The organism is Sphingobium sp. EM0848 (genome assembly GCF_013375555.1).
Lineage (GTDB): Bacteria > Pseudomonadota > Alphaproteobacteria > Sphingomonadales > Sphingomonadaceae > Sphingobium.
Genome location: NZ_JABXWB010000001.1, coordinates 560,475 through 675,817 on the forward strand (window position 1 = coordinate 560,475; position 115,343 = coordinate 675,817).

At 61.5% G+C, this 115,343-nt stretch carries 94 protein-coding genes (2 of these 94 cut by a window edge); 40 read left to right on the forward strand and 54 right to left on the reverse strand.

Going from position 1 to position 115,343, the window contains the following annotated elements; translation table 11 throughout:
- Positions 1–62, reverse strand: the start of a protein-coding gene (locus HUK73_RS02745; protein ID WP_176590524.1) for a hypothetical protein. 697 nt of this gene lie to the left of the window's left edge; 62 of the gene's 759 nt are visible here — the first part of the coding sequence; it begins with the start codon at positions 60–62; its stop codon lies beyond the left edge, outside the window.
- Positions 63–253: 191 nt separating this feature from the next.
- On the opposite strand from HUK73_RS02745, the gene HUK73_RS02750 reads away from it, so the two are divergent.
- The 3 genes from HUK73_RS02750 to HUK73_RS02760 are packed head-to-tail and all read left to right on the forward strand — an operon-like array spanning position 254 to position 3,625.
- Complete coding sequence (locus HUK73_RS02750) at positions 254–1,006, forward strand: SDR family oxidoreductase (protein WP_218036199.1); 753 nt, start codon at positions 254–256, stop codon at positions 1,004–1,006.
- Positions 1,003–2,613 (forward strand): AMP-binding protein, encoded by a 1,611-nt coding sequence (locus HUK73_RS02755; protein WP_176590526.1) that lies wholly within the window; start codon positions 1,003–1,005, stop codon positions 2,611–2,613. The genes HUK73_RS02750 and HUK73_RS02755 overlap by 4 nt, the downstream gene beginning before the upstream one ends.
- On the forward strand, positions 2,606–3,625 hold the full coding sequence (locus HUK73_RS02760) for an aromatic ring-hydroxylating dioxygenase subunit alpha (protein WP_176590527.1): 1,020 nt from the start codon (positions 2,606–2,608) through the stop codon (positions 3,623–3,625). The genes HUK73_RS02755 and HUK73_RS02760 overlap by 8 nt, the downstream gene beginning before the upstream one ends.
- 76 nt (positions 3,626–3,701) lie before the next feature.
- Here HUK73_RS02760 and HUK73_RS02765 read toward each other — a convergent pair whose 3' ends face one another.
- From HUK73_RS02765 to HUK73_RS02775, 3 genes are all read right to left on the reverse strand, one after another.
- Positions 3,702–4,115, reverse strand: coding sequence for an ester cyclase (locus tag HUK73_RS02765; protein ID WP_176590528.1), 414 nt, complete (start codon positions 4,113–4,115; stop codon positions 3,702–3,704).
- Positions 4,116–4,150: 35 nt separating this feature from the next.
- Positions 4,151–5,659 carry an aldehyde dehydrogenase gene (locus tag HUK73_RS02770; protein ID WP_255326172.1) on the reverse strand — a complete coding sequence of 503 codons (1,509 nt, stop codon included), beginning with the start codon at positions 5,657–5,659 and terminating at the stop codon, positions 4,151–4,153.
- A 63-nt stretch (positions 5,660–5,722) separates the two neighbouring features.
- Entirely contained in the window at positions 5,723–7,918 is a 2,196-nt protein-coding gene (locus HUK73_RS02775; RefSeq protein WP_176590529.1) for a CoA transferase, read from the reverse strand.
- Positions 7,919–8,173: 255 nt separating this feature from the next.
- Between HUK73_RS02775 and HUK73_RS02780 the strand changes: the two genes are divergently transcribed.
- The 8 genes from HUK73_RS02780 (at position 8,174) to HUK73_RS02815 (ending at position 14,302) form a co-directional block, all read left to right on the forward strand.
- Positions 8,174–9,277, forward strand: a complete 1,104-nt coding sequence (locus HUK73_RS02780) for an amidohydrolase family protein (protein WP_176590530.1) — start codon at positions 8,174–8,176, stop codon at positions 9,275–9,277.
- Positions 9,270–10,265 carry an extradiol ring-cleavage dioxygenase gene (locus tag HUK73_RS02785; RefSeq protein WP_176590531.1) on the forward strand — a complete coding sequence of 332 codons (996 nt, stop codon included), beginning with the start codon at positions 9,270–9,272 and terminating at the stop codon, positions 10,263–10,265. Before HUK73_RS02780 ends, HUK73_RS02785 begins: the two co-directional genes overlap by 8 nt.
- Positions 10,266–10,298: 33 nt before the next feature.
- Positions 10,299–10,931, forward strand: a complete 633-nt coding sequence (locus HUK73_RS02790) for an RraA family protein (RefSeq protein ID WP_176590532.1) — start codon at positions 10,299–10,301, stop codon at positions 10,929–10,931.
- On the forward strand, positions 10,928–11,311 hold the full coding sequence (locus HUK73_RS02795) for a RidA family protein (protein ID WP_176590533.1): 384 nt from the start codon (positions 10,928–10,930) through the stop codon (positions 11,309–11,311). Before HUK73_RS02790 ends, HUK73_RS02795 begins: the two co-directional genes overlap by 4 nt.
- 49 nt (positions 11,312–11,360) lie before the next feature.
- Entirely contained in the window at positions 11,361–11,678 is a 318-nt protein-coding gene (locus HUK73_RS02800; RefSeq protein WP_176590534.1) for a 2Fe-2S iron-sulfur cluster-binding protein, read from the forward strand.
- 10 nt (positions 11,679–11,688) lie between these two features.
- The gene (locus tag HUK73_RS02805) at positions 11,689–12,357 is read left to right on the forward strand and encodes an RraA family protein (RefSeq protein ID WP_176590535.1); all 669 of its coding nucleotides are present in this window, start codon (positions 11,689–11,691) and stop codon (positions 12,355–12,357) included.
- 5 nt (positions 12,358–12,362) lie between these two features.
- Positions 12,363–13,013 (forward strand): RraA family protein, encoded by a 651-nt coding sequence (locus HUK73_RS02810; RefSeq protein WP_176590536.1) that lies wholly within the window; start codon positions 12,363–12,365, stop codon positions 13,011–13,013.
- Between the two features lie 71 nt (positions 13,014–13,084).
- A complete protein-coding gene (locus HUK73_RS02815) occupies positions 13,085–14,302 on the forward strand; it encodes an acyl-CoA dehydrogenase family protein (protein WP_176590537.1) in 1,218 nt (405 codons plus the stop codon).
- Between the two features lie 87 nt (positions 14,303–14,389).
- Here the strand turns inward: HUK73_RS02815 and HUK73_RS02820 are convergent, their stop codons facing one another.
- From HUK73_RS02820 to HUK73_RS27100, 3 genes are all read right to left on the reverse strand, one after another.
- Entirely contained in the window at positions 14,390–15,994 is a 1,605-nt protein-coding gene (locus HUK73_RS02820; protein ID WP_176590538.1) for a GMC family oxidoreductase, read from the reverse strand.
- Between the two features lie 78 nt (positions 15,995–16,072).
- A complete protein-coding gene (locus HUK73_RS02825) occupies positions 16,073–17,551 on the reverse strand; it encodes an aldehyde dehydrogenase (RefSeq protein ID WP_176590539.1) in 1,479 nt (492 codons plus the stop codon).
- 44 nt (positions 17,552–17,595) lie between these two features.
- On the reverse strand, positions 17,596–19,185 hold the full coding sequence (locus HUK73_RS27100) for a GMC family oxidoreductase N-terminal domain-containing protein (RefSeq protein ID WP_176590540.1): 1,590 nt from the start codon (positions 19,183–19,185) through the stop codon (positions 17,596–17,598).
- Positions 19,186–19,410: 225 nt separating this feature from the next.
- On the opposite strand from HUK73_RS27100, the gene HUK73_RS02835 reads away from it, so the two are divergent.
- The 6 genes from HUK73_RS02835 to HUK73_RS02860 all read left to right on the forward strand — a co-directional run bounded on the left by HUK73_RS02835 (position 19,411) and on the right by HUK73_RS02860 (position 27,584).
- A complete protein-coding gene (locus tag HUK73_RS02835; RefSeq protein WP_176590541.1) occupies positions 19,411–21,657 on the forward strand; it encodes a TonB-dependent receptor in 2,247 nt (748 codons plus the stop codon).
- Positions 21,658–21,942: 285 nt separating this feature from the next.
- Positions 21,943–24,330, forward strand: coding sequence for a TonB-dependent receptor (locus HUK73_RS02840; RefSeq protein ID WP_176590542.1), 2,388 nt, complete (start codon positions 21,943–21,945; stop codon positions 24,328–24,330).
- Positions 24,331–24,351: 21 nt separating this feature from the next.
- A complete protein-coding gene (locus HUK73_RS02845; RefSeq protein ID WP_176590543.1) occupies positions 24,352–25,446 on the forward strand; it encodes a zinc-binding dehydrogenase in 1,095 nt (364 codons plus the stop codon).
- A 97-nt stretch (positions 25,447–25,543) separates the two neighbouring features.
- Complete coding sequence (locus HUK73_RS02850) at positions 25,544–26,443, forward strand: nitronate monooxygenase family protein (RefSeq protein WP_218036200.1); 900 nt, start codon at positions 25,544–25,546, stop codon at positions 26,441–26,443.
- Between the two features lie 176 nt (positions 26,444–26,619).
- Positions 26,620–27,117 carry a MaoC family dehydratase gene (locus tag HUK73_RS02855; RefSeq protein WP_176590545.1) on the forward strand — a complete coding sequence of 166 codons (498 nt, stop codon included), beginning with the start codon at positions 26,620–26,622 and terminating at the stop codon, positions 27,115–27,117.
- A complete protein-coding gene (locus HUK73_RS02860; RefSeq protein WP_176590546.1) occupies positions 27,117–27,584 on the forward strand; it encodes a MaoC family dehydratase in 468 nt (155 codons plus the stop codon). The genes HUK73_RS02855 and HUK73_RS02860 overlap by 1 nt, the downstream gene beginning before the upstream one ends.
- 46 nt (positions 27,585–27,630) lie before the next feature.
- Here the strand turns inward: HUK73_RS02860 and HUK73_RS02865 are convergent, their stop codons facing one another.
- Positions 27,631–28,683 (reverse strand): MFS transporter, encoded by a 1,053-nt coding sequence (locus tag HUK73_RS02865; RefSeq protein WP_176590547.1) that lies wholly within the window; start codon positions 28,681–28,683, stop codon positions 27,631–27,633.
- Positions 28,683–28,946 carry a hypothetical protein gene (locus tag HUK73_RS02870; protein ID WP_176590548.1) on the reverse strand — a complete coding sequence of 88 codons (264 nt, stop codon included), beginning with the start codon at positions 28,944–28,946 and terminating at the stop codon, positions 28,683–28,685. The genes HUK73_RS02865 and HUK73_RS02870 overlap by 1 nt, the downstream gene beginning before the upstream one ends.
- A gap of 214 nt (positions 28,947–29,160) precedes the next feature.
- Here HUK73_RS02870 and HUK73_RS02875 point away from each other — a divergent pair, with 214 nt between their 5' ends.
- From HUK73_RS02875 to HUK73_RS02885, 3 genes are all read left to right on the forward strand, one after another.
- On the forward strand, positions 29,161–30,417 hold the full coding sequence (locus tag HUK73_RS02875; protein ID WP_176590549.1) for a CaiB/BaiF CoA-transferase family protein: 1,257 nt from the start codon (positions 29,161–29,163) through the stop codon (positions 30,415–30,417).
- The gene (locus tag HUK73_RS02880) at positions 30,414–31,325 is read left to right on the forward strand and encodes a CoA ester lyase (protein ID WP_176590550.1); all 912 of its coding nucleotides are present in this window, start codon (positions 30,414–30,416) and stop codon (positions 31,323–31,325) included. The genes HUK73_RS02875 and HUK73_RS02880 overlap by 4 nt, the downstream gene beginning before the upstream one ends.
- 151 nt (positions 31,326–31,476) lie before the next feature.
- The gene (locus HUK73_RS02885; RefSeq protein ID WP_176590551.1) at positions 31,477–32,256 is read left to right on the forward strand and encodes an SDR family oxidoreductase; all 780 of its coding nucleotides are present in this window, start codon (positions 31,477–31,479) and stop codon (positions 32,254–32,256) included.
- Between the two features lie 12 nt (positions 32,257–32,268).
- Here the strand turns inward: HUK73_RS02885 and HUK73_RS02890 are convergent, their stop codons facing one another.
- The 3 genes from HUK73_RS02890 to HUK73_RS02900 are packed head-to-tail and all read right to left on the reverse strand — an operon-like array spanning position 32,269 to position 37,214.
- Positions 32,269–33,882 carry a GMC family oxidoreductase gene (locus HUK73_RS02890; protein WP_176590552.1) on the reverse strand — a complete coding sequence of 538 codons (1,614 nt, stop codon included), beginning with the start codon at positions 33,880–33,882 and terminating at the stop codon, positions 32,269–32,271.
- Between the two features lie 43 nt (positions 33,883–33,925).
- Positions 33,926–35,413, reverse strand: a complete 1,488-nt coding sequence (locus tag HUK73_RS02895) for an aldehyde dehydrogenase (protein WP_176590553.1) — start codon at positions 35,411–35,413, stop codon at positions 33,926–33,928.
- 58 nt (positions 35,414–35,471) lie between these two features.
- The gene (locus HUK73_RS02900; protein ID WP_176590554.1) at positions 35,472–37,214 is read right to left on the reverse strand and encodes an amidohydrolase family protein; all 1,743 of its coding nucleotides are present in this window, start codon (positions 37,212–37,214) and stop codon (positions 35,472–35,474) included.
- Positions 37,215–37,375: 161 nt separating this feature from the next.
- Here HUK73_RS02900 and HUK73_RS02905 point away from each other — a divergent pair, with 161 nt between their 5' ends.
- A complete protein-coding gene (locus HUK73_RS02905) occupies positions 37,376–38,221 on the forward strand; it encodes an IclR family transcriptional regulator (protein WP_176590555.1) in 846 nt (281 codons plus the stop codon).
- A gap of 32 nt (positions 38,222–38,253) precedes the next feature.
- A complete protein-coding gene (locus tag HUK73_RS02910; RefSeq protein ID WP_176590556.1) occupies positions 38,254–39,102 on the forward strand; it encodes a CoA ester lyase in 849 nt (282 codons plus the stop codon).
- A gap of 29 nt (positions 39,103–39,131) precedes the next feature.
- Here the strand turns inward: HUK73_RS02910 and HUK73_RS02915 are convergent, their stop codons facing one another.
- Genes HUK73_RS02915 through HUK73_RS02945 form a run of 7 tightly spaced genes read right to left on the reverse strand, consistent with a single transcriptional unit; the run spans position 39,132 to position 50,330 of the window.
- Positions 39,132–41,399 (reverse strand): molybdopterin-dependent oxidoreductase, encoded by a 2,268-nt coding sequence (locus HUK73_RS02915; protein ID WP_176590557.1) that lies wholly within the window; start codon positions 41,397–41,399, stop codon positions 39,132–39,134.
- Positions 41,400–41,410: 11 nt separating this feature from the next.
- Positions 41,411–42,178: an SDR family NAD(P)-dependent oxidoreductase gene (locus tag HUK73_RS02920; RefSeq protein ID WP_176590558.1), complete on the reverse strand. Its 768-nt coding sequence runs from the start codon at positions 42,176–42,178 to the stop codon at positions 41,411–41,413.
- Between the two features lie 58 nt (positions 42,179–42,236).
- Positions 42,237–43,670, reverse strand: coding sequence for an aldehyde dehydrogenase (locus tag HUK73_RS02925; RefSeq protein ID WP_176590559.1), 1,434 nt, complete (start codon positions 43,668–43,670; stop codon positions 42,237–42,239).
- Between the two features lie 16 nt (positions 43,671–43,686).
- Positions 43,687–45,126, reverse strand: coding sequence for an NAD(P)/FAD-dependent oxidoreductase (locus HUK73_RS02930; RefSeq protein WP_176590560.1), 1,440 nt, complete (start codon positions 45,124–45,126; stop codon positions 43,687–43,689).
- Positions 45,127–45,164: 38 nt separating this feature from the next.
- On the reverse strand, positions 45,165–46,949 hold the full coding sequence (locus HUK73_RS02935) for an acyl-CoA dehydrogenase C-terminal domain-containing protein (protein ID WP_176590561.1): 1,785 nt from the start codon (positions 46,947–46,949) through the stop codon (positions 45,165–45,167).
- Positions 46,950–46,959: 10 nt separating this feature from the next.
- Positions 46,960–49,107, reverse strand: a complete 2,148-nt coding sequence (locus HUK73_RS02940) for a 3-hydroxyacyl-CoA dehydrogenase NAD-binding domain-containing protein (protein ID WP_176590562.1) — start codon at positions 49,105–49,107, stop codon at positions 46,960–46,962.
- 17 nt (positions 49,108–49,124) lie between these two features.
- Positions 49,125–50,330, reverse strand: a complete 1,206-nt coding sequence (locus HUK73_RS02945; protein WP_176590563.1) for an acetyl-CoA C-acetyltransferase — start codon at positions 50,328–50,330, stop codon at positions 49,125–49,127.
- Positions 50,331–50,586: 256 nt separating this feature from the next.
- Between HUK73_RS02945 and HUK73_RS02950 the strand changes: the two genes are divergently transcribed.
- A complete protein-coding gene (locus tag HUK73_RS02950; RefSeq protein ID WP_176590564.1) occupies positions 50,587–51,351 on the forward strand; it encodes a glucose 1-dehydrogenase in 765 nt (254 codons plus the stop codon).
- Between the two features lie 62 nt (positions 51,352–51,413).
- Here the strand turns inward: HUK73_RS02950 and HUK73_RS02955 are convergent, their stop codons facing one another.
- Positions 51,414–53,480, reverse strand: coding sequence for a 3-hydroxyacyl-CoA dehydrogenase NAD-binding domain-containing protein (locus tag HUK73_RS02955; protein ID WP_176590565.1), 2,067 nt, complete (start codon positions 53,478–53,480; stop codon positions 51,414–51,416).
- 284 nt (positions 53,481–53,764) lie between these two features.
- Here HUK73_RS02955 and HUK73_RS02960 point away from each other — a divergent pair, with 284 nt between their 5' ends.
- On the forward strand, positions 53,765–56,032 hold the full coding sequence (locus HUK73_RS02960; RefSeq protein WP_176590566.1) for a TonB-dependent receptor: 2,268 nt from the start codon (positions 53,765–53,767) through the stop codon (positions 56,030–56,032).
- 67 nt (positions 56,033–56,099) lie between these two features.
- Here HUK73_RS02960 and HUK73_RS02965 read toward each other — a convergent pair whose 3' ends face one another.
- On the reverse strand, positions 56,100–58,391 hold the full coding sequence (locus tag HUK73_RS02965) for a molybdopterin-dependent oxidoreductase (RefSeq protein WP_176590567.1): 2,292 nt from the start codon (positions 58,389–58,391) through the stop codon (positions 56,100–56,102).
- 196 nt (positions 58,392–58,587) lie between these two features.
- Here HUK73_RS02965 and HUK73_RS02970 point away from each other — a divergent pair, with 196 nt between their 5' ends.
- A complete protein-coding gene (locus HUK73_RS02970) occupies positions 58,588–60,009 on the forward strand; it encodes an aldehyde dehydrogenase family protein (protein WP_176590568.1) in 1,422 nt (473 codons plus the stop codon).
- A 48-nt stretch (positions 60,010–60,057) separates the two neighbouring features.
- Here HUK73_RS02970 and HUK73_RS02975 read toward each other — a convergent pair whose 3' ends face one another.
- Both HUK73_RS02975 and HUK73_RS02980 read right to left on the reverse strand, forming a co-directional pair.
- Complete coding sequence (locus HUK73_RS02975) at positions 60,058–60,738, reverse strand: SDR family NAD(P)-dependent oxidoreductase (protein WP_176590569.1); 681 nt, start codon at positions 60,736–60,738, stop codon at positions 60,058–60,060.
- A gap of 165 nt (positions 60,739–60,903) precedes the next feature.
- A complete protein-coding gene (locus HUK73_RS02980; protein ID WP_176590570.1) occupies positions 60,904–61,191 on the reverse strand; it encodes a DUF1330 domain-containing protein in 288 nt (95 codons plus the stop codon).
- 210 nt (positions 61,192–61,401) lie between these two features.
- On the opposite strand from HUK73_RS02980, the gene HUK73_RS02985 reads away from it, so the two are divergent.
- Positions 61,402–63,399, forward strand: a complete 1,998-nt coding sequence (locus tag HUK73_RS02985; RefSeq protein WP_176590571.1) for an acetoacetate--CoA ligase — start codon at positions 61,402–61,404, stop codon at positions 63,397–63,399.
- A 30-nt stretch (positions 63,400–63,429) separates the two neighbouring features.
- Here HUK73_RS02985 and HUK73_RS02990 read toward each other — a convergent pair whose 3' ends face one another.
- On the reverse strand, positions 63,430–64,431 hold the full coding sequence (locus tag HUK73_RS02990; protein ID WP_176590572.1) for an NAD(P)-dependent alcohol dehydrogenase: 1,002 nt from the start codon (positions 64,429–64,431) through the stop codon (positions 63,430–63,432).
- Positions 64,432–64,508: 77 nt separating this feature from the next.
- Positions 64,509–65,723 (reverse strand): acyl-CoA dehydrogenase family protein, encoded by a 1,215-nt coding sequence (locus HUK73_RS02995; RefSeq protein WP_176590573.1) that lies wholly within the window; start codon positions 65,721–65,723, stop codon positions 64,509–64,511.
- A gap of 166 nt (positions 65,724–65,889) precedes the next feature.
- On the opposite strand from HUK73_RS02995, the gene HUK73_RS03000 reads away from it, so the two are divergent.
- The 4 genes from HUK73_RS03000 to HUK73_RS03015 all read left to right on the forward strand — a co-directional run bounded on the left by HUK73_RS03000 (position 65,890) and on the right by HUK73_RS03015 (position 73,567).
- Entirely contained in the window at positions 65,890–68,439 is a 2,550-nt protein-coding gene (locus HUK73_RS03000) for a TonB-dependent receptor (protein WP_176590574.1), read from the forward strand.
- 176 nt (positions 68,440–68,615) lie between these two features.
- On the forward strand, positions 68,616–70,382 hold the full coding sequence (locus tag HUK73_RS03005) for an amidohydrolase family protein (protein ID WP_176590575.1): 1,767 nt from the start codon (positions 68,616–68,618) through the stop codon (positions 70,380–70,382).
- Positions 70,383–70,453: 71 nt separating this feature from the next.
- Positions 70,454–71,278, forward strand: coding sequence for an SDR family NAD(P)-dependent oxidoreductase (locus HUK73_RS03010; RefSeq protein ID WP_176590576.1), 825 nt, complete (start codon positions 70,454–70,456; stop codon positions 71,276–71,278).
- A 48-nt stretch (positions 71,279–71,326) separates the two neighbouring features.
- A complete protein-coding gene (locus HUK73_RS03015) occupies positions 71,327–73,567 on the forward strand; it encodes a TonB-dependent receptor (protein WP_176590577.1) in 2,241 nt (746 codons plus the stop codon).
- Positions 73,568–73,623: 56 nt separating this feature from the next.
- Here the strand turns inward: HUK73_RS03015 and HUK73_RS03020 are convergent, their stop codons facing one another.
- From HUK73_RS03020 to HUK73_RS03030, 3 genes are read right to left on the reverse strand one after another with little or no spacing between them, the layout of a single operon-like run.
- Positions 73,624–74,364, reverse strand: coding sequence for an SDR family NAD(P)-dependent oxidoreductase (locus tag HUK73_RS03020; RefSeq protein ID WP_176590578.1), 741 nt, complete (start codon positions 74,362–74,364; stop codon positions 73,624–73,626).
- Positions 74,361–75,416 (reverse strand): phosphotransferase family protein, encoded by a 1,056-nt coding sequence (locus HUK73_RS03025; protein WP_176590579.1) that lies wholly within the window; start codon positions 75,414–75,416, stop codon positions 74,361–74,363. The genes HUK73_RS03020 and HUK73_RS03025 overlap by 4 nt, the downstream gene beginning before the upstream one ends.
- Entirely contained in the window at positions 75,413–76,696 is a 1,284-nt protein-coding gene (locus HUK73_RS03030; protein WP_176590580.1) for an acyl-CoA dehydrogenase family protein, read from the reverse strand. The genes HUK73_RS03025 and HUK73_RS03030 overlap by 4 nt, the downstream gene beginning before the upstream one ends.
- 283 nt (positions 76,697–76,979) lie before the next feature.
- Between HUK73_RS03030 and HUK73_RS03035 the strand changes: the two genes are divergently transcribed.
- The 3 genes from HUK73_RS03035 to HUK73_RS03045 all read left to right on the forward strand — a co-directional run bounded on the left by HUK73_RS03035 (position 76,980) and on the right by HUK73_RS03045 (position 79,842).
- Positions 76,980–77,855: an enoyl-CoA hydratase gene (locus tag HUK73_RS03035; protein ID WP_176590581.1), complete on the forward strand. Its 876-nt coding sequence runs from the start codon at positions 76,980–76,982 to the stop codon at positions 77,853–77,855.
- Between the two features lie 148 nt (positions 77,856–78,003).
- Entirely contained in the window at positions 78,004–79,110 is a 1,107-nt protein-coding gene (locus tag HUK73_RS03040; RefSeq protein ID WP_176590582.1) for an NADH:flavin oxidoreductase, read from the forward strand.
- A 15-nt stretch (positions 79,111–79,125) separates the two neighbouring features.
- A complete protein-coding gene (locus tag HUK73_RS03045) occupies positions 79,126–79,842 on the forward strand; it encodes an SDR family NAD(P)-dependent oxidoreductase (protein WP_176590583.1) in 717 nt (238 codons plus the stop codon).
- Between the two features lie 16 nt (positions 79,843–79,858).
- Here the strand turns inward: HUK73_RS03045 and HUK73_RS03050 are convergent, their stop codons facing one another.
- The 5 genes from HUK73_RS03050 to HUK73_RS03070 are packed head-to-tail and all read right to left on the reverse strand — an operon-like array spanning position 79,859 to position 85,131.
- Positions 79,859–80,899, reverse strand: coding sequence for a phosphotransferase family protein (locus tag HUK73_RS03050; RefSeq protein WP_176590584.1), 1,041 nt, complete (start codon positions 80,897–80,899; stop codon positions 79,859–79,861).
- Complete coding sequence (locus tag HUK73_RS03055; protein ID WP_176590585.1) at positions 80,896–81,816, reverse strand: crotonase/enoyl-CoA hydratase family protein; 921 nt, start codon at positions 81,814–81,816, stop codon at positions 80,896–80,898. The genes HUK73_RS03050 and HUK73_RS03055 overlap by 4 nt, the downstream gene beginning before the upstream one ends.
- Positions 81,817–81,863: 47 nt before the next feature.
- Entirely contained in the window at positions 81,864–82,643 is a 780-nt protein-coding gene (locus tag HUK73_RS03060; RefSeq protein WP_176590586.1) for a crotonase/enoyl-CoA hydratase family protein, read from the reverse strand.
- A gap of 2 nt (positions 82,644–82,645) precedes the next feature.
- A complete protein-coding gene (locus HUK73_RS03065; RefSeq protein WP_176590587.1) occupies positions 82,646–83,821 on the reverse strand; it encodes an acyl-CoA dehydrogenase family protein in 1,176 nt (391 codons plus the stop codon).
- Between the two features lie 41 nt (positions 83,822–83,862).
- Positions 83,863–85,131 carry an acetyl-CoA C-acetyltransferase gene (locus HUK73_RS03070; RefSeq protein ID WP_176590588.1) on the reverse strand — a complete coding sequence of 423 codons (1,269 nt, stop codon included), beginning with the start codon at positions 85,129–85,131 and terminating at the stop codon, positions 83,863–83,865.
- Positions 85,132–85,415: 284 nt separating this feature from the next.
- Between HUK73_RS03070 and HUK73_RS03075 the strand changes: the two genes are divergently transcribed.
- From HUK73_RS03075 to HUK73_RS03085, 3 genes are all read left to right on the forward strand, one after another.
- The gene (locus HUK73_RS03075) at positions 85,416–86,420 is read left to right on the forward strand and encodes an NADPH:quinone oxidoreductase family protein (RefSeq protein WP_176590589.1); all 1,005 of its coding nucleotides are present in this window, start codon (positions 85,416–85,418) and stop codon (positions 86,418–86,420) included.
- 78 nt (positions 86,421–86,498) lie between these two features.
- Positions 86,499–87,665, forward strand: coding sequence for an acyl-CoA dehydrogenase family protein (locus tag HUK73_RS03080; protein WP_255326174.1), 1,167 nt, complete (start codon positions 86,499–86,501; stop codon positions 87,663–87,665).
- An 11-nt stretch (positions 87,666–87,676) separates the two neighbouring features.
- Positions 87,677–88,780 (forward strand): acyl-CoA dehydrogenase family protein, encoded by a 1,104-nt coding sequence (locus HUK73_RS03085; protein ID WP_176590591.1) that lies wholly within the window; start codon positions 87,677–87,679, stop codon positions 88,778–88,780.
- Between the two features lie 72 nt (positions 88,781–88,852).
- On the opposite strand, the gene HUK73_RS03090 is transcribed toward HUK73_RS03085, so the two are convergent.
- The 3 genes from HUK73_RS03090 to HUK73_RS03100 are packed head-to-tail and all read right to left on the reverse strand — an operon-like array spanning position 88,853 to position 91,051.
- Positions 88,853–89,635 (reverse strand): enoyl-CoA hydratase-related protein, encoded by a 783-nt coding sequence (locus HUK73_RS03090; protein ID WP_176590592.1) that lies wholly within the window; start codon positions 89,633–89,635, stop codon positions 88,853–88,855.
- A gap of 13 nt (positions 89,636–89,648) precedes the next feature.
- On the reverse strand, positions 89,649–90,317 hold the full coding sequence (locus tag HUK73_RS03095; protein WP_176590593.1) for a 2-hydroxychromene-2-carboxylate isomerase: 669 nt from the start codon (positions 90,315–90,317) through the stop codon (positions 89,649–89,651).
- Entirely contained in the window at positions 90,314–91,051 is a 738-nt protein-coding gene (locus tag HUK73_RS03100) for a glutathione S-transferase N-terminal domain-containing protein (protein ID WP_176590594.1), read from the reverse strand. The genes HUK73_RS03095 and HUK73_RS03100 overlap by 4 nt, the downstream gene beginning before the upstream one ends.
- A 220-nt stretch (positions 91,052–91,271) precedes the next feature.
- Between HUK73_RS03100 and HUK73_RS03105 the strand changes: the two genes are divergently transcribed.
- Positions 91,272–92,105: an IclR family transcriptional regulator gene (locus tag HUK73_RS03105; protein ID WP_176590595.1), complete on the forward strand. Its 834-nt coding sequence runs from the start codon at positions 91,272–91,274 to the stop codon at positions 92,103–92,105.
- Between the two features lie 51 nt (positions 92,106–92,156).
- On the opposite strand, the gene HUK73_RS03110 is transcribed toward HUK73_RS03105, so the two are convergent.
- From HUK73_RS03110 to HUK73_RS03195, 18 genes are all read right to left on the reverse strand, one after another.
- Entirely contained in the window at positions 92,157–93,305 is a 1,149-nt protein-coding gene (locus HUK73_RS03110; RefSeq protein WP_176590596.1) for an acyl-CoA dehydrogenase family protein, read from the reverse strand.
- A gap of 2 nt (positions 93,306–93,307) precedes the next feature.
- The gene (locus HUK73_RS03115) at positions 93,308–94,432 is read right to left on the reverse strand and encodes an acyl-CoA dehydrogenase family protein (protein ID WP_176590597.1); all 1,125 of its coding nucleotides are present in this window, start codon (positions 94,430–94,432) and stop codon (positions 93,308–93,310) included.
- A 132-nt stretch (positions 94,433–94,564) separates the two neighbouring features.
- On the reverse strand, positions 94,565–95,344 hold the full coding sequence (locus HUK73_RS03120; RefSeq protein WP_176590598.1) for an SDR family NAD(P)-dependent oxidoreductase: 780 nt from the start codon (positions 95,342–95,344) through the stop codon (positions 94,565–94,567).
- A gap of 25 nt (positions 95,345–95,369) precedes the next feature.
- A complete protein-coding gene (locus HUK73_RS03125) occupies positions 95,370–96,539 on the reverse strand; it encodes an acetyl-CoA C-acetyltransferase (RefSeq protein WP_176590599.1) in 1,170 nt (389 codons plus the stop codon).
- 38 nt (positions 96,540–96,577) lie between these two features.
- On the reverse strand, positions 96,578–97,573 hold the full coding sequence (locus HUK73_RS03130; protein WP_176590600.1) for a trans-acting enoyl reductase family protein: 996 nt from the start codon (positions 97,571–97,573) through the stop codon (positions 96,578–96,580).
- 162 nt (positions 97,574–97,735) lie between these two features.
- Positions 97,736–99,076, reverse strand: coding sequence for an LLM class flavin-dependent oxidoreductase (locus HUK73_RS03135; RefSeq protein WP_176590601.1), 1,341 nt, complete (start codon positions 99,074–99,076; stop codon positions 97,736–97,738).
- Positions 99,054–99,638 carry an Lrp/AsnC family transcriptional regulator gene (locus HUK73_RS03140; protein ID WP_176590602.1) on the reverse strand — a complete coding sequence of 195 codons (585 nt, stop codon included), beginning with the start codon at positions 99,636–99,638 and terminating at the stop codon, positions 99,054–99,056. Before HUK73_RS03140 ends, HUK73_RS03135 begins: the two co-directional genes overlap by 23 nt.
- Positions 99,635–100,273, reverse strand: coding sequence for an Lrp/AsnC family transcriptional regulator (locus tag HUK73_RS03145; RefSeq protein ID WP_176590603.1), 639 nt, complete (start codon positions 100,271–100,273; stop codon positions 99,635–99,637). Before HUK73_RS03145 ends, HUK73_RS03140 begins: the two co-directional genes overlap by 4 nt.
- Positions 100,274–100,464: 191 nt before the next feature.
- Entirely contained in the window at positions 100,465–102,144 is a 1,680-nt protein-coding gene (locus tag HUK73_RS03150; protein WP_255326175.1) for a fatty acid--CoA ligase, read from the reverse strand.
- Between the two features lie 40 nt (positions 102,145–102,184).
- On the reverse strand, positions 102,185–103,846 hold the full coding sequence (locus HUK73_RS03155) for a GMC family oxidoreductase (protein ID WP_176590604.1): 1,662 nt from the start codon (positions 103,844–103,846) through the stop codon (positions 102,185–102,187).
- 107 nt (positions 103,847–103,953) lie between these two features.
- A complete protein-coding gene (locus tag HUK73_RS03160) occupies positions 103,954–104,241 on the reverse strand; it encodes a putative quinol monooxygenase (protein ID WP_176590605.1) in 288 nt (95 codons plus the stop codon).
- A 105-nt stretch (positions 104,242–104,346) separates the two neighbouring features.
- Positions 104,347–105,501 (reverse strand): thiolase, encoded by a 1,155-nt coding sequence (locus tag HUK73_RS03165; RefSeq protein WP_176590606.1) that lies wholly within the window; start codon positions 105,499–105,501, stop codon positions 104,347–104,349.
- A complete protein-coding gene (locus HUK73_RS03170) occupies positions 105,498–105,896 on the reverse strand; it encodes a Zn-ribbon domain-containing OB-fold protein (RefSeq protein WP_255326176.1) in 399 nt (132 codons plus the stop codon). The genes HUK73_RS03165 and HUK73_RS03170 overlap by 4 nt, the downstream gene beginning before the upstream one ends.
- The gene (locus tag HUK73_RS03175) at positions 105,878–106,648 is read right to left on the reverse strand and encodes an SDR family NAD(P)-dependent oxidoreductase (protein ID WP_176590608.1); all 771 of its coding nucleotides are present in this window, start codon (positions 106,646–106,648) and stop codon (positions 105,878–105,880) included. The genes HUK73_RS03170 and HUK73_RS03175 overlap by 19 nt, the downstream gene beginning before the upstream one ends.
- A 23-nt stretch (positions 106,649–106,671) precedes the next feature.
- Positions 106,672–107,844, reverse strand: coding sequence for a serine hydrolase domain-containing protein (locus HUK73_RS03180; protein ID WP_218036205.1), 1,173 nt, complete (start codon positions 107,842–107,844; stop codon positions 106,672–106,674).
- Positions 107,845–107,984: 140 nt separating this feature from the next.
- Positions 107,985–108,860, reverse strand: a complete 876-nt coding sequence (locus HUK73_RS03185; RefSeq protein ID WP_176590610.1) for a MaoC/PaaZ C-terminal domain-containing protein — start codon at positions 108,858–108,860, stop codon at positions 107,985–107,987.
- Positions 108,857–110,158, reverse strand: coding sequence for a CaiB/BaiF CoA-transferase family protein (locus HUK73_RS03190; RefSeq protein ID WP_176590611.1), 1,302 nt, complete (start codon positions 110,156–110,158; stop codon positions 108,857–108,859). The genes HUK73_RS03185 and HUK73_RS03190 overlap by 4 nt, the downstream gene beginning before the upstream one ends.
- Positions 110,159–110,272: 114 nt before the next feature.
- Positions 110,273–112,537: a TonB-dependent receptor gene (locus HUK73_RS03195; RefSeq protein WP_176590612.1), complete on the reverse strand. Its 2,265-nt coding sequence runs from the start codon at positions 112,535–112,537 to the stop codon at positions 110,273–110,275.
- A gap of 275 nt (positions 112,538–112,812) precedes the next feature.
- On the opposite strand from HUK73_RS03195, the gene HUK73_RS03200 reads away from it, so the two are divergent.
- The 3 genes in view from HUK73_RS03200 to HUK73_RS03210 are tightly spaced (at most 48 nt apart) and all read left to right on the forward strand, a layout consistent with a single transcriptional unit that may run on beyond the window.
- Positions 112,813–113,991 (forward strand): acyl-CoA dehydrogenase family protein, encoded by a 1,179-nt coding sequence (locus HUK73_RS03200; protein WP_255325911.1) that lies wholly within the window; start codon positions 112,813–112,815, stop codon positions 113,989–113,991.
- A 5-nt stretch (positions 113,992–113,996) separates the two neighbouring features.
- Complete coding sequence (locus HUK73_RS03205) at positions 113,997–115,148, forward strand: CaiB/BaiF CoA-transferase family protein (protein WP_304413750.1); 1,152 nt, start codon at positions 113,997–113,999, stop codon at positions 115,146–115,148.
- Positions 115,149–115,196: 48 nt separating this feature from the next.
- Positions 115,197–115,343: the start of an acyl-CoA dehydrogenase family protein gene (locus tag HUK73_RS03210; protein WP_176590613.1), read on the forward strand. It continues 1,014 nt past the right edge of the window; only the first 147 of its 1,161 coding nucleotides appear in the window; its start codon is at positions 115,197–115,199; its stop codon lies off the right edge, out of view.

A 115,343-nucleotide genomic window follows, 5' to 3' on the forward strand; every position in this document is an offset into this window, starting at 1 on the left:
GCCGTCAGCACCAGCCGCAGGCCCGGCTTGTCCCGTGCCTCATCCACCGACAGATATTCCATGGACGCTCCTCCCTGCTGCTTGCGCATTTGCTGTGTCCGGGTGGAAACTATTTCGGTGCATCCTGGCCCGCAATCCGGCCACCTGCCACGCATGCGTGAACAGCCATTTCGATCAAGCGTGCCGCGCTGAGAGAGGCCAATTTATCGCTAGTTGCGATTGGAGAGTTCCGTTGGGTAGATTGTCGGGAAAGGTGGCCGTGATAACCGGCGGGGCCAAGGGGCTGGGCGCCGCCGATGCGCGTCTGTTCGTGGCCGAGGGCGCATTTGTCGTCATCGCCGATACGGACGCGCAAGCCGGTGAGGCGCTGGTCGGGTCTCTTGGCGATATGTCGCAATTCCTTCGCACCGACGTCAGTATCGAGGCTGACGTGGCGCAGCTGGTCGATGGCGTGATGGCGCGCCATGGCCAACTGGACGTCTTCGTCAACAATGCGGGAATATCGATCCCTAGCACGCCCGCCAGCATTCTTGAGCCGGATTATCGAGCGGTCATGGCCGCGAGTATCGACGCGACCGTGTTCGGCTGCAAGCATGCCCTGCGCGTGATGCGGAGCGGCGCCATCGTCAACATGTCCTCGATAGCGTCGATCCAGGGCGTGCCCTATTCCGCCGCCTATTCCGCCGCCAAGGGAGCAATAGAGGCCTATACCCGCAGCGTTGCGGTCTATTGCAAGGTCAATTCGATACCCGTGCGCTGCAACTCGGTGCATCCCAGCGCATTTGACACGCCGATGTTCCAGGAAAGTCTGGATACGATGGGCAGGACGCTTGAACCGGAAGCGGCGGCGCAGTTCCGGGCGCGGGCGGCGAAAGGCGCCGGCGATCCCCGCGATGTGGCCAATCTGGTTCTGTTCCTGGCGTGCGATGAGTCCCGCTATGTCAACGGGCAACGGTTTGTGATCGACAATGGCGGCATTGTAACGCCGCTGGGAGTGGGCGGATGACGCAGGCCGGCAAAACTGACCGGGCCGACAATCTGGCGGCGCGGTCCGACGGAGCGACGATGGGGTGCCTGATCTGTACGTCCATCGCCCGACATGGCCCCCGCGTGGCGCTGGTCGATGACAGGGTCAGCTGGACATATGACGATCTGGGCCGGCAGATCGGCAAGGCCATGACCGTCTTGCGATCCAACGGACTGGAAAGGGGGCAGGGCATAGCCATACTCTCGGCGAACCGCTGCGAACTGGTGGCGGTCGAATATGCGGCGATGTTGCTGGGTCTCAGCTACACCGCGCTCCATCCGATGGCGGCGCAGGACACGCATGAATTCATTCTGGCGGACTCCGGCGTCAGCATGCTGCTGGTTGATGGGGGCGTACTGAAATGGCCGCTCCATGGGTTGCGGGAGCGCATCCCCTCGCTCCGCAGGATTTTCGCCCTAGGCGCGGTTGACGGCGCGGAGGATTTTGTCGAGGCCATGGCCGCCGCCACGGTCGCGCCCCTGCGTGACGAGGCGCAGGCGGAAGATGTCGTCCGCCTGTTCTACACCGGCGGCACCACGGGAAAACCCAAGGGCGTCATGTGGCCCCATCGCGTCATGCTGGCGGTGACGGTGCTTCAGGGCATCGATTGGGAATTGCCTCCGCAACCCCATTTCCTGGCCGTGACGCCTGTCAGCCATGCGAGTGGGGCCGTCATCCCGACGGTATTGAGCCGTGGCGGATCGGTGCGCCTGACCAAAGGGTTCGGGGTCGAAAGCTTCTGCGCGCTTATAAGGGACGAAGGTATCGACTGCACCTTCCTGGTGCCGACGATGATCTATGTCCTGCTCGATCATCTGGCGCGGACGGGCGAGCGGCTGGAGGGGCTGGGCACGATCATGTATGGTGCGGCACCCATGTCGCCTGACCGCCTCCGGGAGGGTATCGAACGGTTGGGGCCGATCTTTTGCCAGCTTTACGGCCAGACGGAAGCGCCGATGTGCATCACTACCCTGCGCAAGGGCGACCATGACCCGGACAATGCAAGAATACTCGCATCATGCGGATATCCCACCCCGCTTGTCCGTATCGCCTTGCTGGACGAGGAAGGCAGGCCGGTTGAACCGGGGCGTCCGGGTGAACTGTGCGTGCGGGGGCCGCTTGTCTCGAACGGTTACTGGAACCGGCCCGATGCCAATGAGAAAAGCTTTGCCGGCGGCTGGTTGCATACCGGCGATGTCGCGGTGCGGTCGCCAGAGGGCTATTACACCATCGTCGACCGGACGAGCGATCTCATCATCACGGGCGGGTTCAATGTCTATCCGAGCGAAGTGGAGGATGTGCTGAATGCGCATCCGGCTGTCGCCCTTTCCGCCGTGATAGGCGTTCCCGACCCCAAATGGGGTGAGGCGGTCACCGCGTTTCTGGTCGTGAAGCCCAGCGCAAGCGTGGACATAGAGGAATTGCGCGCCGGGATTCGCAGTGCGCGCGGCGCCATTTGGGTGCCAAAGGAATTTCACGTCGTCGATGAAATTCCGCTGACCGCGATCGGCAAGATCGATCGCAAGGCGCTGGGCAGCCTGTTGCCCCGCAGCAAGGACGAGATGCGGGGAGCGAGCGGTGACTGAACCCGATGAATTGCGGAGCATGGACGCCAACCTCTATTGCGCTCCCGAAATTTTCGAGCGCGAGCGGTCGTCGATTTTCCGGCGCTGCTGGCAATTGATATGCCTGCGCGATGCGGTCGATGGGCCAGGGGCCTGCCTGCCTGTTACCGTCGCCGGGGCCGCCCTTATCCTGATCCGGGGCGATGATGGCGTCCTGCGCGCCTTTCGCAATGCTTGCCCGCATCGCGGCGCCCGGCTGGTGGAAGAAGCGCGCGATTGCGTCGACGCTCTGCAATGCCCCTATCATGGCTGGAAATTCGACACATGCGGAAACCTGACGGACATGCCCTGGTTCGGGCAACCATCCCCGCTGGACCCGGCGCTCTACCCGCTGCAGGAAGTGTCCGTCGCCGAATGGCGTGGGCTGATCTTTGCCGCCATCGATCCCGTCGAGCCGCTTGAGCGCCAATTGGGCGACTTGCCCGATTTGCTGGCGTCCGTTCCCCTGGAAAGCATGAAGACGCTGGGGCACAGCACATTCGCGGCGGACGTCAACTGGAAATGCTATTTCGACCAGTTCACGGAGAATTATCACGTTCCCATCGTCCATGCGCCGGACAAGAGTGTCGCAATCTGGAATTACACGGTGACGGCCGGGGAGAACACGGTCACCCTGGCGGCGCCCGGCGACGGCATGCATTTCGGCGGGCGGTGGGTCTGGATCTGGCCGAACTGCACATTCTCGACTTTTCCGGGCGGCGCCAAGCTCAGTCGCGTCGAGCCCACGGGCCCGATGTCCTTCGAAATCCACTACCAATATCTGTTCGAACCCACCGCTCCGCTGGACGAGGATGCAAGGCAACGGGTCATCCAGGCCACCGAGGCTATCTTTCGCGATGACGTGATGGCCTGCAAGCTCGTTCAGGGCAATTATGCCAGCGGCAATTTCCAGTCCGGTCCGCTACGACCCGATCTTGAAAACGGAACCGCCTATTTCCAATCCCGTGTCCTGAACGCATTGGGAATGGCGTGACGGTACGCAGGTGAAGTGCGGCAATTGCACGCTTGATCGTCACGGACAGTCAAGCGCTCCCTTCACCTCTCCATGATCAGATTTGCTGCCCCAGATCGCGCCGCAATGCGACTTCGTCCACATTGTGCCAGCTTTCGACGATCCGGCCGTCGCTGAAGCGGAAGAAGTCCACGGCGCTGATCCGGACGCTTCGGCCACTGGCCGATATGCCCAGATAATCGCCCCTGTGGATGCCGCTCGTGATCGATCGGCAAACGACCAAATCATCCTTGCCGAACAACAGTTCGATTTCGACCGTGGCATCGGGAAAGGCAGCACGAAAGGCGGCGAGCGTCGCCTTTGCCTGCGTGCCGCCGGTGACCGCGCCATGCAGATGCCGCCTGCATGCGGGCGACAGAATCCGGTCGAGGACCTCGGGCCGGTTTCCGCCCCATCCCTTGACCAGATATACCCTCGTCAGCGCCTCATTGCGCGAGACTTCCTCATTCATGTCCGTTCATCCCGCGACAGCATGGCGCGAACAGTTCAGTCGAGCTTCACGAAGACCGACTTTGTCGACAGATAGGGATCAAGCCCCTCTCGTCCCAGTTCGCCGCCCCAGCCCGACTGCTTGTGCCCGGCTATGGGAAGGGACGTGTCGGTTACAAAGGCGCAGTTCGCCCAGACCACGCCGGCGTCGATCCGCTTCGCCATCTTGTGAATTTTTCCGGCATCCCGCGACCAGATCGCGGACGCCAGGCCATATTCGGTGCTATTGGCGATCCGGGCGATATCCTCGATGTCATCGAACGGTGATGCGCATAGCACGGGGCCGAAAATCTCTTCCCGGACCACCCGCGCATCCGGGTTCGGATTGGCCAGCACTGTCGGTTCGTAATAGAAACCGGCGCCGGAAACCGCCCTGCCGCCGGTCACGATTTCCGCGCCGTCGCCAGGCCCGGTTTCGACCAATGACCTCACCCGCTGCAATTGCTTGTCAGAGATGATCGGGCCGATCTGCGTATCGGATGCGAACTGATCGCCGATTTTCATGCTGCTGGCGATGGCCGCGACCCCCTCGACCACCTTGTCGAAGGATTTGCGTTGGACATAGAGGCGCGAACCGGCCACGCAGACTTGGCCGCTGCGCACGAAGATGCCGGTCGCCACGCCCTGTATGGCGGCATCGAGGTCGCAATCATCGAAGACCACGACCGGGGACTTGCCGCCCAGTTCGAGTGTGACCCGCTTCAGATTTCCGGCCGCTGCCTTGACGATTTCCTTGCCCACTATTGTCGATCCGGTGAAGGCGACCTTGGCAATGCCGGGATGGGCGGCGATGGCCGCGCCGGCTTCGATGCCGTAGCCGGTCACGACGTTCAGCACGCCTTCGGGCAGGCCCGCTTCCAGAGCAAGTTCGGCGAGGCGCAGGGAAGAAAAGGGCGTCTCCTCCGACGGTTTGAGGACGCAGGTGCAACCGGCCGCGAGCGCCGGAGCGATCTTGATCATGGCGATCGACATGGGGAAATTCCATGGCGTCACGAAACCGCACACGCCGATAGGCTGTTTCAGCGTGTACGCATGAAATTCGCCGGTTTGCGCGTTCGATATTTCACTCGTCACGCCGTGGATCTTGGTCGCCCAGCCTTCATAGTAGCGCAGGTAGGAGACGACTTCGCCGACCATGTGCAGCGCCATGCCGTACAGCATGCCGCTGTTCAGGGATTCGAGGAAGGCCAGTTCCTCGGCATGTTGCTCGACCAGATCGGCATAGCGCGACATGATCCGGGCCCGGTCAGCGGCACTGGTCCTGGCCCACGGGCCGTCCATGAATGCGCGCCGCGCGGCATCGACCGCCACGTCGACATCCTCCGCCGCACCGCGTGGGGCCGATCCGATCGTCTCGCCCGTGCCGGGGTCCCGGATCGACATCGTGGCACCAGACTGAGCAGGTGCCCGCCGTCCTCCGATCAGCATCAGGCGTTCGCCAATAGTCCGTTGATTGAAGTCGATCATGTTCACGGCTTGCACCACCCCTTTCCCGAAATTCTTCATTATCGAAGCCTCTACAGAAGCATTGCGGCCATGCCGTGCAGACGCGCGGCATGGAGGTCCATTCTATGTCCTTTCGCGCTCCGCCCGGCCTTCGGCCCCGATTTGCAGATCTTCCAGCAGATAGTCATTGGCTTCGCCCAGTACCGGGACATGGCCCGTCGCGCGGATGTCATGGCCCTCGATCACGAAGCCGTGGCCGATGCCGCGGACATGGCGCAGGGCGCCGCGATCCTCGGCATAGTTCAGCCCCATGCCGCGCCGCACTTCGCTGTCGATGATGGGGCGGCCCCCCGTGTCGACCGGGGCGACTGCCTCGATGCCCGCGCCTTTCAGCCTTGCCAGCAGGTCGCGGGTAGCGATGGAGGTGGTCGCCGCCTCGATCTTTTCGACAATGGCCTGTGACCAGTCGTTCGGCTCGCCGAGAGCGAACATCGTTGCCAGCGTCTGCCTTTCTTCAGCGGTTCGCGCCGACAGGGCCACCCAGCCGTCCTCGGTCCGATAGACATGTTCGTTCGCCGTATAGCCGCGGCGGTCCCGCATCAGCTCCACCGGGCCGACAAGCGATCCGTCGGGCGCAAACACGATGTCGGACATGATCATCCAGGGCGCGTTGAGCAGCGGCACCTCCATGGCGGCGCCGCGACCCGTTCTTTCCCTGAAGATCAGCGCGAAGAGAATGGCTATTTCGCCCAACAGGCCGCCGACGGTGTCGACCGGCATCGTGCGGATCAGGGCGGGAAGGTTGCCGGCGCCGCCGGCACGCAGTTCAAGCCCGCTCAACGCCTGCATCATCGGATCAAATGCTGGCAGGCCGGACATGGGACCGGTGGAGCCGAAGCCGGAATTGAACAGCACGATCTTGCCCGGGTCGGCATCGAGAAGGGTTACGCCGTCTATGCCCATGCGTTCGGCCACGCCGACCTTGAAATTGCTGCACACGATATCGGCGCTTTCGATGAGGCGCTGGGCCATGACCCGGCCCTGATCGTCCTTCATGTCGATGGTGGCGGAACGCATGCCCCGGTTGGCCGCAGCGAAGAATTTGGCCGACCCGCGCATCGGATCGCCTTTGCCGTTCTCGACCTTGAACGTCTCGGCTCCCAGGTCCTTGAGATGCACGGTCGCCGTCGGTCCTGCGACATAGGCGCCGAAATTGACTGCGCGAACACCGGCGAGGGCCTTATCGCCCGTCCGTCCGTCGCTTTCCTCGCGGTCGCTTTTCGTGGCTGCGGGGTCGAACCGGATCAGCAGGCCGGGCTGCCGGTATCCTCCGTCATATTCGCGGATGATCCCGTTATGTTGCACTTGGGGCAAACGCGTCGCCTGCTCATAGGACAGCACAGGACCGGCCACGATCTTTTCACTGCCCAAGGCTGCTAGCAGGTCGCCGCTGTTCCACCTGGCGATATGGTCCGAGATGAGGGGTATGTCCCCGAAATACTGGTCGCCCGGCATTGACGGATCAGGCAGGCCGGGGTCCGAAGGGTCGAGATCGGCTTCGATGCCCAGCAATTTGTAAAGGCGGTATTTGGCGCCCAGCGATCCCAGCACGACATGCACGAACTTGCCGTCGTTGCAACGCGCTATGATAGGGCGGGCGGAGCGTGGAATGTTGAAACTGAACCACAAGGGTTCCTCCTCCGCCCAGCTCCACAGCGGCGCAAATGTCGTCAGGGCGCTTTCAAGGAGGCCGACCCTGACGGAGGCGATCTTTCCAGCGCGCTCGCGCATGAACAGCGCGGTGCCGATCGCGATCAGCGCCTGAAGGCATCCGCCAAGACCTGAGGCCGAATATCCCAGCACCGCCGGTTCTGCGAGCCCGGTTTCGTACATCATGCCGCTGATAGCCTGGATGAGCAGGTCCGACGACGGCGGTGCCGACCCCTTGTCGAGGAATAGCCCGTCATCGCTGAGGCCGGGTTGCAATTCGACCAGGATATAATTGCGGCTCTGGTCCGAAACCGGAATTTCGATCGGCTGGAAGCCGACCAGCTGCTCGCCACCGGCCAGGACGATATCGGCCGACGCGAGCGCGGCGGTGATCCGTTCCGGCGTTGCCGTCGCGACTTCGGCCAGGGCGCTGCGCCAGGCGCGATAGGCCGGGTAAATCTCGTAAAAGGGGTCGCCCTGTGCGGGTTCCAGGCGAACGACCCTGGCACCACTGTCGGCCAGAAACTTGGCGGTCAGCGCTGCGGCGTGCCCAAAGCCCAAATCGACCACTTCGATCCCGTGAAGCGGCAGTTCCTGTTCGTGCTGCATATGTTCATCCTATTGCCAGCATCAGCGCATCGTCGCCTGAAAATGCAAGGGCGCAGTATAGATGTCCGCGGGATCGTGACTGTTCTCATATGGAAAGGACGAATTGACACTGCCGGGCGTCCATCGGGCGTGACGATCATCCCTCGGTGGCCAGCGGAACGCCCGCTCATCCATGTCAAGCAAGCCAAGCCGACCCCGAACGCCTACCCAATGCCCACATGCAATTCGCCATCAGTCAGCCATGCAGGTATCCGAATGATCATTGATTCACATGCCCATCTCGTGACTCCGCTTTCGCTTTTGGGGATCAGGGCGGGGCTAGAGGTGTCGGGCGGCCAGCATTCGCTGAAATGGCTGCAGGCCATGCTGCCGCAGGCCGACCTCGACGCCGCGCTCGAAAAGAACATCGCCACGATGGACGATGTCGGTACGGACATGCAGATCATTTCGCCGCGTCCGTTCACGCTCATGCATTCGCATAACCGTTTCGACGACGTCGACCTGTGGGTCCGGCTCCAGAACGACATCATCCACGCCAATGTGGAGAAATATCCCAAGCGTTTCCGCGGTATGGCCGCCTTGCCCCAGGTCAACGGCATGCCGATCGAAACGGTGTTCGGGGAACTGGATCGTTGCATCAACGAACTGGGCTTTGTCGGTATCCTGCTCAACCCGGACCCGAGCGAGGGCAAGGGCGATTCCCCGCATATCGGCGAGGAATATTGGTATCCGCTATGGGAAAGGCTGGCGGAAATGGACGTGCCAGCCCTGATCCACAGCGCCGGATGCTGCGGTCGGGAAACCTATGACGAGCATTTCGCGACCGAAGAAAGCATGGCGATCACGAAGCTGTCGCATAGCGACATCTTCGACCGGCATCCTGGCCTCAAGATCATCGTTTCGCACGGGGGTGGCGCCATTCCCTACCAGATTGGCCGCTGGCGCTCGCACTGGCTGATGACACAGGCTGCGGAAAACCCCTCCATAGCCGCCTTCCTCAAGGATCTGCAGGCGGCGGCGAAGGCCGGAAAGCCGCTTCCGCAGGCGCCGGATGAACTGGTGACCTTCGACGAGATGCTGAAGAAATTCTATTTCGACACCGATGTTCACGATCCGGAATCGATGAAGCTGCTGTTCGGAAAGGTCGGCGTGGATCGATGCCTGTTCGGCACCGAACGGCCCGGCAGCGGCGGCGGGATCGACCTCAATACGGGCCGGCCCATGGACGACCTTAAGTTCACGATCGACAATCTGGACACGCTGACCGTCGAGGACCGGCGCAAGCTCTATCAGGACAACGCGCTTAAGGTATTCACGCGGATTCCACGGGATATTGTGGAAGGGCGTCTCGATGGCTGAGATCGTACTCGGTATATGCACATCCCATTCGCCGCTTCTGACCTTCGATGCCGGGACCTGGCGCGAGCGCGCCGAGGATGACAAGCGCAACCCGGAACTGACCCTGTCAGACGGCCGATCGGTCAGCTATGATGAGCTCCTGCTGGAGCGCGGTCCCCGTTATGCGGAGGAGGCAGGCATTGCCAGTCTGGAAGCCCAGGCGGCGAAGACCGGCCCCGCACTCGACCGGCTGGCGGCGGAGGTCCGGGCGGCTCGGCCGGATGTGGTGCTCATCGTCGGAGATGATCAGGAGGAGTTGTACAAGGCCGGGAATACGCCCGCCCTTGCGATCTATTATGGCGACGAAGTGGTCATGCGGCCGCTTGGAGAACTGGTGAGCCAGCCGCCGTCCTGGATGGAACAGGCCATCGGCGGCTATGCCATGGAAACGACGAACCGCTTCCCCGGCGCACCGGATTTCGCCTTGCGACTGGTGGAAGGGCTGATGGATGCGGGTGTCGATCTGGGCGTCGCATCCTCTGTGAATGACCCCAGGAAAGCGGCATTCGGGCATGCCTTCGGCTTTGTGGCCCGCCGTTTGCTCGACGAAGGCAAAGTGCCCGTCGTTCCCATCCTGCTCAACACCTATTATCCGCCTAATGTCATCCGGCCAGGCCGCTGCTATCTTATCGGCGAACTGATGCGGCAGGTCGTGGAGGCGATGCCGGATTCGTTGCGCGTCGCCGTGGTCGCGTCGGGTGGACTGAGCCATTTCGTCACGGACGAGGCGCTTGATCTGCAAGTGCTGGAGGCGCTCAAGCAGCATGATCGCGATGCGCTCGGTGCGGTGCCGATGGAGGCCCTGCGCGCGGGCTCGTCCGAGATTTTGTGCTGGATCATGGCAGGTGGGGCGTTCAGCCACCTTCGCTACAGCTGGTCGGAATATATGCCGGTGTACAGGACCGAAGCGGGCACCGGCATAGGGCTGGGTTTCGGAGTCTGGAAATGAGGCGCGGCGTTTGCATGGCCGAGGAGGCTGATCGTGGCTTTTGACTTTGAGTCCGCAGCCGGCCTTTCGAGCGCCACGGTGCATGAAGCGAGCGGCAAGATCGGCGCCTTGCCCTCGATCATCAAGCCGGTGGCGCCTGGTCTGAAACTCTGCGGCCCGGCTTACCCGGTCCAGTCGCCGCCGGGTGACAATCTGTTTCTCCACCATGCCATTTATGCAGCGCCCGCTGGGGCGGTGCTGGTGATCGACTGCGGGGATGCGGCCGAATTCGGCCATTGGGGGGAAGTCATGGCGGTTGCCGCCCAGTCGGTCGGAATCCGGGGGCTGGTCATTCATGGCGGCGTTCGCGACGCCGCGAGGATGGCCGAAATAGGCTTTCCGGTCTTCGCGTCGAACATATGCATCCGGGGCACGGGCAAGGACCCGCTGGGCAAGGGCCAGATCGGCGGCGCGGTCGCTATCGGCGGCATCACCGTTGAGGCCGGAGACCTCGTCATTGCCGATGATGACGGCGTCATGATCGTGCCCGCCGACAGGGCGGAGGCGACCGTCGCAGAAAGCCGCGCCCGCGACGCGGCGGAGCAGGATTATTTCCGCAGGCTGCGCGCAGGCGAGACGACGCTGGCCATATACGGCCTACCGGGTATTTTGAAGGAAGAACAATGACCCGGCAAAGCATTGAAGTGGAAGGGCTGGGCCATCCCGGCTTTCCGATCCCGGCTGCATCGCGGGTCGGCAATATCGTGGCGTCGGGCGGCATTCGGGGCGTCGACCGCGAGACCGGCGTGATGCCGGCCGATGCCGCAGGTCAGGTGAAGCTGATGTTCACGAATGTCATGGCGGTGGCGCAGGCCGCTAGTGTTTCGGCTGAACGCATCGTCAAGATGACATTCTGGGTAACCAGCCGTGAATGCACCCCGCATATCAACGAGCTGTGGCTTGCCCATTTCCCCGATCCCGCTTCCCGGCCTGCTCGGCACGTCATGACATATGACTTGCCTGGAGGGATGCTGGCGCAATGCGACTTTCTTGCCGTGGCGGAATGACATCCGGGACTTGGCCCGTGCCTGGCTTTGCTGAGACCAGAAGGTAAATTTGATGAGATTGAACATTACCTCTCGCAGTGGAGAGACGAAGGCGATCGAGGCCGAGGAAGGCGTTACGCTGATGGAGGCCATTCGCAACTCCGGCTTCGACGAGATGCTGGCGCTGTGTGGCGGATGCTGCTCATGCTCCACCTGCCAAGTCTATGTCGACGATGCGCAGATTTTATTGCTGGAGCCGATGAAGGGAGATGAGGACGATCTGCTCGACAGTTCCGCGCACCGGCAATCCAGTTCGCGCCTGGCCTGCCAGATCGTGCTGAATGCGGACCTGGCCGGTCTCCACGCCATTATCGCTCCCGAGGATTGAGGATATTCCCATGGCTGAAGATTCCCGTGCCGATCATCTGGAACGTCTGGCAAGGCTGGATTGCTGCGCCGTATCCGACGCCCTCGACGCCCTCGGCATTTCCGGACTGACGCAGGGGCTCCGCGCCTTCAGTGCGCCCGGGAAGGTGACGGGCAGGGTCATCACCGTGCAACTCGGCGAGGATGATGGCAGGGCCACCAAACGGCATCTGGGGACATCGGCGGTCGATGCCTCCGGACCCGATGATGTGATTGTCGTCGCACATGGCGGTCGTCTCGATGTCGCGGGCTGGGGGGGAATATTGTCTCTCGGCGCGAAGCGTCAGGGCGCGCGGGGCGTGGTGATCAATGGCGCGTGCCGTGACATTGACGAGGCGAGGGAGATGGGCCTGCCCATCTATGCGCTCGGAACGACCGCAAGAACCGCGCGGGGGCGGGTGATCGAACATGACTGGAATGTGCCGGTCGCCATTGCCGACGTGACGGTTTCGCCCGCCGATCTGGTCATCGCCGATGGCAGCGGCGTCGCCTTCATCCCCTCCGACCGGATCGAGGAGGTGCTGGAAAAGGCCGAGACGATCGTCCGCAAGGAGCAACTCATGGCCGATGCGGTGCGATCCGGAAAACCGCTCGTCGAGGTGATGGGCGCCAATTATGAAACAATGTTGAAGAAGGATTGAAGCACGTGGGTTCCTCTGTCGCACACCGCCTGGGATCGCTCAGCTGCACGGATTTGAGCGATGCTATGGACCGCGTTGGCATAGCCTGCCAATGCGCGGGGATCATGCCGCTCGATCGCAGCTTCAGCCTGGTGGGTCAGGCGTGGACATTGCGTTACGCCCCCATCGGCCATGAAGGCGGCACCGTCGGCGATTTCATCGACGATATCGAGGAAGGCTCGGTCGTCGTGATCGACAATGGAGGCCGGACCGATGTCACGGTCTGGGGCGACCTGTTGACGGCGACGGCGTCGCGCCGCAAGATTTCCGGCACGGTGATCGATGGCATTTGCCGCGACGTGGATCGCGCCTTGGCTCTTGGCTATCCCCTGTTCGCGCGCGGCAACTGGATGCGCACGGGCAAGGATCGCGTCCGGCTGGAAGCGACGCAGGAACCCGTCCAGATCGGCGGCATCCGTGTCCGCCCCGGCGACTGGTTGCGGGGCGATGGCGACGGGATCGTGGTCGTGCCCCAGGTTTCGCTAGAGGCCGTGCTGGAAGTGGCGAGCGAAATCCACGAGGCTGAGGAAGCGATCCGGGCCGCGGTGGAAAATGGCGCGGATCTTCGCGAAGCGAGGGCGCAATATAATTATCATGCGTTGCAGACGCGGCGCTGAAAATCGCCCGTCGTCACGGTACGCCGGCCTGACGATCTTTCTGGACGGCCTGCTGCAAGGGAGCGAATATTATGGCTGATCGTGCGGGAGATCAGTTGCGCGCGGACTTTTTCCTGCCCGATGAGGTCAAGGCAGTGCGCGGGGAAGTCCGGCAACTTTGCGAGCAGCTGTTGGGCCCCATTGCGCATGATCTGAACGGAGCGGTAGAGAGCCGCACCAACTTCCCCCGCGCGGTCCTCCAAACGTTCGCGAAGGCAGGTATATTGGGCATTCCCTTTGCGCGCGATGTGGGCGGACGCGGACTTGAGCACCCGACCTTGTCCCTGCTCGTCGCCATTGAGGAAGTGGCCTATTTCTCCTCCGGTATCGCTTCCGCCTTGCTGGATGCGCCGCTCATTCTGGTCGGACAGACGCTGGATCGCGCCAGCCCGGCTTTGCGGCAGCAATATCTGCCGCGCATGATCCGCGGCGAGATCGTGTGCAGCTTCGCCACGAGCGAACCCGCCGCGTCCACCGACCTGTCGCCCGGCGCCATGCAGACGGTGGCCCGCAAGGTCGATGGCGGATGGCGGATTAGCGGGACGAAGCGCTGGATAACCAATGCCGTCGCCGCCGACTACATGCTCGTGCTCGCCAGGACGGGGGACAAGTCTCAATCCCTGTTCCTGCTCGACATGCATGACAATGCCGTGTCGGTCGCCGATCCCGACCAGAAGATGGGCAATCGCCCCCAACTGACCTCGGACGTCAGGTTCGATGGCAGCTTCGTGGCGGATGACCATGTGGTCGGCGAGGTCGGTGGCGGCCTGCGCGCCGCCCTGGGCGCATTGATGCTCGGTAGAATGGGCATCGGCGCGGTGGGGATAGGCATGGCGCAAGCCGCGTTCGATATCGCGTCCGACCATATGCGGACGCGAGAGGTTTTCGGACAGAAGCTGGGTGGCTTCCAGCATTGGCAAATGACCTTTGCCGATCACGCCATTGCCATCGAGCAGGCGCGTTCACTCTATGAAAAGGCCGGCGCGATGTTCGACGCCGGAGAAAATGTCGAGATGCTGGCCGCGATGGCAAAGGTTGCCGGATCGCGTCTGGCCGTCGATGTCGTGCGTGATGCGATTCAGGTCAGCGGAGCCTATGGCTTCGTTCGGACCATGGGCGGCACCGGGGAAGAAAAACAGCTCGAGGCGATCTATCGCGACGCCAAGATCGGCGAAATCTACGAAGGCGCCAACGAGATTCAGAAATGGATCATCGCGCGGCGGTTCCTGGGCAGGCAGATCACCGGTTGAGGGGGAGGGCTGGCGCGGTCTTGCAATGCGCTCCCGGGGCGCATCGGCTTGGCCGCGCCAGCCTTTTTGGCATTCGACGGATTTCCGTCATTTCCGGTCGGAAGAGCTTTCATCCTTCGCTATGATATCGGCGGCTTTTTCGCCGATCATCATGCTGGCCGCGTTGGTGTTCCCGCTGACCATCGACGGAAATATCGATGCGTCGGCGACGCGCAGGTTCGCAATGCCATTGACGCGGAGCCGGGGGTCCACGACCGCATCGTCACCGCCCATGCGGCAGGTTCCCGCCGGATGATAGATGATGTTGGAATTGGCACGCAGAAACGCGCGCAGTTCGTCGTCTGTCTGTCCTTCGGCGGCGCTGTCCGATCCTGTAACGACGTCCTTGAACGAAGGCGTCGAGAATAGCCGTTCCGCCAAGCGCGTGCCGCGGAGCAGGGTTTCGAGGTCGGCGGGATCATCGAACATTTTCGGAAAAATGGCGGGCGCATCGAAAGGATCGGCAGAGCGTAGTTCGATATGGCCGCGGCTTTCGGGACGGCTGACATTGACGCACATCATAACGCCATCCGTGTCCGCAAGCCGCACCTTGCCGCCGGCAAATGTATAGGCGCTGCTGCTGAAGGTGATCTGTACGTCCGGATAGGGCGATGACGACAATGTCCGGGCGAACGCGAGTCCCTGGGAAGCGATGGCGGTGGCCGGGCCGGACCGGAATGCCATCCAGCGGGCGGCGTTCCAAAGCCGGCGAAGCCCCTTTCCTTCGCGGTTGAGGGAGCGCATGGTGACGTTGCGCGCGATGACGCAGGCCGGATGATCTATCAGGTTCATGCCGACATTGTGATTGTCATGGACAATCGGGATGCCATGCCGGGCAAGCGAGGCGGACGGGCCGATCCCCGAGAGCATGAGAAGGTGAGGGGAGCCGATAGCGCCGCAAGCTAAAACGACCTCGCGATTGCAATAGAGCCGATGGCGCGATCCGCCGGTCTGATATTCGACCCCGATCGCCTTTTTCCCGTCGAAGAGGATGCGTGTTGCCTGCGCTCGCTTCATCAGGCGCAGATTGCTGCGCCTGAGCGCGGGCCTCAAATAGGCGCGGGCCGCGCCGTCCCGGCGGCCGCGACGGACATTGGCCTGACAGGGGCCGACGCCTTCCTGACTGGCGCCGTTATAGTCCGGGGTCCTCATGATCTGGATGCTTTCGCACGCGTCGATGAACCGCTGGGTGGCTTCGGGAATGCGCCATGCTTCCACAATGTTCACCGGCCCGTCACGTCCTCTGGTCGCGTCGTCGCCCAACAGGGTTCGTTCCCCACGCTTGAAGAAGGGAAGAACGTCGCGATAGGACCAGCCTTGCGCGCCTGCCTTTTCCCAATCGTCGAAGTCCGCCTGCTGCCCGCGCACGAACACCATGCCGTTGATGGAGGTGCTGCCGCCGACCACCTTCCCTCTTGGCCAATGTTCGGTTCTGTCGCAGCGCGTGGGGTCAGGTTCGGAATGAAATCCCCAGTCGAATTTCGGTGTGGCAAGCGCATACATGACCGCGCCCGGCACGCTGATCCAGGGATGATGTTCCGCGCCGCCTGCCTCCAGCAGGACAACCTGCCGACGTGAATCCTCGCTCAGCCGAGCGGCGATCACGCATCCCGCCGCCCCGGCGCCGACGACAATATAGTCGGGTCTGTCCATGCACGCTCCATTTGCGAAGATTGTCCAATGACTTTCCGGGGTGGAAATCCTTGGATTCCCATCCCGGCACTCGCCCGGTCAGCCGAGTGAAGCGACGACGGACTTTGTTTCCAGATAGGCGTCGAGCCCCTCGCGGCCCAGTTCGCGACCCCAGCCCGATTGCTTGTAGCCGCCGGCGGGCAGGGACGGGTCGGAAACCATGGCGCAATTCAGCCAGACAAGGCCCGCCTCCAGCCTTTCCGCCGTCAGATGCGCCTTGGCGATGTCCCGTGTCCATACATAGCCGGCGAGGCCATATTGGCTCTGATTTGCATCGTGCAGCACATCGTCCAGTTCGTCGAAGGGAGACGCGACCAATACCGGTCCGAAAACCTCCTCCTTCAACAGGCGCGCTTCGTTGGGCAGATGCGTGACGATGGTGGGATCGACAAAATATCCGCCATTTTCGGAGGCATTGCCGCCCAGCACGACGTTGCCGCCCTGCGTCTTGCCGCTGGCGATCAGGTCGGCAACGCGCTCCTGCTGCCGCAGGGAAATGAGCGGCCCGATGTTTGCGTCGGGATCGAATGCCGACCCGACGCGCATCCCGGAGGCCGCTTCGGCAATCGCGCCCACGACGCGGTCGAAGGAATTGCGTTGGACATAAAGGCGCGAACCGGCCACGCAGACCTGGCCGGAACGCTGGAAAATGCCGGCGGCAATGCCAGCCGCGGATGCATCCAGATCGGCATCGTCGAAAACGATGACCGGGGACTTGCCGCCCAGCTCGAGCGTGACCTTCTTGAGGTTTCCGGCCGCCGCCCGTACAATCGCCTTGCCGACCGCGGTCGATCCGGTGAAGGCGACCTTCGCGACCTGATCATGCGCGGCGATGGCGGCGCCGACGGTTTCGCCATAGCCCGTCACGACGTTCAGAACGCCCGGCGGCAGACCGGCTTCTTCCAGGATCTCGGCAAGCCTCAGCGCGGTGAAGGGGGTTTCTTCCGAAGGTTTCAACACGCATGAACAGCCCACGGCCAATGCCGCGGCCAATTTGGTCGACGCCAGGGTCAGCGGGAAATTCCATGGTACGATCAATCCGCATACGCCGACGGGTTCCTTGAGCGTATAGGCGTGCAGGGGCATGCCGGGCAGCGATACGTTGGATGTGATCCCGTGGATCTTCGTCGCCCAACCCGCATAATAGCGAAAATATTCGGCCGATGCCGCCGGCATGTACCGCGCCATGCTGTGGAGCATGCCGCTGTTGAGCGCCTCGAGGCGGCCGATCTCGTCCGCATGGCTTTCGATCAGGTCGGCGGCGCGCCACAGGATTTTTGCGCGCTCGGCGGCGGGCATTTTCCGCCAGACCCCGGACTGGAAACTGCGCGATGCGGCCTGGACCGCGCTGTCGACATCGGCGGCGGAGCCATCTGGGGTCGTGCCGATGATCCGCCCGGTGCTGGGATCGTGAATGTCGATCGTCTTTCCCGACAGCGCCGGAACCGAGCGGCCGTTGATCCGCATGAGTTTGGCCCCGACATTCTGATCGATATCGTTTTCCAACTGTTGAGACATGACAATCTCCAATAAGTTATCGGTAATGCTGATCTGGTGGCCGCCTAAATCTTCAGGTCAGCGGCAATGAGGTCGGATGCCTTTTCGGCGATCATGATCGTGGGCGTATTGGTATTGCCCGATACCAGGGTCGGCATGATGCTCGCGTCGACGACGCGCAGCCCCTCCACCCCGCGCACGCGCAGCCGATGGTCCACCACATCGTCCGGGCCGGGACCCATCGCGCATGTGCCGACAGGATGGTAGACGGTGGACCCCGCCGTCCGGGCATAAGACAACAGCTCTTCATCCGTCCGCAGGGACAGGCCGGGCATGGTTTCGTTCCCCCTGAACGGCGCCAGCGCCGGTTGAGCCACGATTTCCCGGCAGATCTTCAGGGCGTCGACCGTCACCCGGCGATCCTCTTCGGCGGCCAGATAATTTGCCCTGATGATCGGCGCTGAGCCCGGATCGGCGGAGCGGATGTGAATGGACCCCCGACTTTCGGGACGCATCTGCAATGCGGCGCAGGTCATGCCCGGTTCCTTTTCAAGCGCATTGCTGTGCGGATTGCGCGATCCGGGGATGATGCCGATCTGGATGTCGGGACGGGATAGACCGGGTCGGGACTTCATGAAGGCCAGAAGCGCGCCGGGGGCGAGGGTGAGCAGCCCGTCCCGGAAGAGAAGGAATTTCGCAATTTCCTTGACCAGCGGCCAGCCCGATGCGCGCTGGTTGAGCGTTACTGGCTGACTTACGCGGTAGGTCGCGAAGGCCGCATAATGATCCTGCAGATTTTCGCCCACGCGGGTCGCGGGATGGACGGGATCGATGCCGTATCTGGCGAGGATCGCCGGATCGCCTATTCCCGAAAGTTCAAGCAGTTGGGGAGAATTGATCGCGCCGCCCGACAGGATGATTTCGCCGCGACATCGGATTGTGTGAACCGCGCCCTTCGACCGGCACAGGATGGCGCGCGCGCGTTTGCCTTCGAAAATGATCCTTTCCGCCAATGTGTCGGTGAAGACCGTCAGATTCTTGCGATGACGGACTGGTTTCAGATAGGCGACGGCGGACGATTGACGCAGGCCCGACCGTGTCGTCTTTTCGACATAGGCGTAGCCTTCCTGCTGGCCGGCATTGATGTCGCGCCCGGAAAGCCCCATGGACGACAGCGCGTCGCAAAATGCGTCCGAGATCAGGTCGGGCGGCGTCGTTTCGACATTTAGCGGCCCGCCCGTTCCGCGCGTTGGCGCGGCATGTCCATGATCCTCCAGCCGTTCGAAATAAGGCAGGACATCATGCCAGCCCCAGCCATCGTTGCCGGTAGCCTTCCACCCGTCATAATCCTCTTGCTGGCCTCTGACGTGCATCAACCCGTTCAAGGCGGACGAGCCGCCCAGGACGCGGCCGCGCGGCCAGCCTATCCGGCGGCCCTCCAGTTCGGGCTCCGGCTCGGTTTCATATCGCCAGTCCAGCCGCTTGCTGCCGAGATTGATGACATAGCCGGCCGGGATGTGAATGAACGGATTTCTGTCCGGCGGCCCGGCCTCGATCAGTGCGACGGTGTGCCTCGTGTCCCGTGACAGCCGGTTGGCCAGCACACATCCCGCGCTGCCGCCCCCCACGATTATATAGTCGAATTCTGGACCCACTGGCTGCTCTCCTAGCCTGACCCTAGGGGAGCCGGGAGGCGTGCGCTAACCGGGAGTGCAAAGATCATGAACGTGATGGAAGTTTTGCTTTGATAGCATGTGTCTTGCTGATGATGCCCGCAGGAAAGTAAGTAATATCCTCTAAAAATGACCGCTGATTAACATGGCCAATTAGACGGTATTCCATAGGCGATTTTTGGATCGGCTTCGGAAAGGGGAGGATATATGGTAATTCACAAAACAAGTCTGCGCGCATTTCTGATGGGCACTGTGGTGTTTTCTGCGGCGGCCGTTCCGGCCCTGGCGCAGCAGGTGTCCGGTTCCGGCGACCGGGCGGCCATCGCCGATATTGTCGTGACCGCGCAGAAGCGGGAGCAGCGGCTTTCGGACGTTCCTGCCGCGATCCTGGCGACGGCGGGCGATGAACTGGCGCAGCGCAACATCACGACCAAGGACCAATTGATGGCGTTGGTGCCGGATTTGAGGGTGACGTCAGTCACGGGCGGCCTAGGGCAAAATCTGTCGATCAGGGGCATCGGTCCTGCGAACAACTATAATCTCAACGTGCTCGTCCCCGTAGGCCTGTATCAGGACGAAATATACCAGACGTTCACGACTTATCCGGGATCGCAGATGTTCGATCTCAGCCGCGTGGAAGTCCTCAAAGGTCCGCAGGGGACATTATATGGACGCAACACGACCGGCGGCGCGATAAACTTCATTTCCAACCAGCCAGGACTGCAAGGTGGACAGTATCATGGAAATATTAGTGTCGGATATGGAAATTACGACCGGTTGGAACTGCGCGGCGCGTCCGACCTGACGCTGATCGACGATGTTCTGGGGATCAGGGTGGCGTTTCTCCAGACCCAGAGAAACGGCTATGTCAAAAATGTGGGGGCGACCGGACCGGACACATTCGGATCCGACAACACAACCGCGGGCAGGTTCCTTCTGGCCTATAAACCCACTTCCAATTTCAAGGCCACATTGGGTCTCTACTATACGGATTTCAAAGGATCGGTCCCAGCGGCCATTCCCGTTGGCGTGGCTCCGGGCGATGATGTGGGCTATTATTCCAGGGCTGGGCTTTCGAAATATGAAGCGGAACTGGATTTCTTCGCCCCGCATAGCGCCAGAAACTATTATGGCGGCCTGACCCTCAACTGGGACATGGGCGATGTGTCGCTGACGTCGATCAGTTCCTATGGAAAGGCCAAGGGACGGGTGTCGAACGATTGCGATTCAACCCCGGTCCAAATTTGCCGGTCGGACATTTTCCCCCGCACCGACCAGGCCAGTCAGGATCTTCGCATCTTCTATGACGCCGGGCCGCTTCAACTGACCACCGGCGTCAATTATGGATGGGACAAGTTCAAACAGATATTCAATGTCGGCTTCGGCACCACCTATTTGCGTAACAGTTATACGCAGATCCGTGATACCTATGGCATATTCGCCGACGTGACCTACGCGCTTTCCGATGCATTGGAACTGACCGGCGGCCTGCGCTACACGAAGGACAGCATCCAATTCAAGGATGCGCAGACGGAATTGGTGACCGGTTCTGTCAGCGGACCACCGACAGGATTCTTCACGATGCCGCTTCAGCCCGCGGCGAAGCGCAAGACGGACGGCGTTACAGGCCGTTTCATCGTCACCTATGAATTCCTGCCGGACGTCCGCTTTTACGCCAGCTACAGCAAGGGCTATCGCGGCGGCGCATTCAACGGCGTGCAGCTTCTCAGCCCGATCGAGCTGAATTTCGTGGGTCCCGAAAAAACCCAGAATATCGAGGCGGGCATCAAGGGATCGCCCAATCCCATGATCCAGTTCGCGTTTGACGTCTTCTACATGAAATTGAAGAACCAGCAGGTGCAGAGCCTGATCAACATTCCGGCCTGTCCGACCTGCAACCCACCCACATCCGCAGCTGCCTATGCTGCGTTGGCGGGACTGAAGGGACGCAATTACGGGGCGGAGCTGGACCTTTCTATCAGGCCTTCGGACCGGTTGAAGCTCAGTCTTCAGGGAACATATTTGAATACGCGCTATGCGTCGGGGATCGACCAGCAGGTGTCCAATTTCAACGTGGGCGGAAACAGGTTCCCCTTCGCACCCAAATTGTCGATCCGCAGCGGCATCGACATTGTCGCGCTGGACGATAGCGATTCCAAGCTGACGCTGACCGCAAATGCCAGTTATACCAGCCGTTACTGGTTTGATCCGGCGAATGGGAAGAATTCATTCCCCGGATTCTTCGCGTCGCGCGATGGGCAGAAGCAATATACGACTGTCGATGCGCGCATCCTCTACGAAATAGGCGATTTTGAAATTTCTCTCTGGGCGAATAATATTTTCGACAAATTCTATCTCATCGGCGGAGCCAATACCCAGGCGTCGTTCGGATCGGACCAGGTTTCGCTTGGTGCACCAAGAACATTCGGCGGTTCGATCGGCATGAAGTTCTGAAGACTTCGTCATCGGACATGGGCAGTCGAAACGAAGAAAGTCGAAACCGATTGCGGTAGGAAGTCACGCCAGATTGACTATCACATGAGAAATGCAGCCGACAGGACATCCTGTCAGCTGCATTTGCCTTTTCACTGGTTCAATTTCACAAGATTGATTCAAGACAAAACCAAACGCAATTACGGATGTAATAACAGGATAGTCATGTGGCGAAGACGATTTGAAGATGCTGAAGATAATATATGCCTTCGCCAAGAACCAAACGGTCTTCAGGGGAGGACAGACATGTCGGCATTTCGAAACGCAATTCTTTTGGCCAGCGCGGCCTGGATCGTGCCATTTTCATCAGCGCAGGCTCAGGATAAGGTCGCTTCACCGGGGGAGATGGAAGCGGACATCATCGTCACCGCCCAACGCAAGGACACTAGCCTGTCCCGGACCCCGGTAACCGTGGCGGTGTTGTCGGCGGACAGGCTGGCCGATGCGCAGATTGTTTCCGAGGCGGATCTGCGTGTTTCCGTTCCGGGCCTGTCGGTGCGCGCCGGAACCAATTCCAACCAGCTCAACTATTCGATCCGCGGCAATTCGCAGGATGCCTTCAGCGGCACCCGGCCCGGCGTGCTGCCCTATATCAACGAAGTCCAGATCGGTGGATCGGGGGGATCGACGGCATTTTATGACCTGGAATCGATTCAGGTGCTCAAAGGCCCGCAGGGCACGCTTTTCGGCCGAAGCGCGACGGGCGGAGCGGTCCTGTTCAGCACGGCCAAGCCGACCAATGCGTTCGAGGGATATGGCAGTGCGCTGGTGGGGGACCATGGGGCGCTGAAGTTCGAGGGGGCGGTGAACACGCCGCTGGTCTCGGACCAGTTGCTGCTGCGGGTTGCGGGCTTTTATGCCGAACGTCACGGCTTCCAGCATAATCTGTTGGATGGAGAGAGAGAAGGCGACGGCAAGCGTTATGGCCTTCGCGGCAGCCTGACGACGCAGTTCGGTCCGGCCGTTCGCAACGAATTGATGGTGGATTATTATAACGCACGGGGCGCTAGCATGCTGGGCGTTCTGAGCGGGCTGCTGCCGCTCGGCGCACCCGGTACGCCCCCCTTTATTCCGTCGACGCTGCTCTATGCGGGCGCCTCGACGCCGGCCGACCGGGCAACCGGCATCGCGACCCTGGCTGCGTTTACCGGTCAGTCGGAAGCGGTCGCCGCGCAATTTTACGATGCCTATTTCGCCGATCCCCGGCATCCCGATACGGGGCTTCAGGGCGAATTCGCGGCACAACGGGCCAGGGGGCCGTTCGTCGTCAATTCGGACGCCGCAAATGTGTACAATACCGACAATGTCATCCTGACCAACGCGACGACCATCGACGTGGCGCCGGACACTATCATCAAGAATATCTTCGGCTTTACGCGCCTGAAAGAAGTTTTCAGCCTTGAATCCGATGGCGTCCCTTATGCCCTGGGTGAAACCGGCCGCACTGTCGACGAAGCCTATCATACGCTGACGCAGCAATTGTCCGAAGAATTACAGCTTCAGGGGAAGGCAGTCGACGGGCGGTTGGACTATGTGCTGGGCTTCTATTATTCCCACGAACGCTATACCAGCCTCTCGAAGTCCGCCTTTTTCGACATATTGTTCGGCGGGGCGTTGTCGGTCGATCATTATCGCCTGACCAACCGTACCTATGCGGGCTATGGCCAGATTACCTATAAGCTGACGGACACTGGCCTCTCGGCGATGGTCGGTGCGCGCTATACGAGCGAGAAGGTCCGCAAGCAGAAATTGGCGGGCGACGACGACATCGTCATGCCCAACCCGGCCTTCGATCTCGATCAATCGGTAAAATATAATCGGCTGAGCTGGAATTTCGGCCTGCAATATCAGGCGTCGAACGAACTGTTCCTCTATGCGGCGACGCGCCGCGCCTACAAGAGCGGTGGCTTTGTCGGGACATCGCCATCGATCGTCGGCTTCGGCGACGTGGGCGGCGACCAGTTCCGGGCGGAAAAGGTGGACGACGTGGAAGTGGGCGCAAAATTCTTCGGCAATATGGCGGGCATGAGGACGCGCCTGAACGTTGCCGGCTATTATCAGTGGATATCGAACAGTCAGCGCACGGCCTATACGCTGCTGGCTTCCGGTGGCCCTGCGGCCGTCACCGTCAATGTTCCGAAGGGACGGGCGTTCGGGTTCGAACTGGATGGATCGATCGAACCGGCCTCCTGGCTTACACTGGGCGGCAGCGCCAATTATATCAATTCGAAATTCGGTTCGGAACCGGCCTCCGCCAATGGACAGAACCAGGTGTTCGACCAGGTTCCCGATACGCCGAAATGGACGGGCATCCTTTATGCTGACATCGCCATGCCCCTGTCCGGTTCGCTGACGGGGATTCTGCACGGCGACATCTATGCGCAGACCAAATCCTTTATCTCCCCCCGGTCGCAAAATAATGTCGGAACGGTCATAAGTGGCTATTCAGTCGCGAATTTCCGCGCGGGTATCGAGCATAAGGCCAGCGGCTGGTCCCTGATGGCCAATGTCAAGAACGCCTTTAACCGCACTTATTTCGTCGGCGGCCTGCCTGCTGGCGAGATCTATCAGATCAACGTGCAGATTCCGGGAGAGCCCCGCACGTTCACAGTCGAAGCCCGTCTCAAATTTTAGGGGCTCCAGGAAGGATTGAAGATGAAGACCCGCGCCGCGATATGTGTCGAACCCGGCAGGCCTCTGGTGGTGGATGAGGTGGATGTTCGCGGCCCGGGCCCTGGCGAAGTCCTGATAGAAATCCGCGCCACCGGGCTTTGCCATTCCGACTGGCACCAGATCAGCGGCGACCTTCCACTATTTCCCTATCCTACCATTGCGGGCCATGAAGGCGCGGGGGTGGTGCTGGAGGTCGGGCCGGGCGTGGACAGTGTCGCGCCCGGCGATCATGTCATGCCTGTCGCGGTGCCCGAATGCCGCCAGTGCGTAAACTGCAATTCAGGCCGCACCAATTTGTGCTCTGAAATGTACGCGAATTTCGAGCGGACTGACACGCCCTTCACCTGGCGTGGCAAGCCGGTATACATGCAATCGGGCACCAGCACATTCGCCAACCATACGGTCGTGCGTGACATCGCGGTGGTCAAGATCCGCAAGGACGCGCCCTTCGACAGCATATGCTATGCCGCATGCGGGTACATGACCGGGGTGGGCGCGGTCTTCAAGACCGCCCAGGTCAGGCCGCAATCGAGCGTCATCATCTTCGGTCTGGGCGGCGTCGGGCTGAATGTGGTTCAGGCGGCGCGCATGGCTGGGGCGCGGCAGATTGTCGCCGTCGACATCAACGACAGGCGCGAAGCACTTGCGCGACAGTTCGGCGCGACGGATTTCGTCATGCCCCAGAATGCCGAAGGGGACCTTGTCGAATATCTACGAGCCATGACGGGCGGCGGCGCGGACTACAGCTTCGAATGTATCGGCAATCCGAAGGTCGGCGTGCAGGCGCTGGAAAGCGTCCGTCCCGGATGGGGGGTGAGCGTCGCGATCGGGGCCGGGGCTGCCGACGAGGCGCTGAGCATTCCGGCGATCACCATCCTGAACGGCCGGACATGGAAAGGGTCGATGCTTGGCGACGTCCGCCCGCGCAGCGAATTGCCGGGCCTTGTCGACCTTGTGATGGAAGGGCGATTGCAGCTCGAGCCGCTCATCACCCAGCGGCTGCCGCTGGAACGGATCAATGAAGGATTCGATGCGATGTTGCGGGGGGAATCCATCCGCACCGTCATCATTTTCTGAAAGCGCATGCCAGCGCCGGGCCAAAACTGAACAAAGGTGAACTGTGTCAATCGAAAATATCAAAAGCCGCCTTTCCCTGCCTGTCATCGCATCGCCCATGTTCATCGTGTCGCAGTTGGACTTGGTGCTCGCGCAGTGCAGGGCGGGTATTGTGGGTTCGTTCCCAACGCTGAACGCGCGTCCGGCCGGCGTGCTGGAACAATGGTTTGCGCGTCTCAAATCCGAAGTGGGTCCCGATGATGCACCTTTTGCCGCCAATCTGATCGTCCACCGCACGAACGAACGACTGGATGAGGATCTGGCCCTCTGCGTCAAATATGAAGTGCCGCTCGTCATCACCTCGCTGGGCGCCCGCTCGGACGTCAATGAGGCCATTCACAGCTATGGCGGACTGGTCCTGCACGACGTCACGACCAACGCTTTCGCGCGCAAGGCGATCGAGAAGGGGGCTGACGGTCTCATCGCGGTCGCCGCCGGCGCGGGTGGTCATGCGGGCGTCACGTCGCCCTTTGCTCTGGTCAGCGAGATACGACGCTGGTTTTCCGGGCCTTTGGCGCTGTCGGGATCGATCTCCAACGGCGCCTCCATATTGGCGGCGCGTGCTCTGGGCGCGGATTTCGCCTATATGGGTTCGGCGTTCATCGCCACGCACGAAGCTATCGCGGTAGACGACTATAAGCAGATGATCGTCGATTGCGATGCGACGGACATCGTCTATTCGAATCTCTTTACCGGTGTGCATGGCAATTATCTGAAGCCAAGCATCGTCCGTGCTGGCCTCGACCTTGAAGACCTGCCGCAATCAGATCCCTCCAAGATGGATTTTGCGGCTCTTGCAGACGGCCGCAAGGCCTGGAAGGATATCTGGGGATGTGGGCAGGGCATCGGGGCGATTGACGCCGTGCAACCGACCGCAGCGTTGATCGCCCAGCTGAAGCGAGAATATGATGCGGGGCTGGCGGCTTTGCTGCCAGCTGGTGGGCATAACGGCAGATGAACTGATTTTCTCTATATAGTTCGTGCTGTTATACGTTTCTTGCTGCAATACATGTGTAATGTCGGGAGCGTCAGATTCTTGGTGCTGGCAAGTCCGTCATGCCGATGTCTAGATGCAATCTGGGTCCGAAAGCCGCGCTGTTTCGGACGTACATCTGGTAGATTTGGGAGTAAAAGGTGAGCGACGATATCAGACAGCGGGCAAAGCTCTGGCCGAAGGGAAGATTGTTCGAAGATTTTGCCGTCGGTCAGCAATTCGACCATCATTGGGGGCGTACCGTCACCGAAACGGAAGCCACGACCTTCGCCAGCCTCACGCTTGCCTATAATCCGCTCTATTTCAATCGGGCGTTCGCACAGGCGGAGGGGCATCCCGAACTGGTTGTCTGTCCTCAGCTTGTCTTCAACATCGTGCTGGGGTTGAGCGTCGAGGATTGCAGCGAGATCGGCGGACCCTTTCTTGGCGTCTATGACCTGACCTATCATCGGGCGGTTTATCCTGGCACCACCATCCTGGCCCGGAGCGAAACGGTCGAGGCGCGACTGTCCGACAGCAATCCGGAAAATGGCATCGTCACATGGAAGACCGAAGGCTTCACCCCGGACGGCGAGACGCTGGTCACATTCCGTCGTTCCAACCTTATTCGACTGCGCAACCCGGGGAGCAAGATCTGATGGATATGAACAAGCTGACGGGGTCGAACAATTATTTCGAGGATTTCGAACCGGGCATGGTCATCCAGCATGCGCGCGGCAAGACCGTGACGGCGCTGGACAATGTGCTGATCACCAACATGGTGATGAACACCGCCGAAGGACATTTCAACGAAGACCTGATGGCGAAGCATCCGTTCGGCAAGATCGTTGTCTATGGCGGTGTCAATTTCTCCATGGTCTGCGGGCTCGCTTCGCAGGATTGTTGCGAAAATGCGGTGGCCGAACTGGGGCTGGACAATGTCAAGCTGACACGCCCGGTGACGCATGGCGACACGATCTACGCCTATTCGGAGGTGCTGGAGAAAAGGGATGCCGATCGTCCCGATGCCGGGCTCGTCATCTTCCGCCACTATGGCTACAACCAGCGCGACGAGTTGATAGCCAAGGTGGATCGCACGATATTGCTGAAGCGCCGGCCGGCCTGAACCGCCGCTATTTTATCCGCGGTTTCGGGAAAAGTCCCGGCAGGCTTCATGCCTTGCCGGGATTTTTCATGACCGTTTCATTCTCCTCGCCGAGCCGGACGCCGAGGCGCCAGAAGAAGACGGAGGCGATCAGGGAACCGGACAGCGCGAGGATGAGCGCCAGGCGCAGGGAAAGTTCCGCATTCCCAGTGATTGCGACGAACAGGTCGCTGCAACCGCCGGTCAGGAGCGGTCCGAGGCCAAGGCCGATCCCGGTGGGAAAGACGAGAAGAATGGCTGATGTCAGTCCGCGCAGGTTCGCCTGGACCATGGACTGGGCCAGCGCGTTGACCGGCGCGATGAAAAAGCTTGCCGCGATGAGGCTGAAAAAGCCCGCCGCCAGTGTGATGGACAGGGATGAAGCGAGATATTGCACGCCCGCGAAGGGCACCAGGATGAAGGTGGCGATGCCGGGCGCCCAAGCATAGGAGCGAATATCCCTTGTCACGAGGCGGTCGATGAGCTGGCCACCAGCGAGTGCTCCGATCCCTCCGCCCAGTCCCACCATGATCGCGCTCCATATGGCGATCTGCGTCATTGACAGATCGTGGCTGCGGGCCAGAAATGGCGGCATCCAGATCATGACCGCCTGGTAGGAATAGGAATGAAGCGTCGCCGCGATCACCAGCAGGCGAAAGGATTTCCTGTTCCAGAGATAGCGGCAGCCTGCCCGGAAGCTGATCGACAGCGGCGGTTCCGATCCGGCTTGACGTTCGAAGCGACCCCGCTGCGGTTCACGCAGGAACAGCAGCAGGGGAACCATGGCGAAGCCGGCTAGCCCGATGAACAGAAAGCTTTCGCGCCATTCCAGATGGTCTGAAAGCCAACCGCCTAATGCAATGCCGGCCGTGACCCCGACCGGGCTGGCCAGCGCCCAGATGGAAAACGCCCTGCCGCGCCGCTCGAACGGGAATTTGTCGGACAGCAGGGAATGGGTCGCGGGCACGCTCACCGCTTCGCCCAGCGCCACGCCCATGCGCAATATGGCCAGGCTGATAAAGCCGCCGGCAAGGCCGGTCAGTGCCGTCATGGTCGTCCATAGCGTTAGCCCGCCCGCCATCAGAAAGGTTCTTTTCTTCCGGTCGACCAGCAGGCGATTGGCACGGCGGCGCCCGCATAGAGAATGGCGAAGGAAAAGCCGGTCAACGCGCCCAGTTGCGTGTCGCTCAGACCCAGTTTCTGCTTGATCGGAATCTGGAGAATCGAGAGCAGCGACCGGTCGAGATAGTTGAAAAGCGCGACGATGAAGAGAATGGTCAGGGCGACATTAGGACTGTCGCGCAAACCGGCCAGGCCATGATGGCGGCTAACGTCCTGCTTCATCCGGCAATCCTCTCTCATAATTATTGTAAATTGCTATTTTACGCTTTCGATTCTGTTTGCGCTGGAGATAAAGGCGATCTCGCAGTGGAATTACAGGTGTAATACCGCGCCGCTGAATGGCGCTATTGGTTGCGATAAGCGATGGCGGCTTTCAATCAGGGTACAGGATCGAACGCATAGGGCTTCGGTCATGCGACTGGCTGGTTGAAAGATCATGGATACCATATCGAGCTTTGGTGCACTGTCGGATTTGCGGATCATCGATCTCACGCAAATGCTCGCGGGCCCCTATGCCACGATGATGCTTGCCGACCATGGGGCAACCGTTATCAAGATTGAAGGGCCGGAAGGGGACATGACCCGTGCTGGCGGCCCGTTTCGGAAGGATGATGAGGAAAAGCTGCTTGGCGGCTATTTCCAGAGCATCGACCGGAACAAGGAAAGCGTTTGCCTGGATCTCAAGAGCGAGGAAGGCAAAGCCGCCTTTAAGGCGCTCGTTCTCGACGCGGATGCCGTGGTGGAGAATTTCCGGTCTGGCGTGATGGAACGTCTGGGCCTGGGCTATGAGGTGCTGCAGGAGATCAATCCACGCTTGGTTTACGGGACGTTGCGCGGGTTTGGCGATGCGCGCACCGGCAAGTCGCCCTATAATGACTGGCCAGCTTTCGATGTAGTTGCGCAGGCGATGGGCGGGATCATGGCGATCACGGGGCCGGATCCCAACACACCTACGAAGGTCGGTCCCGGCGTTGGCGACATCATTCCCGGAATGATGTTGGGTTTCGGCGTCCTGTCAGCTATCCATCACGCCCGGCGAACGGGGCAGGGGCAGTTTGTCGATATTTCCATGGTCGATGCGGTTCTGGCCGTGTGCGAAAGGACGGTGTGGCAGAATTCCGTGCTGGGCCTGGTGCCCGGGCCGGAGGGTAACCATCATCCCTTCCTGTGCCCTTTCGGCATGTATCCCGCTGCGGATGGTTTCGTCACCATTGCGGCGCATCAGGATCGATTCTTCGAATTTCTGTGCCAGACCCTTGATGCTCCGGAATTGCCGCACGACCCGCGCTTTCTCGACCATGCCAAGAGAGGCGCGAACAAGGGCGCGCTGATCGAAGCATTGAGCGCGCGGACATGCGCTTTCACCAAGGATGAACTTTCGCGGATGCTGGGAGGCAAGATTCCGTTCGGTCCCGTTCTCAACATAAGCGAGATATTCGACGATCCGCACTTCGCTGCCCGCGAAATGCTGGTCGATGTCGAACAGCCGGGATTGGAACCCGTCAAGATTGTTGGCGTACCGATCAAGATGACTCGCACGCCCGGAAAGGTTGTCCGGCGCGGGCCTTATCTTGGCGAGCATACGGAATTGCGCCTGCGGGAGGCGGGACTGGATGAAGATGTCGTAGCCAGGGTGATGAGCGCGCTCGCGCAGCCCTGGAAAAAGGAAGAGAAGGGAATGGTTGAATCATGAGCAAACGTCCAGTTCGTCTGCGTCGCGTGCAGTTGTCCGTTCCGGGCAGCAGCGAGAAGATGTTGCAGAAGGCTGCCGCGTCCGCCGCGGATCATGTCTTCTGCGATCTTGAGGACGCAGTGGCGCCGGCGGCAAAGGTCGGTGCGCGCGACCTGATCGCCGATGCGCTCAATAACCTGGATTGGGGCAAGAAGACCCGTTGCGTGCGGATCAACGACGTCACCACCCAATATTGCCACGATGACATCATCACCATCGTGGAAAAGGCCGGTGAGAATGTCGACACGATCATGCTGACCAAGCCGTACAAAGCAGCGGACGTGATCTTTCTGGACCATATGCTGACCCAGCTTGAAAAGAAGCTGGGCCTCAAGAACCGGATCGGTATCGAAGTGCTGATCGAGGAAGTGCAGGCCTTGCAGAATGTCGAGGAAATCGCCCGCTCTTCCGACCGGCTCGAAGCCCTGATCTTCGGCATGGGCGACTATGCCGGTTCGCAGGGCATTGACACGGACGATATCGGCGCGACCGGCAGCTATCCGGGCGACATATTCCATTATGCGCGCTTCCGTATCGCCATGGCGGCCCGTTCGGTCGGCATTGACGCCGTCGATGGTCCCTTCGCCAATTTCAAGGATGAAACGGCCTATCGATCGGAAGCCATGCGCGCACGTTCGCTCGGCATGGTTGGAAAATGGGCCATCCATCCGTCGCAGATCGAACCGGCACTCGATGTGTTTTCGCCGTCCCAGGCCGATGTCGACCGCGCCCGGAGGATGGAGGCCGCCTATCGCGAGGCGGAGGCCAAGGGCTTGGGCGCCGCTCAGGTGGATGGCATCATGATCGACGTCGCGGTAGTGCGACTGGTGCAGAATACGCTGCGCAAGGCCGACCTGATCGGCATGTGACTATGACCGGGCAGTCCTCCTGATGGACCCGCCTTGTCTCGCGACGCATCCATCATCCATGGGATGAATGCGTCGCGAGGCGTAAAACCATTGGCCAGTCCGGCCGATCTCTGCTGCCTTTTCATTTCAGGTCAGGATGAAGGCAGCTAGGATGGGATCAACGCGAAGGGCAGTCATCACGGGTTCCGCTTCCGGAATAGGCAAGGCGACGGCCGAACGGCTGACTGATGCGGGATGGAGGGTGATCGGGATAGATCTCCGTGATGCGGAGGTGGTGGCTGATCTGTCCACAGCCGAAGGGCGCTCTGGCGCTTTGCGGTCGGTGTCCACCATCTGCCCGGACGGCATCGATACCCTCGTCACATGTGCGGGAATATACCGACCGATCGACTCGCCGGGCATCGTTTCCATCAATTATTTTGGCACTGTGGACATCATTCGGGGCCTACGGTCGCTGTTGCTGAAATCGGCGTCGCCGCGCGTTGCAGCGGTGTCGTCCATGGCGACGATCCTTGATGTGGATGAGGAGGTTGTTACGGCCTGCACAGCCGGCGACGAAGTGCATGCCTGTAGAGCCGCCGTCGCCGCGGCAGCGCGATGCCCGGAAGAGCCGATCATCTATTCCTCGACCAAGCGCGCCATCACGAACTGGATCAGGTCGCAATCGGTGGCCGACGACTGGGGTGGCTCGGGCATATTGCTCAATTGCGTGTGTCCCGGCGTCATACGGACACCTCTGACGCGGGACGACCTATCCGATCCCGCGCGCATGGAATGGCTGCTCAATTACAATCCGGCGGTCATCAAGGACATTCCCGGCCCGGATGTTGTGGCGAGTCTGCTCGCCTATCTCGTGAGCGCCGAAAACGCCTATATGGTGGGACAGGCGATTTTCGTCGATGGCGGCACCGAAGTCAGGCAGCGCATCTGACGCCCTCAAAGCCTAAACTTTGAGCGACCGCAGGATCAGTTCGGCGCCCCTTTCCCCGATCATCATCGACGGCGCATTGGTATTGCCGGACGTGATGCGCGGCATGATCGACGCGTCGATCACCCGCAAGCCGTCAATGCCCCGAACGCGGAGCTGGGGATCCAATACGGATTCGCCTTCCCGGCCCATGCGGCATGTTCCCACCGGATGGTAGCCAATGCCGACACGCTGGCGCAGATAGTCCAGCCAGCCCTCGTCCGACATGATCGGTTGGGGCGGCTCATTGCGCGCTTCGACGAAAGGCGCGAATGCCGGCGCGGCGAAGATCTGCTCGGCCAGGCGGCCGACCTTGGTCAAGGTGCGGATGTCCTCCGCATCCTCCAGCATGTTCAGCGCGATTTTCGGTGGGGCCAGATGATCGCGGCTCTGTAATGTGATCTTGCCCCGTGCGTTCGGGCGGCAAATCTGCCCCCCGATGGTCACGCCTGACCTGGCATGCAATTTGGGCTGGCCTGAAAGGTCCATCGCCAGAGGAATGAAGCTGAAACAGACATCGGGATCGGCCAGATGGGCCTCGGTTCTGGCATAGGCCATGGCCTGAACGGCGGGCGAGGTGAGCGGTCCTTTGCGGAACAACAGATAGTTCGCCACATGCCGGGGCAGGTTCGACAGCTTCGGCGCCATGTTGTAAGTGGGCATCGTCACGAGCTTGCTGACGGCCAGCACCGCATGTTCCTGAAGATTCTCGCCGACGGGAAGATCGGCGAGAATGTCGATGCCCAGTTCGCGCAAATGCGCCGCTGGCCCGATTCCCGACCGCATCAATATAGCCGGCGATCCGATCGTGCCTGCGCTGATGACGATCTCGCGCCGGGCGGCGGCGCAATAGGGTTCGCCATTGCGGCTTCCAACGACGCGAACCGCTCGGCCGTCTTCACATTCGATCCTGTCGATCGTGACGCCCGTGACGACGGCAAGATTGGGTCGATCAAGAAGCGGCGAGACAAAGGCGCTGAATGTGTTCGAACGCTGGCCCCCCGCCGTTGTCGTCCAGATGTGGAACGAACCGAATTCATGTCCGTCGCAATAATCGTCCCGGCGCGGTAGCCCGACCTCGTCGCAGGCGCTGACGAAATTTTCGGTCAGGGGATGTTGCGACCGGACCGGGGCAACGCCCAGCGGACCGGACGTCCCGTGATCCTGCGATGGCGGCCCGTGGAATTTTTCGGACTTCAGGAAAAGCGGCCATATGTCGTTAGCGGCCCAGCCGGTGCAGCCCATTGCCGCCCAGTCGTCAAAATCCCGCTTTTCGCCCCGGCAATACACCATCCCGTTGATCGAACTCGACCCGCCCAGCATCTTTCCGCCCGACCAGACCTGCTCGATGTCGCCTCGCGTGGTGTCGGCCTCCACATGGTACATCCAGTCGGACGTGGCGTTCGCCATCAGCTTGAGCGTGCCCGCCGGCATGTCGACCAGCATGCGTCTGTTCGATCCGCCCGCTTCGATCAACAGCACGTTGATCGCGGGATTTTCCGCAAGCCTGGCGGCTACCACGGCCCCCGCGCTGCCGCTGCCGACTATGATATAATCGGCAGCGGTTTCGGTCTCGTTTCTCATGTTCATGAAGAAGCAGAATTCCAGAAGAGCAACAGGGACGGCGCTGGCCTCAGCGCAATTGTACGAACACCGATTTGGTCTCGAGGAAATTGTCGAGCGCCTCATCGCCGAGTTCGCGGCCCCAGCCGGATTCCTTGTATCCGCCAAAGGGCATGGTGATGTGGTTGACCCCGAAGCAGTTGACCCAGACGGTGCCGGCGCGGATGCGCGATGCGATCTGGTGCGTCCGGTTGACGTCCGACGTGAACAGACAGGCGGCCAGGCCATAATTGGTGTCGTTGGCGATGCGGATCATCTCGTCCACATCGTCGACGGGCGTCGCCGAAATGACGGGGCCGAAAATTTCCTCCCGCATGACGCGTGCATTGGCGTTGACGTTCGCCAGGACGGTCGGCTTGACGAAAAAGCCCTTTTCCAGATCGCTGGGGCCGCCCGCGACAATCTCCGCCCCTTCTTCCTGCCCGATCTCCATATAGCGGACGACCCGGTCCCTCTGCTTGGCCGAAATCAGGGGGCCAAGATTGGTCGACGGGTCGAAGCCATTGCCGACCTTCAAATTATTGGCGAAATCCGTGATGCCAGCGAGCACCTTGTCATAGGCCTTCTTCTCGATCAGCAGCCGTGAACCCGCCCAGCAGACCTGCCCGGAATTGAGAAAGGTGCTCATCGCCGCGCCGGGGATGGCCACGTCCATGTCGGCGTCACCGAACAGCAGGCATGGTGATTTCCCGCCCAGTTCCAGCGTGATGCGCTTCAGATTGCCGCTGGCGCTGTCGACGATCCGCTTGCCGACATCGGTCGATCCGGTGAAGGAAATCTTGTCCACCAGCGGGTGATCGACCAGCGCCTGCCCGGCGTCGCCATAGCCGGTGACGATGTTGATCACGCCATCGGGAACGCCGGCCTCGACCGCCAGCTGTCCCAGCCGCAATGCCGACAGCGGGGTGTTCTCGGCCGGTTTGACGACGACCGAACAGCCCGCCGCGAGCGCCGGCGCCACCTTGACCACGAAGACGCCGACAGGTCCGTTCCATGGCAGGATGAGGCCCGCGACGCCAATCGGCTCGCGCATGGTATAGGCGTGCATCTGCTGCCCGCCGCCGGAAATCGCGCCGCTCGCGTCCCGGCCGAATATCCGGGTTGCCGAACCTGCATAGAAGCGCATCCAGTTCGCCGACGCCTTCACCATGCCGTCCGCCATGTAGCGGGGCATGCCGTTGTTGAGAATGTCGAGATCCGCGAGTTCGGTCGCATTCTTTTCGATCAGGTCGGCGAAACGCCACATGATCGCGGCGCGATCCTCCGCCTTCAGGCCACGCCACGAGGCGGTTTCGAAGCTCCGCCGGGCGGCCTTCACTGCGCGGTCGATGTCCTTCGCGGCGCCGCGTGGGACGATGGCGATGCGTTCCTCGGTCGCCGGATCGAACACGTCGATCGTTTCACCGCCCTCCGCCTCGACCCAGTGGCCGTCGATCAGGAGCTTGTGGGATGAAGCGGCAAAGGTCCGCACGCTGTTGACGGGCTGATGCGCGTTCAAGCTATATTCCTCTTTATCGATTTTATTGACGATTCCGTTGCGGGACACGGCAACGAAATTATTGAGCGGCTTCCATTTTTGCGTCGGCGCGCTGGTTCATGACGATCTCGCCGGGGGTGGCGCCCGTTTCCTTGCCGTTGGTGAAGGTTTCGACGCCGTTGACGAGGATGTGGCGGATGCCGATCGCGCGAGTGACTTTGCGCCAGTCGCCGCCCGGAAGATCGTGGACAACTTCATAGTGGCCACGGGGCTGATAATCCAGCTTGTCGGCGTCGTAGATCATGAGATCGGCCGCATAGCCGGGCTGCAGAAGGCCACGATCGGTCAGTCCGAAGGCGCGCGCATTGCGGTAGCTGAGCAGGGAATGAACCTGCTCCCGGCTGATCCGCGTACCTTCCTGCGTCAGCCACAGGATGAGGTCGGTCGACCAGTAGCCGCCATTGCCATGTTTCGAATGTGCGCCGCCGTCCGAAATGCCCGCCAGCACTCGCGGATGGCTGAGAATCTCTTCGATCGTCTCCACATTGCGCGTGCCATTGTCATTGTTGGAGAACATGACATGCATGTTGGATTCGATGAGCGTATCGAGGAACAGTTCCGCGACCGGCTTGCCCAGGTCGCGGGCGATGTCACCCAGCAATTGCCCTTCGCGCCCTTCCAGTGAGGCGGAGCCGGCTGGATCGACGATCATATAGGCTTCCAGTCGGCCACCTGCGGTCGACATTTCGCGCGGATCATAATTGTCGATGAAGGTCTTCCGATAGGCCGGGTCCTGCACCAGCGTCATCTTGGCCTCTGCCGTGGTCGCCATGGAAAGGCGGCGGAACGCGGCGACGGAATCCCAGACATTATAATGCAGCGGCGTGATTTCGAGCGGCTTGCGGAAGGAGAAGCATTGAGACCAGATGTCGAGCTTCTCTTCCTGCATCCGGTCCAGCCAGCGCATGATGCCGCGATGTTGTTCGGGATCGGTGTCGCTGCCCAGCAGGATATTGTGCAGAACCGGACGGCCGCTGATGCGGGCCAGTTCTTCCGCTGCATAACGGCGCGGTTCGTCCATGCCGGGCAGTTCGCACAGGATCTGGATCGTGCCTTCGCCGCGCTCGGCAAGGACCCGCGCCAGATTATAGGCTTCCTCCGCATCCATGGCGTCGGTCGGCATGGGCGACTGGTCGTGATCGAGATGATTGTTGCCGCCTTCGCCCATGAAGGATAGGGCAAAGCCGCTGGCGCCCGCGTCCATCGCCTCATGCAGCAGGTCGCGCATCTGCTTGCGTTCCTCGACCGTGCAGGGGCGCTTCTTCGCCTCGTCGGGGCCCACGACATAGGACAATAGCGGGTTCATGGGCAGATAGGTGGCGACATTCAGCCCCTTGGGCAGCGACTTGAGATGCGCGATCCAGTCGGGAAAGCTTTCCCAGGTCCAGTCCATGGTCGACGCCATAGCCTCGAAGGGAACTTGCTCGGTGTTTTCCATCATGCGCATGTAGCGCTCGCTCATGCCCTTCCGGACGGGAGCGAAGCTGAAGCCGCAATTGCCGATAACGACCGTCGTTGTGCCGTGCCACCCCGACGTTGTGCAATAGGGGTCCCAATGCAACTGGGCGTCATAATGGGTGTGAAGATCGATGATGCCGGGCGCGACGATCAGGCCCCGTGCGTCGATTTCCTTGGCGCCCTGGCCGGGAATCGCGCCGATCTCGACGACCTTTCCGTCGCGGATGCCGATATCTGCCAGTCGTGCGGGTTCGCCGGTTCCGTCGATTACAGTTCCGCCACGCACTACAACGTCAATATTCATCTAACCTCTCCGATCGCGATTGCCTATCGCTACCATCAAATGGGGTTTGGTGCGGGCTTGTTCGAGCTGTTTCGGGTATTATTACATGGGTAATGTGGGGTCCGCGCGAATTGCGGAAAATGGCTACCCGGCAGTAAGGTTCGAAAAGGAACACACAGATCATGTCCGATACCGCATCCGATATGGCGGAAGACCGCCTGAGCGACATCAGTCCATGGACTGTGGACAAGGCGAATTCGCAATGGCGATCCGTGAAATCCGCGGAGCGCACGCTGGCGCTTTTCGAACTATTTTCGCTTCATCAGCAGCCCATGTCGATCGGCGAAATGGCGCAGCGGTTGAACATTCCGCAGCCCAGCGTGAGCATGCTGGTGCGCAATCTCGTCCAGCTGGGCTATCTGGAGCATGATCGCACGAGCCGTAATTATCTGCCCACCATCCGCATCATGCTACTGGGCAGCTGGATTCATCGGCAGTATCGCCACCAGGGCGATGTGGAGACGCATCTGGACGACCTGATGAGTCAGGTGCAGGAAACCGTGTTCTTGGGCATTCAGAACGGGATATATTCGCAATATGTGAGCGCCCAGCTACCGGACGTGTCGCAACGGCTGGAGGTCCAGTCCGGTCTGTTGCGTCCCATCACTCGCACTGCGCTCGGCCGCGTCCTGCTATCGCTCAAGTCCAAAGAAGAGGTCGCGCTGATCGTCCGGCGTTCCAATGCTGAAACTCAGGATGAGGCCGAGCGGGTCGATCCCAGGGAGTTCGAGGCGCTTCTGGCGAACGTCCGTGAGAAGGGCTATGCTGAGACGAGCGGCGACATGTCGAAGAATTACAGCGCCTTCGCGGTGGCGATCAAGCCAACCATCGGCCAGATTCCCATGGCGATCGGCGTCGGTGGGCGTACCGACCGCATCATGGACAAGCGGGATTTGGTGATTGCCGCGCTTTTCGCGGCGAAAGCGAAGCTGGAGCCCAATATATCTGGGGATGACGGCCCGGACTGATTCTCATCACATCAATAGCAAGGAATTTGAATATGCGACCATTCCGCAGCGTCCTCTATCTGCCCGGCAACAAGGAAAGGGTTTTGGAAAAGGCCGCCAGCTTGCCCTGCGACGTCCTGATCATCGATCTGGAGGACGCCGTCGCGCCGGATGCGAAGGATGCTGCCCGCGACCTTGCGATCCACGCGATCAGGAATATCGACTATGGTGATCGTCTGGCGATGTTGCGCGTCAATGGGCCGGAAACGCCCTGGCATGAGGCGGACATGGCCGCCGCCGGGCATGCGCCGGCGATCCTGCTGCCCAAGGTTTCCGACGCGGGCATGCTCGCCGCCGCCCGCGCGCGCCTTGGGCCGGGCAAGCCGCTCTGGGCGATGATCGAGACCTGCCAAGCGATCCTGCGCATGGACTCCATCGCCGGCGCGGCGGACGAAACAGGGCTGGAGGGTCTGGTCGTGGGCACCAACGATCTGGCGAAGGAGTTGCGGTGCCAGGTCGATGACAATCGCACCGCATTGCAGAGCGCGCTCTTCACGGTGGTCGCCGCCGCCCGGGCCTATGGGCTGGTTGCGGTGGACGGGGTATGCAACCGGCTGAAGGATGAGGATTTTCTTGCGGCGGAATGCCGTCAGGGGGCCATGCTTGGCTTTGACGGGAAGAGCCTGATCCATCCCGAGCAGATTGATGTCGCGAACCGGATCTTCTCACCGGCGGAAGCGGACATCGTGCACGCCCGCGCCGTGGTCGAGGCCTTCGAGGACCCGGCGAATGCGGGCAAGGGCGTCCTGACCGTGAACGGCAAGATGGCCGAACTGCTTCATCTGGAGGAAGCCAGGAGGATCATCGCGGTGAAGGCGCGGATTGACGCACTGGCCGCTTGACCGATCATGCGCCGGAACGGGTCGCAGCTTCAGTGGGCTGTGGTCCATTCCGGCGCCTGCGCCGTGCGGGACAGACGCACCCGCAGCCCGTTGAACACCGCGTTGCCCGACGGCATGTCCAGCAGGGCTGCATCGGACAGAAGATTATAGTTGCTGCCGGGGCGCTGATGCGCCACCTCCATGCGGGTTCCCGCTTCGTGATGGCCCCAGCCATGCGGTAGGTTGAGATGCCCGCGCTGCACATCGGCGTTGCGCTCGACCGTCACGGTCACCTGACGGCCCCCGGCGTCCAGCGCCACGGTGTCACCATCCGCCAGACCCAGCAGGTCCGCATCGTCAGGGTGGACGTGGAGATGGCTGCGAGCCGGACCTTTCGCCAGATTCGGCAGATTATGGAGCCAGCTGTTCATGGAACGCAGATCCCTGCGCCCGGACAGGATGAAATAGCCCTTTGCTGGTTCCAGCTCTCCGAGCTTTCCGGCCGCGATCCATTGGTCGAGCCGCTCAAGGTCGGCCATGATGGGTGCGGGGGCGAGGTTCACCTTTCCATCCGGCGTGCGGATGAGGTCCATGAGCCTGCCCGACGGCGCATATCCGCGATCCACGCCATGGTCCGCGGCGCGCAGGTCAGTCAGGGTGAGGCCGGCGGCCTGACCGAAGCCATCGCCGAAAGGCCCGGTGCGAATGAAGAAATCGCACAGCTTTTCGACGCCTGTTTCTCCGGTCAGCTGTTGCATGATGGCTTCGTGCGGCGGGTCTGTCATGCAGGCGCGCTGCATGCTCCACCCGACCAGCCCGGCGACATAGTGCCGGTCGTAGCACTCGGCATCCCGTCCCGTGAGCGCCGCGCCGAGACGCAGAAGGATCTCCCAATCCGCCAGACCGGGATCGGCAGCCGGCAGGGCCGGGGAAAAGCGGGCGTAGGAGCGGGGAGAGAAAGCCCCGAACATCAGCGTGCAATTGGGTTCGCCCAGAGGATCGCCCGGCGGAAGGATCAGGTCGGCGTGACGGCTCGTTTCATTGAGATACATGTCGATGGAGATCAGGAAATCGAGCTTTTCGACCGCCGCCTCTATGGCCCGGCTGTCGGGGAAGGAGCGTATAGGGTTTCCGGCCAGCGTGATCAGCGCCCGCACGCGGCCTTCGCCGGGCGTCGCGATTTCTTCCGCCAGTGCGGCGGCGGGCAGGCGGCCGCCCAGCTCGGGCAATTTGCGCACGCGCGTGTGAAAGCGGCCATAGGGCGCCTGGCCCTTGGAATAGGGGCTGGAAAAGAGGGCGGTGGACACGATAGGCATCGGGATCAGCATGCCTCCCTCGCGGTCCAGATTGCCCGTCAGCGCGTTGATGGCTTCGATCAGCCATGACGCGATGGAACCGAAGGGCTGGCAACAGGTGCCTACCCGCCCATAGACGGCTGCCCTTGGTGCCGCCGCGAGGAATCGAGCCAGCGATCGGATCTTGTCCGCGGGGACCCCAATGATGGCGGCGACCTTTTCCGCCGGGTAGCGTGCGGCGACCTGTCGAAGCTGGTCGATGCCGGAAAAGCGCGTTTCCAGGTCCGGGCGGTCCGCCACGCCATCGCTGAACAGGCTCTCCACCAGGGCCAGCAGTAGCAGCGCGTCGGTCGATGGCTGTATCGCGAGATGATCGTCCGCCATTTCCGCCGTGCGCGTGCGGCGTGGATCGACAACGACGATCCGCCCGCCTCTTTCGCGCATCTGCGCAAGCTTTTTAGGCAGGCCCGGCAGGGTCAGCATGCTGCCGTTGCTGACCGCTGGGTTCGCGCCCAGGATCAGCAGGAAATCGCACCGTTCTATGTCGGGCACCGGATTGATCCCGATGTCGCCGAACATCAGGGCGTTGGCGAGCATGCGCGGATAGGCGTCGATGGATGCGGCCGTGTAGATCTGCCGGGACCCGATCGCCTGGGTGAGCGCGCCGGTGTAAAGGACGCTCCCGACATTGCCCGCCACCGGATTGCCGACATAGGTGGCGATGGCGTCGGGGCCGTGTTCCTGCCGGATCGCGCTCAGCTTTTCCGCGGCGAGCGCGAAGGCTTCGTCCCAGCCTATCGGTTCGAATCCGTCCTGCGTGCGCCGCAGCGGCTGACGAAGCCGGTCGGGATCGCGCCCGATGCCGGCCATCGCCTGCGACTTCGGGCACACGAAGCCCTGGCTGACAGGGTCGTCCGCGTCACCCTTGATCGACCGCACCTGCCCGTTGGATGCGGTCTCGATCACCAGGCCGCAGCCGGCCTCGCAAATCGTGCAGGAACGATAGTGGCGATCGTGCGACATATTGTCTTCCGTCACGCCCCCATGATCGTCGCGCCGCCATCGACGACGATCGTCTGCCCGGTCACGAAGCTGGACGCGTCGGACGCAAGGAAAAGGGCTGCGCCCGCGATTTCGCGGGGTTGCCCCACGCGGCGCAGGGGCACCGGATCGACGAAGCGGGCCAGCGCCTTTTCATTGTTCATGATCGCGGAGGCGAAGTCCGTCTCGATTAGGCCCGGCGCGATGGCGTTCACCCGCACGCCGGAGGGGCCATATTCCGCCGCCAGATTGCGCGCCATCTGAAGGTCGGCGGCCTTGGACATGTTGTAGGCGCCGATCGACGTCGAGGAAAGCAGTCCACCGATGGAGGAGATCAAGATGATGGACCCGGCCTTGCGCTCGATCATCTCCGGTGCGACCATGCCGATCAGGGTCAGCGGCGAAAGGACGTTGTTGTCGAATATCTTTCGGAACATCTCCTCCGAAATCGACGTGAGTGGGCCGTAATGCGGATTGCTGGCCGCGTTGCAGACCAGGATGTCGATCCGGCCGAAGGCTTCGCGCGTGCGCTGGACCAGACGAGTCAGATCGTCCCTGGAACTCACATTGGCGGGAACGGAGACCGCCCGCCCGGGACCATGGCGCGCTTCGATTTCCGCCGTCGCCGCCTGACAGGCGTCCTCTTTCCGGCTGGAAATGACGACGCGCCCGCCATGTTCCACAATGGCCTCTGCGATCGCGCGCCCGATGCCGCGCGACGAACCCGTGACAATGGCGGTTTTCCCTGCCAGATCGAACATGCCTTCTCCTCTCCTCTCCTGTTTCTCCGTCAGTTGTCCGGCGACGATCCGCCGGCTGTCATAATTTGATCGTGACGCATTTGAGCTGCGTATAATGATGCAGCGCCTCAATCCCTTTTTCCCGGCCGTAGCCGCTGTTCTTGTAGCCCCCCAGCGGCGTTTCGACGCCGCCCGCCATATATTCGTTCACATAGATCTGACCTGCCTGGATGGCCGCCGAAACCCTGTGGGCGCGGGACAGAGACTGGGTCCAGATACCGGCGGCCAGGCCATATTCGGTATCGTTGGCGATGGCGATGGCCTCATCCTCGTCCTCGAACGGGATCACGACGAGCACGGGGCCGAAAATCTCCTCCCGCGCCAGTCGGCTGTTATTGCTGACATCGCCATAGACGGTCGGCGGCAGGAACCAGCCGCCGCCCCATCCTTCGCGGGTGACGGCGCTGCCGCCTGTCGCGGGTTCCAGCCCTTCGCTCCGGGCGATGTCGAAGAAGGATGCGACGCGGTCATATTGCGCCTTCGTCGTCAACGGACCCATCAGCGCGTCGACGTCCGGCCCGACCTTGAGTTGACCCACTGCCGCCGCCAGCTTTTCGACGAAGGCGGCATGGATGGACCGCTGTACGAGCAGGCGGCTGCCGGCCAGGCAGACTTGCCCGGCATTGCCGGCAAAGGCGCGGATCGCGCCCGGAATGGCGGCGGAGAGATCGGCGTCCTCAAAGACGATGTTGGGGGATTTGCCGCCCAGTTCCAGGGTCAGCGGGATGATGCGATCCGCCGCGATATGGGCGATGGCGCGGCCCGCGCGCACGCTGCCGGTAAAGGCGATTTTGCGGATGTCGGGATGCGAGACCAGCGCGCTGCCCGCTTCGGTCCCTGACCCCAGCACTACGTTGAAGACCCCGGCGGGCATGCCGCATTCGACGGCGATCCGCGCCAGCAGCACTGTTGAACCGGACGTGAATTCGCTCGGCTTCGAAACGACGCAGTTGCCCGCTGCAAGGGCAGGGGCAATGCCGCGGGCGGCCTGGTTCAGCGGCGCGTTCCAAGGCGTGATGACCCCGACCACGCCAAAGGGTTCGCGCAGTGTGTAGCTGTGATATCCCTCGCCCAACCCGATGACCTCGCCATGGAACAGGTTGGTGAGGCCGCCGTAAAATTCGAAATATTGCGCCGCGACCTCGGTTTCAAAAGGCAGCTGCCATCCCGGCTTGCCGGTTTCGGCGCGTTCGATCGCGCCGAATTCATCCCGGCGGTCGCGGATGGCGCGGCCGATGTCGGTCAATATCCGGCCTCGGTCGAGCGGCCGCATCGCCTTCCATTGCGCGAATGCGGACGAACATGAGCGAACGGCCCGGTCCACATCCTCGCCTGTGCTGTCGGCCACCTTGGCGAAGGGCGCGCCGATGGTCGGATCGAAGGAGTCCGTATAGGTGCCCGAGGCCGGCTCGGCATCGGCGCCAGCGATGAAATTGTTCCAGACGCGATCCATCGTTCTTTTCCTGTGATCAGTGGGGGAGGTCGAGCATCGCGTGAATGTCGGCGCGCGATGGGTTGGTTGATCCGGCCATGATATCGCCATGCCGTTTTGGGACAAGCGCGCAGAGCGCGGCAAGCAGGGCCATCGGACCTGACCGCCAGCGATCCGGGCCGTCCAGCATGTGGACATTGCGCAGGAATCCGCGCATCAGCCGGGGGGAATGAGGCAACGCGCGCTGTATCAGTGACAGCCGCCAATGTGCGGGCGAGGGGCCAGGGTCGGCCAATTCCGTGCCCGCCAGTGCCGCCGCCCGACGGGTCGCGGCGTCGTCCATGCGGCGCATGTCGTCGAAATAGGCTCTCAATTCCCGCTCGATGCCGCGTTCATAGGCATGGGCCGCCGCGCCGAAGCTGTCATACGCGCCGATGGCGTCCGCAAGGCGGCAGGCGGCGATGAGTGCGAATGTCAGGCCACGGCCATAAAGAGGGTTGGACGTCACCAGCGCATCGCCCACTGGCAGGAGATTGTCCACGACCGGCCGCCCATCCGCCATGTAGCTGCGCCATCGGCTCTTGAGATCAGCCATGCCAGCGACGCGCCCCAGCGGCCGGGAGATGGCTGGATCGACGAACGGCGCCAGCCCGGGCAAGCGCCGGCAGATGTCGGTAAAGCCCACATCGGTCGATGCCAGCCCACGCAGCGCCTTTTCCCGTTCAGGCAGGGCGAGCGTGATCGAAAAGCAGCGATTGTCCGCCGGGATCACGCCGAATTTGAGATAGCCAAGATCGCCGGTGCGTCCCTGCGGTGGTTCAGGTTCGGTCACGTCTTCCGCAAGGTTGTAGAAGCGGCTGTGATAGGTCAGGTCGCACGGCGCAATATCTTCGTGGGCCCCGACGCCCGCTTGCGCCAGCCAGCCGGGAATGGGTGAACGTCTGCCGCCGGCATCGATGATGAGGTCGGCATGGATCGCTTGCCCATCGACCGTCAGCCCCGTGGCGCGGGGCGGCTGTCCGGGCCGCTGGTCCAGCAGCAGGGCGCTGGCCTTCGATCCGTAGGCGACGGTCACGCCCGGCAATGTCGCGACATGATCGCGCAGCACCGCCTCGAACGTCGTGCGGCGCATGGCGATGGTGCGGAGCGCATCCTCACCGCTTCTCTCGCGCACCCTGGCGCGCAGGGTAGGGGAGAGGTTGTCGGCAAAGGACAGCTCGCGCGCACCGGCGGCCATCATGCGATCCAGCAAGGCGGGGTGACGCTGTTCGACGATCTGCTTGAAGCGCGCCCGAAAGGCGTGGGTATGGCGGATCTGGGCGACGCCCAGGCGCCGCCAGTCGTTGAACAGACGATCGGGATGGCCGGGCTCAGGCGAACGGTCGCGTTCGATCACGGTGACGCGATGCCCCGCATCCGCCAGCGCCAGCGCGCTGAGCAGGCCCGACACGCCCCCTCCCATGATCAATATGGTCAACTGTTCCAAACGCCTTCGCCCAACTCATCCTCGTTCTGCTAAAATGCCGCCTCCGCCAGCGTCATGAGCGGTGCGGGGCCGCTCTCTATCTGAGCAAGAAGCCCGCTGGCGCGGGGCAGCAGACGACGCATGTAAAAGTCCGCCGTTGTCAGTTTCGCCTGGCCGAAGGCTTCGCCATGCGCGCCCTTTTCCACCTGGCCGGGCACGGCCTTCGCCATTTTGAGCCAGAGCCAGCCGAGCATGGCGTAGCCCGTAAGCTCCAGGAAGGGATAGGCCGCCGCGCCGATCGCGTCGGGATCCTTCCTGGCATTCTTCATCATCCAGGCGATGGCGGCCTCCAGATCGTCCAGAACCGGACCAATCGGCCGGGCGAGGTGGGACAGGGCCTCGGGCGTTTCAGCGATCTCACGGCGCATCTGCGCCATCAGCGTGGCGAAGCCGCGCCCATCGTCCTGCCACAATTTCCGGCCGACCAGATCCATGGCCTGAACGCCATTAGCGCCTTCGTAGATCATGGTGATGCGCGCATCGCGGACAAGCTGCTCCACGCCGGTTTCGCGGATATAACCATGGCCGCCGAACACTTGCTGCGCCGTGACCGCGCATTCATGGCCGCGGTCGGTGACAAAGGCCTTCACGACCGGCGTGGCGATGCTTAGCAGGTCGGTTGCCTGCTGCCGCGCGTCGGCGTCGGGCGCATGGCGTGCCAGATCGGACTGGGCGGTGGCCCACAGGCACAGCGCCCGGCATCCTTGCACGAGCGAGCGGCATTCCATCAGCATGCGGCGCACGTCGGGATGGACGGTCAGGGGGTCAGCCGCCTGCTCGGGATCGGCGGCGCCAGTAAGCGCGCGGCCCTGCCGCCGTTCGCGCGCATAGGCGACAGCGGCCTGATAGGCGGCTTCCGCAACCGCCACGCCCTGAATGCCGACATGCAGCCTGGCGTCGTTCATCATCACGAACATGGCGTTGAGACCCTTGGTCTCCTCGCCGATCAGCCAGCCGGTGGCGCCATCATAATTCATCACGCAGGTCGCATTGCCGTGCAGACCCATCTTTTCCTCGATCGCGCCGCATGACAGGGCGTTGCGCTGGCCGGGGGTGCTTGGGCCGTCAGGCAGGAATTTGGGCACGATGAAGAGGGACAGTCCCTTCACATTGTCGGGCGCGCCCTCGGTCTTCGCCAGCACGAGATGGACGATGTTGTCGGACAGGTCATGTTCGCCGGCCGAGATGAAGATCTTGGTGCCGGTGATGGAGTAGGTTCCATCGCCCACCGGCCTTGCCCGCGTGCGGATGAGGTTGAGGTCGGTGCCGCATTGCGGTTCCGTCAGGTTCATCGTGCCCGTCCATGTGCCGGACACCATGGGCGGCAGATAAAGCGCCTTCTGCGCTTCATTGCCATGCGCCAGGATCGCGCTGACCGCGCCGGAGGTCAGTCCGGTATAGGCGCCAAAGCTCAGATTGGCCGAAAGCACGAATTCTTCCGTCGCCAGCCAGGCAAGATGGGGCAAGGCCTGCCCGCCATAGGCTTCCGGCGGGAACAGCGCCGTCCATCCCGCCTCCCGATATCGGGCATAGGCTTCACGGAAGCCATCGGGGGCGCGGACATTACCGTCCGCGTCCCTTCGGCAACCTTGCTTGTCGCCATTGGCGTTGAGCGGCGCGATCACCTCTGCCGCGAAGCGGCCGCTTTCCGACAGGATCGCGGAAAGCGTTTCGGTCTCCATATGGGAAAAGGCGGGCAGCGCAGCGATTGCGGGCAGCGCCGCCACCGTGTCGAGAACGAACAGGCTGTCTTCTACTGGAGCGGTATAGTTCATGGCCGTTGCTTCACGCTGCCCTGGTCATTTCGCTGGCGACCATCGCCGCCATGGCGTCGGTCACGCGGAAGCGTTCGCCATAGCGGTCGGCCAATGCGGCCGCCCGATTCAGGAACGCGGCGCGGCCGTACCAGTCGATGAACTGAAGCGCCCCGCCGGTGTGTGCGGGAAAGCCGAAAGCGAAGATGGAGCCGATATTGGCTTCGGCCTCGCTGCGCAGGACGCCTTCCTGGTAGCAGCGCAGCGTTTCGATGGACTGCCTGAAGAGCAGCCGGTCCCGAATATCCTGGCCCGGCACCGATCCGTCGCCCGATGCATAGGCGGACAGGCCTTCCCACAGCGATTTCGAGCCATCGTCATGATAGGTGTAGAAACCGCCGCCATATTGGCGCCCGCCACGGCCTTGCGCCAGAATGTCGAATGACACGGCGCGGGTCGCGTCCATGTCCGCCGGATAGCCGTTGGCGACGCCCAGCATCTCGTCGATACGGCCGTGGGTGCTCAACACCTTGCTCATCAGCAGGATGCTCGTTTCGTCGGCTACCGCGAGCGGGCCGACGGGCATGCCGGCTTTCCAGGCTTCACGCTCGATCTGAACAGGGGCAACGCCGTCGCGGATCAGCGCCGCGCCCTCGTCCGTGAAGGTGCCGAAGACGCGTGAGGTGAAGAAGCCGCGGCTGTCGTTGACGACGATCGGGATCTTGCCGATCTGCTTGACATAGTCATAGGCTGCGGCGGCGGTTGCGTCCGATGTCTGTTCGCCCCGGATGATCTCCACCAGCTGCATCTTGTCGACGGGCGAGAAGAAATGGATGCCGATGAAACGGCTGGGGTCCGGCACCGCCTTCGCCAGCAGTCCGACGGGGATGGTCGAAGTGTTCGTGCCGTAGATGCCGCGATCCGACAGGCTGCCGGAGGTTTCGGCGATGATCTTTTCCTTGAGCGCGATGTCCTCGAACACGGCCTCGATCACGATGTCGACACCCTGCATGTCGGCATAGTCGCCCGTGGGCGTGATCCGGCCGAGCAGGGCGCCCTTGTCGGCCTCGCTCATGCGTCCCTTGCGGATGCGGCCATCCGCGATCTTCGCCGAATAAGCCTTGCCCTTTTCAGCGGCCTCGACCGACAGGTCCTTGAGCGCCACGGGCAGATTGCGCGAAGCGTGCGCCCAGGCGATGCCCTGGCCCATCATGCCGGCGCCCAGAACGGCGGAGCTGGCGAATGTCGCCTGTTCGCCCTGCGGCCGGTTCGCGCCGTTCTTGATGCCGTTCATGTTCAGGAAGAAGGCGGTGATCTGCGCGCGCGCCTCCGGGCTGCGCACCAGCTTAACAAAGGCGCGGCTCTCCGTCTTGAGCGCGCTGTCGAAACCCATGCGCATCGAATTCACGGCGACGTCCAGGATGGCGGCAGGCGCGGGCATCAGCCCCCGCGTCTTCGCGATCAGCATCGTCGGCGCGATTGCGGCGATCTGGCGCACGGCATTGCTGTCGGCATTGCCGCCGGGATAGGCAAAACCCCTCCGGTCCCAGGGCTGGGTCGCGGCTTCGGGATTGGCCTTGATCCACTGCTTCGCGGCAGGGATCAATTCTTCGGCCGTGTCGACCAGCGCATCGACGATGCCGATCTTGTAAGCCTTGGCCGCCGGCATGGTGGTACCTTCGAGAAGCAGCGGCAGCGCCTTTTCAAGGCCCAGCAACGCCACCATGCGCACAACGCCGCCCGCGCCGGGAATAAGGCCGAGCGTGACTTCGGGCAGACCGACAAGCGTTTTGGGGCTGTTCAGCGCCACCCGATAATTGCAGGCGAGCGCGATTTCGAAGCCGCCGCCCAGCGCTGCGCCGTTGATCGCGGCGGCGACCGGCACGGGGAGCCGTTCCAGCCTGCGCAGGAAGGACTTTGCGGTCTGGACCTTTTCGAATTCCTGTTCCGGCGTCTTGCCGCCTTTCAGCATTTCCTTGAGGTCGCCGCCGGCGAAAAAGGTCTTCTTTGCGGACGCGAAAATGACGCCGGACAGTCCTGCCTCGCGCTCCAGCCGGTCGAGCGTCTCGGTCATGCCGACATTATAGGCCGCGCCCATCGTGTTGGCCGACTGGTCGAACATATCCATGGTGACGGTCACGATGCCGTCGGCGTCCTTTTCGTAGATAAAACCGTTCATTGTCGTCATTCCTTCGATCAGACGCGCTCGATGATGGAGGCGATGCCCATGCCGCCGCCCACGCACATGCACAGCAGGCCGCGCTTCAGCGAGCGCCGCTCAAGTTCGTCGAGAACGGTCGAGACCAGGCAGCCCCCCGTCGCGCCGAGCGGGTGACCCAATGCGATGGCGCCGCCGACGACGTTCAGCTTTTCGTCGGGAACATCCAGATCCTTCTGAAGCAGCAGCGCGACCGAGGCGAAGGCTTCGTTGATCTCGACCAGATCGATGTCGTTCATGGTGAGCCCGGCCTTTTCCAGCGCCTTTTTGGAAGCCGGACCCGGTCCGGTCAGCATGATGACGGGATCGGTCGCCAGCACGGCGGTCGAAACAACGCGACCGCGCGGGGTCAGGCCGATGTCCCTGCCGGCCTTCTCGCTGCCGAGCAGGACGAGGGAGGCGCCATCGACGATGCCCGAACTATTGCCGGGCGTATGCACATGGTTGACGCGTTCCAGCCCGACATATTTGGACAGGGCGATATCGTCATAGCCCATCTTGCCCATGCCGGCGAAGCTGGCCTTGAGTGCGCCCAGCGTCTGCATGTCCGTATGGGGCTTGATGAAATCGTCGCGTTCCAAAATGGTCAGGCCGCTTTCGTCGCGCACGGGCACCACCGAACGGTCGAACCAGCCATTGTCGCGGGCATAGGCGGCCTTGCGCTGGGAACCCACCGCGAACGCGTCGCAATCGTCGCGGGAAAAGCCGTTCATCGTGGCGATCAGATCGGCGCCTATGCCCTGCGGCACGAATCCGGTGGCGATGTTGGTGGCAGGGTCCTCGAACGCGCCGCCGTCGGCGCCCATAGGCGCCCGGCTCATGCTTTCAAAGCCGCCCGCGCAGACAAGATCTTCCCAGCCCGACGCGATCTTGGCCGCCGCCGTGTTGAAAGTGTCGAGACCCGATGCGCAAAATCTGTTGACCTGCGCGCCCGGCACGCTTTCGTCCCAGCCCGCCTTCATCAGCGCCAGCTTGGGTAGCACGGCACCCTGCTCCAGCGTGGGGGTGACGCATCCCAGAATAACGTCGTCGACCCGGGCGGTGTCCAGGTCGTGGCGTTGCTGCATTTCGTTCAACAGCGTCGTTACCAGGTCGATCGGCTTGCACTCGTTGAGCGAACCATCGCTCTTGCCCTTTGACCGGGGCGTGCGGATCGCGTCGTAGATGTAGGCGGTGTTGGCCATTTTCTCTCCGAGTGTAAGATAGTCTCTACGCGTCTTCTTCCGTTGGCAGGCAGTGTCATGCAAGACAGGCAAGGCGACATTACATACGCAATGGCTTTTCAGCCTCGCCGATGCGGATCAGGGTCGTGATGGATGATGGCAAGGTCATGATTTCGATTTTCGCTGGCATGGATCGAGGCCAGACTGAACTGGTTTCCGATCCTACGGAATCGGTAAACATCAGAGCCATAGAGCCGGCAAGCGAGAGGAAAAACCGATGGGACGTGTTCAGGACAAGGTCGTCATCGTCACTGGCGCAGGCGGCGGATTGGGCGAAGCAAGCGCGCGTCTGCTCGCCCGGGAGGGGGGCAAAGTCATCCTCACGGATATCGATGAGGGCAGGGGAGCGCAGGTCGCCCGCGACATCGGCGAGCCGGCGCTGTTCCTGAAGCGCGACGTGCGCGATGAGGCCGGCTGGGAATCGTTGGTCGACGAAGTATGTGGTCGTTTCGGAAAACTGGACGTGCTGGTCAACAATGCCGGCGTCACGCGAATGGGCTTTCCCGACGACACAAGTTTGGAGGATTTTCGCTTCATCTACGCGGTCAATGTCGAGGGAACATTCCTCGGTTGCAAGCATGCGATCAGGGCGATGGCGCGATCTGAAGGAGGATCGATCATTAACATATCGTCCATCGGCGGATTGACCGGGACGTTCGGCACCACCGCCTACAGCGCCGCGAAAGGGGCCGTGCGCGCCCTTTCCAGATCTGTAGCCGCCCATTGCGCGCAGGCGCGGCGCGGTATCCGCTGCAATTCCATCTATCCCGCCGCGATGGACACGGACATGGTTCGGCGGGGGGCGCAGGAACTGGAGGAAAGGGGCATCGCCATGCCGCCCACCATCGCCACGACCCTGGGTACGCCCAACGACATCGGCCATGCCGTCGTCTATCTGGCTTCGGACGAATCCCGTTTCATGAACGGGGCGGAACTGGTCATCGACAATGGCATAACCTCGACGCCCGGGCAGGTGCCATAAACAACCAGCGAAGGGCGTCGGGATAGGCCGGGCGCTGCCGGGCCTATCCCGTGCATAGCCCGTCAGGATCGGGTGAAGCTTCCGCCGTTGCTCGCCTTTTCCCGCAGCAGGGCGGCCGGGGCAAAGGCTTCGCCATAGCGTTCGGCCATCGTGTCGAGTGCAGCGACGATCTTCGGCAAACCGACCATGTCGGCCCAGAACATGGGGCCCCCGGTGTAGACCGGCCAATTATATCCCAGGATGCAGGCGACATCGATGTCCGACGCGCGGATCGCGACGCCTTCTTCCAGGATGCGGGCGCCTTCGTTGACGACGGGATAGAGAAGGCGAGCGACGATCTCGTCCGCATCCAGCGGATCGGACTGTTCGATGCCCTTTGCCGCAGCCAGATCGGCAATGACCTTCGCCGCGACCGGGGATGGCGTCGGCCGACGCTTTTCGTCATAGTCGTAGAAGCCGCCATTCTTCTTTTGGCCGAGGCGATCGAGCGCCACCAGATCGCCCATCAAGGTCCGTTCCGACGAGCCGCGGCCCAGCACGTCCAGCCCGATCAGGTCGAGCATGGCGAAGGGCCCCATGGCAAAGCCATAGTCATAGATCGCCTTGTCCACGGCTTCGGGTGATGTGCCCTCAAGGATTACTGCGTCGGCCTGCCGTCCACGCGGCTCCATGATCCGGTTGGCGATGAAGCCATGGCATACCTTGCTGACGACCGGAACCTTGCCGATCGTCCTGGCCATCTTGACGGCGGTCGCCAGAATGACGTCGCGCGTCTGCTTGCCCCGCACGATTTCCAGCAGGCGCATCACATTGGCGGGCGAGAAGAAATGCAGGCCGATCACATCGCCCGGACGGGACGTCGCGGCGGCGATTTCGTCCAGATCCAGGAAGGACGTGTTGGAAGCGAGAATGGCGCCTTTTTTCGCGACCTGATCGAGCTTGGCAAAAATCTCCTTCTTGACGTCCATGCGCTCAAACACGGCTTCGATGACCAGATCCACGTCCGCCAGCGCGGCGATGTCGGTGGACGGCTGGATCAGGGCCATGCGCTGTTCGACCTGTTCCTGGGTCAGGCGGCCCTTCTTCGCGGTGTTTTCATAGTTGCGGCGAATGACGGAAATACCCCGGTCCAGCGCCTCCTGCGACATTTCCACCAGCGTCACCGGGATGCCGGCGTTGAGGAAATTCATCGAAATCCCGCCGCCCATCGTGCCGGCCCCGATCACGCCTACGCTCTTTATCGGGAGGGTAGCGATGTCATTGGCAAGATCGGGAATTTTCGACGTCTGCCGTTCCGCGAAGAAATAATAGCGTTGCGCGGCGCTTTCGGACGAATCGTGCAATTCGCGGAACAGCTCCCTTTCGCGCTTCAGCCCTTCCTCGAACGGCAGGTCTACCGCCGCCTGCACCGCGCGGACAATGTTGCCCGGCGCCTTGAAACCCCTGAAACCACGTGCATTCGCCTTGAGATAGTCGTCGAACAGTTCTGGCTTGCCCTTGAAGGGGTCGATCTTGTCCTGCCGGTCGCGAACGCGAGCGATGGCTTCGCCGCGCGCCAGGACGGTCCTTGCAAAGGCGACGGCGTCGGCGCGCAGTTCACCCTCCTGCGCCAGCGCATCGATCACGCCCAGCTCAAGGGCCTTTTTCGCATTGATCTGTCGGCCATTGGCGATCAGGTCGAGGGCGAGTTCGGGCCCCACGATCCGGGGAAGGCGCTGCGTCCCGCCTGCACCCGGCAGAAGGCCAAGATGCACCTCCGGCAAGCCAACCTTGGCGCTGGGCAAGGCAATGCGATAATTGCAGGTCAAGGCCACTTCCAGCCCGCCACCAAGCGCCGTGCCATGAATGGCGGCGAATACCGGCTTTCCGGCATCTTCTATGAGATGCAGAATATCGTGCAGGTCCGGCTTTTCCGGCGCCTTGCCGAATTCGGAAATGTCGGCACCGGCAAAGAAGGTGCGTCCGCCGCAGATTAGGACGATCGCGCGAATGTCGGCATCCGTTGAGAAACGGTCAAATCCCTCCGCAATCGCGCGGCGGACCGCAATCCCAAGGGCATTGACGGGCTTGGAATCGATCGTGACGATTCCGATTTCTCCGTCGCGATCATAGCTTGCGATCTCAGTCATTCATCCTCCAACAGCATCTTTGGCCCTGCGATGGGCGCAATATTCGGGTCGACGCCCGCATGGGCGCAATCGAGCCAAGGGAGTGGCGAGGGACGGCCGACCTGACAAGCGATTTGCCACAAGCCCCTGCGTCCCGCTCCATAAATTGCAGATGTGATGAATAGGTACTGGCAAGCCCGTCGGCTCTGGCGACATCACGAGCATGATCTTTGGTGCAGGGCCATCAATAAAATTGGATTGTCGATGTATGACTAAAGAAAGCCATAAGTACAGGGGAGGTGGAATTGTCGATTTTCAAGGTCGGAACGAGCGTTATTGCCTTTGCAGCCATATTTTCTCCCGCGCTTTGTGGGACTGCACTGGCGGAAACCTCATCCGGTAATCCGAACGAAACGCCGCAGCGCGCCGACGGCGGGGCAGGGTTGGGGGATATCGTCGTCACCGCGCGGCGGCGCGCGGAACGGCTTCAGGATGTGCCGGTCGCCGTGTCGGCCATCAGTGAGCAGAGACTTGCGGCGCTGCATGTCGTGCAGGCCGACCAGCTTCCCCAACTGGTACCCAATTTGCAGGTCGGTTCCTTCGCGGGGCAAAGCCAGCCGAACTTCACTCTGCGCGGCGTGGGCACCGCCAACCAGTTCAACGTGAATACCGCCCAGCCCATAGGCATTTATGTGGATGAGGTCTATCAGACCTTCCGCCCAACGCAGGGTGCGCAGATTTTCGACCTGGAGCGGCTGGAGGTCGTGCGCGGCCCTCAGGGCACATTGTTCGGCCGCAATACGACTGCAGGCGCGATCAGTTATATTACGCGCAAGCCGACGCTTGACGGCAATCCGGACGCTTATGTGAAGGCCGGCATAGGGCGGTTCAGCCGCTTCGCGTTTGAAGCGGCGAGCGATTTCGAACTTGGCAGCGACATGGCGGCGCGCGCGGCCGTCATCTACCGCAAGGGGAAGGGGTCGGTCGAAAATGTGGGTGATGGCCCCGATTTCGCATCCGTCGACAGTTTCGGTGGGCGCTTGACGCTGCGCTGGCAACCCTCTGCCGATGTCGATGTCAATCTCACCGGCTTTTACAATCGTGACAATCCCGTACCGCCTGCATCCTTCTCTGTCGGGCTAGGGCCTGGCGGCACCAATCCCTACGGCTATTCCCGCAATGGCCTAGGCGACTTTCAGGCGGAATCGGATCACACCGGCCGTGTGAAGACCCACGCTGGGGGCGTGACCCTCAACGTCAATGTCAAGCTTGACGACGCCCTGTCGCTGGTTTCGGTAACATCCTACAGCAAGGCGAAGTTGCGGCAGCGTTCCGATCCTGATGGGTCGCCCTCCTTCATCCTGGGTTTCCATGGCAATGTCGATGGCGATCAGATGAGCGAGGATCTGCGCCTGAACTATGAATCGCCGGGGTTCAATCTGGTCGCGGGCGTCTATTATGGCCGGGACTATCAGAAGATCCGCAATCAGGTCGAATTCTATCCCTACACGCCGGCTGGCGGGATATTCCGGTATAATTTCGACCAGAGAAGGCAATCCTACGCCCTATATTCCGAGGCCAGCTATGAACTGGTTCCGCGCCTGACATTGGCGTTGGGCGGCCGATATACGCGTGACCGCAATCAGTTTTTCGATGCGCAGGCCTATCTGGTGGACAAGGATGTCGGCGGAACGCCGATCGTCATGACCATTCCGGCGAGCCTCACATTCGATCCCAATCTGTACGCCAAGCCCCTTGACAAGAAGGACGGATATTTTTCCGGCCGCGCGATTCTCAGTTACAAGGTTACGAACGATATTCTGCTTTTCGGCAGCTATTCGCGCGGCTGGCGTAGCGGAAACTTCAACGGACAGCCGCTCTTTTCCGAAGCGGAAATCCTCTACATCAAACCGGAGCGGGTCGATGATTTCGAACTGGGCCTGAAATCTTCCCTTTTCGACAGACGGCTGACCTTCAACCTAACGGCCTTCTACATGAAATATAAGCGGCAGCAGGTTCAGGACCAGATCGCCGTTGGATCGTCGCTGCTGACTACACTGCGCGGCTTTGACGGCACCATCAAGGGGCTGGAGGTGGAGAGCAATCTCAGGATTTCCGATGGGTTGAGCGCTTACGCCAATCTTGGCCTGCTCGACAGCAAATATGATGACGGTCAGGCGACTTTCGCGGGGCCGATTGGCGGAAATCCGTTCCCCTATGCGCCCGACATCACCGTGCAGGGCGGGTTCGATGCGCGGCTTTATGCGCGCGACGAGAGCGAAATCCATCTCTACGGCAATGCGTTCCATTCCGGCAAGTTCGCCTATACGCCCGAAGGCGCCGGCGTCCTGGTCGGCAATACCGTCTATTCGCATGGCGGGCGGCCTTATTGGCTGTTCGACGCGCGTCTGGCGTTCACGGTTCAGCGCAATTTCGAATTTTCGCTATGGGGCAAGAATCTGTCCAACGAACGCTATTTCCCCTTCTTCAGCAACACGCAGGCGCTGGGTTTCGACTTCGGCATCATCGGGGAGCGGCGGACCTGGGGAGCGGAGGTGAAATATTCCTTCTAGGCTTTCTGGGCAATGAAAGCGGCGAACGGTTCAGTTAGGGCGTTCGCCGCTTTGAAATCCGTCCGGATCAGGCGGGGGCGACCGCGTTTCCGCTGGCTTCCCGAACCCCTGCGTCCGCCGCGACCGGCCGGATGGTCACGGCAATGCCGTTATACACGGCATTGCCGCTTGGCGCGTCCAGTTCGCCCTCATCGGTCAATATGTTGAAATTCGGGCCGGGACGGCTGCTGGCGACCTGCGTGCGGCTGCGCTCGGCATAATGACCCCATCCGTGAGGCAGGCTGACCGATCCGCTACGCACGGTATCGGACAGCTGGACCGATACCGTGATGCTGTTGCCGGCCGTCGACATGTCCGCGCGGTCCCCATCCCGGATGCCCAACACTGCCGCATCATCCGGGTGCATCAGCAACTGGAACCGCTCCGGTCCCTTGGCCAGCGTCTCCACATTATGGAGCCAGCTGTTCATCGACCGGCGATCGCGCCGTCCGAACAGCAGGAAACGTCCGGCCTGTGGCATGGGTGGCGCGAAACGTCCTTCACGGCGCCAGTCGTTCAAACGGCGCAGGTCGTCGGCGATGGCGGCGGGCGCGAGGTCGATCATCCTGTCCGGCGTGCGGATCAGGCCGGGCAGTCGGCCCGCGGGCGCCGCGCCCAGCATGATGCCATCGGGTTCCTGGCGCACCTTTGCCAGGGACAGTCCCTCAGGCCTCATGCCGAAACGGTCACCGAAATCGCCCAGTCGCACGAGCAGGTCGAAAATCTTCTCGCTGCCCGTTGCACCGTCAAGCCGCGCAAAAATGACGTCGGGCGTCAATTCCCCATCATAGTCGAACATGGCCATAGCCTGCGTCACAAGCGCCATCAGATGCGCCTGTTCGACTTCGGCCCTCGGTTTGTCGAGCAGCCTTGCGGCCAGTTCGATCGCGATGTCGCCGTCGGACGGGCGGTCGTGGGGCTTGGGCAGCACGGGCTGCGCGTAACGGACGAAGCTGTGCGGCATGAAGGCGCTGAACAGGAAGGTGAAGCTTGGCTTGCACAGGGTGTCGAGCGGCGGAATGATGATGTCGGCGTGGCTGCTGGTTTCATTGAGATAGGGATCGATCGCGACCATGAAATCGAGCGAGGCCAGGGCGCCTTCAATGCGCGGGCTGTTGGGAAAGGAGCGGGCGGGATTGCCCGCGATGCAGATGAGCGCGCGAATGCGGCCTGTTTCATCCCCCTCTATCTCTTCCGCCAGGGCGGCGGCAGGAAGCTGGCCCCCGATCTCTTGAAGCTTGCGGACACGCGTGTAGTAGCGGCCATAGGGCGGCTGATCGCCGACGAAAGGCGCGGAATAGAAGAGGTTGGGCACCACTGGCTTGGAAAATATCAGCCCCCCTTCGCGGTCGAGATTGCCCGACAGAATGTTGAGACAGCCGATCAGCCAGGCGCAGACCGATCCGAAAGGCTGGCATGATGCGCCGATGCGGCCATAGACTGCGGCGCCCTGGGCGGTTGCGATCTCGCGGGCCAATTGCCTGATGCGGGCCGACTCTATCCCCGTCTCGACAGCGATGGATTCGGGGGGATAGCCGTTCGCCAACCGCTGAAGAGCATCAAGGTTCCTGACCATGGGCGTCAGGCGGCCGAGGGAGACGAGCCCCTCGTCGAAGAAAGTGTGGATGAGGGCCAGCAAAAGCAGCGCGTCGCTTGCCGGATGGATAGCGATATGCTCGTCCGCCTGCTCGGCCGTTTCTGTCTTGCGCGGATCGACCACAATCATGCGCCCGCCGCGCGCGCGCATCTTGCCCAGCGCCTTGGGCAGCCCGGGGACGCTCCACAGGCTGCCGTTCGACACCATCGGATTGGCGCCGATGACGAGAAGGAAGGAAAGCCGGTCGATATCCGGAAGGGGATTGAGCCCTATGTCGCCCAGCATCGAGGCGTTGGCGAGCAGGCTTGGAAAGGCGTCGATGGAAGCGGCGGTGTAGAATTGCGTCGAACCGACGGCTGAGGCCAGCAGGCCGCCGAATATCAGCAGGTCGGGGCTGTGGCCGCCGGGATTGCCGAGATAGGTGGCGATCGCTTCGGCGCCGTGCTGGTTGCGAATACCGAGTAGTGCCTGACCGGCGATGTCGAACGCTTCCTGCCAGCTGATTTCCTCGAAGCGCGAGCCCGTACGCTTCAAAGGCATGCGCAGGACGTCGGGATCGCGGTTCAGGCCCAGCATCGCCTGTGACTTGGCGCAGACATAGCCGTGGCTATATTTGTCATCGCCATTGCCTTTTATGGCGATGACTTGATTGTCTTCGATCGTCGCCACGACGCCGCAATTCGCCTCGCAATATGGGCATGTCTTCTTGGCAAAGCTGATCAAAGCCGCTCTCCTGCGCAGAAGGGGCTGCCTTATGTCCCCTGTTTTGGACGGATGGTATCATTGCTATCGGTCAATGGCTGCGCGGACGACCTCTTGGTGTAAAAGCATCATCCATATGATGAAAGTCGTACCGATGGTCGATACGCCTTCGACTGCGCTATTCAGGCCTTAAGCTATATTTGAGATAGGAGATGTTATGCCCGACTATTTGAAATTCTACATCGACGGAGCCTGGGTCGATCCGGCCGAACCCAGAAAGCTGGACGTAATCAATCCGGCGACCGAGGAGCCGGTCGCAAGCATCTCCATAGGATCGGCGACCGATGTCGATCGCGCCGCCGCCGCTGCCCGGCGGGCCTTCGGCGCCTTCTCGCAAAGTAGCATCGAAAGTCGTGTCGCGCTGCTGGGCCGGATCGCCGAGGAGTATGAAAAGCGGAAGGAAGAGATGGCCAAGGCGATCACGTCCGAAATGGGCGCGCCTTCCTGGCTGTCCAGCCAGTATCAGGTCGCATTGGGGCTGGCCCATATCAAGACCGCTCACGCGATGCTCCAGAATTTCGCGTTCGAGGAACTTCGCGGTACGACCATGATCGTCAAGGAACCCATTGGCGTTTGCGGTCTGATCACGCCATGGAACTGGCCCATCAACCAGATCACGTGCAAGGTCGCGCCGGCACTGGCAGTGGGCTGCACGATGGTGCTCAAGCCGTCCGAAGTCGCGCCGCTCTCCGCCATGATCTTCGCCGAGATCTGCGATGCCGCCGGTGTCCCGGCGGGCGTGTTCAACCTGGTTAACGGCGACGGACCGGGTGTCGGAACGGCGATTGCCGGCCATCCGGAAATCGACATGGTGTCGTTTACGGGGTCCACCCGCGCCGGCATTCAGGTCGCTCAGACGGCTGCGCAGACCGTCAAGCGGGTTGCGCAGGAACTGGGGGGCAAGTCGCCCAATATCCTGCTTGACGACGCGAATTTCGAGGAAGCGGTGGCGGGCGGGATCGTCCGCATGATGTTGAATTCCGGTCAGTCCTGCAATGCTCCGACGCGAATGCTGGTGCCGGCGAGCCGGCTCGACGAGGTAAAGGCCATCGCGAAGAAGACGGCGGAATCGCTGACCGTCGGAAATCCCGAAGAGGAGGTCCGGCTCGGCCCCGTCGTGTCCGAAGTGCAATGGAATCGTATCCAGCAACTCATCGAAAAGGGTGTCGAGGAAGGCGCGACGGTCGTGGCGGGCGGGCCCGGACGGCCGGACGGACTGAAGCGCGGCTATTTCGTGAAACCGACCATCTTTGCCGATGTGACGCCCGACATGACGGTGGTTCGGGAGGAGATTTTCGGGCCGGTGCTGGTGATCCAGGCCTATGTGGATGAAGCCGACGCCATCGCGCTGGCGAACGATACGCCCTATGGGCTGGCCGCCTATATCCAGAGCGGCGATCCCGCCCGCGCCAATCGGGTGGCGCGGCAATTGCGCGCCGGTCAGGTGACGCTCAATGCGGCGGGCCTGGACTTCACGGCGCCCTTTGGCGGCTATAAGCAGTCCGGCAATGGACGCGAATGGGGCGACCATGGCTTTGCCGAATATCTGGAAACCAAGGCCATGCTGGGCCACGGATAAAGGGGGCGCGGGGCAGGGCCAGCCGGTCCTGCCCCGATGCAGTGGGGATCAGCCGCCGCGTGTCACGGGAATGAGGGCGCCGCTGATCGCGCCCGCCTCTGCCGAGCACAGGAAGGCGATGACATCGGCAATCGCCCTGGGCTTCACCCATGTGCTGGTGTCGGCGTCCGGCATGTCGCGCCGATTGGTCGGCGTATCGATGATGCTGGGCAGGACGGCGTTGACGGTGATGTCGCGGTCGGCAAATTCGGCGGCAAGCGTCTCAGTCAACCGATGGACCGCCGATTTCGATGCGGCATAGGCGCCCATGCCGGTGTCCGCTCGAAGTGCGGCGAATGCGCCGACATTGACGATCCGCGCGGCCGATTGGTTCAGCAGGAAGGGAAGGGCGGCTTTGATCGCATTCGCCGTCGTCTGAAGGTTCAATGCGTAGAGTTTCAGCCAGCTGGCAGGATCGCCATCCTCGAACTTCTGCCAGACAAAGCCGCCGGCGACATTGATAAGGGCGTCGATCCCGCCAAGCCGCTCCGCAGCTTCGCGAAGCGCCTGTTCCGCGGATGAAGGATCGGCCAGGTCGACATCGCCTATCGCCACGCCGCCTTCGGGCCATCCGGCAGGAACCGGCGCATAATCGATGCACGCGACTTGCACCCCGAACGATTGGAAACAGGCTGTTACTGCCTGACCCAGTGCACCAAATGCGCCTGTCACGACTGCCGACTTCACCATAAAACCTCCATTCAAACGCGAAACAATATTACACTGCTCCGCTACAATTCCGGGCAGGGGATTTGCCAGTCATCCGATGGATAGTGGATCGTCGCAGCAGGAAATTGCGGATGCAATATTGCAATGCCTGACGGTGCGGGCCAAATGGCGCCGACGACCCGATATTCAGACGCCCTGGATGATGAAGGCGCGATAATCGGCGCCCAGATGCCGGTGCCGCTTCGCGTCCTGATAGGCCGGGCTGTCATACCAGGCCCTGGCCGCTTCCACCGTCTTGAACTCTACGATGACCGCGCTGTCCGTCGGCGGGCCTTCCAGTGTTTCCGTCGCTCCATAGACGGCGCGGGGGATCGCTTCATGTCCGGCGAAGGTGGGGCCGGCCATCCTCGCATAGATTTTCATCTCCTCCTCGTCGCGGATATTTTCACGCATGAAGACAATATAGGCCGGCATGTAACACTCCCTTCTTTGACATGCTGAGAGGCGGTGATGCACGGCGGCGCGTGCGCAGTCCAGTGTCGGGCAGGCATGGATCGCGCCTGCCGCACGGCTTCACATTCCTGATGGATTGGCAGGCAATGACGGATTGCTCTTCGCTCGGCCTGCGGTTCATTCCATTCTTCCATCGATTGCGGGGCGGATGTGAGAGGATGGAAAGAAGGCATGACAGTCGAAGGAGAATTGCTGTGGCGTCCGTCGCAGGATTTTGCGTCCGGATCCAACCTTGCGCAATATATGGAATGGCTAAGGCCGCGGGGGCATGATTTCACAGACTATCCCGCCCTGTGGCGCTGGTCGGTTGACGAACCCGATGCGTTCTGGGCGTCCTTGTGGGACTATTTCCAGATATGGTCCGACCGGCCATATGAAGAGGTCTGCACCAAGGGGGCCATGATCGATGCGCGCTGGTTTACCGGATCGCGCGTCAATTATGCCGAACATGTGCTGCGAAACCTGGATTCCAGGGGCGGGGACGCAGTGGCCATCCACTATCGGTCCGAAATGCGGCCCGGCGGCACGGTCAGCTGGCAGGAACTCGAGGAGAAGGTCCGCCGGCTGGCGACCGCGATGCGCGATCTGGGGGTTGTGCCCGGCGATCGGGTCGTATCCTATATGCCCAATATTCCCGAAACGGCCATAGCGATGCTGGCGACCGTGGCGATTGGCGCCATCTGGTCGTCCGCGGCGCCGGAATTCGGGGTCGGCACCGTGACGGACCGTTTCGCGCAGATCGAGCCCAAGCTGATCTTTGCCGCCGATGGTTATCGGTTCGCGGGCAGGGATTTCGACCGGCGCGCGGATATCGCCGCCATCGTCGGGAAACTGCCCACGCTCGAACATCTGGTCTGGCTGGATTATGCCCATCCATCCGGCGCGCCGGTGGCCCATCGGGGCCTCCGCAAATGGGACGATCTGGTGGCGGGCGACGCGCCGCCGCGCGAGCAGTTCCGCTACGAACGGGTGCCGCACGATCATCCGCTCTGGATATTGTTCTCGTCGGGCACCACGGGTCTGCCCAAGCCCATTGTGCAGGGCCATGTCGGCGTGCTGATCCAGCATATGAAGGGCATGAGCTTTCATGTGAACATCCGGCCCGGAACCGTGCTGTTCATCTACAGCACGACCGGGTGGATGATGTGGAACTCCACTATGTCCGCGCTGTGCGTGGGCGGCGGCACCGTCCTGTACGACGGCAGCCCCTTCGCCGATGGCGTGGGAACGCTGTTCGCCGTCGCGCAGGATACCGGCGCGCATGTCCTGGGCGCCAGTCCGACGCTGGTGCAGGCCGCGGCCAAGGCCGGTTTCCGGCCGCGCGACCATTTCGCCCTCGATGCGCTGGAGGAGATCATATTGGGCGGCGCGCCCTCGACGCCCGAAACTTTCGCCTGGTTCTATGACGCTGTGAAGACCGATCTGTGGGTCACATCGCAATGCGGCGGCACGGAACTATGTTCGGGCATTGTCGGTGGCGTTCCCATCCAGCCCATATATGCGGGCGAGATACAGGGGCCGATGCTGGGCATCGACGTGGCCGCCTTTGACGATCAGGGCCGTCCCGTGATCGACGAGGTCGGCGAGATGGTCATCACAAAGCCCGTTCCGTCAATGCCGCTCTATTTCTGGAACGACCCCGACAAGTCCCGCTATCGGGCCAGCTATTTCGAGACCTTTCCGGAGGTCTGGCAGCAGGGCGACCTGTTCAAGATGAACGACAGGCTTGGCTGCTATGTCTACGGAAGGTCGGACGCGACGCTCAACCGTTTCGGCGTCCGCATCGGCACGGCTGAAATTTACCGCACGCTCGAAAAGGTGGAAGGGGTGCAGGACGGGCTGGTGCTGTGCTGCAATCTTGCGGGCGGCGATTATTACATGCCCTTGTTCGTCAAGCTGAAGGAGGGCGTCGCGCCGGACGATGCGGTCAGGGCAGCAATTATTCGCCGATTGCGCGACGAGAACAGCCCGCGCCATGTGCCGGATGAAATCCTGTTCGTGCCGGATATTCCCTATACCATGACGGGCAAGCGGTTGGAAATTCCCGTACGCAAGATATTGCTGGGCGCGGAGGCCGCAAAGGTCGCGAGTAGGGAAACCATGGCCAATCCGGCGAGCCTGGACTGGTTCACCGACTTCGCCGCGTGCAAGGGGCTGGTCGGGCTGTGACATTCAGGCCCGACCCGGCGGAGGTTTGTATCAGAAGTCGATGGCGATCTTGCCGAAATGCGCGCCTTTTTCCTGAAGCAGAAATGCGGATTGCAGTTCTTCCAGAGGAAATTGATTGCCGATGACGGGGCGGATGCCCGTTGTCTCCAGCGCGCGGACGGTGTCGAGTTGGTGGCGGCGGCTGCCCACCGTGATGCCTGCTATCGTCAATTGCTTGCCGAATATCCGCGCGGTCGGCACCGGCCCCTGGATGCCGGCCAGCACGCCGACCAGTGAGATCGTTCCGCCATAGCGCGTCGCGGCGATGGATTGCTCCAGGGTCGCGGCGCCCCCCGTCTCGACGACGATATCGACGCCTTTGCCGGAAAGCCGGTTCGCAGTCGCGCCCCAAGCCGGATCGCTGCGATAGTTGATGACCTCGTCCGCGCCGAGCGCGCGTAGCCGCTCCAGCTTTTCGTCGGATGAGGATGTCGCGATGACGCGGGCGCCCATCGCCTTGGCCAGTTGCAGGGCGTAGACCGATACGCCGCCGCTGCCCATGACGAGGACCGTGTTGCCCGCCTTCAGTTGGCCCTTGGGGACAAGCGCGCGCCATGCGGTGACGCCAGCGCAGGTGATCGTGGCGGCTTCCCTGTGGCTGAAGCCGCGTGGCGCATGGGTGAAGGCGTGCCATGGCGCGCAAACCATGTCCCTGGCGAAACCGTCGATCCCGTCTCCGGGCACGTTGGACGGGCGCGCATCGGGTTCGCGCCCGTCGATCCAGTCAGGAAAGAAGGTGGAAACGACATGATCGCCAACGGCAAATTCCGTGACATCCGCGCCGACGGCAACGACCGTTCCCGCGCCGTCGGACAGGGGGACAATGCCGGAAACGGTCGGAATCCGGCCGGATACCACACCATAATCATGATAGTTTAGCGAGCTTGCGCTGATCCGGACAACGATTTCGCCTGTCGCCGGAGCCGGGGGTTCCGCCTCTTGGACCAACGCAAGGTTTCCGATTCCTGGTGCGGGCAAGCGAACGGCTCTCACATTTCTCTCCCTGTCGGTTTTTCGCCTTGGCCGCCTGGCGACGGTCAAGCGGCGTTTCTCCCTGTTTCCCCTGTCTTTCAGCCAACAATTTCGCGACCGAGGAAATGTCGCGCAATGATCCATTTCTGAATTTCGTTGGCGCCCTCGTATATCTCACCGATCTTGGAATCGCGATAGATCGCTTCCAAAGCTTTTTGCTCTCCCGTCGCTCCCATTTCCTTGACGAAACCATAGGCGCCGCTGACCTGAATGGCGTCGCGTGCGACATCGACTGCCGCCCGCGACCCAACGATCTTGGCCATGGCGGCTTCGACTTCGCACGATTCTCCCGCATCATAGATGGCGCCCGCCTTGTGGAACAGGGCGCGCCCCTGTTCGACGGCGATGGCATGGTCCGCGAAGGTCATCTGCCAATGCTGGAACCGGCCCAGTTCCTGGCCGAAGACCTTGCGCCGGCTCATATGATCGCTCGCTATGTCGAAGGCGGCCTGAGCCATGCCCACACCGACCGCGCCGATGCCCATGCGCCCGATCGTCAACGCACCCAGCGCGCCGCGCAGTCCCGCCCCCACTTCGCCGACGACATGGTCGTCCGCAACGAAGCTGTCCTCGAACAGTACGTCGGATGTCAGCTGCGGATGATTGCCCATTTTCCGGTCAGGGTCCGCGACGCTGACGCCATTGTCGCGCATGTTGACGAGCAGCAATGTCTGTGCCTTGTCGCCGGTGCGGCACAGCACCAGCATATGGTCGGCCGCCACGGCGTTGGTGATCCACCGCTTGCGCCCCGAAATGCGCCAGCCGCCCTCGACCTTGACCGCTCTGGTCTGCATGCGCGCCGGCGACAGGTCGGTGCTGGCGTCCGGCTCGCTTGTCGCGAAACTGCACACGATTTCGCCCTTGATGAGCCGGGGGAGATAGGATTGGCGCAGATGCGGCGCTGCCCGGTCGAGCGTCTGGCCCACAAGGATAAGCTGTGCGTCGAGAAGCGCGGACGCCACGCCCGATGAATAATAGGCGATCTCTTCCAGCGCCACGAGCAGCGCGAGCGTTGGATGCTTGAGGTCTCGCCCGCCCACATCGGCCGCGAAGGGGATCCCCAATATGCCCGCGGCGGCCATCTGTCCAAGCATGGCCCGAGGAAAGCTGTCTCGCGTTTCCGCGCGATTGTTCAGTTCATGCGCAACCAGGCGGAGATGGGTGTCGGCAAAATGCCTGACCTCCGCGCGGATGCCCTTCACTTCGTCGGGCAGATAATGATCCGACCACAATCGCGTGTCGCGCCTCTCCATGATAGCCTCTTGTCCCATATCATATTTGCCGTTTGAGCCGGTTTCGACCCATCCTGATGGTTTGGATATGCTCAAGTATCACGACATGGGCGCAAATCGCGGACAGACGACAGCTCTGCCAGGATGATTACAGGTGTAATAAGCCAGTTCGGACCAGCGGACTGACTTGAGAACTTCAGCATCGTCAACCAAAAACGTAGACCACAAGAGACATTCGCATTCACGTTTAAGCCGGGGAGCCAAAGGTGGCGTAATACCGGCCGGGGAGGATTTTATGAAATATCGGTTTTTGCTGGCTGCAAGCGTCGCCGCCCTCCCGCTCTCGCCTGCATATGCGCAGGAGTCGGCGGAAGCTCCGGCGGATCAGGGGGCGACCTCGCCACAGGCGGCCGTCGACGGCGGCGATATCATCGTCACGGCGCGGCGGCGCGCGGAAACCCTTCAGACCGTGCCCGTCGCCGTTACCGCGGTGAGCGGCGAAAATCTGAGGTCCTTGGGGGTGGTCAATGCCCTGGATCTTGCGCGCGTGACGCCGTCATTGACGCCGACCAGCGTTTTTTCTTCAAATCACCTCAATTTCACCATTCGCGGCCAGGCGCCGGAGAATAATAACTTCGGCAACAATCCGACCGTCGAGATCTATTTTGCAGATGTCGTTCAAATATATCCATCGCTGGCGGGTATTTATGACATGGATTCCGTCCAGGTCCTGCGCGGGCCCCAGGGTACGTTGTTCGGGCGTGCCGCAAATGGCGGCGCCGTTCTTTATTCTCCAAAGGCGCCGGGCAATGAATTCGAGGGATATATTTCTGGCCAGATCGGAAATTATAATGATCGAGAAGTCGAAGGCGCGCTGACCATTCCGGTCGTGCCTGATGTCTTGAGCATTCGCGTTGCGGGCAATGTTGTCCGGCGTGACGGTTATACGAAGATCTTGAACCAGGATAATTTTGACCTGGACAACAAGCATTCTGACGCGTTTCGCATCACCGCGAAATTGACGCCGAATGAATGGCTGACCAATACGACCATATTCGATTATTCCAATGTGGATTCGCACCAGAGCTCATGGTATCTGCTGGCGGCACGGCCGAACGGATTGGCGTCGACCATTTTCTCGCCTACGTCGCCCTACCCCTTCTTCAACGCGTTCCTTGCTGCCAATCCGGATCTGGCGGCTATCCCGGGGGTCAGTCAGGGACTTCAGGGCTATCTGAACACGGTGCAACAACTGGGGCCGCGCAAGGTCTATTACAACACGCCGTCGGATTTTCTGATATACAAGAACAAGGTACAGAATTTCATCAACAAGCTTGAACTGGACTTTGATGCGGTCAAACTGAAATATGTGCTGGGCTACCAGCGCATGTATGTCGCGCTCGGCTATTCCGCGGACGCCTCACCCTTTCCGATACTTGACGGTTATCAGCCGACATTCGCTCCTACCGCGCGTGCGTCGCAGAAAAAGCAGTTCTCGCACGAGTTGCAGCTGTCCGGAATGGTCGGCAACAGCCTCGACTGGATGGTCGGTGGATATTATGAAGAACGTGACGACATAGTTCCTGGCAACACGCTCTTTGGCCAGGCGTTTGGTGGCTTTTTTACTGGCTCTACGACCACTGTGCTCAATGGCATCGATACGCGAAGCAAGGCGATTTTCGGTCAGGCGACATATAAAGTCACGAACAAGCTGCGCGTCACGGGAGGCATTCGCTACACCTGGGATAACATCCATGCACAAAGTTATTCCGCATTGACGCCCACGGGCCTTCCCAACGGTCAGGCAAGCGGCATCACTGTATGCCCGGGAACCAACACGCCTTTTTCAGTGTATGAGGCTGCTTGTCGAGGCGTTTTGACCAGGCAGTCTCCGAACGATGCAAACTGGACCGGCAGCATCGACTGGCGGCCGACGGACAATATGATGTTCTATGCGTCGGCAAAGCATGGCTACCGTCCAGGTGGTGTTTCGACGACGGTCGTTGTACCTGCACTTCGCGAATATAAGCCCGAATCCATCACCGAATATGAATTGGGCGCCAAACTGAATGGCTATATCGGAACGGTGCGGGGGCGGCTTGCGCTTTCGCTGTTCCAGCAGGAAATCCGCGACGCGCAACGCGGCGTCATCATCTTCAATCCTCTGACTTCGCAGGCGCAGGGCTTCACGACCAATGCCGCCAAGGCGCAGGTTCGTGGTGTCGAGGTTGAAGGCGAACTGATCTTCAACAAATGGTTCCGCATCTCGGGCTTTGCCGATTATACCGATGCCAAGTACAAGGCCTTTGACATTCCGGTCATCGGCCTGACCGGGGGCGAACTGGCGATCGTGGGCCATGATGAGGCCACCGCTAATCCCTTTCCCAATGTTCCCAAATATCACGCCAGCGTCAACGCGACGGTGACGCTGCCCGTGCCGGACGACTGGGGCAAGATCAGCGTCAACGCCAATTATCTCTACCAGTCGCGATTTGTCTTTGCCGTGCAGAGCGATCTTGAACCTGAGGCGGTTGCGCCGGGCTACGGGCTGGTGAACGGACGCATTGCGTGGAACGATGTGCTGGGCGCGCCTGTCGATGCGAGCTTCTTCGTGAACAACCTGACGAACAAGACCTATTTCCGTGGCGGTATCGGCCTTCAGACGCTGCTGGGCATCACGCACGCGTCGGTCGGCGAGCCGCGGACCTATGGGATGCAGTTGCGCTTTCGCTTCTGACCGTTCGCAATGGGCCGCCGGGCCGCCCTTTACATCTGTAATGGATGGTCCGGCGGGCGTGACCTTTGGTCCCCGATATACGATCATGGATGTGGAACAGGATGCGTCTGCATGTAGCGCGCGCCTTGTCATAAAGGGCGGCGGGTAAATCCGCTATCCGACCATAGGAGACAAGAATGACATACGATCTCATCGTCCGTAACGGTACCATTGTGGATGGGACGGGCGCCGGACGCGTCGTTGCCGACCTCGCAGTGTCGGACGGCAGGATCGTGCGGATTGGCGACCTGGGGCAGCAAAAGGCGCTGAAGGAGATCGACGCCATGGGCCGGATCGTTGCTCCGGGGGTGATCGACCTGCACACCCATTATGACGCCCCGCTGCATTGGGATCCCTACGCCACGAGCTCTTCGTGGCATGGCACGACTTCCGTGGTGATGGGCAATTGCGGTTTTGGCTATGCGCCGTGCCGGCCGGAACATCGCGAACGCTACATGATGATGATGGTCAACACCGAACAGGTGCCCTATGAATCGCAGAAGCAGGCCATCAACTGGGAATGGGAAAGCTTCCCTGAATGGCTCGCGCATCTTCGCGCCATGAAGAAGGGGATCAATGTCGGCATGTTCCTGCCGCTCAATCCCCTTCTGGTTTACGTAAAGGGCGACGAGGTGAAGTCGCGGCCGACGACCGACGCCGAGCGGGCGCGCATGAAACAATTGCTGAACGAAGCGATGGATGCAGGCGCGAGCGGCTTCAGCCTTTCGTTGCTCGGGAACGGCAATGGCCATGTCGATTTCGATGGCACGCCGGTGCCCACAGACGTCATGGACCCGGAAGATGCCTATTGCCTGGCGGAACTATTGCGGGAACGCGGCGACGGCATCATCCAGTCGCTGGTTCAGCTGCGGATGGAGTCGCGGCCGGACATTTCGGAAAAGCTTGCTCGCATTTCGGGGCGGCCCGTGATCCATAACGTCATCATGGCGGTGGAAGGCTCCGACAATCCGACGCCGGCGCAGCTGGAACTGATAAATCGCTGGAAGAACACGCTGGACTGGGTCGACCGGATGGAGAAGGAGGGTCTCGAAATCTACCTTCAGTCCGTTACTTTTCGCGGCTGGGCGGAGTTCAAGATCGAGGAATCGACCTTGTTCAACGCGGTGCCGGTGTTCGAGGAATTTTCCCGCTGCAAGACGACCAGCGAGCGCATGGCGCTGGCCCAGAATGCGGAGTGGCGCAAGGCTGCGCGGGAATCCTATCGCTACGAATATTTCATTCCCACAGGCGGCGGCTTCGAGAAATATATTCTGGGCTCGGCCATCGGAAGCGAAACCTATCAGCCCTATGAAGGCATGAAGGTCGGCGACATTGCCGCGAAGCTGGACCGGCATGTTGTGGACGTATTCTTCGATATCCTGGTCGACACGCATATGCAGGTCGATTTTGTTCTTGCGGAGGCGCAGTCGCGCGACGGCAACAAGATCGAGCAGATATTGCGCCATCCGCGCGTGATCGCCGGGACATCCGATGGGGGTGCGCATGTGAAGATGTTCGTGGGCGGGCAATATTCCACCGACCTCATCAACTGGATGGTCAAGGAAGACAAGCGCCTGACGCTGGAGGAAATGCACAATATCCTGAGTGCGCGCCCGGCGCGGATGTTTGGTTTCCATGACCGTGGCACGCTGGAGGAAGGCAAGGCGGCCGACATCGTGATCTACGATTTGGACACGCTTGGTTTCGAACGCAAATATGTCGTGGCGAATGATTTGCCCGGCGGAGATTGGCGCCGGACCGTACCAGCGCGCGGCGTCGATTATGTCATCGTCAACGGTCAGGTCGTCATGGACCATGGCAAGCCGAGCGGGCTGTTTCCCGGCCAGTACATGACTGGCGGCGATGTCGCTGTGGTCACGGATTTCGCAAACGCGGCGGAATGACGACGGCAGGAAGCCGAACGGTTCCATCCATCGGCTGATGTCGCTGCATCAGGCGACATCGGGAGGTTCTTATGGATTTCGACGAGACACCTGTTCCTGACTTCAGCGGTCTGGGCCGACTGGATGACCAGGTTTTCGTGGTTCTGGGGGCGGGCCAAGGCATAGGTCGTCAGGCGGCCCATGCCCTCGCCCAGGCGGGCGCGCATGTGGTTTGCGTCGGCCGGCGGGATGCTGCGACACAACATGTTGCTGACGAGGTCAAGGGCAGCGCCTTCATTGGCGATGCGCAGGACCGGCCGACAATGGTGCGGCTGTTCGCCGAGATCGAAGCGCGTCATGGAAAGCTGAACGGCATTGTCGACATTATCGCGATCGGCATTGCCGGCGGTATCCTGACCATGGGCGACGAGGATCTCCAGTGGCAGTTCGACAATGTGCTGCGCCATGCCTATCTGGCGTTGCAGATCGGCGCGCCATTGATGGCGAAATCCGGCGGCGGGAGCATCGTTCTCGTCAGTTCTGTAGCCGGGCACAGAGTGTGGACCAATCCGGCGTTCGGCTATGGCATCGCAAAGGCGGCGCTCAATCACATGGTCGCCACGGCGGCTGTCGAACTGGGGCCGCTCAACATCCGGGTCAATGCCGTCGCGCCGGGCCTTGTCACGACGCCGCGCTGGCAGAACCAGACCAGCGAATGGTATGAAGCGGTCGCGGAAAAATATCCGTTGCGGCGCATCGGCGCGCCGTCCGACATCGGCAGCGTCATCCTGTTTCTCGCGACGGATCTGTCGCGCAATATGACCGGGCAAAATCTGGTCGCCGATGGCGGGCTCACACTGCTCTCGCCAAAGCCGGTCTCCGACGATGCGTCGGGCTGGTCGAAGGACATGGCGTAGCCGCCGCTCCGCAAGCGAGCAGAATAATTACATAAGGGGAGGACAGACATGAATCAGTTTCACCTATTGCGCACCGCATTACTCTGCGCCTCGGCTCTGGCGAGCATTCCCGCCATGGCGCAGGCGGACTCACCGGAACCAGCGTCGTCTCAGTCCAACCCGGACGGCGCTTCTCGCGGCGGTGTGGACGACATCATCGTGACGGCGCAGCGTCGCGAGCAATCGCTCCAGAAGGTACCGGTCGCGGTCACCGCGCTGGACGCCACGGCACTGGCCGAACGCGGCATCGCCACAAGCGAGGACTTGCAGATATCGACGCCGAATCTGCTGCAAACCACCGTCAACGGTACCACCCAGACGTTCATTCGCGGCGTTGGGGCACAGTCGGCCATTATCGGCAATGAAAGCTCCATCGCCACCTATGTCGACGGCGTCTACATCGCATCGCTGACGGGCGCGGCGTTCGGATTGAACAATGTCGAACGGGTGGAGGTCCTGCGCGGGCCGCAGGGCACATTGTTCGGCCGCAATGCGACTGGCGGTGTCGTCCAGATCATCACGAAAACGCCGACGCAGAAGTCCGAATATGCTTTCGACCTGTCCTATGCCAATTATGAGACCGTGACCGCAATGGCTTATGCCGCAGGCGGGCTGAGCGACAAGGTCGCGGCCAGCGTGGCGCTGTACAGCACTTCGCAGGGCAAGGGGTTTGGCCATAACATCGCGACAGGCAGCGAGATCAACAAGCGGGACGAGCAGTCCATTCGCGTTAAGCTCGCCATCGATCTCACGGACAACCTCAATATTCTTTTGGCGGGCGATTATGATCGCCAGAAGAACGACCTTGGCACCAATCGCAACACTTATGAGGATAGTCGAACCGTGCTGGGCGGCCACCGGGTCGGTGGCGCTTTCGACGGCAATTACAGTTTCGACCCTCGCGCGAAAAGCAGCCAGTTCGGGTTCAGCCAGAATGCGACGCTCGATCTGGGCGATGTCACCTTGCGCAGCATAACGGCCTATCGCGAGTATAAATGGTACAATCACTACGACCAGGACGCCACGCCGGTCCCTATCGTCGGCGTGGTTCGTGACGAGAAGAACAAGACGTTCCAACAGGAATTCCTGCTGGAGGCGAAACTGGGTCCCGCAGATCTTACCACCGGGCTTTTCTATCTGAATTCAAAGGCGTCCATCAATCCGGTCTCGACGCAAAGCGTGAGCCTTGCCAGCTTCAACCTGAGCCGTATATCGGACCAGGATGTCAATTCCTACGCCGCCTTCGGGCAGGCCAATGTGGAGGTGCTGGACGGCCTCAACCTGACCGCCGGTTTGCGCTATACCTATGAAAAGGCGAAATTGAACGGCGAACTGATCGCCCTGCCCGGCAATAGCGCACCGGCCGGAACCGTGCTCGTTACCATCAATGACAAGCAGATTTCCGCACGCAAGCTGACATGGCGCTTTGGCGCCGACTATCAGGTCGCGCCCGATATCCTGCTCTATGCGTCCGGCAGCCGGGGTTTCAAGACCGGCGGTTTCAACCTGACATCGATCACGCAGTTGCCGACCCGTCCGGAAACGCTGGACGCCTATGAAATCGGATTGAAGACCGACCTTTTTGATCGCCAGTTACGCTTCAACGCCACGGCCTTCCATTACGACTATTCGGATATCCAATTGTCGACCGTGCTGCCGGGGGGCATCCAGACGCTCAACGCAGCCAGCGCGAAGTCCGATGGCCTGGAGTTCGAAGTCGTGGCGGCGCCGCGAATGCCGCTGGGGAATTTGCAGATTGGCGCGAATCTGACGGTGCTTGACGGGAAATACAATTCCTTCCCCAATGCGCCTTATTATCTTCCGCAGCCCTATAGCTCGGTTCCCGCGGGCCTGACCTGCCCTGCGTCTTCCTCCACATCGCCGGGCGGAAACGCCGCATGCACCTTCGATGCGAAGGGCAACAAGATGATCCATGCGCCCGATTGGACGGCCAATGTGAATATCTCCTATGTCGTGCCGGTGGGAATGGGCGACCTGGAACTGTCGGCCAATTATTTCCACAATGACGGTTTTTACTGGGAGCCGACCAACCGCATCAAGCAGGACGCCTATGATGTCGTGAATGCGCAGATCGCGTACAAGTTCGCCAATGATCTTCGCATCCGCCTGTTTGGACGCAATCTGACGAACAAGCTCTATTATTCGTCCGTGTCCGAACAATCGCTGGGCGATCTTGGAACGGCGGCGGCGCCCCGAACCTATGGCGCCGGCATCGATTTCCGGTTCTGATGATCTTAAAGGAGAGTGTTCGCGTTCCCAGGAACGCGAACACTTTATTTTTTCGTTCAGCCGCCGCCGTCGACGCGGATAAGCGTGCCCGTGGTGAAGCTGGAACAGGGGCTGGCCAGATAGAGGGCGGTCGTCACGATCTCTTCCGGCCTGCCCGGGCGTCCGAGGGCATTGTTCGCCGTCATCTGCCGATCGGCGGGCCAGGCCTTGGCAATGTCGGTCAGGAAAGGACCGGCGGCAATGGTGTTCACGCGAACCCGGGGCGCAAATTCATGGGCCAGCGAAAGCGACATGGCGTTGAGCGCCGCCTTGGCCCCGGAATATGCTACGGCGCCCGGCACTGCCTTCAGCGATCCGGTCGAGGATATGTTGATGATCGCGCCGCCGTCGCCCTTCGCCATGCGATGCCCGATCTGGCTGGCAAGTCGAAACGGCCCCTTGAAATTCAGGGACAGGATCTTGTCGAACAGCTCTTCGCCCATTTCCGCGCTTGGGATGGCCGGGGACATGCCCGCATTGTTGACGAGGACGTCGATGGCGCCGAAATGGTCATAGGCAGCCTCGATCAGCCCATCGATCTCGTTCCATTTCCCGACATGCGCCGCCACAGGGAGCGCGCGCATGCCCATTGCGCGGATGTCGGCGGCCACGGCTTCGCACGCTTCCAGCTTGCGGCTCGCTACGATGACATCGGCGCCATGGCGGGCGAAGGCGAGCGCCATTTCGCGCCCCAGACCCCTGCTGCCGCCTGTGACGAGAGCGACCTTGCCGTCGAGGCGGAAAAGGGGGTCCGTCATATGGATTGCTCCGATAAGAGTGGGCCGCCGGACCATCGCGCGAGCTGTAGCGCGCGTTCCAGCATGCGGGGAACGCCATATTCCATGCTGGCATGGCGTTCCAGCGTGGACTGGCCAGCGAGATATCGCTGATACCAGCCCTCAAGAATCACCGCGAGCTTGAACGAGGCCAGCGCCATATAATAGGGCAGGGCGCCCACATCGAGACCGGAAGCCTGCGCATAGCGGGCTGCCATGTCCGCGCGCGGCGGGAAACCGTTCCAGTCGAGATAGGGAGCGAAACTCTCCGGCTCGCCCTCGTCCCGCCAGCTGGCGAGAAGCCAGCCCAGATCGAGCATCGGATCGCCGATCGTCGCCAGTTCCCAATCGACGATCGCGCTCAAACGCGGCGGCGTCGCGGGCGCGAACATGACGTTCACGAACTGATAGTCCCCATGGATCAGGCTGATCTGACGGCTTTTGGGCATTTCATCGCGCAGCAGCCGTGCGAGGCGGACGAAACCGTCCAGCTTGCGGCCGCCGCTGCGGGCCAGCTGCTTTTCCCAGCGGTCGACCTGTCGCTCAAGGAAATTGTCGGGCCGCCCGAAATCCGACAGGCCAATGGCGCGCCAGTCGACAGCGTGCAGCATCGCCAGCGCATCGACGATCTCCTCGCCCATCCGCGTCTTGGCATCGTCGTCGCGAAAGGCAGGGGGCAGGGGACTCCTCGGCGCGAATCCATCCACCCATTCGAGCAGCGCGAAAGGCGCGCCGATCACCGAGCCGGTTTCCTCCGACGCAAGCAGACGGGCATGAGGCACGCTGGTCCGCCCCAATGCCTTGAGAAGGCGGATTTCCCGGCTGATGTCGTTGGAAGATGCGTCGACCGGGGTCATCGGTGGCCGCCTCAACGCAAGCCGCCGCGCACCATGATCGACCCGGAACAGCAGGTTGCTGAGGCCGCCACTGACCGGCGCGATGCCCAGTTCCGTCTCCCGCTCTTCAAAGACATCGTTCAGGAATGTCAGAAGGCGTGCCGGGTCGACTTTCGTGGCGGTGTCCGGGTCGATCATGGCACACCCGCTTCGGCTTCGAGACCGAATTTGGCGATCGCTCGCGCCTTTGCATGGCTACGCAGATAGTCGGGGAACATCGTCGCGCAGGGTTCGACGCCCTTCAATATCTCCCGCGCGACGGTGACTTTGTGCACCTCTGTAGGTCCGTCCGCCAGGCCCAGCGTGTAGGAGTGGATCAGCGCGTCCGCAAAGGGCGCCTCGTCGGTGACGCCCAGCGATCCGTGCAGATGCAGCGCCCGTTCGGCGATGTCGTGCAGGACCTTGGGCATCAGCACCTTCACCGCCGCGACATTCTTGCGCAACCTGCTCCAGTCGCTTTCCCTGTCGTGGAGCCAAGCGGTCTCCAGAATGAGAAGGCGAAACTGACGAAGCTGAATCCAGCTGTCGGCGAGCTTTTCCTGTACCATCTGCTTGCGGGCAAGCAGTTCGCCCTTCGTACTGCGGGATAGGACGCGCTCGCACATCTGTTCGAAACAGTGGGTGGCCTGCGCCAGCGCGCGCATGGCGTGATGCATGCGCCCGCCCGAAAGCCGGACCTGCGCAACCTCGAAAGCCTTTCCCCGGCCGCCGAGCATGGCGTCGGCAGGAACCCGGACATCGGTCCAGCGCAGATGGGCATGGGCCTTGTCCGGTTCGCCCAGATAGCCATAATCCTTGACGATCTCGATGCCGGGCGTGTCTGCCGGTACGATGAACATCGACATTTGCGCATGCGGCGCGGCGTCGGGATCAGTCACCGCCATGACGATGTAGAAGCTTGCGAAACGGGCGTTGGACGCGAACCATTTTTCGCCATTGATGACCCACTGGTCGCCATCCAGCATAGCGGATGTCGTCATGCCCAGAGGGTCCGCGCCGCCTTGCGGCTCGGTCATGGTGAAGCAGGATACGATCCGGTTGGCCAGCAGCGGTTCGAGATAGCTTTTCTTCTGTTCCTCCGTGCCGTAATGGGCGAGAATCTCGCTATTGCCCGTGTCGGGCGCCTGCGCGCCGAAGACGATCGGGCCGAAGCGCGCCCGTCCGAATTTTTCACTCATCAGCGCCAGCTTGAGCTGGCCCATGCCCGGACCACCCAGCTTGGGCGAAAGGTGACAGGCCCACAGGCCCCGTTGCTTCACCTCGGCCTGAAGTGGACGGACCAGCCGCTCGAACAACGGATGGGCAAGATCGTAGGGATTGTCGAGAACCAGCTCCAGCGGTTCCACCTCCTCCCTGACGAAGCAGTCGATCCAGTCGAGCGTTTTCTGGAACTCCGGGTCCGTCTCAAATTGCCACATTGTCTGTCCTCTCCTGGTGCGGGCATGGGAAGATATCGGCCGGGACCGGGTTGCAGGCCTTGCCGGGAACATGCTCGCTTTTGGCGTGTCGCGGGCAAGCTTCTTCCGGTGGCCCGGCTTGTCAACGGCTTTGGCCATGCGCGTGCATGTTCAACACATGCTCGATATTTGTCGCCCGGCTCTGGCGATTGGAAGGTCGGCCGGTACAGTTGATGGGCTGTAAGGCCTGTTGGACAGACCGGCTGCGGCATGGGGGGAATGGGCGCCACGGGGAGTGTGGGCAATGCAGAAGCCATTTCAGACGATAGACTATCAATGCCCCGCTCCGCATGTCGTGCGGATCGTGCTGGATCGTCCCGCGCACCGCAATGCGCAGGACACGCGGATGCTCTACGAACTCAACGAGGCATTCGACCGTGCCGCGCAGGATGACGAGATCAAGGTCATCATCCTGGCTGCGACCGGTCCGCATTTTTCCGCCGGGCACGATCTGCGCGAACCGGACAAGGAGGAGGCGATCGGGCGTCACCGGACTGTCGGAACCTGGTGCGGCTTCGCCTGCGACGGTGCGGAAGGGCAGATGGCGCGTGAAAAGGAAATGTATCAGGGGCTGTCCGAACGATGGCGCAACATCGCGAAGCCGACGATCGCGGCCGTCCAGGGCCGCTGTATTTCCGGGGGACTCATGCTGGTCTGGCCATGCGACATCATCGTCGCGGCGCAGGATGCGCAGTTCATGGACAATACTGTCGCCATGGGCCTGAACGGCGCGGAATATTTCGCGCATCCATGGGAACTGGGATTCCGCAAGGCGAAGGAGATGCTGTTCACAGCCGATTTCCTCAGCGCCGACGATGCCCATCGGCTGGGAATGGTGAACCATGTCGTTCCCGTGGGGGAACTGGGAGGCTTCACGCTGAACCTGGCGCAAAGGATTGCCCGCAAGCCGCTATTCGCACTGAAGCTCGCCAAGGAAAGCGTCAACAATGCTCAGGATGCACAAGGCCGCAATGGTGTCATGAATGCGGCGTTCGGCCTACATCAGCTGGCGCACAGCCACAACAAGCTGAAATTCGGCGTGTCGATAGATCCTTCGGGAATCGATCCGGCCATGCGGGGAAAGGTGGTGCTGCCCGGTCTGGCGGATGTGCCGGACTGATCGTGGCCGTCGCGTTTTCATTATCTATGTGATGAAGATGCGCCAAGACGCCGGGAAGGGCTTAGTGGTCTTTCCTCGGGCGTCCAGGCGTGAAAAACTCCTCACAATTTCAACCGGCCTGGCAAAAGCCGCAATGAATGGGAAGCGGATGTCACTTGAGAAGCTGTTTGCGCCCTGTACGATCAAGGGGCTCGATCTGAAGAACCGCATCGTCATGGCGCCCATGACCCGGTACAAATCGCCCGGCGGCATATTGAGCGACGAGATGAAGGCCTATTATGGCCGCCGCGCGCGCGCCGATGTCGGCATGATCATATCCGAAGCCACCGGGATCGACCGCGCCTGTTCGCTCAATCATCCCGACGTGCCCCGATTTCATGGCGATGCGGCGCTGGCCGCCTGGGCCGATGCGGGCAGAGACGTTGCATCGGCGGGATGCGTGATGGCGCCTCAACTATGGCATGTCGGTGCGGTCAATGCGGGACAGCCCAAGGGATGGGCGCCCGAACGGCCCTATGAAAGCCCTTCCGGTTATCTGGACGCAAAGCACAAAAATGGCGTGGCGATGAGCGAGGAGGATATAGCGGACGCCGTGGCGGCTTATTCGCAGGCCGCCGTCGCCGCCCGGGATGCAGGCTTTCCGTGCCTGGAACTGCACGGCGCCCACGGCTATCTGATCGATCAGTTTTTCTGGGACGTCACCAATCGCCGGGAAGACGCCTATGGATCGAAGGACCTGCCCGGTCGGGCCCGTTTCGCTGCGGAGGTGTTGAAGGCGGTTCGCCAGGTCGTGGGTCCGGACTATCCGATCATCCTGCGCCTGTCGCAATGGAAGCAGCAGGATTATGGGGCCAAGCTTGCCGCCACGCCGGAGGCTTTGGACAAATGGCTCACGGTGCTGATGGATGCCGGCGCCGATATCTTCCATTGTTCCCAGCGCCGCTTCTGGGAGGCGGAATTCGAAGGGTCTCCGCTCAACTTCGCGGGCTGGGCGAAGAAGCTGACCGGCGCACCTTCCATCACCGTGGGCTCGATCGGCCTGCACGGCGACATGATCGCCACCATAACCCGTTTCGAGGGCGCTGCCTTGGCGTCGCTGGACGAACTGCTGGAACGTCTGGACCGGGACGAGTTCGACCTCGTGGCGGTCGGGCGGGCGCTGATCCAGGACCCGCTCTGGGCGACCAAGGTCAGGGAAGGGCGCGATTCGGAACTGCAACCGTTCGACGCCGCATCGCTCGCGTCGATATATTGAAGGCGTAGAACGGCGATGCTCGCGCAGGATTTGGCAGGCAAGACGATACTGGTGACGGGCGGCACGTCCGGCATCGGGCTTGCCATTGCCGCCCGGTTCGCCGATGCTGGCGCGCACGTGCATGTCACGGGCACACGCGCCGCCACCAGCGATTATGATGTCGACCTCAGCCGTTTCCGCTTCCATAGCTGCCGGCTGGAACGGCCGGAGGACCGGGAGGCGCTGTTCGACGGCGTCGGGTCGCTCGACGTGCTGGTCAACAATGCGGGAGGTTCATCGCCGGACGAGTATCAGCTTGAAAATTTCGCGGCGACCCTGAACCTCAATCTGGTTGCCGTGATGGATCTGTGCGTTCGCGCGCATGCCGTTCTGACAAAGCCTGGTGGCGCCATCGTCAACATCGGTTCCATCGTGTCCTTTCTGGCGAATGACCGTTCGCCCGGTTACACCGCCGCGAAATCTGGATTGCTGGGGCTGACGAGGGCGCTGGGCGCGCGGTGGGCGAGTGATGGCGTGCGGGTCAATATGATTGCGCCCGGCTTCATCGCGACGGACCTGTTCGCGGCGCATTTCAAGGGGCAGCGTGCCGAGAAGGCGATGCAGCGCATCCCCTTCGGCCGTTGGGGCGAACCGCGCGAGATCGCCAGTGCGGCGCTGTTCCTTGCCTCGGACGCAGCTTCCTATATTACCGGAACATCGCTGACGATCGATGGCGGGGCCATGTTGCGCTGACCTGGGGCGCGAAGCGTCAACGCGTGGCGGTCGCCCGCCCCAGCGCCGCGAAGCTGGCCAGCGTGTCCTGAATGCCATGCGCGCTGGCCGAAGCGGCATTGCCGCGGCGGAATCGGCCCAGCACCCCATGTGCAATGGCCGCGAACCGAAACATGTTGACGACAAGATAGGGCGTCAGGTCGGGGATCGCGGGACGACCCGTGGCGGCGCAATAGGCTTCCACATACTCCTCCTCGCGCATCAGGCCCATCGCCGCGAGGTCCTGCCCGGCAAGCCCCCAATGCACGGTCGGCGGCGCGCGGAACATCATGACGTGATTGGCGAGGTCCACCAGCGGATCGCCAAGCGTGGACAGTTCCCAGTCCAGAACGGCGCTGATGCGTGGTTCCACCGGGTCGAAGATCATATTGTCGCACCGATAGTCGCCATGGACGATTCGGGCCGGGCCGCCTTCGGGGATATTGTCGTGCAGCCAGTCGGCCAGATAATCCATGTCGACCAGACGCCCGGTTTCGGGATCGGCTCTGTATTGTTTTGACCAGAGCGCGACCTGCCGCTCGAAATAGCCGGTCGGGCGGCCATAGTCACCCAGCCCCACTGTTTCGGGATCGATCAGGTGCAGGCGCGCCAGCGTGTCGTTCATGGCCAGCATGTGATCGGCGCGGGCGGATCGACCGACATCGCGGAACATTCCGTCCCAGAAGATGCGGCCTTCCACCAGGTCCATCACATAGAACCAGCTGCCGATGACGGCGTCGTCGGTGCAAAGGGCGCGGACAGTGGGCACCGGGAAGTCGATGGCGCCCAATGCGCGCATCACTCGCGCCTCGCGATCCACGGCATGCGCGCCCTTGAGCAATGCTCCGGCTGGTTTCCGGCGCATGACGTAGCGGGCGGACGGCGTTTCCAGCCGGAAGGTCGGGTTGGATTGGCCGCCTGCAAATTGCGTGACGGTCAAGGGACCCTGAAATTCCGGAACATGCGCGCCGAGCCAATGCGCCAGTGCCGCCTCGTCGAAACGGGCATTGCCGCGCACAGCGACGACGGGCGTGTTCATGACGGATCGTTGCCGGACTGTTCGGGGCCTTCGAGCGCGAAAGGCGGATCACGCCACCATGGATAGAAATCCGGCATGTCGCTCGACACCCGCATCGGGAAGTCGGCCGGCCGCTTTTCCATGAAGGATGCGACGCCCTCTCGCGCATTCGCGCTCTGGCTGAGATAGAGGGTCGCCCGGCTGTCTATCCGATGCGCCTCCATGGGATGCGCCATGCCCAACCCGCGCCAGAGCATCTGGCGTGTGAGCGAGACAGAGACCGCCGCCGTGTTGTCGGCGATTTCGCGCGCGATCTTGCGCGCGGCGTCGAGCAGCTGCTCATCCGGGTGGATGCTCTGCACGAGGCCGCCTTCGAGCGCCTCCTGCGCGCCGAATATGCGGCCGCTATAGCACCATTGCAGCGCGCGGGAGATGCCGACTACGCGGGGGAGGAACCAGGAGGAGGCGGCCTCCGGCACGATGCCGCGCCGCGCGAAGACAAAGCCGAACCGCGCGCTCTCGCTCGCCAGGCGGATGTCCATGGGCAGGGTCATGGTGGACCCGATGCCGACAGCAGCGCCGTTGATGGCGGCGATGATCGGCTTTTGCAGGGCGAAGATGCGCAGGGTCAGCCGGCCGCCGCCGTCGCGCGCCGCCTCGCTGTCATAGTTGAAACTGCCATCGGCATGCCGCGCTTCACTCTTGCCGGAGGCCATGAAGCCATCAGCCCCTCCGGACAGGTCGGCGCCCGCGCAAAAAGCCTTGCCCGCGCCAGTGACGATCACCGCCCGCACGGCGTCGTTGGCATCGATCCGGTCGAACACCTCGATCATTTCCGACATCATCTGGCCGGTAAAGGCATTCATCCTGTCGGGCCGAGACAAGGTGATGATGGCGATGCCATCGGCGAGCGCATAACCTATCGTTTCGAACTGCATATCCTCTCCCATCGCTTCCCGGCGCCGTGACCGCGCGGCCCGGCCGTTCAGTCTTCGAATATCGGCATGCGCCCCGCCATTCCCGCCGCGACCGCCTCGCGATGGTGCGCACCCTCCAGCAACGCGATCTGTTCCGTCGTTTCCCGGCGCAGGACCCTTGCCGGATCGGAGCCAGCGCCAGCGTCTAGCAGCCGCTTGGCGGCGCACACGGCGCTGGGGCTCATGCTTGCAATCTGCCCTGCCAGCGCCAGGGCGGCGTCGAGCGGATCGATCTCGCTGCGGGTGCAGATGCCCAAACGCACGGCTTCATCGCCGTCGAATTCGCGCGCGCTGAACAGAAGCTCGGCAAGCCGGTCCCGTCCCGTCATGGCCGGCAGCAGCAGCATGCCCGCCATGTCGGGCACCAGACCCCATTGCAGTTCCCTGATTGACAGTCGCGCCGCAGGCGCGACGAGGCGGATATCCGCACCCAGGACGAGTTGCAGGCCGCCGCCAAAGGCGACCCCATGGATCGCGGCGATCACCGGCACGGGCAATCGGCGCCATTGCAGTACGGCTCGCTGGGGAAGGTTGGCGCCGTTGTCGTCGCGATCCTCCAGTCCCAATGATGTGGGACCGGCCTGTAATGCTTCAAGGTCGATCCCTGCGCAAAAGCCGCGTCCTTCGCCGGACAGGACCACCGCCCGACAATCCGTGCGCCCTTCCAGTGCCTGGGCTGCGGCCACCAGTTCCTCAAGCAGCGGCGCCGTGATGGCATTCAGCCGGTCGGGGCGGTTCAGCGTCACATGCGCGACATGTCCGTCCCAGCGAGTGCGCACCAAAGTCACGGTCAGCCCTCCAGGCTGCGCGCGATCAACAGCTTCATGACTTCGCTGGTGCCGCCATAGATGCGCTTGACCCTAACATCCTTGTACATTTGAGCGATGGGATATTCGTTCATATATCCATAGCCGCCGAACATCTGCTGACAGGTGTCGACAATCTGCTGCGCGCGTTCCGACACCCAATATTTGGCCATGCTCGCGGTCGTCGCGTCCAAAGTGCCGTTCATATAGCGCGTGATGCAATCATCGACGAACGTCCTGGCGATCACGGCCTCGGTCTTGCACTCCGCCAGCTTGAACTGCGTGTTCTGGAAATCCAGCAGGCGCTGTCCGAAGGCCTTGCGCTCGCGCACATAATCCAGCGTGACAGAAAGGGCGGCTTCTATCGTCGCCAGGCTTTCAATGGCGATGATGAGCCGTTCCTTGGACAATTGCTGCATCAGCATGCGCATGCCCTTGCCTTCGCCGTCCGCGCCGCCGATCAGGTTGTCGGCCGGCACATGGACATCGTCGAAGAAGAGTTCGGACGTGTCGCCCATCTCCACGCCCACCTTGTCCAGATTGCGGCCGCGCCGGAAGCCCTCTGCATCGCGGGCTTCCACGACGAAGAGGGAGATCGCCTTGCCGCCGTCTTCCCGATCCGTTTTCGCGGCGACGATGATCAGGTCGGCATGCTGGCCATTGGTGATGAACGTCTTTTGGCCCGAAATCCGATATCCATTGCCGTCCTTTCGCGCTGTGGTGCGAATGCCCTGAAGATCGGACCCGGTGCCGGGCTCGGTCATGGCGATCGCGGCGATATATTCGCCCGACGCCAGTTTTGGCAGCCATCTGCGCTTCTGTTCCTCTGTGCCGTAGGTCGCGATATAGGGCGCGCAGATCGCATTGTGGAGCGGGATGCCGAAACCGTCCGCGCCGGCCCCCGTCATGCGGCGGATCAACACCGCCTCATGTCGGAAGTCGCCGCCAGCGCCCCCATAGCTGGCGTCGATGGAAATGCCGACTAAACCGGCCTGCGCGGCTTCGGACCATGCAGCGCGCGGCACGATGCCGTCCTCGCGCCATTGCGCCAGCCGTTCGGGCGCAAGCTTGTCTTCGACATAACGGCGTACGCTATCGTCGAACATGACGATTTCATCGTCCATCCAGGCTGCGGGTTCGGTGAATAAATCGGTCGGCATCGTCTTTTCCGCTATCCAGTCCTTGTTCGCCAGGGCGTTCCTCAGTCGACAAAATCTTCCACGCACTCGATGATGATCGCCGGGGCCATGCCGCCAGCCGCGCACATGGTGGCAAGGCCGTAGCGACCACCGGTGCGTTCCAACTCGTCGACCAGCGTCCCGATCAGGATCGCGCCCGTCGCTCCGATGGGATGGCCCAGCGCTATCGAGCCGCCATTGACATTGACCTTGGCGCGATCGAGGTCGAGGTCCCTGATGAACTTCTCGGCCACGATGGCGAACGCCTCATTGATTTCCCAAAGGGCGATATCGTCTTTCGTCAGTCCGGCCTTGGCGAGAACCTTCTTGGCGGCGGGGACCGGTGCGTTCAGCATCAGCGTGGGGTCATCCCCCATGTTCGCCGTCGCCACTACGCGGGCCCGAGGCTTCAGCCCGTTTTTGCGCGCATAGTCCTTCGAGGCGAGCAGGACGGCCGCCGCGCCGTCGACGACGCCCGAACTATTGCCCGCATGGTGGAAATTCTTCACTTCCACATCCGGATAGCGGCGATTGATCTGGGAGCGGAAGGTGTCGCCCTTTTCGTTGAAGGCATAGTCGATCAGCCCCTCAAAGGCGGGCTTCAGCTGCCCCAGCCCCTCGGCCGTCGTCTCGGGCCGCGGATATTCCTCCTTGTCCAATACGACATTGCCCGCGTCGTCCAGCACCGCCACGACAGACTTGTCGAACCGGCCTTCGGCGATGGCTTGCGCGGCGCGGCGCTGGCTTTCCGCTCCAAATGCGTCGAGCGCCTCGCGGCCGATGCCTTCGATGCTGGCGATGGCGTCGGCGCAAATGCCCTGATGCGATTGGGGATGGCGTGCGTCGAGACGCTCGTTATAGGAACCCATCAGCGTCATGGGCAGGCCGGCGGCGACCTCTTCCTTTTCGCGGGCGCCCGTGAAGCTCATCATCTCCGTGCCGCCGGCGATGACGCAATCTTCCATCCCGCTCATGATCTGGGCGGAAGCAAGGGCGACAGTGCTGATCCCGCCGCCGCAGAAACGGTCTAGCGTCATGCCCGAAGCCGATACGTCATAGCCCGCGTCCAGCGCGGCCATGCGGCCCAGATCGCCGCCCTGCTTGCCCTTCTGCGAGGAAGTGGACCAGATGATGTCATCGACCGTGCTGGTGTCCAGTCCGTTCCGTTCGGCAATCGCCTTGAGACAGGTGGCCGCCAGATGCTGCGGATGCAAATTGGCCAGCGCGCCCTTGCCAACCTTGCCGATCCCTCGCGGGGTGCGAACCGCGTCGATGATATATGCGTCAGTCATATCCGCTTCTCCATATCATGGGGCGCAGGCGCGGCATCCCATCGTCGCGTCAGGCCATTTGCAACAGAAGGCTCAGATGCTTCGTTCGCCGGCAACGCTAAAGAAACCGCGTCGGCATTCCGGAGCCTGTCGATACCAGCCTGTGGCAAGTGTTTGCGGCGTTGGATAGCCCTCCATGTATCGATCACCAGTATAATATCTTTCCCGACATCTTCACCTGGGGCCTTCTTCGCGAAACGTTACGCAGCGACACCCAGCCCAAAAATGGAGAGGAATCGGCAGGTATGAAGGCATTGGTTAGCAACTTGCCCGGCGGACCGGACACGCTTGAGATCGTCGATCTACCGGAGCCGTCGGTGGGACCGGGCGAATTGCGCGTGCGGGTGGTCGCCTGCGGCATCAATTATCCCGACGTCCTTGTCATCGAGGATAAATATCAGGCTCGGCCCACCCGGCCCTTTTCCCCCGGCGCGGAGTTTTCCGGCATTGTGGATGCTGTGGGCGAGGGCGTGGAAGGTTTCGCGCCAGGGGACCGAATCCTGGCGGCCGGCAGGTTCGGCGCTCTGGCCGAGCTTGTCGTCATCGACGCGGTGCGGTGCCATCATCTTCCCGACACGCTGTCGTTCGAGACCGGCGCGGCCATCCAGTTCACCTATGCGACATCCTATCATGCGCTCCAGGACCGGGCACGGCTTCAGCCGGGCGAGACGCTGTTCGTCATGGGCGCGGCCGGGGGCGTGGGGCTGACGGCGGTGGAGCTTGGCCGTATGATGGGCGCAACCGTGATCGCCGGAGTGTCCAGCGAGGAAAAGGCGCAGGCCGCGCGGGCGGCCGGGGCGCACGCGACATTGATATATCCGGCGGGTCCGCTCGACACCGAGGCGCAGCGCGCCTTCAGCAAGGCGATCCGGGAAACGGCGGGCGGCGACGTGGACGTCGTCTATGATCCGGTGGGCGGTAGCTTCGCCGAACCGGCGCTGCGCACGCTCGCCTGGGAAGGTCGCTATCTGGTAATCGGATTTCCTGCCGGGATTCCGAACATCCCGCTCAATCTGACACTGCTGAAGGGATGCCAGATCATCGGGGTCTTCGCAGGGGCCTACAGCGAACGCTTCCCGGATCGCTATCGGGCGATGGTCGATGAACTGATCGAAAAGGTCGCCAAAGGCGAATTGCGACCCGTGATTTCCAACGTGTTCCCGTTGGAGCAAGGAGGTGCGGCCATTGCCGAGCTTGCCGATCGGAAGGCGAAGGGCAAAGTGATCGTTCGCGTTGCAGCACAGCCATAGGATGTTCACGCGCAGGCGCAAGCGATGCCTTTCGTGTCGAATGGCCCGATGAAGCGACCTGTTTTGGAGAGGAAGAAATTGGACAAGAATCTTGATGATTTCCGCAGGGGCGCACGCGCCTGGCTGGAGGAAAACTGTCCGGCGTCGATGCGCGAGCCGGTGCGGGACGAACGCGATTTTTGCTGGGGTGGGCGCAACTGGCGCTTCTCCAGCCCGGATCAGGAAGTATGGCTCAGGCGGATGAGCGAAAGGGGCTGGACCGCGCCTGAATGGCCCAGCGCCTATGGCGGCGGCGGCCTGACGACGGCGCAGAGCAAGATCCTGCGCGAGGAGATGGCGCGGATCGGCGCACGATCGCCGCTTTTCTCCTTCGGCCTGTCGATGCTGGGGCCGGCCCTGCTGAAATATGGCACGGAAGATCAGAAACGGCGTTTCCTGCCGGAGATCGTGCGTGGAGAAATACGCTGGTGCCAGGGATATTCGGAACCGGGCGCTGGATCGGATCTGGCTTCGCTCAAGACGCAGGCGCGGCAAGAGGACGGGGCGTTCGTCGTCAATGGCCAGAAGGTCTGGACATCCTATGCCGACAAGGCCGACTGGATATTCTGTCTGGTCCGTACCGATCCTGATGCGCCCAAGCAGTTGGGCATCAGCTTCCTGCTGTTCGACATGACGATGCCGGGCGTATCCACGCGCCCCATCAAGCTGATTTCCGGACTGTCGCCATTTTGCGAGACGTTTTTCGACGATGTGCGGGTTCCGGGCGACCAACTCATCGGGACGCTCAACCGGGGCTGGGACGTCGCCAAATATCTGTTGGCCCACGAGCGGGAAATGATTTCCAGTTCGTCTGTGCTCGGCAATATCCGGCCGGTCGGTCCGCAACTGGCGCCGCAACTGGCGCGCAATCCGGTGCGGCGTGCGCGCGCGGCGATGCTGGATGTCCGCATCCATGCCTATGCCGCCTGTTCGGAACTGTTTTCCGCCGAACTCAAGAGCGGCGCCGCCCATCCGGCCAAGCCGTCGCTGATGAAATATCTGGGGACCGAACTGAACAAGAGCAGTCAGGAGATGATCGTCTGGGCCGGGGGCATGGCCGCGCTGGAATGGGACAGCGTAGCATCCGATGGCGGCCATGCCGCGCGCCGATGGCTTCGGAGCAAAGGCAATTCCATCGAGGGCGGCACGAGCGAGATCCAGCTCAACATCGTGGCCAAACATATCCTCGCCCTGCCATCCAGCTAAGGAATTTTTGCATGTCATTACTTCTCAGCGAAGATCAGACTTTGCTGCGCGACAGTGCAGCGGGCTTTGTCGCGCAGCACTCCCCCGTTTCGAGGGTCCGTGCATTGCGAGACGATCTGGTTGGCTATGACAAGGCGCTCTGGAAGACGTTTGGCGACATGGGCTTTTCGGGTCTGCTGTTGCCGGTCGAGGCCGGTGGATCGGGTCTTGGCCATTCCGAGATCGCCATAATTCAGGAACAGATTGGCCGGAACCTTTGCGCATCGCCATTTCTGGCAACCGCTGTCGGCGGAGCGATGACCCTTGCCGCGGCGTCCGGCGCAGCGGCGGCCGGATGGCGCAGCGCGATTGCGGAGGGAAGCATCTGCATTGCGCTGGCGATCGATGAGGACGGTTCTGGCGATCCTGACGCCGTGCGGACCGTGGCGGTGAAATCGGGGGAAGGCGTGCGTCTTACCGGCCGCAAGACCGCTGTGATGTGGGGCGGCGATGCGGACCTTCTGCTGGTGCTCGCGCGGGATGGCGAGGGCGATCACCCGCGTTTCTACGCGGTCGATCCGGGTGCGAAAGGCGTCACCATCGGCAAGGCGCGCCTTGCCGATGGCGGCATGGCGGCGCATATCGACTTCGATACCGTCGACCTGTCCGGCGACGCCCGGATCGACGGCCAGCCGCCTGCGCAAGATATTCTTGACGCCTGCGCGCTGGCGGCTGCGGCGGAACTTTATGGGGTGGGCATGACGGCGTTCGAGATGACGCTGGGCTATCTGAAGGAACGCAAGCAGTTCGGCGCGACCATTGGCAGTTTCCAGGCCCTTCAGCACCGGGCGGCCCATCTGCACGGTGAACTGGAACTGGCGCGCGCGGCGCTACGCCGGGCGCAGTTACTGTTCGATGAGGGCGCGGAAATTGGCGTCGCAGCCAGCGTCGCCAAGGCGATGGCGGGTCTTGCGGCCGATCTTGCGGTTCGCGAAGGCGTGCAGATGCATGGCGGTATCGGCATGACCGACGAACATGACATGGGCTTGTTCATGAAACGCGCGCGCATCCTCAACACGCAGTTCGGCGATCCCGATTACCACGCCAATCGTTGCGCGCTGCTGAGCGGTTACTAGCGCGGTTTCGATTCAGTCGATGCGGCGGCCTGGAAGAGCGGCTGCCGCATCGTCGTGAAAAGCCCTGCCTCCTTATCGTCCGCTGAAGCGCGCCGGCCGTTTTTCCATGAAAGCATTGACGCCTTCGGAAAAGTCGTCGGTCTCGCCGGCGATCTTCTGAATACACCTTTCTTCCAGCAGGGCGGCTTCATAGTCGTCGTCGACGGCCTTCCATCCGAGCTTCCGGATATAGCCAAGCGAACGGGGGCCTTCCGCCAGCCTTTTCGCGAGCGAGATCGCTTCGGTCATCAGCACGTCCGGCGTGACGACGCGATTGACGAGACCCCAGGACAAGGCCTGCGCCGCACCGATCTTTTCGCCCAGAAGCATCATCTCCATCGCGCGCGTCCGGCCGATGGTGCGCATCAGAAGGTGGCTCGACCCGCCATCGGGCACCAGCCCGATTCTCGAAAATGCCTGAAGGAAATAGGCATCTTCGCTGGCGACGATCAGGTCGGCGGAAAGGGCGAACGCGCATCCGACACCCGCCGCGGGGCCATTGACCGCCGCAATCCACGGAATGTCGATGTCCCGCAGGCGCAGCAGCAGCGGATTGATGTGCGTTTCAAGGATAAGACCGGCATCGATCTTTTCTCCCGGCTTCACGCTGAGCGCGCTGCCAAGGCCCGCGCCGGAGCAGAAGGCCCGGCCTTCGCCCGTCAGGACGATGGCGCGCGCTTCCTTTTCCAGCCGATTGAAGGCCTGACCCAGGGTGGTGATGATATCGCCGGTAACGGCATTGAGCGTCGAGGGATCATTGAAACTGATGACGCCGACGCCATCGCGAATGTTCACGAGGATCTTGCTGTCGGACACATTATTCTCCTGTTTATTTGGCTTCGTTAAGCTCGTCGGCGCCGGCCCAGCACCAGAATGGGGCGTATCGAGCTTGTGGCGATCGTGCGCGTTCAAGATGGAATGTCAGGTTGCGAATTCTGTCGACGCCGAAGAACATCGCCTTCCCCAGGAAGAATGTCGGCGAGCCGAAGGCGCCGCGGGCAATCGCCTCGTCGGTGAGCGCGCGCAGTTCTTGCTTGACCCGTTCCTCGCCAAGCATGTCGCGAAAGGCCAGCGGGTCCATGCCGACGTCGGAGGCAAGATCGCCCAGAACCGCCGGGTCGGCAATGTCGCGCCAGTCGCGATGATAGGCTTCGAAGAGCTTGCGCGCATAGGGGATGAGCAGATTCTGGCGTGCCGCGACAATGCAGCTGCGCATCGCCTGAACCGAATTGACGGGATGGAAGGGCGGCGGAAAGCGGAACTCGATTCCGGTCATGTCCTGCCATTGTCGCAGATCTGCGCGTCCCCAGGTGACCTTGGCCGGCACATTTTCCCGAACATGATAGACGCTGGGATTGACGGCGTTGAATATTCCACCGGCAAGAACCGGCTTGTAATCGATTTGAACGCGATAATGCCGCGACACGGCCTCGATGGTTTCGAAAGCCAGATAGGTCCAGGGGCTGGAACAGTCGAAATAGAAGTCGATGTTGGTCATACCGGTCGCCTTGACGCTTCGATCAGTTTTTGGCGCGCGGCCTGGGCTTCAACGCTGTTGACACTGGCTATGCCGGCGCCAGCGGCGAGTCCGCGCTGCACGGCCTCGCGCTGGCGCACGAGCGCGAACCAACGGGCCACATGGGGGAAGCGATCCATTGGAATCTGTTGTTTCTTGTGGGTCATGACCCAGGGGAAACAGGCCATGTCGGCAATGGAATAGTCGCCGCAGATAAAGGGGCCAAGCCTTTCCAGCTGCGTGTCAAGAACGCCGTAAAGCCGGACGACCTCATTGAAGAAGCGTTCGGTGGCATAGGGCGCCGCGCCGGGCGCGTAGAGAAGGAAATGGCCATTCTGCCCGGCCATCGGACCAAGTCCGGCCATCTGCCACATCAGCCATTGCATCACCGCCGCGCGTTCGCTGACGCCAGTGGGGAGAAATCGCCCGATCTTGTCCGCGAGGTAGAACAGGATCGCGCCGCTTTCAAAAAGCGATATCGGATCGTCACCCTCGATCGGTGCATGGTCCACAATGGCCGGAATGCGTCCATTGGGATTGATCGACCGGAATGATGGGGAATCCTGGTCGCGCTCACCAAGGCGCATCGAAACGATATTATAGGGCAACTCCGCTTCTTCGAGAAAGATCGAGACCTTCCAGCCATTGGGCGTGGGGGCGTAATAAAGATCGATTGGATGCTCGCCTTGCCTGACAGGGCTTGGTCCGTTTCGCATGGGTCCTCTCTTGCGGATCGGTTTCCGGCGTCCAACTGAATGCCGTCTCTCGCTATTCTGTGTGATATTGAAGGTGCAGCTGCGCATGGTGGCTGTCCAGCGCGTGGAGGCTCTCGCCTATTGACAACGCATATGTGATGAATCTGGCATATGCATCATAAGTTCGATTGCGCGCATCGTACTGACGATGCAGGATGCGTGAAAATATAGGAGAGATGAGATGCTGGAGCAAAATGCGCTCGTTACAGCGTTGCCGGAAAGCCAGGTCGCCGGGGGCGCGACGGCGCTCTCGGACAAAGTCGTCAAATCCGCCGGTCGTGCGCTTCAGGTGCTGGAGTTGTTCGATATCCTGCAACGGCAGGCAAGCGTAACGGAAATCTCGCAGCTTTTGGGATATCCTCAGTCCAGCACATCCATGCTGCTTCGCAGCCTGGTCGAAATGGGCTATTTGCGATTTGACAGCAGCAACCGGAAATATATCACGTCCAGCCGAACCGCCATTCTCGGCAAATGGGCATCCAGCGAACTGGTCGGAGACGGTGGGCTGACCCGGTTGATGTCGCGCATCAACCAGCGGACCGGCCAGGCCGTCGTGCTCGCGATGCGCAATGGCCTGTATTCGCAATATGTTCATGTCATCCAGGCGACCGAGGCTGTCAGGCTGTTCGTCGTCCAGGGTTCCTTGCGCAAGCTGGTGCGATCCGGCACTGGCTATGTTCTTCTTGCCTCCCTGTCGGACCAGACCATCAAGGGTTTCGTGACGCGTTCCAATTCCGAACGCGCCGAAGGGGAGGAGCCGGTCGCCTATTCGGAATTGCTGGCGCGGATCGATGAGGTGCGCAAACGCGGCTATGCGATGACGAACAGCCTCGTGACGCCGGGCGCAGGCATGCTGGCGATGAAGCTGGGTAATCCCGCGCCGCTGGCCAATGATCTTCCCTATGTAATCGGCCTGGGTGCGGCCGAACATATTCTGCTTGAAAGGCGCGATGAGTTTCTTGCGATCATGCAGGAAGAGTTGAAGGCCGCAACGCATCGGTCCGACCTGCACTGAACTGGGAACTGTTGTGGCGGTGCGCCTTTCGACGCATCGCGCAACAAACGTTCAGCCGGGCAAATCCAGCCATTGCTTGGCAAGAATGTTGCGCTGAACCTCACTGGTGCCCCCGAAGATGCTGGCGGGCAGGGACATCATCAACATCTGCCGCACATCGATTGCGCCGTCGGCAGTTGCAATGACGCCATCCAGGGCGCGTTCATCGACCAGTTCAATGATCTGCGCGGTCAAATATTGTAACAACTCGGCCGCCGTGACCTTCAGGATCGAAAGATCGGCATCGACCGGGGCGCCGGAAATCATATTCGCGGTTGCAATGCGAAACAGACAAGTCAGTTCATGAATTCGCAGCGCGGCGTCGGCTTCGACATCATGATAATGCGGATCGTCTTGAAGCCCGAGCGTCGTTGCGAGGCGGCGAAGCGAGGCGAAGGCGAGGCGTGCCAGGGCAGGGCTTGCGACCGAAAGCCGCTCGAAGCCTAGCAGCGACTTGGCGATCGTCCAGCCCTTGCCTTCCTCGCCGACGCGATTGGCGACCGGAACGCGTACATCGTCGAAGAATAGTTCACAAAATTCGGCATAACCGACCAGCGTCTCGATAGGACGGATGCGGATGCCGGGGGTCGCCAGATCGATCAGCAGGAATGTGATGCCTTCCTGCTTCCGTCCCGCGTCGCTGGTGCGCACGAGCGCGAAACAATGGGTCGCGTGGTGCGCGATGGACGTCCATATCTTTTGCCCGTTGACGATATAATCGTCGCCGTCCCGGACCGCCCTGGTCCGCAGGCTCGCCAGATCGGAACCGGCATTGGGTTCGGAATAGCCCTGGCACCAGACATGTTCCGCGGAAAGAATGCGCGGCAGATAGAAATCCTGCTGTTCCTTCGTGCCATAGCGGATCAGCGTGGGCCCCAGCATGGTGACGCCCATGTCATAATATCGGGCAATCCGGTGACGTTCATATTCCTCGGCAAGGGCAATCTGTTGATCGACCGAAAGCCCCGCACCGCCAAATTCCTTGGGCCAGCCGGGCGCCGCGAGCCCCTGCGCATTCCGCAGCCGGTGCCAGGCCCGTGCCTCTTCCGCCACGATTCGGTCGAAAGGGCGGCGGATCGCCGGCGGACAACCCCGCTGAAGCCAGGCGCGTATTTCCTCGCGGAAAAGATCGTCAGGCAGCGCGGCCCAATCCCGTGCCATTTTCAGTCATCCTTTGTGAGTGCGAGGGTCGCAAAGCGGCGTCGCTGGTGGCGTTCGCCGCCAAGCCAAGGCGTCAGCCCGATCGCGGCGGTCAGGTAAAGGCCTGCATCCGCTTCCTGCGTGTAACCGATCGCGCCGAGTATCTGAATGGCCTTCCGGCTGACCAGAAATGCGGTGCCTGCACTGCTCGCCTTCGCCGCAGCGACCGCCGCGTCCGCCGAAGGCAGGTCGCGATCAAGCGCGCGCGTCGCATGATCGATGGTGGCGGTGGTCAGCCTGACCCGCATGGCAAGGTCGACCAGCTTGTGTTGCAGGGCCTGAAAACTGCCAATGACCCGGCCGAATTGCTCCCGGGTTCGGGCATAGTCGGTTGCGATCTCCAATATCTTCTCGCTCATGCCGGCAAGATAGGCCGACAGCAGCACCGTGCCTTCCGTTATCGCCTGATCGAGCGCCCTGTCCGCCGCTTCGCCGACGAGCAGCAGCGCATCGCCCGGGATCTCGACATCGACGAAGTCCAGCGACGCGAACCGTCCGCCTTCGCGATGGTCGTGCGGCGTGACGGTGATGCCCGCCGCACCGGCCTGCACGGTGACGATGGCTGTCGCACCGTCGCCGTGCAGGGCCGACACCAGCAATATGTCGCAAGTCGCGCCATGAGGGACATTGAGTTTCCGCCCGTTCAGGCGATAACCGTCTTGTGCGGACTCCAGCCGGGTGGTGGGAGGCGCAGGAGCGGTCTGGGCGATGCTTTCCTGCCAGGCCAGCGTGGCGAGGTGCTGCCCCGACATCAGGTCCGACAAGAGCGCATCACTCCCGCAAGAGGCCAGGATCGCGGAGGGCATGAAGGCGCAGGCGATCAGGGGCTCGGGCAAAAGCGCGCCGCCAAAAGCGCGCACCATCGAGGCGGTCGTCGTCAGGGACAGGCCAACGCCGCCGCTGCCTTCGGGTAAGCGCGCGGTCAGCCATCCCTCCTCGGCCATGTGCGTCCAGACCGCCCGGTCATAGCCGGTCGGGTCCTTCAGCAGCATCCTGACCCGTGCGGGCGAGTGCCGGGCTTCAATGAAGCCGGCTATCGCTCCGCCGATCATGGCCGCAATTTCGCTGTCCTGGTCTGTATCAGTCATGAAGGCGCTCTTCAGGGTCGGCGGCACCGGAGCGGCGATCCCATGCCATGGGATCGCCGCTCCGACTCATTTGCTTGACGCGATTTCCTGACCGGCGATCAATTCCGCCTGCGGAAATCGTCTTAAAGCAGGTCAGCGGGGGGCCATGCGGATGGCGCCATCCAACCGGACATCCTCACCGTTGAAATAGCTGTTCCGGCACATTTCCACCGCCAGGCTCGCATATTCCTCCGGTGCGCCGAGACGCTTGGGGAAGGGGACGCTTTCGCCCAGCGCGGCCCGCACCTTTTCGGGCGCCCTGGCGAGCAGGGGCGTGTCGAAGATGCCGGGCAGGATGGTGTTGACGCGAATGCCCTCCGACATCAGGTCGCGCGCGATGGGCAGCGTCATGCCGACGATTCCGGCCTTGGAGGCGGAATAGGCGACCTGACCCATCTGGCCATCCTCAGCGGCGACGGAGGCCGTGTTGATGATGACGCCGCGTTCGCCGCCGTCGAGCGGCGGCAGCGTCATCATCCCGGCTGCTGCGCGGGCGATGCAGCGGAAGGATCCGACCAGGTTGATCTGGAGGATCTGATTGAAATCTTCCGACCTGAAAATCTTGATCTCGCCCGTTTCACGATCCCGGCTCGCCGTCTTTCCGGCATTGCCGCGCCCGGCGCACGCGATCAGGATGCGTTCCTGGCCGTGCGCGGCCCGGGCCTTGGCGAAGCCGGCATCGACGCTTTCATCGTCGGTGACGTCGACGCGGCAGAACATGCCACCGATCCGCGCCGCAAGCTGTTCGCCCAGTTCCTCGTTCAGGTCAAAAATCGCGACCTTGACGCCTTGGGCGCTCAAGGCGGCTCCAGTTGCGGCTCCCAGCCCCGAAGCGCCCCCGGTGATGACCGCTGAACAACCCTTCAATTCCATGGATAACTCCTGTTCCTGATCTTGATCAAAGCGCTTCGACAATCGTCAGATTGGCCAGGCCGCCGCCTTCGCACATCGTTTGCAGGCCATATCGTTTACCACGGGCGCGTAGGGCGCAAACGAGCGTGCTCATCAACTTGGTCCCGGATGCGCCCAGCGGATGGCCGAGCGCGATGGCGCCGCCATTGACGTTCAGGCGGCCCGGATCGGCGCCGGTCGCCTTCAGCCAGGCCAGAGGGATCGGCGCAAAGGCTTCATTGACCTCGAATAGGTCGATGTCGTCGATTTTCAGGCCGGTCCGATCCAGCGCCTTGCGCGTCGCGCCGATGGGCGCTTCGAGCATGATGACGGGGTCTTCGCCGACCAGGGTCATATGATGGACGCGCGCCAGCGGTGTCAGGCCATGATCGCGGACCGCCCGCGCGCTGGCGATCATGACGCCCGAAGCACCGTCGCAAATCTGGCTGGATGTCGCGGGCGATACCATGCCGCCTTCCTCGATCAGCTTGACCGACCCAATGCTGTCGAGATTGGCGTCGAATCGGATCCCTTCATCGACAATATGTTCTTTGGTGGCGCCATCGACCTGAATCGTCACGGGCACGATTTCGCTGTCGAACCGGCGCTCATTGGTGGCCGCAATGGCCTTCAAGTGACTTTCATAGCCGAACCGGTCGAGGTCGTCGCGAGTGAAGCCATGCTTTCGCGCGATCATTTCCGCGCCCTTAAACTGGGAGAAGACGATGCCGGGATAGCGTTCCTCCATCCGGGGGCTCTTGGGTTTGCCGAACCCGTTTTCGGCGGGAAGCTTCACCGACAGGCTCATGGGCACGCGGGTCATCGATTCCACGCCTGCCGCGATGACGACGTCCATCTGGCCAGACATGACGGTAGCTGCGGCGAAATGCAGCGCCTGCTGTGACGATCCGCACTGGCGGTCGATGCTGACGCCCGGCACTGATTCCGGCAGGCGGGATGCGAGTACGGCGTTTCGGGCCACATTGGTCGATTGTTCGCCGACCTGACCCACGCATCCCATGATCACATCCTCGACGGCGGCCGGATCGATGCCGGAACGATCCACCAGCGCGTCGAGCACGGTCGCGGACAGATCGGCCGGATGATATCCGGACAGGGCGCCGCCCCGGCGGCCTCCCGCAGTACGGCCGACGCTGACGATATAGGCTTCAGTCATGAGAGATGCTTTCTTGGATCATTGCGGTGGATGAGGCGTCAGTTCAGGTCGATGATGCGCGCGTCGCCGATGCTGGTGGCAAGGCCGACGCCATAGGCCGAAGAGGGAGACTGCCAGCCGGGACGGAAATCCCCGGCCAAGACCCGTCGCGCCACCTCTACGCCCGATTGCTGCGTATAGGTATATCCCGATAGCGTATCGATCAGCGAACGCGCCACCTGGCCATCGGCGCCCGTGACTTCGATCTGCACCTTGGAGCGTCCGGCATCCCTTTCTTCCAGGGAAGGACCTTCGGGTAGGTCAGCCGGGTCGATATGATCTTGGATCGCGCCCAGTTCAAACTGGAAATATTCGGTAATGTTCGCGATGCCTGTGGACTTGTATCCGGTGATGAGATCGCCCATCGGCATGGGTATGCATGTTTCCGGGCCATCGCCGAAATCCACGGCGATCGGAGCGGGCGCTTCATGCAGTTTCACGATCTCGCCGTGGCGCCGCGCGAGCGGTCCCAGTTGGGCGATCTCGCCAGCGCTGATCGCCGAACCGCGCGAAACGCCGCCGAAATGCTTCAGGGCTATGCGCATGTGGACTGGCTGTTCGACGCGGCGCGACGTGTGCAGGCCCAGGCAATCGCTGGGAATGACATCCCACCCGACGCCGGGCATCAGCATCACGCCGGCGGCTTCCGCCCGGGCGGACATCGATTCGGCCAGGGCATAAACGCCGAATTCGCCGGTGATGTCGAGATAGTGGGTTTTGGTCGAAATGCAGCCGTCCAGCATCTGCAAAGCGGTCTTGCTGAAGGGACCGGCGGCGTGGATCACAACGTCGACATCGACCAGAGCCTGATGCACGGCCTCCCAACTATCGAGGGAAAAGTTGACGCCCTTCACCCCGAAGCGTTCGGCGGCGGCGTCGACTTTGCTCCGGTTTCTTCCGGCGACCACGAAGGGAATGCCCAGTTCCGCGCATCGCTCACTCAACAGATTGCCCGTATATCCGGTCGCGCCATAGATCATCAGTCGCGCTGACATCGCAGTCTTCCTTATGCGTTTTTGAGTCTGTGCCGGGCCATCAATCACTAACATCCGCCATGCGCAACCTTGGTCGCGCAGGCATCGCATATGTGTCGGATTGGTGGGGAGTGGACCAACCGGATGGAGCGCCGGGACGATGGCGCTCCATCCTTCGCGGCCTTAGCCTACGGCTCTGTCCTTCGGCCGATCTTGGGCATGGAGCGGGTTGGCTTCCGCATATTTGTCTGCGGCGCCGCCCTTTTCGAACAGGCTCTGGGAAGAAAGCGCCATCTGCTCTTCTTCGTTTTTCTGCTCGCCCTGCACCTCATAGAAGCGCTTGCCGAACGCCTTCGTGACCGGGATTTCATGGTCCGCCATCGGCGCTCGGGCCTGCTTGCGGGCAAGCGCAGCCTCGATATAGGGTGCGAGTTCGGCCTGTTTCTTCGCGTCACGCGCATCTGCCTCCGCCGCGAATTCCGGCATGACGTCCTGCGCGAAAAGTTCCATGCTTTCCGTGATATGCTCGTTGGAAAGGCGACCGCTCTGTTGCAGGAAGATCACCTGATCGACGCCGATTTCCTGAAGCTTGCGGACATGATCCCGCAGGTCTTCGGGCGTGCCGATGCCATAGGTGTCGGCATCCTTCGGCAGTTTTTCCAGTTCTTCGTTGAAGCGGCCGGCAATGTCCGACCGGCCCGGCTTATGTTCGCCGAAGATATAATAATGACCGCTCGAAAAGCCGAAGAAGCGGAAATGGTCGAGCCCGCGCCGCACCGCTTCCTCGCGATCCTTGTGGATCGAGAAGGCGGAAACCAGCGCGATGTTCGCGTTGACGGTATGGCCGATCGGCACGCACTCCGTCCTGATCGTCTCATAATAGAGGTCGACCCACTTCTTGGCTTCCTCGTAACTGACGAAAGCGAAGGTCAGGGCGCCCATGCCCATTTTGGCCGCACGCACGATGGAATCCTTGTTCGAACAGGCGAGCCAAAGCGGCGGATGCGGCTTCTGAACGGGCTTCGGCACGACATTGCGTGCCGGCATCGAGAAGAATTCACCCTGATATCCCGGATAGGGGGTCATGGCCATCATGTTGGCCATTTCCGCCGTGCCCTCGCGCCAGGCTTCGCGCTTGTCGTCCGGCTTGATGTTGAACCCTTCCAGCTCGATCGCGGATGCCGATTCCCCGGTTCCCAGTTCCAGGCGGCCGTTGGAGATCAGATCGAGCGTCGCGCTGCGCTCTGCGACGCGGGCGGGATGGTTGTAGGCCGGCAGGGTCAGAACGACCGCATGGCCCAGTCGAATGCGTTTGGTGTTGCGCGCAGCGGCGGCCAGGAAGACTTCGGGCGCCGAAGAATGCGCATATTCCTCCAGGAAATGATGTTCGTTCGCCCAAGCGTAGTCGAAGCCGAGACGGTCTGCCAGTTCAACCTGAGCCAGCGAGTTTTCGAACAGCTTTCGTTCGTCATCCTCGCTCCAGGGGCGAGGAAGTTGCTGCTCATAAATCAATCCGAACCGCATTTGCCTTCTCCATATCATTAATGTTTTCAATTTTTTCCATCACTGTGTCCTCACGCCATTTCACGAAGAAATCGCCGGGAAGATCCAGGGATTGGAAATCGTCAACTACCCCGGTGATCAAGGAACGATCCGGGTCGTATTTGTAGACTTTGCGAACACGATCAAATTCGTATCGCAAGATATCGGGATTATTCGCGAACCAGGATTCGATGAACAATTCAGCGAAGTCCTCGTCAGGCGCCGCCATGGCGATGAGCGCATTATATTCACCCGTCGTCTTTGAAATATAAGCGACAGGGGGTAGGATGCGCAGCCGCCTGGCCAGTGCCTCAAGTCTTGTCGGCCGTATCGCGGCCCGGATGAGATATGTCACCTCGATGCCCAGCATCGCGGCGTTCACCACGGCGCGAAAACGGATCACCCGCGCATCGAGCAACCTTTTCACCCGTTGCCGGACGGCAGCCTCGGACAGGCCGACTTCCCGCGCAATCTCGCTATTGGATGCACGCCCGTTGCGACGCAGACAGGCGACGATGCGTTGGTTCAACCGATCGTCGATCATGACAATAGCCCGTAGGTCGTCGAATATTTATAGATGTCGCCCGCGATCTGGGCAGAAACGAAACAGATATGCGGACTGGACTCCTCCACCCGGCGCACGATTGCGTAGAAATCATCTACGTCGCGCGCAAAAAAGATCAGGGTCAGGACACCGGGCGTCACGGAACCGAACACGATATCAATCTCTGGTAACCGGCATATTGCCTCGGCAGCAGCATCTACTTCTTCGATGTCCGTTTCCACGCGCGCAAACGCCTGAATCTGAAACCCTTCAGCCCGGGCATCACGCTCGACAGTCAGTCGCAGGGTGTTTTCGGCCGTTAGCCTGTTGATTCGCGCTGCCACCGCAGACTCTGACAGTCCGACGCGTCGAGCAATGGCCGCGTTGGGAATGCGCGGCTCAGCCACCAATGTCTGAACGATCGCCTGATCGAGACTATCCAGCTTCACTTGGTCATCCTCTCGCGAACTGCGGCGCGCTTCTGTGGCATCCGCTAACGTTCTGATCATGATCATACGCCCAAAATCAGCGAAGGAACAGAAGATATCGTTGTAAAATACGCATAGAGGATTCGGAATCTGTTGTGAAAAAGCAACCGAATGACGGAAATCCGGGGATTTTTGGCTGTGGCGCATGGAGCAAGCGCTTTTCATCCATCACATATTTGATGCATGGGCGGGCAGGCCCGACGATGCGTCGAAAAGCACATTCCCAAGGCGCAGTCTGATGGTTGGCATGATGACAAAGGCGACAGCGAATGGGGCGGAGAATGAAACATCATTCTCCGCCCCAAATTTCGACAGGCTTGGAAATATTGTGGGTCAGTTCAGTTTATACGTCTTGCCGCACCTTCCCAATAGGGCTCCCTTATTTTCCGGCGCAGGATCTTGCCGGATGGGTTTTTGGGGATTTCATCGACGAAATCGACCGATCGGGGGCATTTGAATTTCGCGATTTTCTCACGCGCATAGGCAATGATGCCTTCGGCTGTCGGACTGCTGCCGGGACGCGCAACGACAACGGCTTTGACTGTCTCTCCCCATTTATCGTCCGGGATGCCGATCACGGCCACTTCGGCCACGTCGGGATGGCCGTAGATGGCGTTTTCAACCTCGGCCGGGTAGATATTTTCTCCTCCGGATACGATCATGTCCTTGATCCGGTCATGCAGGTACAGATAGCCGTCAGTGTCGAGATAGCCGGCGTCGCCAGTCCGCAGCCAGCCATTGCCGACGAACAGGTCGGCAGTGGCGTCCGGACGGTTCCAATAGCCCTGCGTCGCGAAGCTGCCGCGACAGACGATTTCACCAACCTCGTCAAACGGAAGGAATTGGCCGTCTTCGCCTATGATGGCAATTTCCGCGCCGGGCATGGGAATGCCAGCCGACCGCATCTTGCGATTGCCGGACGGATCATGGTCATAGGGCGGCAGATGGGTCACGCCGCCGGCGGTTTCAGTCAGGCCGTAGGACTGGATGAAGCCGCATCCAAAAGCGTCCATGCTTTCGCGCAGCAGGTCGAGCGGAATGGGCGAGGAGGAATAGAGAATGTAACGCAGGCGGGAAAAATTGACCTTCTTTATCCGTGGATCGCGAATGATGATCTGCATGGCCGATGGGACAAGGAAAATCTTGGAAACGACATGCTGTTCCATCTGGCTCAATATGGCGTCGGGCGAAAATTCGCGCGCGATCACATTTTTCGCGCCCGCATAAAGGCCGATGATGCCCCAGCCCGAACCGCCGATATGCCCCACTGGCGTCGCCACCAGGCAGACGTCATCCGCAGTCCAGTCGAACCATGGCCGTCCGGACAGGATCTGCGCGCGCCGGATGCCTAGGACATTTTCATGGGTGATGAGCACGCCCTTGGGAAAGCCGGTCGTTCCGGATGTGTAGAGTTGAAGGAAGACGTCATCCGGCCCGATGACCATGTCGGGATCGGAATCGTCTGCGGCATCGCGCCATGCCGGGAAGGCGGGATGCCCGCCATCGGCCCGTTCCATGGCTATGAGCTGGCGATCCCCCGTCGCCTCCAGCACTGTGGAGAGCGTTTCCGGCCCCGAAAACACCAGCAGCGATCCCGAATCCTCGATGATGAAGCGGATTTCCTCGCTGGCCAGGCGCCAGTTGATGGAAACCAGAACGACGCCGGCCTTGGCCGCCCCGAACATCAATTCGAAATAGAGGTCGCTGTTCTTGCCGACATAGGCGATGCGGTCCCCCTTGCCGAGGCCATGGGCCAGCAGGGCGTTCGCGACGCGGTTGGTGGAAAGGTCGAATTCCCCGTAGCTTTGCGTTCGCCCCTCGAACAGCAGCGCTTCCTTGTCACGCCGCTGTTTCGCATGATGCCGGGCAATGTCGGGCAATGTCCGCATGGCGGCGAGGTCGTGATGCAGATCAGGGGAAAGCGGTGGTTCGGCGGCGCCGCTATAGGCGGCATGATCCGGCAGATCGGCGGGCCTTGGTAGAAAATTCGTCGCCGCTTCAGCTGTGTCGGAATCCATCTTCATATTTCCTTGTCCTGCCATACGCCGCCCTGATCGATCATGCGGCCTGTATGCCGACGCCGGTCCGGCCAAGAATGATGTCGGCGGCCTTTTCCGCGATCATGACGACCGGCGCATTGGTATTGCCCGACACGAGTCGCGGCATGACGGACGCGTCGACGACACGAAGGCCATCGATACCCCGAACGCGCAATTGCGGATCGACCACGGCCAGATCGTCCCTTCCCATCTTGCAGGTTCCCACGGGATGAAAGATGGTCGTTCCGGCCGTTCGCGCATAATCCAGCAGTTGTTCATCGCTGGCTACCGCGGGGCCGGGCACGATTTCATGATCGATATGAGGGGCAAGCGCGGGCTGCTCCACGATCTTCCGGGTCCATTTCAGGCCAGCGACAGTCACGGCGCGATCCGTCTCGCTCGTCAGATAGTGGGGTTGGATGGACGGGTGCTGTGCCGGGTCCGACGATTTGAGGTGGATCGAGCCCCGGCTTTCGGGGCGAAGCTGGCAAACGCCGAATGTCAGGCCGGGCACCTTGTCCAGTGTCATGCGGCCTGTTTTCGCCATCGCTTCATAATCGGTTGAGGCGGGATGGATATGAAATTGCAGGTCCGGGCTGTCGAGGTCGGGGCTGGACTTGCAGAAGGCGGCGACATGGGATGGGACGTGGGACAGCAGGCCCCGCCGGGAAACCAGATACTTGCCCACTTCCCAGAAAAACCGGGCGCCATGCGCGGATCTGTTGAATGAATAAGTACTGTTTTTCAATCGATAGCGGGATGCAACCACGAAATGGTCCTGAAGATTTTCACCCACCCCGGGAAGGTCGGCGACAACCGAAATATCGAGCTCGCGCAACCGTGCCGCGTTTCCTACGCCCGACAGTTCGAGCAGTTGCGGGGAATTGATCGCGCCGCCGCACAGAATGACCTCCCGCCCGGCGTGGACGCGGTGCGTTACGTTCCCCTTGCGATAATCGATGCCTGTGGCGCGCTTGCCCTTGAAAACTATGCGGCTGGCCAGGGCCGACGTCACGACCTTCAGATTGGAGCGGCGCATTGCCGGGTGCAGATAGGCAACGGCGGTAGAGCAGCGGCGCCCCTTGCGCGTGGTCGCCTGATAGGGGCTGACGCCATGCTGGTCCCAGCCGTTGATGTCCGTGGAAATGGGCATGCCGGCCTGCACGCACGCCTCCATCACCGCGTCAGAGGTGGGATTGTCGGCGCGGATGTCGCTGACGGTCAGCGGCCCGCCCACGCCATGCAGATCGGACTCGCCCCGCTCCTGGTCCTGCGACCGGCGGAAATAGGGCAGCACGTCGGACCATCCCCATCCTTCGCATCCCAATTGGCGCCAGACATCGTAATCCTCGGCCTGCCCACGCACATAGAGCAATCCGTTGATGGAGGAGGACCCCCCCAGAACCTTGCCCCTGGGCCAGAAATGCGACCGGCCTTTCGTCTCTGGATCGGGTTCGGTCATGTACATCCAGTTCACGACCGGATCGAGCATCGCCCGCGCAAAGCCTACCGGAATGTGGAGCATCAGTTTGTTGCGGAAGGTTGCGAGGTCCCGAAAAGGCCTGTCGTCGCCGCCTGCTTCGAGCAGAAGCACGGTCGACCGGCCGTCTGCCGACAGACGATCCGCAAGCACACAACCCGCCGAACCGGCGCCGACAATGATGTAATCGAAAGTTTCCATCTTTATATTCCTTCGCCCTGAAAGGATCGACTGCCAAAGGCCAAGTCAACGGAAAGTGTTGGTCGTGACACAGCCAGCAAGGATGTGATGCCTTGCCGTCATTGCGTTCATCCGTTGATGGCCTGAAACCAGCCTGCGGCCGGCGGCGTGTCGAGGCAGGCGACAAGGGCCTTGAGCGCATCGCGGGGCATTTGCGCGGATGCGGCTTCATGGGCGGCTCGATCGGCCCACCGTTCGATGAACAACACGGACCGGGGATCGTCGATATCGCCCATGGCCTCTGCGCCGGCGCATCCCGGCAGGTCGCGCACGACGTCCACCAACCGCTTCAGCACGTCACGTACCTCTGCCTCCCGTCCATCAGCAACGGTCATGCGATAGACCCGCAAGATCATGTCCGCCTCTCCTTTTCAGCTTCTATCGGCGGGTTCCGACCCACTCCGATTGTTATATGTTTTCGATCTTCCGGGACCGGCCGTTTCAGCCCGCCCCGGAATGCGTCAAAGGGCGTTCGCTGTGCCCAGGATCGTCGTGACCTGGCTGGACAGCACGCCGCCATTGCCATGGCACAGGGCGATCTCGCTTCTGTCCTGCTGGCGTTCGCCGGCTTCGCGGCGCAGCTGCATCGTGGCCTCGACCAGCGTAAACAGGCCGTACATTCCCGGATGAACGCAGGAAAGTCCTCCGCCATTGGTGTTGACGGGTAACGACCCTCCCGGTGCGATGGCGCCGCTCGCTACAAATCGGCCGCCTTCGCCCTTGGGGCAGAAGCCCAGATCCTCCAGGAACAAGATCGTGTTGATCGTGAAGGCGTCGTAGAGTTGCACCACATCGACATCGGCTGGCGTCAGCCGGGCCTGTGCAAGGGCGCGGGGGCCCGACTGCGCGGCCCCGGTAACGGTAAGGTCGGGCATCTGCGCTATTTCGCGATGCGTCACCGCCGCCGCCGTTCCCAGCACATGGACGGGAGCCTTGCGGAGATGGGCAGCGCGACCGGCCCGCGTCATGACGATCGCGGCGGCGCCGTCGGTGACCAAGCAACAGTCCGAGACCCGTAACGGGGTGGCGACATATCGACTGGCAAGACAGTCTTCGATCGAGAGCGGGCCCTGGCGAAAGGCATCCGGGTTGAGATTGGCCCATTGGCGCGCAGAGACCGCCACCGACGCCAATTGCTCGGGCGTCGTGCCATAGACATGCATGTGGCGCGCCGCCGCGAGCCCATAGGCCATGACAGGCAGTCGCGGTTTGTAGGGCGCTTCGACAGGCGACGGACCGAATGCACTGACGAGGCCGCTGGACATGGTCCGCTGGTTGCTTCCATAAGCGATCAGGGCGACGTCGCAGGCGCCGGCGTCGAGCGCCAGGGCCGCATGTGCGACATGCGTCAGGAAGGCGGAGCCGCCGGTCCGGTTGTTTTCGGTCATCTTGGTCTGGATGCCCAGATATTCCGCGATCGTCAGGCCGGAATTGAAATCCTGCGGCAGTCCGGTGAACACCGCATCGACATCGCTGAGCTTGAGGCCCGCATCCTCGATGGCGAGCCGGCTGGCCATCGCGGCGAGATCGATGGCTTCATAGCCCGGCATTTCGCCGATGCCATAGGTCGCGGCGCCGACAATGGCGGTTCGGCCTCTTGGGAAAGCGTCGCTCATGCCTGTTTCTCCCGGCGGAACAGCAGGATCGGCTTTCCATCCTCCTCTCCGATAAATGCGGTTACCGGGTCGCCTATGCAGCTTTCATGCGCAGGCGCATCCATGACCCGGCTCAGCAGGCGCGGTCCCTCTTCCAGTTCGATGATGGACAGGGTCTCGTCGGCCTCCGGCGGGCGTTTTGGAATGGTCGTGCTGGAATAGATCGTCCCCTTGCCGGACGCTTCCACCCATTCCAGATCCATGTCGCCGCTGCCCGGCGCGAACAGGCGCGGATAAAAGACATATTGCCCCGATGATCTGGACCTCTGGATCATGAAGTGGCCGGCGGCCAGTTGCTGAAAATAATAGGCGATCGGCGCCTGTTGTTGCGGCTCGCTCATACGCCGATCACCCATCCGCCATTCACGGACAGATGCTGTCCCGTTATATAGGCCGAGGCGTCCGACAGCAGGAAAGCGATGGAGCGCGCCGCCACATCCGGTTCCAGGAAATGGCCCAGCGGGATTTCCTCAAGATAACGCTCCCGGAAGCGTTCCTCCGTGCGCAGAGTCGTCGTCATCTCGGTGGCGACGACTCCGAACAATATGCTGTTCACCCGCACTTGATAGCGGGCGAGTTCGCGCGCGGCGCTCATCGTCAGGCCAAGGACGCCGGACTTGGCGGCGCCGTAATTGACCTGGCCCAACGTCCCCTTCCTGCCCGCGTCGGAGCTGATGTTCACGATGGCGCCCCCGATGCCGTTTTCCTTGAAACGCTGGACCATGTGCGTGGCGGCGGCCTGAAGGCAGACGAAACAGCCGGTCAGGTTGACGTCTATGACGTCGTCCCATTGCTGGCGGTCCATCTTCATCAACATGGCCGGGCGCGTGATGCCGGCATTGTTGACCAGCCCGTCGATCGCCCCGAACCGGTCGACGGTCGCCTGCATGGCCTGCTGGACGAAGGCTTCGTCGGAAACGCTGCCGGTCTGGACCAGGAGCCTGTCGGGATGCTGTTGCGCAAGCTCGTCAATGGGTTCGCGCCGCATGTCGATGACGGCGACGTTCGCGCCAAGGGACAGGGCTTTCCTGGCAACGGCCTGGCCGATTCCCTGTGCGCCGCCAGTGACCACGATGGTCCGGTTTTCCAGCGACATGTCGTTTGTCATGATATCTCTCCGTTGGTCCCGATTTACCTTATCCACACGCCGGAAGCGCGTGACCGATAGCCCAGGCATTTATAGGCGGCGTCGACCAGCGACTGGCCGCGTTCATTCAGCCATATCCCCGGCCCCATTTTGTTCATCGTGTAACCAAAGGACATGCCGGCGCCAGGATCGGCGAAACCGATGCTGCCGCCCGCGCCGACATGCCCGAAGGCGCGATCGCCCAGAACAGCGGACAGGATATGGCCGAGCGGCAGATGATGATTGTCCAGCGACTTCATGAAGCCCAGGGCAAAGCGTGTAGGGATTTGCAGGATGGCGTCGCGCTGGGTGGCCATCGACACCTGTCCCATCCGCGACACGAGATCGGCGGAATAGGGTCCGGCATCCGGCTGTGCCACCAGCGCGTAGAGGCGTGCAAGGCCGCGCGCATTGGTCACGCCGCCGGCTCCCCCCAGTTCGGCCCTGCGGGCGCGGGGCGTATCGGGGATGCAACGCCCCGTCTCCTCGTCGCGCAGCACAGGGCTGTAGCCTCCCGAATTGATCATGGCGCGCGCCGGCAGGCTTTCAGGCTGTTCAAGGCACATCCGCTCGAATTCGACGACGTTCGACATGTCGCGATGTTCAAACGGTTGGATATGCGCCACGCGATCCTCGTCCCCTTCCTTCTGCCCGATGGCGAAATCCAGCGCATAGGGTTCGGCAAGCTCCTCGCGGAAGAAGGCGCCCAGCGATTTGCCGGAAACCCGGCGCACCAGTTCGCCCACGGTCCATCCGAAGGTCAGCAGATGATATCCATTGCGCGTGCCGGGTTCCCAGAAGGGTTCTTCCCGCGCCAGCGCATCGACCATGAAATCCCAATCCTCGAACGCCCATTGGGACACGGGTTCGCGCAGGCCGGGCAGGCCCACGCTGTGGTTGAGCGCCATCAGGACGGTGGCGTCCTGCTTGCCGGCCTGAGCGAATTCGGGCCAGTAATGACTGATCGGCTTGTGCAGATCGAGTTCGCCGCGCTCGACAAGCATATGCGCGGCGAGGGCAGTCGCGCCCTTGGTTGCGGAAAAGACCAGCGAAACGGTATTTTCTTCCCAGGGCTTGGTTTCGCTCGCATTGCCGCCCCAAAGATCGACAACGGCGCGCCCCTGATGATGGATGCACAGACTGGCGCCGATTTCGCCCTTGTCCGTGAAATTTCGCATGAAGGCGTCTCGTATCGCCTCCCATCCGGGCGAGCAGATGCCAGAGACTAGGTGCGGTCGCAGCATGATCTTCCTCTCGTCATATCCTTTAGGGGTTCATAACTGACTCTGCATCGCAACGCGAAGGACGGGACCGGACATCACATATCTGGCGAAGGTCCAGCAGCCAGACGTGCCGTCCCACGGTCCAGCACGATGATATCGCGTTCGACGGATTTGCAGCGGAACCGGACATCTCGCCCCTGCCGCCATATTTCCGTCCTCAGCGTCTCGCCAGGATAGAAGGGCTTGCTGAAGCGCGCGGTGAAAAATTCAATCCGGTTGGCGTCTCCGTCCGCCGTCATGCGGGCCAGCGCCCGCCATGCATAGCCGTAGGTGGCAAGCCCGTGCAGGATCGGCCGGTCGAAACCCACTGTCCGTGCGGCCGCCGGGTCGGCGTGAAGCGGGTTGTAATCACCGTTAAGGCGATAGAGCAGGGCGGCCTGGTTCGGCACCGCCAGTTCCAGCTGGTCGTCCGGCGCGGTGGAGGGCAGGGCGGGGCCAGCCAGCGATGGCACGGTTTCATCGCCGCCAAAGCCGCCGTCTCCAGCAAGAAGCCAGGACATCACGGCTGTCGCGACAGGGTCCGGTTCACCCTGCGCAAATATATTCTTTGTGATATGGAGCATGGCGCCGCGATCCGGCCCCCGATCCTGAAGCCCGGTGAAGCTATATTCCGCCCGAATGTCGATATCCGCCTTTATCGGGCGGAAAACCCGCAGCGACTGTTCGGCATGCAGGATGCGACGCCAGTCGATTTCCAATTCGGGCGTGTTCGTCCATTGTTCGAAGCGCCCGAGCACGAGCGCCACGGCTGGATGGACCTTCAGCCTGCCCTCATAGACATAGTCCAGCTCTTCCGAGCGTTCCGGATCGCTGCCATAACCAAGTCCAAGGGCGTAGAGCATGGCATCACGCGCCGTAAACCGCTCCTGCGCTGATGGAATGCTGAAACGCCGGAAGGCTTCGATGTTCATGTTTCCGCCTGCTTGTACCTATTGTGCTCACGCCCCGCACTATCGGCATCGCACGCGCCGTAAAGCGAGGCTATTTCCTCTTCCGTCAGGTCAAAATACTCATGCAATATTTCGGCGGTGTGCTCCCCCGGTGCGGGCGGAGGCCGGCGATAGGATGCAGGAGATGAAGAAAAGCGCAGCGGGCTGGCGATCGTCCTGACCGGTATTCCGGCGTCGCGGTCCATGGAAACAAGGATTTCCCGGGCAATGACCTGCGGGTCCAGTTCCAGATCTTCCATCTTGTTTATCGGCCCGCATGACACGGTCGCTGCATTGAGAAGATCGGTCCATTCGGCGCGCGTCCGTCCTCGGAGGGCGTGTGTCACAAACTGCTTGAGCGTTTCGCGATTGGCTACCCGCGCCTCGTTCTGTGCGAAACGGGGGTCCTCTATCCATTCCTCATGCCCCAGAGCTTTTGCAAGGCGGACAAATTCGCGGTCGCTGAAAGTGGCGATGATAAGATGGCCATCGTCCACCTCGAATATCCCATAAGGCGCTGCGCTTGGATGATCGTTGGATGTCAGCCCGATCGAATGCTGGCTGTTCAACCAGGCCGATGTGGGGTTCAACATGCTCGCGATGGCGGATTCGAAGAGGGATATGTCGATATGCTGCCCTTCACCCATCCGGTCCCTGTGCCGGATCGCAGCGATGATCGCGGTCGCCGCGTTCATGCCGGAGAGGATGTCGACCAGCGGGATGCCGACACGCATGGGGCCGCCGCCCGGCATGTCCTCCGGATGCCCGGTCACGGTCATTAGTCCGCTCATGCCTTGCGCGAGATAGTCATAGCCCGATCGGGAAGAATAGGGACCATCCTGGCCGAAGCCTGACAGGGAACAATAAATCAACCCGGGATTGAGCTGCTTCAGATTCTCATAGTCCAACCCATATTTGCGCAGGGTTCCCGGCCGGAAATTTTCGACAAACACGTCGCAACGCTTTGCCATTTCCCGCAGGATTTCGCACCATCTGGGATTGGAAAAATCCACGGTCATGGACCGCTTGTTGCGATTGACCGAATGATAGTAAGTCGAATCCTTCAGTTTCGCCTCTGCCCCGCCGGGCATCCATGGCGGGCCGATATGGCGGGAATCGTCGCCGCCATTGGGCCTTTCGATTTTCACTATGTCCGCGCCAAGATCGCCGATGATCTGGGTCGCCAGCGGACCGGCTATCACCCGGGTCAGATCGAGGACGCGAATATCCGCCAGCGGGCCGGCGCGTTCGATGTCGTGGGATGTTGCATTGCCAGCCATGAAAGCCTCACAGACGCTGATATGTCGGAGCAGGGGTATTACGGTGGCCCGTCGCCGCCGCCACGGGAATAGCCGTGGACGACAACGCGCAGGCGAGGCGGGGGAGGGGGATCATCAGAAATCGAGCTTGGCCGTGACGCCGATGGAGCGGGGACGCCCCCGCCAGTTCAGGTCGTTGCCGAAGGACTGTTCGGTATTCTGGCCCTGGCTGTAATAAAGCTTGTTGGCCAGATTCCGGACATAGGCGCCCAACGTGATGTGGCCGGTCGAATAGGTGAGGTTGGCGTCGACCAGCGCATAGGCCTTCTGCCCTTCCACCAGCAGCTTCCCTAAGCTCGTTTCACCATTTTCAGGATCGAAGAATATCTGGCTGCTGTAGGAAATATTCGTGTCGATGGTCAGCTTGCGGTCGCCCTCGTTGATCAGGGCATATTGCACGCCGCCGACGGCCGAGAATTTCGGCGCGGACGGGAAGCGGTTGCCGCCCACATTCCAGCTGTTGACGATCTGATCGGGTCCATTGTCATATCGCGAATTGAGTGCGCTGAGCGAGAACGACGCGTTTAGCCGCGAGGACAGCCGTGCATTGGCCTGGGCCTCCACCCCATAGACGCGCCCGTCGAGTCCGGTCAGGCCTGGATAGCTGATGCCCGGCGATGTCGGCGTGGCGGGAATGTTGAATTGAGTCAGGACCTGCTGGTTCTTGATCTTGGTATAATATCCCGTGATGTTCAGCTGGACGTCGCCGCCCGCCAGCCTCAGCTTCGTGCCGAGCTCGAAGTTGTCGACCTTTTCCGGGCCAACATAGCTCAGCTCGGCGGGGGAAAAGAACTGGACTCCATTGAATGCGCCATTGCGATAGCCATGGCTGTAGCTTGCATAGATCATGCTGCCGTTGAACTTGTAGGTGGCGATGGCGCGTCCGCTCAGCCCGTCGGACTTGCGAGTGACATCGGGATAGTAGCTGTTCGGCACATAGGGGCCGAAGCTCGGGATGGTCATGCCGATCGGGTCGCCATACAGGGCGTCCAGCAGCAGCGTGCGCATCTTCGAGATGCGGGTGCGATCCCATGTCTGGCGGACGCCGCCCGTCAGTTCGAAGCTGTCGGCGACCGCGATGGTGGCATCGGCAAAGGCGCCATAGGTCCTGCGATCCTGTTCGAAGCTGTTTTCCAGGAAGGTGGTGCCCGCAAAGCCGACATTGGACGTGAGATCGAAACTGTCCTTTGCGTAGAAGGCGCCCGCGGTAAGCGTCAGCAGGTCGTTCTTCAACTGGCCGCGAACGTCCTGACTGAACTGGTCCCCGCGAGAGGCGAAGTTCGCGATGCACAGATCGGACGGTGACCCGTCGCAATCGTTGCGCAGAATGGATTTGCTCTTCTGGTAGGACGTGATGGATGTCATCTTGACGTCGCCCAGTGTCTTGTTGATGGTCAGGCCGCTTTGCCAGGAACTGGCCTCCGGATCGCGATTATAGCTGAGTTCTGCTTCTCGATTGCTCAAGCCGCTCCGGGAATAGCCGCCGAAATTCGTGTGACCTGGCAAGATGCCGTCGCTGAACCCGGAGGATATGGTTCCATCGAAGTCGTTGGCGTAGAATTTGAGTTCGATATCCGTTGTGTCGTCGGGACGGAACAGCAGGGTAGCGCGGCCTTGGGTCGAGGTCGAATCGCCATAATAGCGTGGGCCGGAAGTGCCCACGTTCCGGATGAACCCATGCTGACTTTCGCGGAAAACGGCGAGGCGCAGGCCCAGCACATCGTCGATGAAGGTGATGTCGCTGGCCGCTTCCGTCAGGAAACGGTTGAAGCTGCCATAACCCAACCGAACATAGCCGTTCATCTCGCCCTTCGCGAGCTTGGGGTCGTTGGAGATGAAGCTCACCGCGCCGCCTGTTGTGTTACGTCCGTAAAGCGTGCCCTGCGGCCCCTTGAGTACCTCGACGCGGGCAAGGTCGAACATCTGGACGCCCGGCGCGGGCAGATAGGTCTGATAGATTTCGTCCATATAGGTGCCGACCGGCTGTTGGACGTTGAGGTTGTACTGATTGGCCGGCCCGATGCCGCGAATGGTGAATGCTGACGCAAGCGTGGTCCCGTAGGAAGACGCCGCCTTCAGGTCCGGCACGAGCGCGCGGACTTCGTCCAGGGCCGTGATCTGGCGGTTCTGCAATTCCTCGCCGCCGACCGCCGAAATGGCCTGGGGAATGGAATTGATGTTTTCGGCGCGGCGTTGCGCGGTGACGATGATGTCGCCAACGCCGAGGGGCGCTGCCGATCCATCCTGTTCCGCTGCCGTCTGCCCATGGGCCAGGCCCGAAAGCGCGAAGGTCGAGGCCATCGAAATCGTGCCGAGCGCGCGAATGAGTACATGTTTCATCTAACATCCTCCCGAGATATTTATCGCGGCCTTAATCGGCCTGTAGGTCGGTCAGGACAATTCGAAATGCAGATGGTGCGCGATCCATCAAATATATGATGTCACCGAATTGGGCGCTTCACGGATGCCGCGCCATTCATCGACCATTACATCACAAATATATTGTTTGCCCGAATTTCTGGTCAAAGCGGATCGGCTGGCCTAATCGCAAAAGCATCCGGTCCCATGTTTCGGACGGCCGGTTCATTGATGCATGGACAGTCCAGAAAGCGAAAATGATGCTGCCGCGCGATTTCACTGAAGAACAGGGAATGTTCCGCCAGACCTACCGCCGTTTCCTGACGGAAGAGGTGGTCCCTCACATGGAGCAATGGAGGAAGGATGGCATCGTCGACCGCTCCCTCTTTCAGAAGGCGGGCGAGCAGGGCCTGCTCATGATCTGGCCGGACGAGAAATATGGCGGCATCGGTGATCGGGACTTCCGGTTCGAGCAGATCATCATCGAGGAAAACGCCTATGCGCGGACCGCCGATTGGTATTGTACGCTGCATTCGCGGCTGGTCGCGCCCTATTTCACGCGCTTCGGGACCGAGGCGCAGCTTGATCGGTTCCTGCCCGACTTCGTGTCGGGCAGGAAAATTCTTGCGATCGCCATGTCGGAACCTGCCGCCGGCAGCGACCTGGCCGCGATCAAGACGCGCGCGGTGGAGCATGACGATCATTGGGTGCTGAACGGCGCCAAAACCTATATCTCCAACGGGATCAACGCCGATGTCGTGGTCGTCGCCGCCAAGACGGGGGAGCCGGATCAGAAGCATCACATGACGCTGTTCGTTGTCGAGCGCGGCATGGACGGTTTCGAGCGGGGTCGCAAGCTGGCGAAGATGGGCAAGATGGCCCAGGACACGGCGGAACTCTATTTCAACGACGTGCGTGTGCCCAAGGAAAATGTCCTCGGCCGGGTCGGTGAAGGCTTCAAGCACCTTATGGTGGGCCTTGCCGAAGAGCGGCTGATCGGATCGACCGGCTATCTTGCGGCGGCGCAACTGTCGTGGGACCTGACCCGCGATTTTGTGCTGGATCGGCATGTCTTCGGGCGTCCGCTCGCGGACAAGCAGAATACGCAGTTCAAAATGGCGGAGATGCGTACCCGCCTTGATGTCGCTCAATGCTATCTGGACCAGTGTGTGCGGTCCTTCAACGCGGGCCAGTTGACCGCAGAGGACGCGGCGAGAGTTAAGCTGACGACCAGCGAACTCGCTATCGATGCGGCTGATCTGGGCGTGCAGTTGCATGGTGGCGCCGGCTATATGGATGAATATCCGATAAGCCGCCAATATACCGATGCGCGGATCGCGACCATCTATGCCGGCAGTTCCGAGATCATGAAGATGATCATCGCGCGCGAGATGCTGTCCGATCGCTATCAGCCGTTCAACATCCGCAATTTTTGATGGCCATGACAGCGAAGGATATGCAGCAGATGGGGCCGTTGACCGGATTCAGGATCGTGGAACTGGCAGGCATCGGCCCTGCGCCGATGGCGACGATGATGCTGGCCGACATGGGGGCGGAGGTGATCCGCATCGAACGGCCCGGTGCGCAACCGCTCAGCCAGAAAACCGACGTCAGCCTGCGGGGGAAGAAGTCGGTCGCGCTCGATATCAAGGATACCGCGCATCGCGAAGCTTTGATGCGCATCGTCGATGAGGCCGACGCCCTGATCGACCCCTATCGTCCCGGCGTGTGCGAAAAGCTGGGCATCGGTCCCGAAGCTTGTCTCGCGCGCAATCCACGCCTCGTTTTCGCGAGGATGACCGGATGGGGGCAGGAAGGCCCGCTTGCCCAGTCCGCCGGCCATGACATCAACTATATTGCGCTGTCCGGCGCGTTGCGCGCTTTTGCCAGGAAGGGGGAACGGCCGCTCGCACCGCTCAATCTGGTCGGCGACATGGGCGGTGGCGGCATGCTGGCGGCCATGGGCATATTGGCGGCGATGTTGGAGGCGCAGCGTTCGGGTGCGGGACAGGTCGTCGACTGCGCGATGGTGGATGGCGCCGCGCAGCAGCTCTGGTTGATGCACAGCCTGCGCGCAGGCGGCGCCTGGATCGATGAGCCTGAATCCAATCTGCTGGATGGCGGCGCCTATTTCTATGACAGCTTCACCTGCGCGGATGGCAAATATGTCGCCATCGGCGCTATCGAGCCTCAGTTTCACCGCCAGTTGATCGAGCGGCTTGGCCTCGATCCCGCTCAGTTCGATCAAAGCGACCGCGACGGCTGGCCGCGCCAGAAGGAATTGATCGCGGAGCGCATTGCGATGAAGAGCCGCGACGAATGGGCCGCGATCATGGAGGGTTCGGACGCCTGCCTGGCGCCCATTCTGGATTTTGAGGAATCCTTCGCCCATCCGGCGAATGTGGCGCGAAATGTGTTCGTGGAGGTCGATGGGGTCATGCAGGCCGCGCCAGCGCCGCGCTTTTCCCGCACGCCATCCCATATTGCGCACGGCTCCCGCCCGATTGGTGCCGACAGCGTCCAAGTGCTTCGTTCGATAGGATATGACGACCGGGCGATCGCTGCGCTCGGCATTGACCCCTTACAGGACTGACATCGCCCTTTTGGGGCAAATCGACCATCATGACGATAGAGTGAGACGATGGACTTCACACTGAACGACGATCAACAATCCCTGCAGGAAGCCGCCCGCAATTTCGCGCGCAACGAATTGCCCGATATCGCGCGCGATCTGGAGAACCGAAATGCGCCGCCATCGCAGGAGTTGATCCGGCGCTATGCTGAGCAG

Excerpts from the sequence above, each read along its gene's own strand:
- HUK73_RS03195 (WP_176590612.1), bottom strand. The coding sequence starts at position 112,537 with ATGAAACATGTACTCATTCGCGCGCTCGGCACGATTTCGATGGCCTCG.
- HUK73_RS03200 (WP_255325911.1), top strand. The coding sequence starts at position 112,813 with ATGATGCTGCCGCGCGATTTCACTGAAGAACAGGGAATGTTCCGCCAG.
- HUK73_RS03155 (WP_176590604.1), bottom strand. The coding sequence starts at position 103,846 with ATGGAAACTTTCGATTACATCATTGTCGGCGCCGGTTCGGCGGGTTGT.
- HUK73_RS02920 (WP_176590558.1), bottom strand. The coding sequence starts at position 42,178 with ATGTTCGATCTGGCAGGGAAAACCGCCATTGTCACGGGTTCGTCGCGC.
- HUK73_RS02780 (WP_176590530.1), top strand. The coding sequence starts at position 8,174 with ATGATCATTGATTCACATGCCCATCTCGTGACTCCGCTTTCGCTTTTG.
- HUK73_RS03025 (WP_176590579.1), bottom strand. The coding sequence starts at position 75,416 with ATGATCGACCCGGACACCGCCACGAAAGTCGACCCGGCACGCCTTCTG.
- HUK73_RS03050 (WP_176590584.1), bottom strand. The coding sequence starts at position 80,899 with ATGAACACGCCCGTCGTCGCTGTGCGCGGCAATGCCCGTTTCGACGAG.
- HUK73_RS02835 (WP_176590541.1), top strand. The coding sequence starts at position 19,411 with ATGGTAATTCACAAAACAAGTCTGCGCGCATTTCTGATGGGCACTGTG.
- HUK73_RS02865 (WP_176590547.1), bottom strand. The coding sequence starts at position 28,683 with ATGGCGGGCGGGCTAACGCTATGGACGACCATGACGGCACTGACCGGC.
- HUK73_RS02820 (WP_176590538.1), bottom strand. The coding sequence starts at position 15,994 with ATGGACAGACCCGACTATATTGTCGTCGGCGCCGGGGCGGCGGGATGC.
- HUK73_RS03205 (WP_304413750.1), top strand. The coding sequence starts at position 113,997 with ATGACAGCGAAGGATATGCAGCAGATGGGGCCGTTGACCGGATTCAGG.
- HUK73_RS03125 (WP_176590599.1), bottom strand. The coding sequence starts at position 96,539 with ATGACTGAAGCCTATATCGTCAGCGTCGGCCGTACTGCGGGAGGCCGC.
- HUK73_RS03135 (WP_176590601.1), bottom strand. The coding sequence starts at position 99,076 with ATGCGGTTCGGATTGATTTATGAGCAGCAACTTCCTCGCCCCTGGAGC.
- HUK73_RS02925 (WP_176590559.1), bottom strand. The coding sequence starts at position 43,670 with ATGGATCGCGTCTGGAACAATTTCATCGCTGGCGCCGATGCCGAGCCG.
- HUK73_RS03085 (WP_176590591.1), top strand. The coding sequence starts at position 87,677 with ATGTCATTACTTCTCAGCGAAGATCAGACTTTGCTGCGCGACAGTGCA.
- HUK73_RS03005 (WP_176590575.1), top strand. The coding sequence starts at position 68,616 with ATGACATACGATCTCATCGTCCGTAACGGTACCATTGTGGATGGGACG.
- HUK73_RS03160 (WP_176590605.1), bottom strand. The coding sequence starts at position 104,241 with ATGATCTTGCGGGTCTATCGCATGACCGTTGCTGATGGACGGGAGGCA.
- HUK73_RS03175 (WP_176590608.1), bottom strand. The coding sequence starts at position 106,648 with ATGACAAACGACATGTCGCTGGAAAACCGGACCATCGTGGTCACTGGC.
- HUK73_RS02840 (WP_176590542.1), top strand. The coding sequence starts at position 21,943 with ATGTCGGCATTTCGAAACGCAATTCTTTTGGCCAGCGCGGCCTGGATC.
- HUK73_RS02805 (WP_176590535.1), top strand. The coding sequence starts at position 11,689 with ATGGCTGAAGATTCCCGTGCCGATCATCTGGAACGTCTGGCAAGGCTG.
- HUK73_RS03105 (WP_176590595.1), top strand. The coding sequence starts at position 91,272 with ATGCTGGAGCAAAATGCGCTCGTTACAGCGTTGCCGGAAAGCCAGGTC.
- HUK73_RS03100 (WP_176590594.1), bottom strand. The coding sequence starts at position 91,051 with ATGCGAAACGGACCAAGCCCTGTCAGGCAAGGCGAGCATCCAATCGAT.
- HUK73_RS03040 (WP_176590582.1), top strand. The coding sequence starts at position 78,004 with ATGTCACTTGAGAAGCTGTTTGCGCCCTGTACGATCAAGGGGCTCGAT.
- HUK73_RS02870 (WP_176590548.1), bottom strand. The coding sequence starts at position 28,946 with ATGAAGCAGGACGTTAGCCGCCATCATGGCCTGGCCGGTTTGCGCGAC.
- HUK73_RS03070 (WP_176590588.1), bottom strand. The coding sequence starts at position 85,131 with ATGACTGACGCATATATCATCGACGCGGTTCGCACCCCGCGAGGGATC.
- HUK73_RS02905 (WP_176590555.1), top strand. The coding sequence starts at position 37,376 with ATGTCCGATACCGCATCCGATATGGCGGAAGACCGCCTGAGCGACATC.
- HUK73_RS02845 (WP_176590543.1), top strand. The coding sequence starts at position 24,352 with ATGAAGACCCGCGCCGCGATATGTGTCGAACCCGGCAGGCCTCTGGTG.
- HUK73_RS02885 (WP_176590551.1), top strand. The coding sequence starts at position 31,477 with ATGGGATCAACGCGAAGGGCAGTCATCACGGGTTCCGCTTCCGGAATA.
- HUK73_RS03020 (WP_176590578.1), bottom strand. The coding sequence starts at position 74,364 with ATGACGGACCCCCTTTTCCGCCTCGACGGCAAGGTCGCTCTCGTCACA.
- HUK73_RS03145 (WP_176590603.1), bottom strand. The coding sequence starts at position 100,273 with ATGCGCCACAGCCAAAAATCCCCGGATTTCCGTCATTCGGTTGCTTTT.
- HUK73_RS02795 (WP_176590533.1), top strand. The coding sequence starts at position 10,928 with ATGACCCGGCAAAGCATTGAAGTGGAAGGGCTGGGCCATCCCGGCTTT.
- HUK73_RS03015 (WP_176590577.1), top strand. The coding sequence starts at position 71,327 with ATGAATCAGTTTCACCTATTGCGCACCGCATTACTCTGCGCCTCGGCT.
- HUK73_RS03180 (WP_218036205.1), bottom strand. The coding sequence starts at position 107,844 with ATGCGAAATTTCACGGACAAGGGCGAAATCGGCGCCAGTCTGTGCATC.
- HUK73_RS02935 (WP_176590561.1), bottom strand. The coding sequence starts at position 46,949 with ATGAACTATACCGCTCCAGTAGAAGACAGCCTGTTCGTTCTCGACACG.
- HUK73_RS03150 (WP_255326175.1), bottom strand. The coding sequence starts at position 102,144 with ATGGATTCCGACACAGCTGAAGCGGCGACGAATTTTCTACCAAGGCCC.
- HUK73_RS02915 (WP_176590557.1), bottom strand. The coding sequence starts at position 41,399 with ATGTCGCACGATCGCCACTATCGTTCCTGCACGATTTGCGAGGCCGGC.
- HUK73_RS03045 (WP_176590583.1), top strand. The coding sequence starts at position 79,126 with ATGCTCGCGCAGGATTTGGCAGGCAAGACGATACTGGTGACGGGCGGC.
- HUK73_RS02785 (WP_176590531.1), top strand. The coding sequence starts at position 9,270 with ATGGCTGAGATCGTACTCGGTATATGCACATCCCATTCGCCGCTTCTG.
- HUK73_RS02995 (WP_176590573.1), bottom strand. The coding sequence starts at position 65,723 with ATGGAGAGGCGCGACACGCGATTGTGGTCGGATCATTATCTGCCCGAC.
- HUK73_RS02890 (WP_176590552.1), bottom strand. The coding sequence starts at position 33,882 with ATGAACATGAGAAACGAGACCGAAACCGCTGCCGATTATATCATAGTC.
- HUK73_RS02765 (WP_176590528.1), bottom strand. The coding sequence starts at position 4,115 with ATGAATGAGGAAGTCTCGCGCAATGAGGCGCTGACGAGGGTATATCTG.
- HUK73_RS03030 (WP_176590580.1), bottom strand. The coding sequence starts at position 76,696 with ATGTGGCAATTTGAGACGGACCCGGAGTTCCAGAAAACGCTCGACTGG.
- HUK73_RS02850 (WP_218036200.1), top strand. The coding sequence starts at position 25,544 with ATGTTCATCGTGTCGCAGTTGGACTTGGTGCTCGCGCAGTGCAGGGCG.
- HUK73_RS03130 (WP_176590600.1), bottom strand. The coding sequence starts at position 97,573 with ATGTCAGCGCGACTGATGATCTATGGCGCGACCGGATATACGGGCAAT.
- HUK73_RS02860 (WP_176590546.1), top strand. The coding sequence starts at position 27,117 with ATGGATATGAACAAGCTGACGGGGTCGAACAATTATTTCGAGGATTTC.
- HUK73_RS02970 (WP_176590568.1), top strand. The coding sequence starts at position 58,588 with ATGCCCGACTATTTGAAATTCTACATCGACGGAGCCTGGGTCGATCCG.
- HUK73_RS02875 (WP_176590549.1), top strand. The coding sequence starts at position 29,161 with ATGGATACCATATCGAGCTTTGGTGCACTGTCGGATTTGCGGATCATC.
- HUK73_RS02775 (WP_176590529.1), bottom strand. The coding sequence starts at position 7,918 with ATGCAGCACGAACAGGAACTGCCGCTTCACGGGATCGAAGTGGTCGAT.
- HUK73_RS03075 (WP_176590589.1), top strand. The coding sequence starts at position 85,416 with ATGAAGGCATTGGTTAGCAACTTGCCCGGCGGACCGGACACGCTTGAG.
- HUK73_RS02940 (WP_176590562.1), bottom strand. The coding sequence starts at position 49,107 with ATGAACGGTTTTATCTACGAAAAGGACGCCGACGGCATCGTGACCGTC.
- HUK73_RS03120 (WP_176590598.1), bottom strand. The coding sequence starts at position 95,344 with ATGGAATTGAAGGGTTGTTCAGCGGTCATCACCGGGGGCGCTTCGGGG.
- HUK73_RS02770 (WP_255326172.1), bottom strand. The coding sequence starts at position 5,659 with ATGAAGAATTTCGGGAAAGGGGTGGTGCAAGCCGTGAACATGATCGAC.
- HUK73_RS02980 (WP_176590570.1), bottom strand. The coding sequence starts at position 61,191 with ATGCCGGCCTATATTGTCTTCATGCGTGAAAATATCCGCGACGAGGAG.
- HUK73_RS02900 (WP_176590554.1), bottom strand. The coding sequence starts at position 37,214 with ATGAATATTGACGTTGTAGTGCGTGGCGGAACTGTAATCGACGGAACC.
- HUK73_RS02910 (WP_176590556.1), top strand. The coding sequence starts at position 38,254 with ATGCGACCATTCCGCAGCGTCCTCTATCTGCCCGGCAACAAGGAAAGG.
- HUK73_RS03055 (WP_176590585.1), bottom strand. The coding sequence starts at position 81,816 with ATGCAGTTCGAAACGATAGGTTATGCGCTCGCCGATGGCATCGCCATC.
- HUK73_RS02985 (WP_176590571.1), top strand. The coding sequence starts at position 61,402 with ATGACAGTCGAAGGAGAATTGCTGTGGCGTCCGTCGCAGGATTTTGCG.
- HUK73_RS03110 (WP_176590596.1), bottom strand. The coding sequence starts at position 93,305 with ATGGCACGGGATTGGGCCGCGCTGCCTGACGATCTTTTCCGCGAGGAA.
- HUK73_RS02880 (WP_176590550.1), top strand. The coding sequence starts at position 30,414 with ATGAGCAAACGTCCAGTTCGTCTGCGTCGCGTGCAGTTGTCCGTTCCG.
- HUK73_RS02815 (WP_176590537.1), top strand. The coding sequence starts at position 13,085 with ATGGCTGATCGTGCGGGAGATCAGTTGCGCGCGGACTTTTTCCTGCCC.
- HUK73_RS03095 (WP_176590593.1), bottom strand. The coding sequence starts at position 90,317 with ATGACCAACATCGACTTCTATTTCGACTGTTCCAGCCCCTGGACCTAT.
- HUK73_RS03140 (WP_176590602.1), bottom strand. The coding sequence starts at position 99,638 with ATGATCGACGATCGGTTGAACCAACGCATCGTCGCCTGTCTGCGTCGC.
- HUK73_RS02825 (WP_176590539.1), bottom strand. The coding sequence starts at position 17,551 with ATGTCTCAACAGTTGGAAAACGATATCGATCAGAATGTCGGGGCCAAA.
- HUK73_RS03035 (WP_176590581.1), top strand. The coding sequence starts at position 76,980 with ATGCAGAAGCCATTTCAGACGATAGACTATCAATGCCCCGCTCCGCAT.
- HUK73_RS02755 (WP_176590526.1), top strand. The coding sequence starts at position 1,003 with ATGACGCAGGCCGGCAAAACTGACCGGGCCGACAATCTGGCGGCGCGG.
- HUK73_RS03170 (WP_255326176.1), bottom strand. The coding sequence starts at position 105,896 with ATGGGTGATCGGCGTATGAGCGAGCCGCAACAACAGGCGCCGATCGCC.
- HUK73_RS03185 (WP_176590610.1), bottom strand. The coding sequence starts at position 108,860 with ATGAACATCGAAGCCTTCCGGCGTTTCAGCATTCCATCAGCGCAGGAG.
- HUK73_RS03190 (WP_176590611.1), bottom strand. The coding sequence starts at position 110,158 with ATGGCTGGCAATGCAACATCCCACGACATCGAACGCGCCGGCCCGCTG.
- HUK73_RS03165 (WP_176590606.1), bottom strand. The coding sequence starts at position 105,501 with ATGAGCGACGCTTTCCCAAGAGGCCGAACCGCCATTGTCGGCGCCGCG.
- HUK73_RS03010 (WP_176590576.1), top strand. The coding sequence starts at position 70,454 with ATGGATTTCGACGAGACACCTGTTCCTGACTTCAGCGGTCTGGGCCGA.
- HUK73_RS03115 (WP_176590597.1), bottom strand. The coding sequence starts at position 94,432 with ATGACTGATACAGACCAGGACAGCGAAATTGCGGCCATGATCGGCGGA.
- HUK73_RS03065 (WP_176590587.1), bottom strand. The coding sequence starts at position 83,821 with ATGCCGACCGATTTATTCACCGAACCCGCAGCCTGGATGGACGATGAA.
- HUK73_RS02950 (WP_176590564.1), top strand. The coding sequence starts at position 50,587 with ATGGGACGTGTTCAGGACAAGGTCGTCATCGTCACTGGCGCAGGCGGC.
- HUK73_RS02955 (WP_176590565.1), bottom strand. The coding sequence starts at position 53,480 with ATGACTGAGATCGCAAGCTATGATCGCGACGGAGAAATCGGAATCGTC.
- HUK73_RS02975 (WP_176590569.1), bottom strand. The coding sequence starts at position 60,738 with ATGGTGAAGTCGGCAGTCGTGACAGGCGCATTTGGTGCACTGGGTCAG.
- HUK73_RS02945 (WP_176590563.1), bottom strand. The coding sequence starts at position 50,330 with ATGGCCAACACCGCCTACATCTACGACGCGATCCGCACGCCCCGGTCA.